102 protein-coding genes, 1 tRNA gene and 1 pseudogene (1 of these 104 running past the window's edge) are annotated in these 111839 nt (G+C 73.6%); 43 read left to right on the plus strand and 61 right to left on the minus strand.

What is annotated here, in order from left to right; all coding sequences use genetic code 11:
- Positions 1 to 31, plus strand: a tRNA-Leu gene (locus ACZ7JA_RS26635); it begins 57 nt to the left of the window's first position.
- Between the two features lie 58 nt (positions 32 to 89).
- Here ACZ7JA_RS26635 and ACZ7JA_RS26640 read toward each other — a convergent pair.
- Genes ACZ7JA_RS26640 through ACZ7JA_RS26650 form a run of 3 tightly spaced genes read right to left on the minus strand, consistent with a single transcriptional unit; the run spans position 90 to position 2862 of the window.
- Positions 90 to 1220, minus strand: a complete 1131-nt coding sequence (locus ACZ7JA_RS26640) for a CapA family protein (RefSeq protein ID WP_351671161.1) — start codon at positions 1218 to 1220, stop codon at positions 90 to 92.
- Positions 1221 to 1229: 9 nt separating this feature from the next.
- Positions 1230 to 2534 (minus strand): phosphoribosyltransferase family protein, encoded by a 1305-nt coding sequence (locus tag ACZ7JA_RS26645; protein ID WP_351671158.1) that lies wholly within the window; start codon positions 2532 to 2534, stop codon positions 1230 to 1232.
- A 16-nt stretch (positions 2535 to 2550) separates the two neighbouring features.
- Positions 2551 to 2862, minus strand: coding sequence for a dsRBD fold-containing protein (locus ACZ7JA_RS26650; RefSeq protein ID WP_351671155.1), 312 nt, complete (start codon positions 2860 to 2862; stop codon positions 2551 to 2553).
- A 133-nt stretch (positions 2863 to 2995) separates the two neighbouring features.
- On the opposite strand from ACZ7JA_RS26650, the gene ACZ7JA_RS26655 reads away from it, so the two are divergent.
- On the plus strand, positions 2996 to 3370 hold the full coding sequence (locus tag ACZ7JA_RS26655) for a YchJ family protein (protein WP_351671152.1): 375 nt from the start codon (positions 2996 to 2998) through the stop codon (positions 3368 to 3370).
- Positions 3371 to 3410: 40 nt separating this feature from the next.
- On the opposite strand, the gene ACZ7JA_RS26660 is transcribed toward ACZ7JA_RS26655, so the two are convergent.
- A complete protein-coding gene (locus ACZ7JA_RS26660) occupies positions 3411 to 4112 on the minus strand; it encodes a FadR/GntR family transcriptional regulator (protein ID WP_351671149.1) in 702 nt (233 codons plus the stop codon).
- A 140-nt stretch (positions 4113 to 4252) separates the two neighbouring features.
- Here ACZ7JA_RS26660 and ACZ7JA_RS26665 point away from each other — a divergent pair, with 140 nt between their 5' ends.
- Together ACZ7JA_RS26665 and ACZ7JA_RS26670 are read left to right on the plus strand one after the other, a co-directional pair.
- Positions 4253 to 4771: a gluconokinase gene (locus tag ACZ7JA_RS26665; RefSeq protein WP_351671146.1), complete on the plus strand. Its 519-nt coding sequence runs from the start codon at positions 4253 to 4255 to the stop codon at positions 4769 to 4771.
- Positions 4772 to 4810: 39 nt separating this feature from the next.
- A complete protein-coding gene (locus tag ACZ7JA_RS26670; protein ID WP_351671144.1) occupies positions 4811 to 6208 on the plus strand; it encodes a GntP family permease in 1398 nt (465 codons plus the stop codon).
- A gap of 87 nt (positions 6209 to 6295) precedes the next feature.
- Here ACZ7JA_RS26670 and ACZ7JA_RS26675 read toward each other — a convergent pair whose 3' ends face one another.
- The 3 genes from ACZ7JA_RS26675 to ACZ7JA_RS26685 are packed head-to-tail and all read right to left on the minus strand — an operon-like array spanning position 6296 to position 8728.
- The gene (locus tag ACZ7JA_RS26675) at positions 6296 to 6922 is read right to left on the minus strand and encodes a cytochrome b/b6 domain-containing protein (RefSeq protein ID WP_351671142.1); all 627 of its coding nucleotides are present in this window, start codon (positions 6920 to 6922) and stop codon (positions 6296 to 6298) included.
- Positions 6906 to 7640, minus strand: coding sequence for a molybdopterin-dependent oxidoreductase (locus ACZ7JA_RS26680; protein WP_450743682.1), 735 nt, complete (start codon positions 7638 to 7640; stop codon positions 6906 to 6908). The genes ACZ7JA_RS26675 and ACZ7JA_RS26680 overlap by 17 nt, the downstream gene beginning before the upstream one ends.
- Before the next feature lie 53 nt (positions 7641 to 7693).
- Positions 7694 to 8728, minus strand: coding sequence for a hypothetical protein (locus ACZ7JA_RS26685; protein ID WP_470810780.1), 1035 nt, complete (start codon positions 8726 to 8728; stop codon positions 7694 to 7696).
- A gap of 245 nt (positions 8729 to 8973) precedes the next feature.
- Between ACZ7JA_RS26685 and ACZ7JA_RS26690 the strand changes: the two genes are divergently transcribed.
- The 4 genes from ACZ7JA_RS26690 to ACZ7JA_RS26705 are packed head-to-tail and all read left to right on the plus strand — an operon-like array spanning position 8974 to position 11157.
- Positions 8974 to 9885, plus strand: a complete 912-nt coding sequence (locus ACZ7JA_RS26690; protein ID WP_389448711.1) for a DMT family transporter — start codon at positions 8974 to 8976, stop codon at positions 9883 to 9885.
- 31 nt (positions 9886 to 9916) lie between these two features.
- Entirely contained in the window at positions 9917 to 10432 is a 516-nt protein-coding gene (locus tag ACZ7JA_RS26695; RefSeq protein WP_351671136.1) for an NUDIX hydrolase, read from the plus strand.
- Positions 10433 to 10453: 21 nt separating this feature from the next.
- Complete coding sequence (locus ACZ7JA_RS26700) at positions 10454 to 10846, plus strand: YidH family protein (RefSeq protein ID WP_351671134.1); 393 nt, start codon at positions 10454 to 10456, stop codon at positions 10844 to 10846.
- Positions 10834 to 11157, plus strand: coding sequence for a DUF202 domain-containing protein (locus ACZ7JA_RS26705; RefSeq protein WP_351671132.1), 324 nt, complete (start codon positions 10834 to 10836; stop codon positions 11155 to 11157). Before ACZ7JA_RS26700 ends, ACZ7JA_RS26705 begins: the two co-directional genes overlap by 13 nt.
- A gap of 329 nt (positions 11158 to 11486) precedes the next feature.
- On the opposite strand, the gene ACZ7JA_RS26710 is transcribed toward ACZ7JA_RS26705, so the two are convergent.
- Positions 11487 to 12434, minus strand: a complete 948-nt coding sequence (locus ACZ7JA_RS26710) for an NADP-dependent oxidoreductase (protein ID WP_470810782.1) — start codon at positions 12432 to 12434, stop codon at positions 11487 to 11489.
- A 254-nt stretch (positions 12435 to 12688) separates the two neighbouring features.
- On the opposite strand from ACZ7JA_RS26710, the gene ACZ7JA_RS26715 reads away from it, so the two are divergent.
- Together ACZ7JA_RS26715 and ACZ7JA_RS26720 are read left to right on the plus strand one after the other, a co-directional pair.
- Positions 12689 to 13711 carry a phosphotransferase family protein gene (locus tag ACZ7JA_RS26715; protein WP_389304650.1) on the plus strand — a complete coding sequence of 341 codons (1023 nt, stop codon included), beginning with the start codon at positions 12689 to 12691 and terminating at the stop codon, positions 13709 to 13711.
- A 6-nt stretch (positions 13712 to 13717) separates the two neighbouring features.
- Positions 13718 to 14932 carry an acyl-CoA dehydrogenase family protein gene (locus ACZ7JA_RS26720; protein ID WP_351671126.1) on the plus strand — a complete coding sequence of 405 codons (1215 nt, stop codon included), beginning with the start codon at positions 13718 to 13720 and terminating at the stop codon, positions 14930 to 14932.
- 82 nt (positions 14933 to 15014) lie between these two features.
- Here ACZ7JA_RS26720 and ACZ7JA_RS26725 read toward each other — a convergent pair whose 3' ends face one another.
- Genes ACZ7JA_RS26725 through ACZ7JA_RS26735 form a run of 3 tightly spaced genes read right to left on the minus strand, consistent with a single transcriptional unit; the run spans position 15015 to position 18081 of the window.
- Positions 15015 to 15608, minus strand: a complete 594-nt coding sequence (locus ACZ7JA_RS26725) for a TetR/AcrR family transcriptional regulator (RefSeq protein WP_199209961.1) — start codon at positions 15606 to 15608, stop codon at positions 15015 to 15017.
- Between the two features lie 23 nt (positions 15609 to 15631).
- The gene (locus tag ACZ7JA_RS26730) at positions 15632 to 17311 is read right to left on the minus strand and encodes a class I adenylate-forming enzyme family protein (RefSeq protein ID WP_351671124.1); all 1680 of its coding nucleotides are present in this window, start codon (positions 17309 to 17311) and stop codon (positions 15632 to 15634) included.
- Positions 17308 to 18081 (minus strand): SDR family oxidoreductase, encoded by a 774-nt coding sequence (locus tag ACZ7JA_RS26735; RefSeq protein ID WP_470810785.1) that lies wholly within the window; start codon positions 18079 to 18081, stop codon positions 17308 to 17310. The genes ACZ7JA_RS26730 and ACZ7JA_RS26735 overlap by 4 nt, the downstream gene beginning before the upstream one ends.
- A 192-nt stretch (positions 18082 to 18273) precedes the next feature.
- Between ACZ7JA_RS26735 and ACZ7JA_RS26740 the strand changes: the two genes are divergently transcribed.
- Together ACZ7JA_RS26740 and ACZ7JA_RS26745 are read left to right on the plus strand one after the other, a co-directional pair.
- Positions 18274 to 19548, plus strand: coding sequence for an exo-beta-N-acetylmuramidase NamZ family protein (locus tag ACZ7JA_RS26740; protein WP_470810787.1), 1275 nt, complete (start codon positions 18274 to 18276; stop codon positions 19546 to 19548).
- Positions 19549 to 19629: 81 nt separating this feature from the next.
- Complete coding sequence (locus ACZ7JA_RS26745) at positions 19630 to 20925, plus strand: serine-threonine protein kinase (RefSeq protein WP_470810789.1); 1296 nt, start codon at positions 19630 to 19632, stop codon at positions 20923 to 20925.
- Between the two features lie 50 nt (positions 20926 to 20975).
- Here the strand turns inward: ACZ7JA_RS26745 and ACZ7JA_RS26750 are convergent, their stop codons facing one another.
- Positions 20976 to 23765 (minus strand): penicillin acylase family protein, encoded by a 2790-nt coding sequence (locus tag ACZ7JA_RS26750; protein WP_470810791.1) that lies wholly within the window; start codon positions 23763 to 23765, stop codon positions 20976 to 20978.
- A gap of 255 nt (positions 23766 to 24020) precedes the next feature.
- On the opposite strand from ACZ7JA_RS26750, the gene ACZ7JA_RS26755 reads away from it, so the two are divergent.
- Together ACZ7JA_RS26755 and ACZ7JA_RS26760 are read left to right on the plus strand one after the other, a co-directional pair.
- Positions 24021 to 24623, plus strand: a complete 603-nt coding sequence (locus tag ACZ7JA_RS26755; RefSeq protein ID WP_351671114.1) for a hypothetical protein — start codon at positions 24021 to 24023, stop codon at positions 24621 to 24623.
- A gap of 113 nt (positions 24624 to 24736) precedes the next feature.
- The gene (locus ACZ7JA_RS26760; RefSeq protein ID WP_470810794.1) at positions 24737 to 25465 is read left to right on the plus strand and encodes a 3-keto-5-aminohexanoate cleavage protein; all 729 of its coding nucleotides are present in this window, start codon (positions 24737 to 24739) and stop codon (positions 25463 to 25465) included.
- 53 nt (positions 25466 to 25518) lie between these two features.
- Here ACZ7JA_RS26760 and soxR read toward each other — a convergent pair whose 3' ends face one another.
- Positions 25519 to 25977, minus strand: a complete 459-nt coding sequence (gene soxR / locus ACZ7JA_RS26765) for a redox-sensitive transcriptional activator SoxR (protein WP_351671110.1) — start codon at positions 25975 to 25977, stop codon at positions 25519 to 25521.
- A gap of 104 nt (positions 25978 to 26081) precedes the next feature.
- Here soxR and ACZ7JA_RS26770 point away from each other — a divergent pair, with 104 nt between their 5' ends.
- Positions 26082 to 26543, plus strand: coding sequence for a MaoC family dehydratase (locus ACZ7JA_RS26770; protein ID WP_351671108.1), 462 nt, complete (start codon positions 26082 to 26084; stop codon positions 26541 to 26543).
- A 24-nt stretch (positions 26544 to 26567) separates the two neighbouring features.
- Here the strand turns inward: ACZ7JA_RS26770 and ACZ7JA_RS26775 are convergent, their stop codons facing one another.
- The 3 genes from ACZ7JA_RS26775 to ACZ7JA_RS26785 form a co-directional block, all read right to left on the minus strand.
- Positions 26568 to 27212, minus strand: coding sequence for a TetR/AcrR family transcriptional regulator (locus tag ACZ7JA_RS26775; protein ID WP_351671106.1), 645 nt, complete (start codon positions 27210 to 27212; stop codon positions 26568 to 26570).
- A gap of 122 nt (positions 27213 to 27334) precedes the next feature.
- Entirely contained in the window at positions 27335 to 27622 is a 288-nt protein-coding gene (locus ACZ7JA_RS26780) for a YiaA/YiaB family inner membrane protein (protein ID WP_351671104.1), read from the minus strand.
- Positions 27623 to 27706: 84 nt separating this feature from the next.
- Positions 27707 to 28858, minus strand: coding sequence for an acyl-CoA dehydrogenase family protein (locus ACZ7JA_RS26785; RefSeq protein WP_389304815.1), 1152 nt, complete (start codon positions 28856 to 28858; stop codon positions 27707 to 27709).
- Between the two features lie 91 nt (positions 28859 to 28949).
- On the opposite strand from ACZ7JA_RS26785, the gene ACZ7JA_RS26790 reads away from it, so the two are divergent.
- From ACZ7JA_RS26790 to ACZ7JA_RS26800, 3 genes are all read left to right on the plus strand, one after another.
- Complete coding sequence (locus ACZ7JA_RS26790; protein ID WP_389304637.1) at positions 28950 to 29591, plus strand: TetR/AcrR family transcriptional regulator; 642 nt, start codon at positions 28950 to 28952, stop codon at positions 29589 to 29591.
- A 54-nt stretch (positions 29592 to 29645) separates the two neighbouring features.
- Positions 29646 to 30356 (plus strand): ArsR/SmtB family transcription factor, encoded by a 711-nt coding sequence (locus ACZ7JA_RS26795; protein ID WP_403683210.1) that lies wholly within the window; start codon positions 29646 to 29648, stop codon positions 30354 to 30356.
- A 158-nt stretch (positions 30357 to 30514) separates the two neighbouring features.
- Positions 30515 to 31450, plus strand: a complete 936-nt coding sequence (locus ACZ7JA_RS26800; protein WP_351671098.1) for a DMT family transporter — start codon at positions 30515 to 30517, stop codon at positions 31448 to 31450.
- 129 nt (positions 31451 to 31579) lie between these two features.
- Here ACZ7JA_RS26800 and ACZ7JA_RS26805 read toward each other — a convergent pair whose 3' ends face one another.
- From ACZ7JA_RS26805 to ACZ7JA_RS26845, 9 genes and pseudogenes are all read right to left on the minus strand, one after another.
- Positions 31580 to 32662, minus strand: a complete 1083-nt coding sequence (locus ACZ7JA_RS26805) for a Zn-dependent alcohol dehydrogenase (protein WP_470810798.1) — start codon at positions 32660 to 32662, stop codon at positions 31580 to 31582.
- A 14-nt stretch (positions 32663 to 32676) separates the two neighbouring features.
- Positions 32677 to 34065 (minus strand): aldehyde dehydrogenase family protein, encoded by a 1389-nt coding sequence (locus ACZ7JA_RS26810; RefSeq protein ID WP_351671094.1) that lies wholly within the window; start codon positions 34063 to 34065, stop codon positions 32677 to 32679.
- A 137-nt stretch (positions 34066 to 34202) separates the two neighbouring features.
- Positions 34203 to 35543, minus strand: a complete 1341-nt coding sequence (locus ACZ7JA_RS26815) for an ABC transporter ATP-binding protein (protein ID WP_389448600.1) — start codon at positions 35541 to 35543, stop codon at positions 34203 to 34205.
- Positions 35544 to 35826: 283 nt separating this feature from the next.
- Positions 35827 to 36489, minus strand: a complete 663-nt coding sequence (locus tag ACZ7JA_RS26820) for a class F sortase (RefSeq protein WP_351671090.1) — start codon at positions 36487 to 36489, stop codon at positions 35827 to 35829.
- Positions 36476 to 37195 (minus strand): hypothetical protein, encoded by a 720-nt coding sequence (locus ACZ7JA_RS26825; RefSeq protein ID WP_351671088.1) that lies wholly within the window; start codon positions 37193 to 37195, stop codon positions 36476 to 36478. The genes ACZ7JA_RS26820 and ACZ7JA_RS26825 overlap by 14 nt, the downstream gene beginning before the upstream one ends.
- A gap of 99 nt (positions 37196 to 37294) precedes the next feature.
- Positions 37295 to 38586 (minus strand): annotated as a pseudogene (locus tag ACZ7JA_RS26830) (MFS transporter).
- A 68-nt stretch (positions 38587 to 38654) separates the two neighbouring features.
- The gene (locus tag ACZ7JA_RS26835) at positions 38655 to 40049 is read right to left on the minus strand and encodes a CitMHS family transporter (protein ID WP_470810801.1); all 1395 of its coding nucleotides are present in this window, start codon (positions 40047 to 40049) and stop codon (positions 38655 to 38657) included.
- Between the two features lie 133 nt (positions 40050 to 40182).
- Entirely contained in the window at positions 40183 to 42435 is a 2253-nt protein-coding gene (locus ACZ7JA_RS26840; RefSeq protein ID WP_470810803.1) for a molybdopterin oxidoreductase family protein, read from the minus strand.
- Between the two features lie 139 nt (positions 42436 to 42574).
- Complete coding sequence (locus tag ACZ7JA_RS26845) at positions 42575 to 43192, minus strand: TetR/AcrR family transcriptional regulator (RefSeq protein ID WP_351671080.1); 618 nt, start codon at positions 43190 to 43192, stop codon at positions 42575 to 42577.
- A 359-nt stretch (positions 43193 to 43551) separates the two neighbouring features.
- Between ACZ7JA_RS26845 and hmgA the strand changes: the two genes are divergently transcribed.
- From hmgA to ACZ7JA_RS26860, 3 genes are read left to right on the plus strand one after another with little or no spacing between them, the layout of a single operon-like run.
- A complete protein-coding gene (gene hmgA / locus ACZ7JA_RS26850; RefSeq protein ID WP_351671078.1) occupies positions 43552 to 44901 on the plus strand; it encodes a homogentisate 1,2-dioxygenase in 1350 nt (449 codons plus the stop codon).
- 45 nt (positions 44902 to 44946) lie between these two features.
- A complete protein-coding gene (locus ACZ7JA_RS26855) occupies positions 44947 to 45696 on the plus strand; it encodes a GntR family transcriptional regulator (protein ID WP_351671076.1) in 750 nt (249 codons plus the stop codon).
- 26 nt (positions 45697 to 45722) lie between these two features.
- Positions 45723 to 46874 carry a type ISP restriction/modification enzyme gene (locus ACZ7JA_RS26860; protein WP_470810806.1) on the plus strand — a complete coding sequence of 384 codons (1152 nt, stop codon included), beginning with the start codon at positions 45723 to 45725 and terminating at the stop codon, positions 46872 to 46874.
- Here ACZ7JA_RS26860 and ACZ7JA_RS26865 read toward each other — a convergent pair.
- On the minus strand, positions 46871 to 47203 hold the full coding sequence (locus ACZ7JA_RS26865; protein WP_470810808.1) for a hypothetical protein: 333 nt from the start codon (positions 47201 to 47203) through the stop codon (positions 46871 to 46873). The two genes, ACZ7JA_RS26860 and ACZ7JA_RS26865, sit on opposite strands and share 4 nt — an antisense overlap.
- A 68-nt stretch (positions 47204 to 47271) precedes the next feature.
- Between ACZ7JA_RS26865 and ACZ7JA_RS26870 the strand changes: the two genes are divergently transcribed.
- Complete coding sequence (locus ACZ7JA_RS26870) at positions 47272 to 48468, plus strand: CaiB/BaiF CoA transferase family protein (protein WP_351671072.1); 1197 nt, start codon at positions 47272 to 47274, stop codon at positions 48466 to 48468.
- Between the two features lie 94 nt (positions 48469 to 48562).
- On the opposite strand, the gene ACZ7JA_RS26875 is transcribed toward ACZ7JA_RS26870, so the two are convergent.
- The 3 genes from ACZ7JA_RS26875 to ACZ7JA_RS26885 all read right to left on the minus strand — a co-directional run bounded on the left by ACZ7JA_RS26875 (position 48563) and on the right by ACZ7JA_RS26885 (position 50310).
- Positions 48563 to 48832 carry a hypothetical protein gene (locus ACZ7JA_RS26875; protein ID WP_351671069.1) on the minus strand — a complete coding sequence of 90 codons (270 nt, stop codon included), beginning with the start codon at positions 48830 to 48832 and terminating at the stop codon, positions 48563 to 48565.
- 126 nt (positions 48833 to 48958) lie between these two features.
- Positions 48959 to 49771, minus strand: coding sequence for an anti-sigma factor (locus tag ACZ7JA_RS26880; protein WP_470810811.1), 813 nt, complete (start codon positions 49769 to 49771; stop codon positions 48959 to 48961).
- Positions 49768 to 50310, minus strand: coding sequence for a sigma-70 family RNA polymerase sigma factor (locus ACZ7JA_RS26885; protein ID WP_351671063.1), 543 nt, complete (start codon positions 50308 to 50310; stop codon positions 49768 to 49770). The genes ACZ7JA_RS26880 and ACZ7JA_RS26885 overlap by 4 nt, the downstream gene beginning before the upstream one ends.
- Before the next feature lie 215 nt (positions 50311 to 50525).
- On the opposite strand from ACZ7JA_RS26885, the gene ACZ7JA_RS26890 reads away from it, so the two are divergent.
- The 4 genes from ACZ7JA_RS26890 (at position 50526) to ACZ7JA_RS26905 (ending at position 56958) form a co-directional block, all read left to right on the plus strand.
- The gene (locus ACZ7JA_RS26890) at positions 50526 to 52067 is read left to right on the plus strand and encodes a DUF4331 domain-containing protein (RefSeq protein WP_470810814.1); all 1542 of its coding nucleotides are present in this window, start codon (positions 50526 to 50528) and stop codon (positions 52065 to 52067) included.
- Between the two features lie 95 nt (positions 52068 to 52162).
- A complete protein-coding gene (locus ACZ7JA_RS26895; protein ID WP_470810816.1) occupies positions 52163 to 53671 on the plus strand; it encodes a tetratricopeptide repeat protein in 1509 nt (502 codons plus the stop codon).
- Positions 53668 to 55299, plus strand: a complete 1632-nt coding sequence (locus ACZ7JA_RS26900; protein ID WP_470810818.1) for a nickel transporter — start codon at positions 53668 to 53670, stop codon at positions 55297 to 55299. Before ACZ7JA_RS26895 ends, ACZ7JA_RS26900 begins: the two co-directional genes overlap by 4 nt.
- A gap of 45 nt (positions 55300 to 55344) precedes the next feature.
- Positions 55345 to 56958: a protein kinase domain-containing protein gene (locus ACZ7JA_RS26905; protein WP_470810820.1), complete on the plus strand. Its 1614-nt coding sequence runs from the start codon at positions 55345 to 55347 to the stop codon at positions 56956 to 56958.
- Between the two features lie 60 nt (positions 56959 to 57018).
- Here the strand turns inward: ACZ7JA_RS26905 and ACZ7JA_RS26910 are convergent, their stop codons facing one another.
- Positions 57019 to 57825, minus strand: coding sequence for an SGNH/GDSL hydrolase family protein (locus ACZ7JA_RS26910; protein ID WP_351671049.1), 807 nt, complete (start codon positions 57823 to 57825; stop codon positions 57019 to 57021).
- Between the two features lie 261 nt (positions 57826 to 58086).
- On the opposite strand from ACZ7JA_RS26910, the gene ACZ7JA_RS26915 reads away from it, so the two are divergent.
- Together ACZ7JA_RS26915 and ACZ7JA_RS26920 are read left to right on the plus strand one after the other, a co-directional pair.
- Positions 58087 to 59181: a DUF5925 domain-containing protein gene (locus ACZ7JA_RS26915; RefSeq protein ID WP_450743705.1), complete on the plus strand. Its 1095-nt coding sequence runs from the start codon at positions 58087 to 58089 to the stop codon at positions 59179 to 59181.
- A 55-nt stretch (positions 59182 to 59236) separates the two neighbouring features.
- Positions 59237 to 60007, plus strand: coding sequence for a DUF72 domain-containing protein (locus ACZ7JA_RS26920; RefSeq protein WP_351671045.1), 771 nt, complete (start codon positions 59237 to 59239; stop codon positions 60005 to 60007).
- Positions 60008 to 60071: 64 nt separating this feature from the next.
- Here ACZ7JA_RS26920 and ACZ7JA_RS26925 read toward each other — a convergent pair whose 3' ends face one another.
- The gene (locus ACZ7JA_RS26925; RefSeq protein ID WP_351671042.1) at positions 60072 to 60443 is read right to left on the minus strand and encodes a GntR family transcriptional regulator; all 372 of its coding nucleotides are present in this window, start codon (positions 60441 to 60443) and stop codon (positions 60072 to 60074) included.
- A gap of 71 nt (positions 60444 to 60514) precedes the next feature.
- Between ACZ7JA_RS26925 and ACZ7JA_RS26930 the strand changes: the two genes are divergently transcribed.
- Together ACZ7JA_RS26930 and ACZ7JA_RS26935 are read left to right on the plus strand one after the other, a co-directional pair.
- Positions 60515 to 61444: a GNAT family N-acetyltransferase gene (locus ACZ7JA_RS26930; RefSeq protein WP_470810823.1), complete on the plus strand. Its 930-nt coding sequence runs from the start codon at positions 60515 to 60517 to the stop codon at positions 61442 to 61444.
- The gene (locus ACZ7JA_RS26935) at positions 61425 to 61925 is read left to right on the plus strand and encodes a ribonuclease FAU-1 family protein (RefSeq protein ID WP_470810825.1); all 501 of its coding nucleotides are present in this window, start codon (positions 61425 to 61427) and stop codon (positions 61923 to 61925) included. Before ACZ7JA_RS26930 ends, ACZ7JA_RS26935 begins: the two co-directional genes overlap by 20 nt.
- Positions 61926 to 61954: 29 nt before the next feature.
- Here ACZ7JA_RS26935 and ACZ7JA_RS26940 read toward each other — a convergent pair whose 3' ends face one another.
- A complete protein-coding gene (locus ACZ7JA_RS26940) occupies positions 61955 to 62575 on the minus strand; it encodes a class I SAM-dependent methyltransferase (RefSeq protein ID WP_351671034.1) in 621 nt (206 codons plus the stop codon).
- A gap of 113 nt (positions 62576 to 62688) precedes the next feature.
- Here ACZ7JA_RS26940 and ACZ7JA_RS26945 point away from each other — a divergent pair, with 113 nt between their 5' ends.
- On the plus strand, positions 62689 to 62823 hold the full coding sequence (locus tag ACZ7JA_RS26945) for a hypothetical protein (protein ID WP_351671032.1): 135 nt from the start codon (positions 62689 to 62691) through the stop codon (positions 62821 to 62823).
- 37 nt (positions 62824 to 62860) lie between these two features.
- Here ACZ7JA_RS26945 and proP read toward each other — a convergent pair whose 3' ends face one another.
- On the minus strand, positions 62861 to 64354 hold the full coding sequence (proP, locus tag ACZ7JA_RS26950; protein ID WP_351671029.1) for a glycine betaine/L-proline transporter ProP: 1494 nt from the start codon (positions 64352 to 64354) through the stop codon (positions 62861 to 62863).
- A gap of 265 nt (positions 64355 to 64619) precedes the next feature.
- Between proP and ACZ7JA_RS26955 the strand changes: the two genes are divergently transcribed.
- Complete coding sequence (locus ACZ7JA_RS26955; RefSeq protein ID WP_470810828.1) at positions 64620 to 65609, plus strand: lytic polysaccharide monooxygenase auxiliary activity family 9 protein; 990 nt, start codon at positions 64620 to 64622, stop codon at positions 65607 to 65609.
- Between the two features lie 59 nt (positions 65610 to 65668).
- On the opposite strand, the gene ACZ7JA_RS26960 is transcribed toward ACZ7JA_RS26955, so the two are convergent.
- Positions 65669 to 66529, minus strand: a complete 861-nt coding sequence (locus ACZ7JA_RS26960; protein WP_389304607.1) for a lipase family alpha/beta hydrolase — start codon at positions 66527 to 66529, stop codon at positions 65669 to 65671.
- Positions 66530 to 66703: 174 nt separating this feature from the next.
- The gene (locus ACZ7JA_RS26965; protein WP_470810834.1) at positions 66704 to 67150 is read right to left on the minus strand and encodes a MarR family winged helix-turn-helix transcriptional regulator; all 447 of its coding nucleotides are present in this window, start codon (positions 67148 to 67150) and stop codon (positions 66704 to 66706) included.
- An 84-nt stretch (positions 67151 to 67234) separates the two neighbouring features.
- Between ACZ7JA_RS26965 and ACZ7JA_RS26970 the strand changes: the two genes are divergently transcribed.
- The gene (locus ACZ7JA_RS26970; RefSeq protein ID WP_351671174.1) at positions 67235 to 67609 is read left to right on the plus strand and encodes a cupin domain-containing protein; all 375 of its coding nucleotides are present in this window, start codon (positions 67235 to 67237) and stop codon (positions 67607 to 67609) included.
- A gap of 17 nt (positions 67610 to 67626) precedes the next feature.
- Here the strand turns inward: ACZ7JA_RS26970 and ACZ7JA_RS26975 are convergent, their stop codons facing one another.
- From ACZ7JA_RS26975 to ACZ7JA_RS26995, 5 genes are all read right to left on the minus strand, one after another.
- Positions 67627 to 68601 (minus strand): DNA polymerase Y family protein, encoded by a 975-nt coding sequence (locus tag ACZ7JA_RS26975; RefSeq protein WP_351671019.1) that lies wholly within the window; start codon positions 68599 to 68601, stop codon positions 67627 to 67629.
- Positions 68598 to 72098, minus strand: a complete 3501-nt coding sequence (locus tag ACZ7JA_RS26980; protein WP_470810837.1) for a DNA polymerase III subunit alpha — start codon at positions 72096 to 72098, stop codon at positions 68598 to 68600. Before ACZ7JA_RS26980 ends, ACZ7JA_RS26975 begins: the two co-directional genes overlap by 4 nt.
- Before the next feature lie 217 nt (positions 72099 to 72315).
- Entirely contained in the window at positions 72316 to 73398 is a 1083-nt protein-coding gene (locus ACZ7JA_RS26985) for a S1 family peptidase (protein WP_389304603.1), read from the minus strand.
- Positions 73399 to 73791: 393 nt separating this feature from the next.
- Entirely contained in the window at positions 73792 to 74694 is a 903-nt protein-coding gene (locus tag ACZ7JA_RS26990) for a S1 family peptidase (RefSeq protein WP_351671013.1), read from the minus strand.
- A gap of 443 nt (positions 74695 to 75137) precedes the next feature.
- Positions 75138 to 76301: a DUF5685 family protein gene (locus ACZ7JA_RS26995; RefSeq protein ID WP_470810840.1), complete on the minus strand. Its 1164-nt coding sequence runs from the start codon at positions 76299 to 76301 to the stop codon at positions 75138 to 75140.
- 311 nt (positions 76302 to 76612) lie between these two features.
- Between ACZ7JA_RS26995 and ACZ7JA_RS27000 the strand changes: the two genes are divergently transcribed.
- Complete coding sequence (locus ACZ7JA_RS27000) at positions 76613 to 77050, plus strand: cell division protein SepF (protein ID WP_351671008.1); 438 nt, start codon at positions 76613 to 76615, stop codon at positions 77048 to 77050.
- A 37-nt stretch (positions 77051 to 77087) separates the two neighbouring features.
- On the opposite strand, the gene ACZ7JA_RS27005 is transcribed toward ACZ7JA_RS27000, so the two are convergent.
- Together ACZ7JA_RS27005 and ACZ7JA_RS27010 are read right to left on the minus strand one after the other, a co-directional pair.
- Positions 77088 to 78278, minus strand: a complete 1191-nt coding sequence (locus ACZ7JA_RS27005; protein WP_351671005.1) for an acyl-CoA dehydrogenase family protein — start codon at positions 78276 to 78278, stop codon at positions 77088 to 77090.
- A 102-nt stretch (positions 78279 to 78380) separates the two neighbouring features.
- The gene (locus ACZ7JA_RS27010) at positions 78381 to 80009 is read right to left on the minus strand and encodes an MFS transporter (RefSeq protein WP_470810843.1); all 1629 of its coding nucleotides are present in this window, start codon (positions 80007 to 80009) and stop codon (positions 78381 to 78383) included.
- A gap of 258 nt (positions 80010 to 80267) precedes the next feature.
- Here ACZ7JA_RS27010 and ACZ7JA_RS27015 point away from each other — a divergent pair, with 258 nt between their 5' ends.
- Both ACZ7JA_RS27015 and ACZ7JA_RS27020 read left to right on the plus strand, forming a co-directional pair.
- Positions 80268 to 81584, plus strand: a complete 1317-nt coding sequence (locus ACZ7JA_RS27015; RefSeq protein ID WP_470810845.1) for a hypothetical protein — start codon at positions 80268 to 80270, stop codon at positions 81582 to 81584.
- Between the two features lie 236 nt (positions 81585 to 81820).
- Positions 81821 to 82843: a phosphatase PAP2 family protein gene (locus tag ACZ7JA_RS27020; protein WP_351670996.1), complete on the plus strand. Its 1023-nt coding sequence runs from the start codon at positions 81821 to 81823 to the stop codon at positions 82841 to 82843.
- A gap of 106 nt (positions 82844 to 82949) precedes the next feature.
- On the opposite strand, the gene ACZ7JA_RS27025 is transcribed toward ACZ7JA_RS27020, so the two are convergent.
- From ACZ7JA_RS27025 to ACZ7JA_RS27035, 3 genes are all read right to left on the minus strand, one after another.
- Positions 82950 to 83165: an I78 family peptidase inhibitor gene (locus ACZ7JA_RS27025; RefSeq protein WP_351672776.1), complete on the minus strand. Its 216-nt coding sequence runs from the start codon at positions 83163 to 83165 to the stop codon at positions 82950 to 82952.
- A gap of 297 nt (positions 83166 to 83462) precedes the next feature.
- Positions 83463 to 84464 (minus strand): helix-turn-helix transcriptional regulator, encoded by a 1002-nt coding sequence (locus ACZ7JA_RS27030; RefSeq protein ID WP_470810848.1) that lies wholly within the window; start codon positions 84462 to 84464, stop codon positions 83463 to 83465.
- A 73-nt stretch (positions 84465 to 84537) separates the two neighbouring features.
- Positions 84538 to 85188, minus strand: coding sequence for a LysM peptidoglycan-binding domain-containing protein (locus tag ACZ7JA_RS27035; protein ID WP_470810850.1), 651 nt, complete (start codon positions 85186 to 85188; stop codon positions 84538 to 84540).
- 537 nt (positions 85189 to 85725) lie between these two features.
- Here ACZ7JA_RS27035 and ACZ7JA_RS27040 point away from each other — a divergent pair.
- Both ACZ7JA_RS27040 and ACZ7JA_RS27045 read left to right on the plus strand, forming a co-directional pair.
- Complete coding sequence (locus ACZ7JA_RS27040) at positions 85726 to 86511, plus strand: hypothetical protein (RefSeq protein ID WP_351672782.1); 786 nt, start codon at positions 85726 to 85728, stop codon at positions 86509 to 86511.
- A gap of 80 nt (positions 86512 to 86591) precedes the next feature.
- A complete protein-coding gene (locus tag ACZ7JA_RS27045) occupies positions 86592 to 86981 on the plus strand; it encodes a hypothetical protein (RefSeq protein ID WP_351672784.1) in 390 nt (129 codons plus the stop codon).
- Positions 86982 to 87047: 66 nt separating this feature from the next.
- Here the strand turns inward: ACZ7JA_RS27045 and der are convergent, their stop codons facing one another.
- The 5 genes from der to aroH form a co-directional block, all read right to left on the minus strand.
- Positions 87048 to 88526, minus strand: coding sequence for a ribosome biogenesis GTPase Der (der, locus tag ACZ7JA_RS27050; protein WP_351672786.1), 1479 nt, complete (start codon positions 88524 to 88526; stop codon positions 87048 to 87050).
- 76 nt (positions 88527 to 88602) lie between these two features.
- On the minus strand, positions 88603 to 89190 hold the full coding sequence (locus ACZ7JA_RS27055) for a lysophospholipid acyltransferase family protein (protein ID WP_470810890.1): 588 nt from the start codon (positions 89188 to 89190) through the stop codon (positions 88603 to 88605).
- A gap of 53 nt (positions 89191 to 89243) precedes the next feature.
- Positions 89244 to 89936, minus strand: coding sequence for a (d)CMP kinase (gene cmk / locus ACZ7JA_RS27060; RefSeq protein ID WP_351672788.1), 693 nt, complete (start codon positions 89934 to 89936; stop codon positions 89244 to 89246).
- A gap of 107 nt (positions 89937 to 90043) precedes the next feature.
- The gene (locus ACZ7JA_RS27065) at positions 90044 to 91129 is read right to left on the minus strand and encodes a prephenate dehydrogenase (protein WP_470810854.1); all 1086 of its coding nucleotides are present in this window, start codon (positions 91127 to 91129) and stop codon (positions 90044 to 90046) included.
- Complete coding sequence (aroH, locus tag ACZ7JA_RS27070) at positions 91126 to 91488, minus strand: chorismate mutase (protein ID WP_351672792.1); 363 nt, start codon at positions 91486 to 91488, stop codon at positions 91126 to 91128. Before aroH ends, ACZ7JA_RS27065 begins: the two co-directional genes overlap by 4 nt.
- A gap of 231 nt (positions 91489 to 91719) precedes the next feature.
- Between aroH and ACZ7JA_RS27075 the strand changes: the two genes are divergently transcribed.
- Both ACZ7JA_RS27075 and ACZ7JA_RS27080 read left to right on the plus strand, forming a co-directional pair.
- On the plus strand, positions 91720 to 92118 hold the full coding sequence (locus ACZ7JA_RS27075; RefSeq protein ID WP_351672794.1) for a Rieske (2Fe-2S) protein: 399 nt from the start codon (positions 91720 to 91722) through the stop codon (positions 92116 to 92118).
- A 21-nt stretch (positions 92119 to 92139) separates the two neighbouring features.
- Positions 92140 to 92853, plus strand: coding sequence for a nucleotidyltransferase domain-containing protein (locus tag ACZ7JA_RS27080; RefSeq protein ID WP_351672795.1), 714 nt, complete (start codon positions 92140 to 92142; stop codon positions 92851 to 92853).
- Here ACZ7JA_RS27080 and ACZ7JA_RS27085 read toward each other — a convergent pair.
- From ACZ7JA_RS27085 to ACZ7JA_RS27135, 11 genes are all read right to left on the minus strand, one after another.
- Positions 92850 to 93872, minus strand: a complete 1023-nt coding sequence (locus tag ACZ7JA_RS27085; RefSeq protein WP_470810857.1) for an ADP-ribosylglycohydrolase family protein — start codon at positions 93870 to 93872, stop codon at positions 92850 to 92852. The genes ACZ7JA_RS27080 and ACZ7JA_RS27085 overlap by 4 nt on opposite strands.
- Positions 93869 to 94597, minus strand: a complete 729-nt coding sequence (locus ACZ7JA_RS27090; protein ID WP_470810860.1) for an NUDIX hydrolase — start codon at positions 94595 to 94597, stop codon at positions 93869 to 93871. The genes ACZ7JA_RS27085 and ACZ7JA_RS27090 overlap by 4 nt, the downstream gene beginning before the upstream one ends.
- 55 nt (positions 94598 to 94652) lie before the next feature.
- On the minus strand, positions 94653 to 95717 hold the full coding sequence (locus ACZ7JA_RS27095; protein WP_351672801.1) for a pseudouridine synthase: 1065 nt from the start codon (positions 95715 to 95717) through the stop codon (positions 94653 to 94655).
- A 13-nt stretch (positions 95718 to 95730) separates the two neighbouring features.
- Positions 95731 to 96330 carry an SMC-Scp complex subunit ScpB gene (gene scpB, locus ACZ7JA_RS27100; RefSeq protein WP_351672844.1) on the minus strand — a complete coding sequence of 200 codons (600 nt, stop codon included), beginning with the start codon at positions 96328 to 96330 and terminating at the stop codon, positions 95731 to 95733.
- A 107-nt stretch (positions 96331 to 96437) separates the two neighbouring features.
- Positions 96438 to 97457, minus strand: coding sequence for a segregation and condensation protein A (locus ACZ7JA_RS27105; protein WP_470810863.1), 1020 nt, complete (start codon positions 97455 to 97457; stop codon positions 96438 to 96440).
- 809 nt (positions 97458 to 98266) lie between these two features.
- Entirely contained in the window at positions 98267 to 98821 is a 555-nt protein-coding gene (locus ACZ7JA_RS27110) for a hypothetical protein (RefSeq protein WP_389304585.1), read from the minus strand.
- The gene (locus ACZ7JA_RS27115) at positions 98806 to 99942 is read right to left on the minus strand and encodes a ParA family protein (RefSeq protein ID WP_351672807.1); all 1137 of its coding nucleotides are present in this window, start codon (positions 99940 to 99942) and stop codon (positions 98806 to 98808) included. Before ACZ7JA_RS27115 ends, ACZ7JA_RS27110 begins: the two co-directional genes overlap by 16 nt.
- A 414-nt stretch (positions 99943 to 100356) precedes the next feature.
- Positions 100357 to 101481 (minus strand): alanine dehydrogenase, encoded by a 1125-nt coding sequence (gene ald, locus ACZ7JA_RS27120; protein ID WP_351672809.1) that lies wholly within the window; start codon positions 101479 to 101481, stop codon positions 100357 to 100359.
- Positions 101482 to 101619: 138 nt separating this feature from the next.
- On the minus strand, positions 101620 to 103686 hold the full coding sequence (locus ACZ7JA_RS27125; RefSeq protein WP_470810866.1) for a tetratricopeptide repeat protein: 2067 nt from the start codon (positions 103684 to 103686) through the stop codon (positions 101620 to 101622).
- A 249-nt stretch (positions 103687 to 103935) separates the two neighbouring features.
- On the minus strand, positions 103936 to 104562 hold the full coding sequence (locus ACZ7JA_RS27130) for an NUDIX domain-containing protein (RefSeq protein ID WP_389304581.1): 627 nt from the start codon (positions 104560 to 104562) through the stop codon (positions 103936 to 103938).
- 83 nt (positions 104563 to 104645) lie between these two features.
- Positions 104646 to 106295 (minus strand): CTP synthase, encoded by a 1650-nt coding sequence (locus ACZ7JA_RS27135; RefSeq protein ID WP_351672815.1) that lies wholly within the window; start codon positions 106293 to 106295, stop codon positions 104646 to 104648.
- 552 nt (positions 106296 to 106847) lie between these two features.
- Between ACZ7JA_RS27135 and ACZ7JA_RS27140 the strand changes: the two genes are divergently transcribed.
- The 3 genes from ACZ7JA_RS27140 to ACZ7JA_RS27150 all read left to right on the plus strand — a co-directional run bounded on the left by ACZ7JA_RS27140 (position 106848) and on the right by ACZ7JA_RS27150 (position 111802).
- Positions 106848 to 108650, plus strand: a complete 1803-nt coding sequence (locus ACZ7JA_RS27140) for a glycoside hydrolase family 15 protein (protein ID WP_401136057.1) — start codon at positions 106848 to 106850, stop codon at positions 108648 to 108650.
- A 70-nt stretch (positions 108651 to 108720) separates the two neighbouring features.
- A complete protein-coding gene (locus tag ACZ7JA_RS27145) occupies positions 108721 to 110103 on the plus strand; it encodes an FAD-binding oxidoreductase (RefSeq protein ID WP_470810869.1) in 1383 nt (460 codons plus the stop codon).
- 49 nt (positions 110104 to 110152) lie between these two features.
- A complete protein-coding gene (locus tag ACZ7JA_RS27150) occupies positions 110153 to 111802 on the plus strand; it encodes a PucR family transcriptional regulator (protein ID WP_351672819.1) in 1650 nt (549 codons plus the stop codon).
- Positions 111803 to 111839 lie beyond the last annotated feature (37 nt).

Consider the following 111839-nt stretch of genomic DNA (forward strand, 5'->3'; position numbering starts at 1 on the left):
CGTGGGGGTTCAAGTCCCCCCTCGGACACCAGTGAGGCCCTCGCTCCGCGGGGGCCTTTCGCATGCCCTGGAAGCGGCCCGGCTGCTCGTCAGCGGGGCGCGGTGGCGTGCAGGGGCCGTGCGGTGAGGGTGCCGTCGTCCCGCTGCTCGACGCGGGTGCCGAGGTCGCGGCCGCACCGGTCGAGCACGGTGCGCAGCCAGGCGGTGTCCTCGGCGGAGGCGTGTTCCAGGCGCATCCGGCGGGCCCGCAGGGGCACCATGCGCAGGCGGGTCAGCCGGCCGGTGCCCTCCTCGACGGTCACCAGGTACAGCAGGCGCAGGTCGTCCCGGTAGCGCTCGTAGCCGCTGATGCCCTCGTAGTCGTCGACGAGGTCGCCGCAGCCGTACAGGACGAGCCGGCCCCGGTACACCTCGGGTACCCGCGGGTGGTGGGACGAGTGGCCGTGGACGACGTCCACTCCGGCGTCGACCAGGTCATGGGCGAAGCGGATCTCGCCGCGGGGGATCCCGTATCCCCAGTTGGGGCCCCAGTGGATCGAGGCGACGACGAGGTCGCCGGGCCGCCGGAGCCGGCCCAGGCAGTCGGCGAAGGCGGCCGCGCCGGCCGGGGTCGGTGCCGGGATCAGCGCCACTCCGGGGCCGTCCGCGGTGGCGGCCCAGCCGTGCGGGATACCGCTGGAGGGCATCCCGAAGGAGAAGACGAGGACGCGTCCGCCCGACCTCAGGGGCACGGCGGCGGGCCGCCAGGCCGCGACCGCGTCGAGGCCCGCTCCGGCCGTGCGCAGGCCGGCCCCGGCCAGGCTGTCGAGGGTCTCCGCCAGACCGGGGGGCCCGAAGTCGAGCACGTGGTTGTTGGCCAGGGCGCAGACGTCGGGGCGGGCCGCGGCGAGGCAGGACAGGTTGGCGGGGTTCATCCGGTAGTGGACGGCCTTGCCGGGCGCGAAGTCGCCGTCCTGGGTGACGGCGGTCTCCAGGTTGATCACGCGTACGTCGGGCGCGGCCCGGTCCAGGCAGGGCAGTGCCTCGCCCCACGGCCAGGCCGGGGCCACCGGGCGGGGTATCGGGCCGTTCGCGGCCTCGGCGAGGGCGACGTAGTCCCGGGCGTCGCGGACGTAGTCCTCCCGCAGGGCGGGGTCGCCGGGGTGCGGAAGGATCTGGTCGACGCCCCGGCCGAGCATGACGTCACCGGCGAGGAAGAGGGTGACGGCGCCCTCGCGCATGGCCCGGGCCTACACGTGGGCCGGGGCCATGTGGTCGGTGAACCAGTCGCGGGCCAGTTCGGTCACCCGCTCCAGCGTGCCGGGCTCCTCGAAGAGGTGGGTGGCGCCGGGCACCACCTCGAGCCGGCTCTCGCAGCGCATCGCGGCCCGCGCCTCCCGGTTGAGTTCGAGCACCTGCCGGTCGGCGCCGCCCACGATGAGCAGGGTGGGCGCGCTCACCTCGGGCAGCCGGGGGCCGGCGAGGTCGGGGCGGCCGCCGCGGGAGACGACGGCGGCGGGGCGCGTGGCCGGTTCGGCGGCGGCCCACAGGGCGGCGGCCGCGCCGGTGCTGGCGCCGAAGTAGCCCACCGCGAGCCCTTCGGCGTCGGGTTCCTCGCGCAGCCACCGGGTGACGTCGCGGAGCCGGCCGGCCAGCAGCGCGATGTCGAAGACGTTGGTCCGGTCGCGCTCCTCGTCCTCGGTGAGGAGGTCGAAGAGGAGGGTGCCGAGTCCGGCCTCGTTCAGTCCGCCGGCGACGAACCGGTTGCGGGGGCTGTGCCGGCCGCTGCCGCTGCCGTGGGCGAAGGCGACCACTCCGGTCGCGCCCGCGGGCAGGGTGAGCCGGCCGCGCAGCCGGACGGCTCCGGCGGCGATCTCCGCCTCCCGGTCCTCGGGGCCGGTGCCGGCGAAGCGTTCGTGGCGGTGGGCCGTCTGCCGCAGCCAGGCGGTGACCTCGTCGTCGGCGACCTGGGTGAAGTCGCCGTAGAACTGGCCGATCGCGTAGAAGTCGGCCGGGGTGGCCAGGCAGACCAGGTCGTCGGCCTCCCCGGTGAGCCGGTGCGGGAAGTCCCAGGGTGCGACGGGGACCGCGAGCACGATCCGGGCGGCGCCCCGGGCCCGGGCGATCCGGCAGGCGACGCGCGCGGTGGAGCCGGTGGCCACGCCGTCGTCGACGATGACGGCGGTCCGCCCGGCGACGCCGGCCGGCCGGCGGTCGCCGCGGTAGCGGGCGGCGCGCTGGGCCAGGACGGCGCGCTCGTGCGCCTCGACCCGGTCCAGCTCGGCCGCGGACACCCCGCTGCCGCGCAGCACCTGCTGGTTGATGACGCGGACGCCGTCCTCGCCGATGGCGCCCATGCCCAGCTCGGGCTGGCTGGGGACGCCCAGCTTGCGGACCAGGCAGACGTCCAGCGGGGCGTCGAGGGCCTCGGCGACCTGCGCGCCGACGGGGACGCCGCCCCGGGGCAGGCCGAGCACCACGACGTCCTGGCCCCTCAGGTACTCGAGGCGCGCGCCGAGGCGCCGTCCCGCCTCGATCCGGTCGGTGAAGAGCACGGTGGGCCCCCTCACTTCATTCCCGGGACAGCCAGAGCGGCGCGGGGGCCTCCCGGTCGTTCGCGCCCATGTCCTTCATGTCGCCCGCGGCCGCGCGCAGCAGCACCCGGCCCATGGCGATCAGCGCGCGTCCGGCGGCGAGTTCGTCGCCGATGTCGGGCACCGCCGTGTCGTAGGGGTTGCGGCGGGCCTCGGCGTGGCTCTCCAGGACGTTGTCTCCGGTGTCCAGGACGATCCGGGCGGTGGTGTCCGGGTCGTGTTCGGACAGGTAGAGGTTCAGCCGCCATTCCTTGACGGACGGAGGACGGCTGCTCAGGGGTCGAGTCATGGTCCGTCTCTCCTCACTGCGCTGCGAGGCCGACGGGGCGCGCCGGCGCGCGTCACCCCTTCCACTGTGCACCGGACGGGCGGGTGCCGCACCGGCGGCGGAGCGGGGCGGCGGCCCGGGCAGAATGAGGTGCATGACCTCGCGCGCCTGCCCCTGCGGGCTCCCTCTGTCCTACGACGCCTGCTGCGGCCGTTTCCACTCCGGGCCGGCCACCGCGCCGACCGCCGAGGCGCTGATGCGGTCGCGGTACAGCGCGTTCGTCCGGGGGGACGCGGCCTACCTGCTGCGGACCTGGCATCCGCGGACCCGGCCCGAGCGGCTGGAGCTGGATCCGCGGATGAGGTGGACGGGCCTGGAGATCCTGGAGACCGGGGAGGGTTCGGCGTTCCACCGCGCGGGGACGGTGACCTTCCGCGCCTCCTACCGGGGCGGTTCGCTGCACGAGCGGAGCCGGTTCGAGCGGGTGGACGGGGCGTGGGTGTACGTCGACGGGGACTTCCTCGACTGACCCCGGCCGGTGCGGGCGGTCCGGGCGCGTGCCGGGGGCGTCAGGGCGCGAGGATGTCCAGTTCCTGGAGGGCGCCCTCGGTGATCTCCCGGGTGAGCCGTTCGGCGCGGGCGCGGTCGCCTTCGCGGACCGCCTCGGCGACCTGGACGTGCAGGGTGACGGCCGCCGGGTCGGGGTCCTCGAACATCACCTCGTGATGGGTGCGCCCGGCCAGCACCTCGGCGACGACGTCGCCGAGGCGGGCGAACATCTCGTTGCCGGAGGCGGTGAGGATGACCCGGTGGAAGGCGATGTCGTGGACCAGGTAGTCCTGGAGCCGGTGTCCGCGCGAGTTGGCCACCATCCCGAGGGCGCACTCGGTGAGTTCGGCGCACTGCTCGGGTGTGGCGTGGCCGGCGGCGAGGCCGGCGGCCACCGGTTCGACGGCGGAGCGGAGCACGGTCAGTGAGCGCAGCTGGTGCGGGCGGTCGGCGCCCGCCAGACGCCACCGGATGACCTGCGGGTCGTAGACGTTCCACTCGCACTTGGGGCGGACGGTGACGCCGACCCGGCGGCGGGACTCGACCAGGTGCATGGATTCCAGCACGCGGACGGCCTCGCGCATCACGGAGCGTGAGACCTCGAAGTGCTGTGCCAGCTCGTCGGTGCGCAGCACGCTGCCCGGCGGATACTCACCCGCGGTGATCGCGGGACCGAGGGTGTCCAGTACGCGGCCGTGCAGCCCTCGGCCCGGTGTGCTCATGGACTCAGCGTACGGCCTGGATCACGGAGACAAAAAGTCAGACTTATACGTCACACACTCTTGAATTCGTCGTACCTAATGGGTTTCAGTGTGGCGACGCCGAAGTGGCGTCGGATGTCGAGGAAGACAGCGAGGCAGTCATGCGCACCCCCCAGGTCGTCGTCGTGATGGGCGTCGCCGGGACGGGCAAGACCACGATCGGTCCGTTGCTCGCCGCCCGGCTGGGTGTCCCCTACGCCGAGGGCGACGACTTCCACCCGCGGGCCAACATCGAGAAGATGACGGCCGGCGTTCCGCTCGAGGATGCCGACCGGTGGCCGTGGCTGGAGGCCATCGGGCACTGGGCGCACGGGCGGGCCGGACTCGGCGGTGTGGTCAGCAGCTCGGCCCTGAAGCGGTCGTACCGCGACCGGCTCAGGTCCGTCGCTCCGGGAGTGGTGTTCCTCCACCTCACGGGCGACCGCGAGCTGATCGAGGACCGGATGTCGCACCGGCAGGGTCACTTCATGCCGACGGCGCTGCTGGACTCCCAGTTCGCCACGCTGCAGCCGCTCGAGCCGGACGAGGCCGGAGCGGCCGTGGACGTCGGCGGCAGCCCCGAGGAGATCACCGCACGCGCCGTGCGGGCCCTCGACGCGCTTTCCGAGACCTCCGAGTAACACCTCACCCCCGTCCCCCGTACCTGCAAGGGAACCCCCGTGACCAGACTCAGCGTCGAGATGCTGGCAGCGGACGCACCTCCGCCGATCACCTCCGCCGGCCATGCCCAGCTCGGCATCGCCGTCCTGGTGGGCATCGCCGTCATCGTGCTGCTCATCACCAAGTTCAAGCTCCATGCCTTCCTGTCGCTGACCATCGGGTCACTGGTGCTCGGCGCGGTCGCCGGCGCCCCGCTGGACAAGGCCATCGTCAGTTTCACCACCGGGCTCGGCAGCACCGTGGCCGGCGTGGGCGTCCTGATCGCGCTCGGGGCGATCCTGGGCAAGCTCCTCGCCGACTCCGGCGGCGCCGACCAGCTCGTCGACACGATCCTCGCCAAGGCGGGCGGCCGGTCGATGCCGTGGGCGATGGTGCTGATCGCGTCCGTGATCGGTCTGCCGCTGTTCTTCGAGGTCGGCATCGTCCTGCTGATCCCCGTCGTGCTGATGGTCGCCAAGCGCGGCAACTACTCCCTCATGCGCATCGGCATCCCGGCGCTCGCCGGTCTGTCCGTGATGCACGGCCTGATCCCGCCGCACCCCGGCCCGCTCGTCGCGATCGACGCGGTCAAGGCCAACCTGGGCGTCACGCTGGCGCTCGGCATCCTGGTCGCCATCCCCACGGTGATCATCGCCGGTCCGGTCTTCTCGCGGTTCGCCGCCCGCTGGGTGGACGTCCCCGCTCCCGAGCGGATGATCCCGCAGCGCCCGTCCGAGGAGCTGGAGCGCCGTCCGGGCTTCGGCCCGACGCTGGCCACCGTGCTGCTCCCCGTGGTGCTGATGCTGGCCAAGGCGCTGGTGGACATCGTGGTGGACGACACCGCGAACATGACGCAGCGCGTCTTCGACGTCGTCGGCTCCCCGCTGATCGCGCTGCTCGCCGCCGTCATCGTCGGCTTCTTCACGCTGGGCCGGCCCGCCGGGTTCAGCAAGGGCCGGCTGCAGCAGACGGTGGAGAAGGGCCTGATGCCGATCGCCGGCATCCTGCTGATCGTGGGCGCGGGCGGCGGCTTCAAGCAGACGCTGATCGACTGCGGGGTGGGCCAGATGATCCTGGACATCTCCAAGGACTGGTCGATCCCGGCGCTGCTGCTGGCCTGGCTGATCGCGGTCGCGATCCGGCTGGCCACCGGCTCGGCGACGGTGGCGACGGTCTCGGCGGCCGGTCTGGTCGCGCCCCTCGCAGCCGACATGTCGACCACCCACGCCGCTCTGCTGGTCCTCGCCATCGGCGCCGGCTCGCTCTTCTTCAGCCATGTCAACGACGCCGGTTTCTGGCTGGTGAAGGAGTACTTCGGGCTGAGCGTCGGCCAGACGGTGAAGACCTGGTCGGTGATGGAGACGATCATCTCGGTGGTCGCGGGCGGGCTGGTCCTGCTGCTGTCACTCGTCATATAGACGCGCGGCGACCGAAGGCGCCCCGCGCGGGCGCCGAGAACGCCGCTCACCCCCTCCCCGTGCGCCGAGGAGGGGGTGAGTCGTGTCTCAGGGGCGCCACAGCGGGTGTTCCCGCTCGGCCCAGCGCCTGCTCACCGTGCCGGTCCGCAGCCCGCGCCGCGCCTCCGGATCGCCGAGCGCCATGCCGATGTGCCCGGCCAGCACCACGCCGATCGTCAGGGCGAGCCAGTCGTGCACGAATGTCGCCGAGGTCCGCCAGACCAGCGGGGTGAAGTGGGTGAACCACATCATCAGGCCGGTGCCGAGCATGACCAGCGTGGCCCCGGCGATCCAGGCCGCGTAGACCTTCTGGCCGGCGTTGAACTTGCCCGCCGGCCGGGAGGAGCGGCGCTTGTCCCGGCTCAGCGCGGCCCACAGCCAGACGCGGTCGTGCGGGCCGAAGCGGTTGAGGAAGCGCAGGTCGGCGCGGAACGCGCGGGAGGCGAGGCCCAGCAGCACGGGGACGGGCAGGGCGAGCCCGGCGCACTCGTGGATCCGGACGACCAGTTCGCGGCGGCCGACGAGCACGGCGAGCTGCGGGATGTAGAGGCAGGCCGCGGTGAGCACGCACACGCCCATCAGCGCGGCGGTGCCGCGGTGCACCCAGCGCTGGGCCGGGCCGAAGCGGCGGACGCGGGAGTCCGGCGGCGCGGGGGTGTCAGCTCGTAGGCTCATCGGTCCGTCCGTTCGACCGGCCGACCCAGGCGTCGACGTCGTAGCCGAGCCGCTCCCAGTAACCGGGCTGGACGCGGTCGGTCACGGTGATGCCGGAGAGCCACTTCGCGGACTTGTAGAAGTACATGGGCGCGACGTAGAGGCGGACGGGGCCGCCGTGGTCGTGGCCGATGTCCTTGTCCTGCATGCGCAGCGCGACCAGGACGTCCCGGCGGCGGGCCTGCTCCAGGGTGAGGCTCTCGGCGTAGGTGCCGTCGAAGCAGGTGAAACGGACCGCCCGGCCGGCGGCCCGGACTCCGGCCGCGTCCAGCAGCCGGGAGAGGGGGACGCCTTCGAAGGGGGTGCCCGGGACCCGCCAGCCGGTGACGCACTGGACGTCCCTGACCAGCCGGGTCTGCGGCAGCGCACGCAGGTCGGCGAGGGTGTAGGCGCGCGGGTGGTCGACCAGGCCGTCGACGGTGAGCCGGTAGTCGGCGGGGCTCTTGTGCGGGACGGACGCGGCCACCGAGTAGTAGCGGAAGCCGCCGCCGTTGGGCAGCAGGCCGGTCAGGCCGGTCGGGTCGTTGCCGGAGAGGCCGCCGAGGACGCCCTCCAGGCCGCGCTGCACCACCGGTGCGGTGGCGACGCCCAGCGCTCCGAGCGCGAGGGTGCCGAGGAAGACGCGGCGGCCGACGGGCCGGCCCTGGGCGCCGGGGTCCTCGGGCTGTTCGGGGTTCACGTGTTCATTCGAGCACCTGCGGCCGGGGCGGGGCCAGCCCGTGCGGGCCCCGGTCAGAGTTCCGTAATGACTTCCCGTCCCTGTGCGGGAGCGCTCCCGCCGCGCGGGCGCGGGTCCCCGCCCAGCACGCGGGCGCGGGCCGCGCGGAAGGCCGGCCCCGGCTCGCGGTGCAGGTACGACCAGGGGACGGCGGTGGCGTGCCGGCCGATGCGGCGGAACAGGGCCGCCGCCTCGGCCGGGCGGCCGGCGCAGGACATCGCGAAGGCCAGGTGGTTGAGGTCGGTGTGGCGGCGGGGGTGCTCGTCGTGCTCCCACTCCAGCCACCACTCGAAGGCCGCCCGCAGCACACCGCGGGCCCGGGGGCCCGACCAGTGCCCGCTGCCGGACGGGTCGGCGGGGGCCAGGCCGGTGGCGGCCAGGACGCGGTAGCGCTCGGCGTACGCCACGACCGGGAGGACGGCCAGCGGGGAGTCGGCGGGAGCCTCGGCGGCGGCCCGCTCGGCGAGGTCGTACACCTCGTGGGACTCGGCCCGGCCGCCCTGGGGCCGCTCGGCGAGCCGGGCGACCAGCAGATGGTGGGCGTGGTGGTGTTCGGGGTGGCGTTCGCGCAGTTCGGCGAAGGCGCGCAGCAGTTCGCGCTCGGGGCCGAGGACGCGCGCGAGCTGGACCAGGCCGAGCCAGGGCGTGGGGTCGGCGGGGGCCAGGGCGGCGGCGGCGCGGCAGGCGGCGCGGGCCCGGTCGGGGCTCTCCTTGCCGCGTAAGGACCGCCGGACCAGCGCCAGGGCGTACAGGGCGGCGGCGTCGGGCGAGTCCGGCTCGGCGAGCAGCCAGTCCTGGGCCCAGGCGGCGGCGTACGGCGCGCCGGCGAGCACGGTGAGGCGATGGCCGCGGCGGTCCCAGTCGTCGCCGGTGCGCAGCAGCAGGGCGCGGGTCGCCTGCCGCCGGCCCTGGGCCAGCGCGGCGCGGGCGGCGAGGAGTCCGGCGTCGTCCAGGGCCTCGTCGAAGAGGCCCTGGTCCTCCGGGGCGGTGTCGCCCGGCTGGTCCGGGTGGGCACGGCGGGCGCCGAGCAGGGACGGGGTTGGGGGCACCGCGGGACTTCCTGTTTCTCGGGCTGCCATCGACCGATCACGCACAGCAAACCCTCAGCCTTGGTTTGCGTCAAGCGGAACCGGAGTGTTGCCCTCTTCAACCAGCTTGTGACGGTGGGCACTTGAGGCACGGACCCGCTGGTCGCCGCCGGATCCGGGGGACGTGCGGACGGGACGGTGTGGCGTACGCCATGGCACGGCGTCGAGGGGACGCTACAGTCGGCCACCAGGGCCTGTCCGGCCGGATGATCGAGGTACGCAGCGTGTCCGTTCTGGTTCTCCTGCTCGCCGTGAGCGCCGCCGCCTGTGTGGGCTTCGGTTTCGTCCTCCAGCAGAGCGTCGCGCAGCAGGCACCGCTCAGCGACTTCCTGTCGTTCCGGCTGCTGCTGGACCTGATGCGGGTGCGGCGCTGGCTGGGCGGCATCGCCCTGATGGTGGCCGGCATGGTGCTCGGCGCCGTCGCCCTCGGCAAGGGCGAGATCTCGCTGGTCGAACCGCTGCTCGCGACGAACCTCCTGTTCGCGCTCGCCCTGTCGCGGCTGCGGACCGGCAGGTCGCTCGGCCGTCAGGGCTGGGCCGGGCTCGGGCTGCTCGCGGGCGGCGTGAGCGCGTTCATCGTGGCGGGCGAGCCGCGCGCCGGCAGCGCCGTCACCGACCCGGTGCGGCACTGGCTGATCATCGGCACGATGCTCGGCGCGGCCCTGCTGCTCACCACCTGCGCCAAGCGGTCCCGGCTGGACGGCGGCCCGGTGCTGCTGGCCACCGCCGCCGGGCTGCTCTACGGCGTGCAGGACGCGCTGACCCGGATCTGCGGCACCCGCTTCGCGGCCGGCGGCTTCCCGGAGCTGCTCACCGGCTGGCAGCCGTACGGGGTGCTGGCGCTGGGCGTCACCGGGCTGGTGCTGGTGCAGAGCGCGTTCGAGACGGCCGAGCTGCGGATGTCCCTGCCGGCGCTCACCGCGGCCCAGCCGCTGGCGGGGATCCTGTGCGGGGTGGGCTTCCTCGGCGACCGGCTGCGCACCGACACCGGCGCGCTGGCCTGGGAGGCGGCGGGGCTCGCGGCGATCGTCGCGGGCATCGTGCTGCTCGGGCTGCACCCGGCGATGCCGTCCGGCACCGCGGCGTCCGAGCGGGCCCGGGACCTCCAGGCGCGCTGAGCCCGCGTGCCGGGCCTGCTTGGATACGGGCATGAATCCTGCTGACGAGATCCTCGACATCGTCGACGAGAACGACCAGGTGGTCGCGCGGGTCCCGCGCGGCGAGGCGTACGCCAGGGGCCTGCGCCACCGGTGCGTCTTCGTCCAGGCCCGGGACGCGGCCGGGCGCCTGTTCGTGCACCGCCGTACCCCCACCAAGCTGGTCTTCCCCTCCCTGTACGACATGTTCGTCGGCGGTGTGGTGGGCGCGGGCGAGTCCTACGACGCGGCGGCGCTGCGCGAGGCCGAGGAGGAACTGGGTGTGTCGGGGCTGCCCCGGCCGGAGTTCCTCTTCAGGTTCCTCTACGACGACGGGGCCGGGAAGAGCTGGTGGTCGGCGGTGTACGAGGTGCAGTGCGAGCTTCCGGTGCGGCCCCAGGCCGAGGAGGTGCAGTGGCACGACTTCCTGTCCGAGGAGGAGGTGCAGCGGCGGCTCGGCGAGTGGGAGTGGGTGCCGGACGGCTTGGCGGCCTACGAGCGGCTGCGGGCGTTCCGGTCGGCCGGGTGACGCGCCGGTAGGGTCCTTGGCGTGAGTGAGTTCGTACGCAACGTCCGGCTCTGGTTCGCCCCGGAGCGGGTGCGCGAAGAGGGCGGCACGCCCGACTACCGGTTCTCGCTGGCCAACGAGCGCACGTTCCTGGCCTGGCTGCGGACCGCGCTCGCGCTGATCGGCGGCGGATTCGCGGTGGACCAGTTCCTGCCGGACCTGCGCTGGGCGTGGCGGGTGGGCCTCGCGCTCGCGCTGCTCGGCGCGGGGGTGCTGTGCTCGCTGCGCGCGGTGAACCACTTCGTGCGCTGCGAACGGGCGATGCGGCGGGGCGAGGACCTGCCGGCCTCCCGGTTCCCGGCGGTGCTGAGCCTGGTCGTGGCAGTGGTGGCGGTCGCGATGGTCGTGGTGGTGCTGGCCGGGTGGGCGGGGTGAGCGCGGCCGGCCGGGATCCGGGACTCCAGCCGGAGCGGACCCGGCTGGCCTGGCGGCGTACGACGCTGTCGGCCGCCGTGGCCGCCGTGCTCGCGGTGCGGGCCGCGCTGCACGGCGGGGCGTCGGCCGCCGCGGTCGTCGGATGCGCGCTGTGCTGCGTGCTCTGGCTGGGCTTCCTGTGGGTGGCCCACCACCGCATCCGCGCCCTGGCGGCCGGGGCCCGGCCGCCCGCGCTCGCGCCGCGGCACGCGACGGCGGCCGCGCTGTGCGCGGTGGCGATGGCCGTGTGCGCGGTCGCGCTGCTGGTCTGAGCGGGCGGCCCCGGCTCGCCCGGGGAACGCCGCTGCGGGGGCCAGGAGGCGCCCTCGGTGTCCCGGCTGGGGGCTAGGAGGCGCCCTGGGCGTCCCGGCCTGGGTCCAGACGGCGCCCTCGGTGTCCCGGCCTGGGGCTAGGAGGCGCCCTCGGTGTCCCGGCCCGGGTCCAGACAGCGCCCTCGGTGTCCCGGCCTGGGACTAGGAGGCGCCCTCGGTGTCCCGGCCCGGGTCCAGACAGCGCCCTCGGTGTCCCGGCCTGAGTCCAGGACACGCCCGCGGCGCCCCGGCCCGGGTCCAGGACACGCCCGCGGCGCCCCGGCCGGGGGCTAGGAGGCGCTCTCGGTGTCCTGGCCGACCGTCACCACGATCTTGCCGCGAGTGCGTCCCTCCTGGTTCAGCCGGTGGGCGTCGGCCGCCCGCTCCAGCGGGAAGGTTTCCTGGACGTGTACGGACAGCACCCCCTGCTCGGCCAGTTCGGACAGCTTGCGCAGGTCCTCGGCGTCGGGCCGGACGAAGTAGTAGCGGCCGCCGAAGCCGGCCACCTCCGGGTCGGCGATCGACACCAGCCGGCCCTCCGGGGCGAGCAGGTTGGCCGAGACCTTCAGGGTGTCGCCGCCGATGGTGTCGAAGACGGCGTCCACGCCGTCGGGGGCGAGTCCGCGTACCCGCTCCGCCAGCCCCTCGCCGTAGGTCACCGGCTCGCCGCCGAGCTCGCGGACGTAGTCGTGGTTGCGCTCGCCGGCCGTGCCGATCACCCGGGCGCCGAGGTGGGCGGCGACCTGGACGGCCAGGGAGCCGACCCCTCCGGCCGCCGCGTGCACCAGCACGGTCTCGCCGCGCTTGACCTCCAGCGCCTTGACCAGGACCTGGTAGGCCGTCAGCCCGGCCAGCGGCAGTCCGGCCGCCTCCTCGAAGGAGAGGTTGCGCGGCTTGCGGGCCAGGGTGCGCACGGGCGCGGCGACGTACTCGGCGAAGGTGCCCCGGGACAGGAAGTCCTCGCGGACGTAGCCGATGACCTCGTCGCCGACGGAGAACTCCGGCGCCGAGGCGCCGGGCCGCACCACCACTCCGCTGACGTCCCAGCCCGGGATCACCGGGAAGACGGCGTCCAGGATCTGGTCCAGGTAGCCCTCGCGGCACTTCCAGTCGACCGGGTTGACGGCGGCCGCGCGGACCTTGACCAGCACCGAGTCGGGGCCGACCTTGGGGTCGTCCGCCTCGCCGTACTCCAGCACCTCGGGCCCGCCGTAGCGGCTGTAACTGATGGCCTTCATGCCCACGACCCTCCGGGGTCCTCGTGCGCCACACGACCGTCGTGCCGGATGCGCACCGTTCGCGTGACTGCGTCTGCGTCGCTCCCACCGGTACCCCGAAGGCGGCCGTCATGACCAGCCGCCGCGCGCGCGGCACGCCGATTATGGTGGCTCCGGTCACGTTCGGGGCCCGGTTCGGCACGCACACTGGACGGCATACCGACCGGTCGGCATCATGAGACGCGTTGCTGTTCGCCCGTTCGTAGGAGTGATGTATGAGCGCCGACCACCCGCCCGGACTCGATCTCGACCGGCTGCGCGCGCTGCTCGACCGTGAGCGGCCCGGCCTGGTGACCGGGCCGCTCACGGGCCGGCTGATCGAGGGCGGACGGTCGAACCTCACCTACGCGCTCTCGGACGGCGCCTCGCGCTGGGTCGTCCGGCGGCCGCCGCTCGGGCACGTGCTGGCCACGGCGCACGACATGAAGCGCGAGCACCGGGTGATCAGCGCCCTGCACCCGACGGACGTGCCGGTCCCCCGGCCCGTGCTGCTGTGCGAGGACGACGAGGTGCTCGGGGCGCCGTTCTACGTCATGGAGTTCGTCGAGGGGACGCCCTACCGCACGGCCCAGCAGCTCGCCCCGCTGGGCGAGGCGCGCACCCGGGACGCCGTGCTCTCGCTCGTCGACACGCTGGTCGGGCTGCACGCCGTGGACCCGGCGGCCGTCGGCCTCGAGGACTTCGGACGCCCGGAGGGCTTTCTGGACCGCCAGCTCCGCCGCTGGGGCAAGCAGCTCGACGCCTCCCGCAACCGTGAGCTGGCCGGCGTCGACGAGCTGCACGCCGCCCTCGGCCGCGCGCTGCCCGCCTCGCCCGCCCCGGCCGTCGTCCACGGCGACTACCGGCTGGACAACGTGCTGATCGGCTCCGACGACACCATCCGGGCGATCCTCGACTGGGAGATGTCGACCCTCGGCGACCCGCTCACCGACCTCGGACTGCTGGTGATGTACAGCACGCCGCTGGGCCTGCCGAAGTCGCCGGTGTCCACGACCGCCGAGGCGCCCGGGCACCCCTCGCCCGCCGAGCTGATCGAGCGGTACGCGGCGCGTTCGGGGCGCGACGTCTCCGCCGTCTCCTGGTACACGGCGTTCGCCTGGTTCAAGCTCGCCGTGATCTTGGAGGGCATCCACTACCGGTACACGCTCGGCCAGACGGTGGGCGGCGGCTTCGACCGGATCGGCGAGCTGGTGCCCGTCTTCATCGACCACGGACTGACCACTCTGCAGGAAGGCTGACCGGACATGGACTTCGCGTTCGACGCGCGCACCGAGGAGCTGCGCGCCAGGCTCCTCGCCTTCATGGACGAGTACGTGTACCCGGCCGAGCCGGTCGCCGAGGAGCAGCGGGCCGCGCTGGCCTCGCCGTGGGACACCCCGGCCGTGGTGGAGGAGCTGAAGGCCGAGGCGCGCAGGCAGGGCCTGTGGAACCTCTTCCTGCCCGACGCCGAACACGGCGCCGGCCTGACCAACCTGCAGTACGCGCCGCTCGCCGAGATCACCGGCCGCTCCCCGCACCTGGCGCCGACCGCGACGAACTGCGCCGCGCCCGACACCGGCAACATGGAGGTGCTGGCGCAGTTCGGCGACGAGCGGCAGAAGAAGCAGTGGCTGGAGCCGCTGCTGGCGGGCGAGATCCGCTCGGCGTTCGCGATGACCGAGCCGGAGGTGGCCTCCTCCGACGCCACCAACATCACCACGCACATCGAGCGCGACGGCGACGAGTACGTCGTCACGGGCCGCAAGTGGTACATCTCCGGGGCGATGAACCCGGACTGCAAGATCTTCATCGTCATGGGCAAGACCGACCCGGACGGCGCCGACATCCGCCGGCAGCAGTCCATGGTGCTGGTCCCGCGCGACACCCCCGGGGTGACCGTCAGGCGCGCGATGCAGGTCTTCGGCTACGAGGACCACTCGCACGGCGGCCACGCCGAGGTGGTCTTCGACCACGCGCGCGTGCCGGTCACCAGCCTGATCGGCGAGGAGGGCGGCGGCTTCGCCATCGCCCAGGCCCGGCTCGGCCCCGGCCGGATCCATCACTGCATGCGGCTGATCGGCATGGCCGAGCGGGCGATCGAGCTGATGTGCCGGCGTGCGGTGTCGCGGACCGCCTTCGGCAAGGCGCTGGCCCAGCAGGGCGTGGTGCAGAACTGGATCGCGGACGCGCGGGTCACCGTCGAGCAGCTGCGGCTGCTGGTGCTGAAGACGGCCTGGCTGATGGACACGGTAGGCAACCGGGGCGCGCACACGGAGATCCAGGCCATCAAGATCGCGACCCCGCGCGCGGTGGTCGGCATCCTGGACCGCGCGATCCAGCTCCACGGCGCCGGCGGCGTGAGCCAGGACTTCCCGCTGGCCGAGCTGTACGCGAGCGCCCGCACGCTGATGCTCGCCGACGGTCCGGACGAGGTGCACCAGCGGTCGCTGGCCCGGCGCGAGCTGAAGAAGTACCTGTAGCGGAGAGCGGACGAGGGGCGGCCGCCCGGGCGGCCGCCCCTCGTCAGCGCCCGGTCACGGGCGCACGCGTCTTCGCCGCCGGTTACGGGCGCAGCGCCCGCAGCAGCAGGTCGGCGAGGTGGTCGGCGACCTGCTGCGGGGTGAGCGGGCCGTCGGGGCGGTACCAGGTCGACAGGTGGTGGACCGAGCCGAAGTGGTAGTCCACGACCAGGTCGGCCGGGGTCGCGGTGGAGAAGACGCCCTCGCGCTGGCCCTCCTCGATGAGCGCGCGGAAGCCCTCGTGGTAGCGCCGGCGCTCGGCGCGCACCTGCTTGTTCTTCTCCGGGCTCAGGTGGTGCATGGAGCGGAAGAAGATCATCGCGTCGTCGAGGTTCTCGATCGTCGTGACGACCACGTCGGCCGCCGCGCCCCTGAGCCGCTTCTCGACCGGCTCGTCCGCGTTCGCGAAGGTGTCGAGGCGCTCCTGCTGGATGCGCAGCACGCGCGCGTACACCTCGTGCAGGAGGTCGTCCTTGGAGCCGAAGTAGTGGTACAGCGCTCCCTTGGTGACGCCGGCCGCCTCCACGATCTCCTGCACCGAGGTGCGGTCGTAACCCTGCTCGGCGAAGAGGCGGGTGGCGGCGTCCAGCAGCCGCTGCGGGACGGGCGTCCCGTCTCCGTCCGTCGTCCTGGGCACTGCCGCCACCCGCCTTCCCGTCGTCACCGACTGTCGTTCCCGCTGCCCTGCGCCCGGGTGCGCAGTTCCCGCCGGAGGATCTTCCCACTCGCCGTCTTGGGCAGGTCGGGCAGGATCTCCACCTGGCGCGGGTATTTGTAGGCGGCCAGTCTCTCCTTGCAGTACACCGCGAGTTCATCCGGGTCCGGGTCGGCGCCCGGGCGCAGGCTGATGTACGCCTTGACGGTCTCGCCGCGGTAGCCGTCCGGGACGCCGACGACGGCCGCCTCCCGCACCGCCGGATGGGTGTACAGGACGTCCTCGACCTCGCGCGGCCAGACCTTGAAGCCGGACGCGTTGATCATGTCCTTCTTGCGGTCGACGACGTAGAGCCAGCCCTGCTCGTCCATGAACCCGATGTCGCCGGTGCGCAGTTCGCCGCCGGGGAAGGTCTCGGCGGTGGCGTCGGGGCGCCGCCAGTAGCCGGGGACGACCTGCGGGCCGCGTACGACGATCTCGCCCTGCTCGCCGAAGGGCAGCTCCTCGCCCAGGTCGTCCACGATCCGTACGACCGTGTCGGGGCCGGGCACGCCCACCGAGAGCGTCCCGGAGACCGGGTCCACGGGCGACTCCAGGCCGGGCGGCACGGAGGCGCAGGGCGCGGTGCACTCGGTGAGGCCGTACCCGGTGCGGATGTACGGCCCGAAGCGCTCGCGGAACCGCTCGACCAGGGCGGGCGGCACGGGGGCGCCGCCGGAGGAGATGTTCGCGAAGGACGAGAAGTGCTCCGGGGTGACGTCCGGGTGCGCGGCGAGGGCCATGAAGGCGGTGGACGGGCCCACCGTGTAGTGCGGGCGGTGCTCGGCGAAGGCCGCCAGCACCACACCGGGCTCGAAGCGGTAGGTGAGCACCAGCGTGCCGGTGCTGTTCAGGCAGGCGCCGAGCTGGCAGACCATGCCGGTGATGTGGAACAGGGGCGCGAGCGCGTAGTACACGGGCGCCTCGGGCAGGGCCAGGCCGGTCCGCTGGCGCTCGGCGTTGTACATGATGTTGCCGTGCGTGTTGGTGGCGCCCTTGGGGGTGCCGCTGGTGCCCGAGGTGTAGCTGATCAGGGCGATGTCGCCGGGGCGCGGGTCGCGGCCCGCCGGGGCCCGGCCGCCCCGGCGGGCGACGGCCACGAGGTCCTCGGCGTCGGGGGCCTGGGGCAGCCGCTCGAAGGTGAGCACGCGCGCGTCGTCGCGGGTCTGGAAGTCGAGTTCGCAGCCGGTGAGCACGATCCGCACCGGCGAGTCGGCGGCCGTGTCCCGCAGGTACGACTCCCAGGCCCGGTCGGAGCAGATCAGCGCGGCGACCTCGCCGTCCCGCAGCACATGGGCCACCTCGGCCGACTTGTACATCGGGTTGACGGGCACGACGGTGGCGCCCGCCTTCCAGGCGCCGAGGACCGCGAGCACGAAGTGCGGGGAGTTCTGCAGCAGTACGGCCACCCGGTCGCCGCGCTCCAGGCCGCGCTCCGCGAGGTGGGCTGCGACCGAGTCGGTCAGGTCGTCGACCTCACGGTAGCCGAGGGAGGCGTCGAAGTAGGCGAGGAAGGTGCGGTCGGGGGCCTCGGCGGCGGCCCGGCGCAGGGCGTGCACCAGGGAGTCGGCGGGGTCGACCGGGCCGCGCTGGGCCTCGTCGAGCAGGGCCAGCCAGGGGCGGGCCGCGTAGCGGGACTCGGTCACCGGGCCTCCTCCCACTTGCGCTGGATGTGGTTCATGCCGGCCAGCCAGCGGTCGGGGCTGGCGGCCCGCGCCTGGTAGTACTCGGCGACCTCGGGGTGCGGCAGGATCAGGAAGCGGTCCTCCTCGATGCCCCGGAACAGGGCGTCCGCGACGTCCTCGGGCTCGATCGCGGTGGGCTGCAGCACCAGGTCGCCAGCGCTGCCGGTGGCCGCCAGCATGTCGGTGCGCACGCCCTGCGGGCAGATGGCGTGCACCTTGACGCCCCGGTGGCGGTAGGTGAGCGAGAGCCACTCGGCGAAGGCCAGCGCGCCGTGCTTGGTGACCGCGTAGGAGGGGGCGCCGATCATGGTGAGCAGCCCGGCGGCCGAGACGGTGGAGACGAACCGGCCGGCGCCGCGCTCCAGCCAGCCGGGCAGCAGCGCCTGGGCCGCGCGGACGTGCGCCATCACGTTGACGTCCCAGGACAGCGCCCAGGCCCGCTCGTCGAGCGGCGCGCCGGCCTCGCCGTCCTCGAAGGCGACGCCGGCGTTGGCGCAGTAGACGTCCACGGTGCCGCCGAGGGCGTCCCGGGCCTCGTCGACGACGGCGGAGGCGTCGCCGGGCACGGCGATCCCGCCGATCTCCGCTGCCACGGACTTGGCCTTGTCGGCGTCCAGGTCGTTGACGACCACGCGGGCGCCCTCGGTGGCGAACCGCCGGGCCAGCGCGGCCCCGATCCCCCCGCCCGCTCCGGTGACGACCACTCCCGCATCCTGCACGGCTTCCACCATCGGTCTCCTTCGACGCGACGCGACTCGGCTCAGCGACGGCCAGACTAACCGGTCGGTATGTGTGAGGGAAGGGCCGCCGGAGCAAACCTAGGCAGGCCCCGGGGGCGCGGGGCCGTATCGATGTGCGGTTCCGCGGCGCGGGCGCGACCCGTCACGCACGGCCCGCACCTCCCCACCCACGGAGGTCTCCTCGTGCACCTGTCCAGACGGAGCGTACTGGCGGCGGCCACGGCCGGCGCGGCCCTCCCGGCGGCGCCGGCCCTGCTGGCGGCGTCCAAGACCACCGCTTCCCTCCCGGCGGCGTCCACGGCCGCCGCCGGGCATCCGCGCACGGGTTTCGAGCGGCTCGCGGCCGACGGATACCGCCTTCTCGACGGCCGGCGCGTCGGCGTCGTCACCAACCCCACCGGCATCACCCGGGACGCCCGGCACATCGTCGACGTGATGCACGCGGACCCCCGGGTGCGGCTGACCGCCGTCTTCGGCCCGGAGCACGGCTTCCGGGGCACCGCCCAGGCCGGCGGCTCCGAGGGCCGCTACGACGACCCGGCGACCGGGCTGCCGGTGTACGACACGTACCTGAAGAGCGGCCGGCCGCTGGCCGACGTGTTCACCGCCTCCGGCGTGGACACGGTGGTCTTCGACATCCAGGACGTCGGCGCCCGGTTCTACACGTACATCTGGACCCTCTACGACTGCATGGAGGCGGCCGCGCTGGCGGGCAAGCGGTTCGTCGTGCTCGACCGGCCCAACCCGGTGACCGGCCGCTCGGCCCAGGGGCCGGTGCTGCACCGGGAGTTCGCCACGTTCGTCGGCCGGCAGCCGATCGCGCAGGCGCACGGGATGACGGTGGCCGAGCTGGCCCGGCTGTTCAACGGGGAGTTCCTGGACGAGCCCGTCCCGCTGGAGACGGTCCTGATGACGGGCTGGGGACGCGACCGGTTCTACGACGCCGCGGGGCTGCCCTGGGTGCCGCCCAGCCCGAACATGCCCACCCCGGACACCGCGCTGGTGTACTCCGGGACCTGCCTGTTCGAGGGCACCAACCTCTCCGAGGGGCGCGGTACGACCCGGCCGTTCGAGCTGCTCGGGGCGGAGGGCGTCGACGGGCGGTGGGCCGCCGAGGCCAACGGGACGGGACTGCCGGGGGTGCGGTTCCGGGAGGCGTACTTCGCGCCCACGTTCTCCAAGTTCCAGGGGAAGACGGTCGGGGGCGTGCAGATCCACGTGCACGACCGGGCCGCCTTCGACCCGGTGCGCACCGGCGTCGCGCTGCTGGTGACCGCCCGGAAGGTATGGGACGGCTTCGCCTGGCGCCCGGACAACTGGATCGACAAGCTCACCGGCTCCACCCGGGTGCGGACGATGATCGACGCGGGCGCGGGCACCGACGAGGTCGTCGGCGCCTGGCAGGACGAGCTGGCGGCGTTCCGGAAGGTCCGTGCGGGATATCTCCTGTACAAGTGAGCCGCCCGCTCTGGCCAACTCCCCCGGGCAGCGGGACGATGCGCCCAGATCGCACCGTTTCGGGGCACGAGGGAGCCTGTCATGGCGGATCCTGGGATGAGCGTGACTCCCTACTGGGAGCTGACCTTCGACGCGGACGGCGACGTGGACGGCGCCGAACGGGACCGGCTGCGGGCGGGGCTCGGGGACGACGGCGTCCGTGACCTGATCGTCTTCGCGCACGGCTGGAACAACGACCGTTCGGGCGCCACGGCGCTGTACCGCGCGTTCTTCGCCCCGTTCCCGGGCCTCGCCCCGAGGGCCCGGATCGGGTACGTCGGCGTCGTCTGGCCGTCGATGCGGTTCAGCGACGAGCCGATCCCGGACCTGCCCCGGTCGGTCGCCGCCGTCGAGGCGCAGGCGGCGCCGGGCCCGGCGCTGGACAAGGACACCCGGCGCGCCCTGCTGGGCGCCTTCCCGGACCGGGCCACCGTGCTCGACCGGCTGGCCCGGCTGCTGGACGAGCGGCCGGTCGGGGACGAGGGGCTCGCGGAGTTCGGGCGGCTGGTGCGGCTGCTCGTCGAGCCGGGACCCGGCGGGCACTCGGCGGCGGACGTCCCGGAGGAGGACGATCCGGCCCTGTTCCGCTGCGATCCGGTGGCCGCCTGCGCGGAACTGGCCGACGCGTCGGCGGGGCTCGGCGCGCCGGAGGGGTTCACGCTGCCGAACCCCTGGGACGGCGCCAAGGAACTCCTGCGCCAGGCCGCGTACTACACCATGAAGCGGCGGGCCGGGACGGTCGGCGAGCACGGGCTGGGTCCGGTCGTCGGGCGGCTGGCGGCCGCGGCGCCGGGCGTGCGGGTGCATCTGGTCGGGCACAGCTTCGGCGGGCGGCTGGTGTCGTTCGCGCTGCGCGGACTGCCCGCCGGGGTGCGCGCGGTGAAGTCCGTGACCCTGCTCCAGGGCGCCTTCTCGCACTACGCGTTCGCCGCCCGGCTGCCACACGACCCGGGCCGCGCGGGGGCGCTCGAGGGCCGGCAGAAGCGGATCGACGGCCCGCTGGTGTGCTGCTACTCGCGCTTCGACTCGGCGCTCGCCACGTTCTACCCGCTGGCGTCGCGCTGCGCGGACGACGACCGCTCGGTCGGCGGCCTCGCGCTCGGCCGGATGCTGGGCGACCGGTGGGGAGCCATGGGCCACGACGGGGTGCAGGGGGTGCCGGGGACCGGCGCCCTGGACCTCGCCGCCGCCCTGCGCGGACCGCTGCCCGGGGCGGGCTGCGTGAACGTCGACGCGGCGGCGGTGGTGCGGCGCGGGGGCGCGCCGAGCGGGGCGCACAGCGACATCCTGCACCCGGAGCTGGCGCGGGTGGTGCTGGCGGCGGGCCGTATCGCCTGACCCGCCGCCAGTCGCCGGGACGTCACCGCGGTGAGGTCACCGCCGGGGCGTCACCGGTGCGAGGTGTACTCCACGACCTGCTGGAAGGTCGGCCGGTTCTGCCAGCTGATCCTCCCGTGCTTGACGCCGCCCAGGGGCCGCTGCGCGATGGAGTCGGCGCACCACTGGTCGCCCGCCGAGCACTGGTCGTCGCCGGGGTAGACCTGGGCGGCGGTCTTTCCGGCGGCCTCCTTCAGGGTGCCGATCAGGACGTCCCGGCAGGCGCCCAGGGCGCCGCCGCCGCAGTACTTCTGCGCCAGGCCGTCCCGCACGGGCTCACCGAGCACCGCCCGGATGTCCTTGTCGACATAGCTCCACCAGCCGTACTGGAAGGAGCTGCCGGCGTGGGATCCGGTCGGACCGTGGCCGGCCGACGGGGCCTCGTCCACGGGCAGGTTGCCGGTGAACGCGGTGTACAGGTCGCTGCCCAGGCCAGGTTCGAACTCGGCCTTCACCAGCAGCGGCCACCAGGCGTCCAGGATCCGGATGGCGTCCGCGTCGGCGTACTTCTTGGAACCGGCCGAGGTCTCGGTGCGCTTCGCGCCCGCGGTCACCCACGCCTGGAGCCTGCTCACCCCCGCGGCGGCCGTGGGGTCGGTCACCGGCGACGATCCGATCACCTTCAGCAGCCTGGGCAGCACGTCCTCGGCGCGCAGGTCGGCGAGGGCCGCGTCCGCCATGGCCTGCACGAGCGCGGTACGGGTCACCCCGCCGGCCGCGACGAGTTTCGCCACCCGGTCGTCGAGCAGGTCGCCGCGGTGCACGGAGCCGTCGCCCCAGGACGCGGTCGTGTAGTCGGCGGCCTGCTTGTTGTTCCAGGAGATGTAGTAGTCCTGGTCGACCGAGTTCGGGTGGGCGGAGGCCGGGGTGTAGTCGGCCGTGTTGGTGGCCGGGTCCCAGTTCCGCCACTCGTAGGCCGGTTCGGCCAGCACCGGGAACTCCGCGTCGACGCCGCTCGCCCGGACCGGGTTGTCGCCGCTGTTGTAGTACGCGGTGTGCTGCGAGTCGGCGTAGAACCAGTTGAAGGTGTAGTTGATGTGCTGGGCCGCGCTCTGGAAGTCCTTCGGGCCCTTGACGTAGCCGGGGTCGTTGAGCATCTGGAAGCCGATGATGGAGTCGGCCTCGTGCAGGTAGGAGGAGCGCAGGGTGGTGTAGGCGACCTTCTTGCCCCCGACGGTCGCGCGGTACTGCACCGGTCCGTACTTCGTGCGCCACACCCGCATCGTGTACGAGCCCGCGGCGGTGCCGTCGGCCACGGTGGGCTTCCAGGCGTTCTTCCGCTCGACCTGCTCCATGGCCGTGCAGGTGCCGCGGTAGAGGTAGTGGTGGTCGTCCTGGCACAGCTCGACGGCGTAGGTGTCGATGATGTCCTGGCCGGAGGTGGTCGCGCTCCAGGAGTAGTCCTGGCCGCGGCCGAGTTCGACGTACATGCTCAGGCCCGCGAAGGAGGCGCCGCGGGCGCTGATGCCGGGCCCCTGGATCTCCTGCAGCAGGAGCAGCTGGGGTGCGAAGTAGCCGGTCTGCGGCCCGAAGACGGCGATGGGACGGCCGCCGGCGGTGTACTTGCCGCTGACCACGAGGGCGTTGGACATGCCGCGGCGGGCGGAGCTCAGGGAGGCCTTCGCCGCCGCGCCGGAGACGCTCTTCGCGCTCGCAGTGGCCGCGCTGCCGGTGCGGTCGTAGACGAGGGGCTCCGCGGTCACCGAGCCGGCGTCGGGCAGCGCCGTGCCCTTGGGGTCGGCGGGCCGGCCCGCGTACGGGAAGCTCGTGCCGTCGTGGACGGTGAGGGCCGCCTCGGCGTCGTTGCGCATCCGGAACGACTCCCAGACCCTGGTGCCTTCGGCCACGCCGTACTTGGACTGGGCGGCGATCAGGGAGAGGGCGTTGTTCACCTCGCCGCCCCCGCCCGAGCCGAACAGCGAGCCGACGACGGAGGCCAGCGCCACCAGGTCGGTGATCTTGAAGTGGTCTATGGTGCCGGCGTTGGTGATGGAGTCCTTGTGGCCGGTCAGGACGTACTCGCCGGGGAAGTAACGGCCGCTGTCCGAGGCGTCGATGTAGGAGTTGATGCCGGCGAGGTAGGCGCTCGCGTCGGCGAGGGCCTGCTGGCCGCGGGCGCCGTTGTGCGCGACGGCGTTGTCGATCTGCGCCTGCAGATCGGCCTCGGTGTACGGCGCGTCGCGGTAGAACTGCTGCTCCAGGCCCTGGTTGGCGGCCGCGCCGCCCGCGAATCCGGTGAGCTGCCCGCGGCCCACGTGCCGGAAGACGTCCATCAGCCACAGCCGGTCCTCGGCGGCCGCGTAGCCCGCGCCGAACTCGGTGCCGTAGCGGGTGGTGCCTGTGATGTGCGGCACACCGGTCTTCTTGTCGCGGACGATGGTCACGTCGCCGCGGCCGGCCGGTTTCTCGGTGGAGGCGACCTGGTCGGAAGGGACGCCGAAGGACGCGTCGTTGAAGAAGGTGTTGATCTTCGCGTCGGTGAGTCCCCGGTATCCGGTCGCGAGGCCGGCGTAGGGGCCGAGCTGGTCCTCGGCGTGTGCGGGCTGGGTGCCGAAGGCCTGGTTGAGCAGGATCTGGGCGAGGGTGGCGTTGCCGTTCTCGCCGGGCGGCAGGATGTCCGAGCACTGGCCGCCGCAGTAGTCGTCCGAGGTCACGGCGGCTTGGGCGGCGGTGGCGTGGGTGAGCGGGGAGAGAAGTCCGGCGACGAGAACGCATATCGACGCCGTCTTCAGGAACCCGGTGAGCCTGCGGGGAGTTCTCAGTTTGTCGAGCAGCACGTTGCGTGGGGCGCGCCATGGCATGGCAGCTCCTCCCGACGGGGGTGGGCCGGACGTTACCGCCGGTATCCCCGAGATTGAAGATGAACATGCGTCAACTTTCGGGGTCACCGGAAGGGCGCCCGGCGGTCAACCCGGGGCGCCTTATGGGAGGGCATCGGAAAACGGATGGAGCCGGATCGCGTGTCGACACGTCTATTCGGCGAGGTCGCGAGGAACCCGTACGACGACGGAGAAGTGACGCAAGAGCGGACGCAGGTGTGACGGAGGTGCATGGCGATGGCCGGATTCCGAAGTCTGGCGAGACAGGTACGAGATCCGCGGTGTGATCTGGCGCTGCGGCGTTACTCGCTGCGCAAGTGCCTGGAGCGGTTCGCCCCTTATGGGCACCGGGCGACCTGGGACCATCTGTGCTCCCGGGCCGGTTTCGGTCCGGAGGACCGGTCCCCCGACCCGGTGCGGCTCGTGGCCGCGCTGGAGGAGCTGGAGGAGGCGCGGGCGGTCTGGCTGGGCTACGAGGCCGAGTTCGCCGAGCGCCGCAAGAAGGAGAAGCACGACGGGCTGCGCCGGCCGGGGACGGTGGACGACTGGCACCGGCTGACCTGGGGCGGGTTCGGCGTCGCCTGGTGCGACGACCCCCGGGTCCATCCCGACGAGCCGCTGGCGGAGGTGCTGCGCCGGCTCATCACCGCGCTGAACCGCGAACCGGGCGCGTGCTGCCCGGTGTGCGACGGGGAGCGGCTGGTGTGGAGGTACGGCCTCGACCACGAGCCGTCGTCCGGACCGGTCTGCGCGGACTGCGGCATCCTGGTGCCCCGGCCCGTGCTCACCCCGCAGGCGCTGGCGTACTCCAGAAGCGAACGCCTGCTGATGTCGGCCTGATCCGCGGGCCGGCCCGGCCGAGGGGGAACGCACCGGGGGTGTGCCGGGGGATGCCGCACCCCCGATGTACCCGGCCGCGGCCGCCTGTCAGTGGCCCCTGGCACCATCGGGGCATGGTGCAGGTATGTCTCAACGGACGCCGGTCGGCCGCCGACGGCGCCTGGGTGCCGTCGTCCCCCGAGGAGTTGGCGCGGTCCGCCGCCGAGGCCGTCGCGGCCGGCGCCACGGAGGTCCACGTCCACCCGAGGACGCCGTGCGGGCACGACAGTCTGTCCGCCCGGGTGCTCGCGCCGGTGCTCGAGGCGATACGGGCGCGGGTGCCGGTGCCGGTCGGGGTGACCACCGGAGCGTGGGCCGAGCCCGACCCGGCCGCGCGGCTCGACCGTGTGCGGGCCTGGTCGGTGCTGCCCGACTTCGCCTCGGTCAACTGGCACGAGCCGGGCGCCGAGGACGTCGCCGCGCGGTTGCTCGCCATGGGCGTCGGCGTCGAGGCGGGCATCTGGTCCGGCACGGACGCCGCCGCCCGGTTCGCGGACTCGCCGCTCGGCCCGAGGGTGCTGCGGGTGCTCGCGGAGGTGACGGACCCCTGCCCGGCGACCGCGGAGGCGACCGCGCGCGCCCTGCTCGCGCGCCTGGGCGCCGCGCGCGGCCGCCCGGTGCTGCTGCACGGCGAGGAGGGCGGGGCCTGGCCGGTGCTGCGGCTGGCCGGGCGGCTGGGCCTCGCCACCCGGATCGGCCTGGAGGACACGCTGTTCCTGCCGGACGGGCAACGCGCGACCTCCAACGCCCAGTTGGTGGCGGAGGGACTGGTCCAGCACGAGTCGCCCCCGCGCTCGCCCTGACGCCGGGCGGCGGTTCGCGGCGGACGCGCGGCCGTGTCGCCCCCGGCCGGCCGCTACGGCCGTTCCGGCAGCAGGCGGGAGCCCGTCAGACGGCTGCCGGAGATGTCGTCCGGGTTGGACAGGACGCAGTTCTCCAACGACAGGCAGCCGCAGCCGATGCAGTCGGTGAGGTGGTCCCTGAGCCGGTTCAACTGGCGGATGCGCTCGTCGAGTTCGGACCGCCACGCCTGCGAGAGGCGGGCCCAGTCCTCACGGGTCGGGGTCCGCTCCTCGGGGAGCCGGGCCAGGGCCTCGCGGATCGTGGCCAGCGGGATGCCGACCCGCTGGGCCGCGCGGACGAAGGCGACCCGGCGCAGGGTGTCGCGGGTGTAGCGGCGCTGGTTGCCGGCGGTGCGGCGACTGGCGATCAGACCCTTGGACTCGTAGAAGTGCAGGGCGGAGACGGCGGCGCCGCTGCGCGCGGCCAACTGGCCGACGGTCAGCTCGTGGACCTTCTCGGGGATCTGGGGCACTCCGCAAACCCTACCGACCCGGCCGGCCCCGCATCCGTTGACATCGCCCCCGCACCCGACCATGCTAAGCAGTTGCTTAGGAATACGAGTGAGAGGCCGGGAACATGGCAGAACCGAGGACCTTCACCTCCCCCGACGAACTGAAGGCCGCCGTGGGCGAGCAGCTCGGCCACACGGACTGGCTGGAGGTCGACCAGAAGCGGATCGACCTGTTCGCGGAGGCGACCGGGGACCACCAGTGGATCCACGTGGACCCGGAGAAGGCCGCCGCTGGGCCGTTCGGGACGACCATCGCGCACGGCTACCTCACCCTCTCCCTGCTGCCGCTCTTCGGCCCGCAGCTGCTCCGGGTCGAGGGCGTGCGGATGGGCGTCAACTACGGGACGAACAAGGTCCGCTTCCCCTCCCCCGTCCCGGTCGGCTCCCGGCTGCGCGCCACCGCGGTCATCACCGGCGTCGAGGACGTCAAGGACGGCATCCAGGTGACCCTCGCCTTCACCGTGGAGCGCGAGGGCGGGCAGAAGCCCGTGTGCGTCGCGGAGTCGGTGTCCCGGTACTACCTCTGAGCCGGGGCGTCCGGTTCGGAGGTACTACCTCTGAGCCGGCGCGTCCGGTTCGGCGCCCACCATGCGCAGCACGAGGTCGGCGTAGAGCGCGCCGACCTCCTCGGGCGTGCGGGGCCCGTCCACGTTGAACCAGCGGGCCACGTCGATGCACAGCGACAGCACCGCGAGCGTGGTGCCCTGCACGTCCGGCACCCGGAACTCGCCCGCGGCGATCCCGTCGTCGATGATGCCGCGCACCTCGGCGTCGACCTGGCGGCGCAGCGCGACGATCTCGGCGCGGGCCGCGGGGCCGAGCGCGTCGAGTTCGTACTGCACGACCCGCGCGGTGGTCCGCCGACCGGCGTGCCAGCGGACGAAGGAGCTGACCGCGTCGGCGAGCCGCTCGGTGGCGGTGCCCTCGCGGCCGGCCGCCGTGCGCAGGATGTCCAGGGCCTTGTCGTGGCCGATCCTGCTGATGCGGTGGAGCAGCTCTTCCTTGGTCTTGTAGTGGATGTAGAGCGCGGCCGGGCTCATACCGGCGCGGCCCGCGATGTCGCGGGTCGTCGTCGCGTGGTAGCCGCGCTCGGCGAAGGCCTCCACGGCGGCGACCAGCAGCCGCCGCGCCGCGTCAGGGGTGACCTGTTCCCACGGCTCGACCTCGCCGCCGGCCGTCTCCTCCGCCGTACTCATCGCTCGTTCGCCCCTCTCGGTGACAGGAGCACCACCATACCGCCGAAGGTGAGCGCTCGCTTAGAGCGGCCGCTCAGCGAGGTGGCGGACACCCGGGACCGCTCGGGGCCGCCCGGGACCGCTCAGAGCTTCTCGAAGGGGTCGTGCTCGGCGAGCAGCTTCTCCAGCCGGGCCTGGTCGACGCGGCTGACGATCTGCCCGGCCTCCTGCCGGTCCCGGATCACCTTGGCGAGGGTGAAGGCCGAGGTGACCAGGTAGAGGACGGCGATGGCCAGGAAGGAACGCACCCAGGCGTCGGCGTCCAGCCGGAGGATGCCGATGGCGGTGGCCGCCATGGCGACCGCGAAGGAGGCGACGGCCTGACCGTAGAAGGCGGCCGTGTTCTGCTGCTTGACCGGTGTTTCGCTCATGGACACGAGCATCGGCGGAGGCGGCTCCCGCCACATCCGCCGGAATACTCAGAACGGCTACTCAGGCCGGCCGGGGCGAACGGCTCAGAAGGCGGAGACCCCGGTGAGCTCCCGCCCGATGAGCAGCTTCTGGATCTGGCTGGTGCCCTCGTAGAGGGTCATCACGCGGGCGTCGCGCAACAGTTTGCCGGCCGGGTACTCGTCGATGTAGCCGTAGCCGCCGAAGACCTGCAGGGCGTTGTTGGCGGCGCGGACGGCCGCCTCGGACGCGAACAGCTTGGCCTTGGAGGACTCGACGGCGAACGGCCGGCCGCGGTCGATCAGGTCGGCGACCCGCCAGGTGAGCAGCCGGGCGGCGTCCACGTCCACGGCGATGTCGCTGATCAGCTCCTGCACGAGCTGGTGCCGGGCGATGGGCTTGCCGAACTGCTCGCGCTCACCGGCGTAGCGCACGGCCGCGTCCAGCGCGGCCTGGGCTATGCCGACGCATCCGGCGGCGACCGACATCCGCCCCTTGGCCAGCGCGGACATGGCGACGGAGAAGCCCTTGCCCTCCTCGCCGACCAGCGCCGAGGCCGGCACCCGCACGTCGTCCAGGACCAGCTCGGCGGTGGCCTGGCCGCGCAGGCCGAGCTTGCCGTGGATGGTGCGGCGGGTCAGGCCGGGGGTGTCCGTCGGCACCAGGAAGGCGGAGACGCCCTTGTGCCCCGGGGCGTCGGTGGACCGGGCGAACAGGAGCACGACGTCGGCCCAGGTGCCGTTGGTGATGAACATCTTGGTGCCGCTCAGGACGAAGTCGTCGCCGTCGCGCACCGCCCGGGTGGAGAGGCTGCCCGCGTCGGAGCCGGTGCCGGGCTCGGTGAGGCCGAAGCAGCCGACGTACTCGCCGGCGGTCAGCCCCGGCAGCCAGCGCCGCTTCTGCTCCTCGCTCCCCCAGGCGGCGATCGACTTGGCCACCAGCCCGAGGGACACCGACACGATCCCGCGCACCGAGGAGTCGCCGCGCCCCAGCTCCTCCGTGACCAGGCAGTACGCGAGGTGGTCGCCACCGGAGCCGCCGTACTCCTCGTCGACGGTGAGCCCCAAAAAGCCGACCTCGCCGAGCTTCTTCACGATGGCCCGGTCGACCTCCTCGGCCCGGTCCCAGGCGACCACATGCGGGGCGATCTCGCGCTCCACGAAGTCCCGGGCGAGCTGCCGTACGGCGGCCTGCTCCTCGCTCAGCTCCAGGTTCACCACGCGATCACCCCACACGGATACGGATCTTGAAAGACGTACATTTAAATTAGCACTGCTAGTTTCCACTCGCAGCCCTACTATGTGCGCCATGGCCCGACCGCGCAAGCCCCTCCTCAGCACCGACCGGATCGTCGAGACGGCCCGGGAACTCGTGGACGCGGAGGGCCTGGCGGCCGTCTCCACCCGGCGGCTCGCCGCCGAACTGGGCGTGAGCGGGCCCTCGCTCTACAACCACTTCCGCACCAAGGACGAGATCCTGGAGGCGGTCGCGGACTCGGTGAGCGGGCAGGTCGACCTGTCGATGTTCGAGGACGGCCGGGACTGGCGGACCGCGCTGCACGACTGGGCCGTCTCCTACCGGACGGCGCTGCGCGACCACCCCAACATCGTCCCGGTGCTCGCCCGCGGGCCCGGCCGCCGCCCCGCCGCGCTCCGGCTGGCCGACGCCGTGTACGGCGCGATGGTCGACGCGGGCTGGCCGCCGGCCCAGGCCACCTCGATCGGCGCGCTGATGCGGTACTTCATCATGGGCTCCGCGCTCGGCTCCTTCGCGGGCGGCTTCGTGGACGACGCGAGCGCCTACGACCCGTCCGACTACCCGCACCTCGGGCAGGCCCACCTGCTCGCCGAGCAGCAGGAGAAGATCGACGAGCGGGCCTTCGAGACCGGGCTGACCGCGCTGCTGGACGGGCTGGCGCAACAGTACGAGGCGGCCCGGCAGAGCGTGTGAGGGCACCCGGACACTTCGGTCCGCGCCGAAGCGTCGGTGCCGCATGCTGGGTGCATGACCGCCAAGGACGTCCGGGCCGCCGGACTCGCCGCGCTCGCCTCGCTCGTCGCCGACGAGACGCGGGCCGCCTGTCTGCTGGCGCTGCTGGACGGACGCGCCTGGACCGCCGGGGAACTGGCCCGGCACGCCGGGGTGGCCCCGTCCACGCTCAGCGAGCACCTGGGCAAGCTGGTCGCCGGCGGGTTGCTGGCCGAGGAGCGGCAGGGCCGGCACCGGTACGTGCGGCTGGCCGACGCGCGGGTGGCCCAGCTCCTGGAGGACCTGACCGTCCAGGTGGCGCCCGACGACGCCGCACGCCCGCGCACCCTGCGGGCGTCGAGCGCGGGCTCGGCGATGGCCCGGGGCCGCACCTGCTACGACCACCTCGCCGGACGGCTGGGCATCGCGGTCACGGACGCGCTCACCGAGCGGGGGCTGCTGCGCCAGGACACCGGGTTCGCGCTGACGGACGCGGGACTGCGGTGGTACGGCACGGCGGGCATCGCCCTCGACCGGTCGGCCCGGCGCCCGCTGGCCCGGGCGTGCCTGGACTGGACCGAGCGGCGGCCCCATCTCGCGGGCACGGCGGGCGCCGCGCTGTGCCGCCACGCGCTGGAGGCGGGCTGGTGCGAGCGGATCGGGTCCGAGCGGGCGGTGCGGGTGACTCCGTCGGGGGCGCGGGCGCTGTACGAACTGCTGGGCATCGAGCGGGAGGCGCTGTGCTGAGAACGGGGGTGCGGGGCGTGCCGGTGGCCCGGTGCGGGTCCGCTCCGGCCGGCAGCGCCGTTCCACGCAACCCTCGGATCCTCCCCGGCGCCCCCGCCGCAGGGCGCCGTCGCTTTTCCGCCAGCCGGCCTCACACCGTCCCGCCTAGCCTCAGGAGCATGATGAGCAACGCCCCGCGTCACCCCCTGCTGCCCGCCGCGGCCGCCGTGTTCACCGTCGTGCTCTGGGCCTCCGCCTTCGTGGCGATCCGCAGTGCCGGCGACGCCTACTCGCCGGGTGCGCTGGCGCTCGGGCGGCTGCTGGCCGGAGCGCTCACGCTGGGCGTCCTGTGCGTCGTACGACGGGAGGGGCTGCCACCGAGAGCGGCCTGGCGCGGCATAGCCCTCTCCGGGGTGCTCTGGTTCGGGTTCTACATGGTCGCCCTCAACTGGGGCGAGCAGCGGGTGGACGCCGGCACCGCCGCCCTCGTCGTGAACGTCGGCCCGCTGCTGATCGCCCTGCTCGGGTCCCGGCTGCTGGGCGACCCCATGCCGCCGAGGCTGCTGGCGGGGATGGCGGTGTCCTTCGCCGGCGCCGTGACCGTGGGCCTTTCGATGTCGTCCGGGGGCGGCGGGGCCTCGCTGCTCGGGGTGGTGGCGTGTCTGCTGGCGGCGATGGCGTACGCCGCCGGGGTCGTGTCGCAGAAGCCCGCCCTCGGGCAGGCGAGCGCCCTGCAGGTGACGACGTTCGGATGTCTCGTCGGCGCGGTGGTGTGCCTGCCGTTCGCCGGACAGCTCGTGAGCGAGGCGGCCCACGCGCCCGTGTCGGCGACCCTGGACATGGTCTACCTGGGCGTCTTCCCGACCGCGCTGGCCTTCACGACCTGGGCCTACGCCCTCGCCCGCACCACCGCCAGCCGGATGGGCGCGACCACGTACGCCGTGCCGGCGCTGGTCGTGCTGATGTCGTGGCTGGTGCTCGGCGAGGTGCCGGGGGCGCTGACCCTGGTGGGCGGGGTGCTGTGCCTGGCAGGTGTCGCGGTGTCGCGGTCCAGGTCGGCCGGACGCTCGCGCCGGGTCGCGGCCGGGGAGCCGCGACCCGAGAAGGTGCGCTGAACCGGGCGGGCGCCGGCCGCCGGGTCGTGTCCGCGACGTCGCGTCGTTCGCCCATAGGGCGGGCGTCGCGGCGTCCGGTGCGTGCTCTGGCACTCCCCCGGCCGAAGGACGGGGGAGTGCCAGCCTGGCCTAGAACACCACCAGCGCGCGGCCGCCCTTGCCCGCGAGCATGTTCTCGAACGCCGCCGGGATGCCCTCCAGGGCGATCCGCTCGGTGACCAGCACCGAGAGGTCGAGCCGGCCCTCCCGTACGTGCTCGGCGAGGACGGGCACGTCGCGGGCCGGGTCGGTGTTGCCGTAGACGCAGCCGGACAGGGTGCGGCCCCAGTGGAAGATCTCCAGGGCGTTGAAGGTGACCTCCTGGTCCTTGCCGCCGATACCGACGACGGTCGTCCGGCCGCCGCGGCGGGTGGAGTCCCAGGCGGCGCGGATGCTGACCGCGCGGCCCACGCACTCCACGGCGACGTCGACGCCCTGCTTGCCGGTGAGGGCGCGGATCTCGCGCGCGGTGGCGTCGGAGGCGAGGACGTAGTCGGTGGCGCCGGCCGCGCGGGCCAGTTCCTCCTTCTCCGGCGAGACGTCCACGGCGATGATCCGGGAGGCGCCCGCGATACGGGCCGCCTGGAGCGTGGCGAGACCGACGCCGCCGGCGCCGAACACCGCCACCGTCTCGCCGTCGCGGACCCGTGCCGAGTGGTGGACGGCGCCGTAGCCGGTGAGGACGGCGCAGCCCAGCAGGGCGGCGTCGGTGAGCGGGACGCCGTCGGGCAGCGGCAGCACGCAGGACGCGGCGACCACCGTCTCCTCGGCGAACGCGGCGACGTTCAGGCCGGGGTGGAGTTCGGTGCCGTCGCTCGTGCGGGCGTGCACGCCCGCCGCGCCGGACAGGGCGTTGGCGCACAGCCAGACCTCGCCGAGCGCGCAGGCGTGACAGGCGCCGCAGGCCGGCGCCCAGTTGAGGACGACGAGGTCGCCCGGTGCGACATGGGTGACGCCCTCCCCCACGGACACCACGGTGCCGGCGCCCTCGTGGCCGAGGACCGCCGGGACCGGCACCCGCATGGTCCCGTTGGACAGGGACAGGTCGGAGTGGCAGACGCCCGCGGCGGCGAGGCGGACGCGGACCTGCCCGGGGCCCGGGTCGGGCAGTTCGATGCCGGTGATCTCCAGGGGTGCGCCGATGGCGGGCAGGACGGCGGCTCGTACGGCCATGGCTCGCTGGCTCCTCAGAACTGCAGGGACTTGGTCTGGAGGTACTCGGCCAGTCCGTGGCTGCCGAGTTCCCGGCCCACCCCGGACTGCTTGTAGCCGCCGAACGGGGCGAGCGGGTTGAACCGGCCGCCGTTGATGTCGACCTGGCCGGTGTCCATGCGGCGGGCGAAGGCCACCGCCTCGGACTCCTCCCCGGCCCAGACGGCGCCCGCGAGCCCGTACACGGTGCCGTTGGCGATGCGCAGGGCGTCCTCCTCGTCCTCGTAGCGCAGGACGGACAGCACCGGGCCGAAGATCTCCTCCTGGGCGACGGTCATCTCCGGGGTGACGTCGGCGAGGACCGTCGGGCTGACGAAGTAGCCCCGCTCGCGCGGTGCTTCGGGGCCGCCCGCGACCAGGCGGGCGCCCTCGGCGACGCCCTTCTCGATGTAACCGAGCACGCGGGCCTGCTGCTTGGCGTTGACGACCGGGCCGATGCGGTCGCCGTACTTGGCGGCGGCGGCCGCGGCCAGCTCGACGGCCTCGTCGTAACGGTCGCGGTGGACCAGCATCCGGGTCCAGGCGCTGCACGTCTGGCCGGAGTTGGACATCACGTTGGCGACGCCCACGCCCACCGCCCGGGCGAGGTCGGCGCTCGGCAGGATGACGTTGGCTGACTTGCCGCCCAGCTCCAGCGCCACCCGCTTCACGGCGGCGCCGGCCACCGCGCCGATCCGCCGGCCGACCGCCGTGGAGCCGGTGAAGGAGACCAGGTCGACGTCCGGGTGCTCGGCGAGGGCCTGCCCGGCGACCGGGCCGAGGCCGGTGACGAGGTTGAACACCCCGGCCGGGACGCCGGCCTCGTGGACGGCCTCGGCGAAGAGCTGGGCGGTGAGCGGGGTGTCCTCGGCGGGCTTGAGGACGACCGTGCAGCCGGCGGCCAGCGCGGGGGCGACCTTGGCGACGATCTGGTGCAGCGGGTAGTTCCAGGGGGTGATCGCGCCGACCACGCCGACCGGCTCGTGCAGCACGGTGGAGTTGCCGACCTTCTCCTCGAAGGAGTGGGTCGCGGCCAGCTCGGCGTAGGAGCCCGCGACCGCGATCGGCACGCTCGCGTGCACGGCCTGCGAGAACTGCAGGGGCGAGCCCAGCTCGGCGGTGACCGTCTCGGCGATCTCGTCCTTGCGGGCGACCAGGACGTCGCGCAGGGCGGTCAGGCGCGCGGCGCGCTCGGCGGGGGGCGTGGCCGCCCAGGCCGGGAAGGCCGCGCGGGCGGCGCGTACGGCGGTGTCGACGTCCTGCGCGTCACCGGCCGGGACCCGGCCGACGACCTGCTCGTCGGCCGGGTTCACGACCTCGATCACGTCCCGGCCGGCGGCGGGGCGCCAGGCGCCGTCGATGTACAGGCCGTCATGTGCCTTCATGCTGGTTCCTCCCGGCGGGTCTCCGTCGTCCGTCACACAAACTAGCGGCGATAGTTTTCGTGCGCCAGACTCGCCCGGGCGCCGGCGGTCCCCGGTACCCGGACGTACCGGGACATCATCGCCGGATCGGCGGCGGCTCACTCCTCCAGGTCGGGCAGCCTGGCCGGCGCCGGGCAGATGCGGTCGCCGTGCTGGTCGAAGACGAAGAGGTGGGCGAGGTCGACGAGCAGGGGCACCTGCATGCCGTGGCGCAGCCGGATGTCGGGGGTGGTGCGGACCACCAGGTCGCCGGGGAGCCGGCCCTCCGGCGGCGCGGGCTCGGGCACGGTCTCCCGGGGCTGCTCCAGCACCACCACGGGGCCGGCCCGCAGCGACCCGGCCCGCTCCCGCAGCCGGTCCAGCACGCCCGCCCCGTCCCGGCGGCGCCTGCGGGCGGCCCGGGCGGCCGGGCGCGGGGCCTCCAGCTCGGGCACCAGGGCGGGGCGCGAACCGGTGTTGAAGTGCACGAGGGTCTCGTGCCCCTGGAACTCCATGTGCTCCACCAGCCCGGTCAGCGGCACCTCGCCGGGCCGGGCGGCGCTGTGCTTGGCGATGCGCACCGCCTCCGAGCGCAGCCCGACGATGATCTCGCGGCCCTGCTGGACGCGGAGCAACTGGTGGTCGAGGGAGAGGGGTTCGGGCAGGCGCAGGTACTGCTTGCCGAGGCTGATGGTCATGGCGCCGTCGAGCGGGGCGCGGACCAGGCCGCGCAGCAGGTTGATGCGCGGGGTGCCGATGAAGGCGGCGACGAAGACGTTGCGGGGCAGCGCGTAGACCTCGCGCGGGGTGCCGACCTGCTGGAGCACGCCGCCGCGCAGCACGGCGACCCGGTCGCCGAGGGACATGGCCTCGGACTGGTCGTGCGTGACGTACACCGTGGTGACGCCCAGCTCGCGGGTGAGCTGGGATATCTCGGCCCGCAGGTGGTTGCGGAGCTTGGCGTCGAGGTTGGACAGCGGCTCGTCCATCAGGAACGCTGAGGGGTGGCGGGCGATGGCCCGGCCCATGGCGACGCGCTGGCGTTCGCCGCCGGAGAGCTGGCCGGGGAACCGGTCGAGCAGGTCCTCGATGCCGAGCATGCGGGCGGTCGCGTCCACGCGCGGGGCCGGGTCGGCGGCGGGGGCCTCGATGCGCAGCGGGAAGCCGATGTTGTCGCGGCTGGTCATGCTCGGGTAGAGGGCGAAGTTCTGGAAGACCATGGCGATGTCCCGCTCGGCGGGCAGCCAGTCGTTGGCGTGCTCGCCGTCGAGGAACAGCGCGCCGTCGTCGATCTCCTCGAGGCCGGCGATCATGCGCAGCACGGTGGACTTGCCGCAGCCGGAGGGGCCGAGCAGGACCAGGAACTCGCCGGGCGCGATGTCCAGCGAGACCCGGTCGACCACCCGGGGGCCCCGGGCGTACGACTTGCTCACGTCGTGCAGAGAGATGGCGCGTGTCATGGGTGCTGCCCCCGGGGGCTGTGCGGAGCGCCGCTGCTCCTTGGGTCCGGGGTCCCGTGCGGACGTACGGGACCCAGGGGCATGCCGTCGCGTTCCCGCCGCGCGGCCGGCGGGAAGGGGACGACAGGCCCCACGAGTCACGGAAGTTAACGGAATGTGCCCGGTCGCGGAAGAGTGGTGACGATGTCCGGGAACACGCCCCAGGCGGGGGCGGGAAACGGAGGGGCGGGTTCGGGCTCCGGACCGCCCGGTACGGGGCGCGGGAGGCGGCGCCCGGGGCGGGTCAGCCGGTCGCGGTGAGGTGGGCGAAGACCACCACGTTGCTCGTGTAGCCGGTGCGCCGGCTGTACAGGCCGCCGCAGGTGAGCACGCGCAACTCCGGGCGCTTGGCGGGGCCGTAGACCTCCTCGTCGGGGAAGCCGGCCTTGTCGTACACCTTCACCCGGTCCACGCTGTAGACGGCGGTACGGCCGTCCGCGCGCCTGACCTCGATCGGCTTGCCGGGCTCGACCTGGGCGAGGGCCGCGAAGACGGCGGCGCCGGTCAGGGTGTCGCGGTGGCCGACGGCGACGGCGGTGCCGGTCTGTCCCGGCGTGGGGCCGCCCTGGTACCAGCCGACCTCCTTCGGGCGGTCCAGCGGAGGTGTCGACAACTGATGGTCGCGGTCCAGTCGCAGACCCATGACCGGGGCGTCGATGCCGAGGGACGGGATGCGGAAGTCCGTCGGCCGGGACCGGGTGGCCAGGGGGCGGGGCGGGGGCGCCTGGTCACCGGACTCCCCCTGCCGTCCGTCGCCGCCGGACCGGCCGCCCGCCTGGGCCGGTCCGTCCGGTCCGCCGCACCTGACCCCCACCGTCACCAGGACGGCCGCGAGCAGGGCCGTCCTGACGAGGCGGTAGGCGCGGGTCCTGTACCACGGCCTGGGTCGGCGCCTACGCGGCGCCATGGGGCCGCCGGCGGATCAGCCGGATGTACACGGCGCCGCTGACCGCGACCAGTCCGACGGCCGCGGCGGCCGCGACCGGCGAGAACGCGCCCGTGGTGTCGACGAGGCCGCCGCCGCCCGCGTGCACACCGCCCTTGGGGCCGCCGTCGTTGTGGTCGCCGCCGCCCGAGCCCCAGGCCGAGTCGCCCTGCTGGTCGTGGTTCTGCTGGTCGTGGTTCTGCTGGTGGTCCTCGATCTGGCCACCGGGACCCTGCTGCCCCTCCACCCTGCCGTCACGGCAGTTGACGCGGAAGACCTTCTCCTTCAGGGCCGTGGGCGTCCCGACGGTCCAGCTGATCTTGTACTGCCCGTCCGCGAGGCCCAGCGGGTCGGTGTGGCCGGCGCCGCCGGCGAGCTGGATGGTGCCCGTCACCATGGCGGCCGTGGGCAGCGGGGGCTGGGGCGTGATGGTGTACGTGATGACGGGCAGCGAGTCGAAGTTGACGGCCTCGAGGAAGAACTTGCAGACCACCGGGTCGTCCTTCGCCGAGCCGATGAACGACGGCGGATTGGTGGAACGCGCGTTGTGGATCCTGATGTCGCCGTTCTCCCCCTGGGCCACCGCGCCCGGGGCCGCCACCCACGACGCGCCCGCCGCGGCGAGCGTGGTCAGGAGGACGGTGGCACCCGCGCGGGAGAAGGTCCGTGGAAGTGTCAGGGTGGGCATGCAAGCTCCTCCGAGTTAGACGATTTTCATACAAATCGCTCTTCTCTGGACTCTCACGCATGCGCTCCACGGCCCGCGGCACCAACGCCGGACGCGCCGTCAGATATCGCTCGTGCGGCGCAACGCCGGGCCCGCACGGCCCTTCTCCGCCGCCGGATCGGCCTCCGTACCGGCCGCGGGATCGGCTTTCCGATCGGGCACCGAACCGGCCTCCGGCGACCGTTCTCCGCTCTCCGGCGAGCGCACCGCCACGGCCGAGGACAGCACAGCAACGCGCCCAGCATCACGAACGGCGCGGCCACTCCGGCCACTCCCGCGACCAGGCCCGCGGCGGCCGGGGCGGCGACCTGGCCGAGCCGGTTGCCGGTCAGGCGCAGGGCGAGCGCGGTGGAGCGGGCGCAGGCCGGGGCGGCCTGCACGACCGTCGTCATGGACAGCGGCTGTCCGACGCCCAGGCAGAAACCGAGGACGGTCAGCATCACGCCGAGCGCCCACACCGGCGCCGGCACGGCCACGCCCGCGCACAGCACGGCCGCCAGGAAGCAGGTCACGGTGAGCAGCGCGGGACGGCCCAGCAGCCGCAGCAGCGGGGTGAGGACGAGCCGGCAGGCGATGGTGGCCCCGGCGCGCAGACCGAGCAGGACGCCGACCACGGCGGGGGCGATGCCCCGGTGCTCGCCGACCACCGGGAGATAGGCGGTGAGGATGTCGGTGGCGGAGAGCACGGAGAGGCTGATGAGCATCCCCGCGGGCACGCCCCGGGCGCGCAGGATCCCGCCGACCGGCACCCTGCCGCCCTTCGGCGGGGCGGAGTTGACGGCCGTGCGGTCCTCGACGCGCCACAGCGAGGTGAGCGCGAGCGCCCCGCCCGCGCCCGCCACGACGAGGGCGAGCCCGCTGCTGCCGGCCATGTCGGGGCCGCCGATGAGGGCGCCCGCGGCGATCGGCCCGACGAGCTGGCCGAGGGAGGCGCCGATGGTGAAGTGCCCGAAGTTGCGGTCCTGTTCGTGCGGTGCGGACTGCCGGGCCACCAGCGACTGGGCGCCGATCACGAAGCTGAGGTGCCCGAGCCCCATCACCCCGCTCCACACGGCCGTCGTCCACAGGGAGCCGGCCAGCCCGCTGAGTACGCAGCCGGCGGAGACGAGGACGACGCCCACCGGGAGCAGCGGAGCGCAGCGGCCGTGGTCGGTGCGGCGGCCGAGCGGTACCGCCGCGAACAGCGGGAGCAGGGCGTACACCCCGGCGATGACGCCGACCGCCCGCTCGTCGGCGCCCAGCGCGAGCGCCCGGTAGGAGACGGCGGGCCGGGCCATCGACACCGCCCCCTGCGCGAGACCGAAGGCGACGACGAGGCGGAGCAGCCAGCCGCGGTTCCCACCGGGCGCCATGGGACCTTCTCCTTCCGGGAGGCTTTCGGGGTGCTTCCTCAGGTGAACGCTCCTGGGCGTCCGGCGGGTCAGAGGATGCCGAAGACGACGCCCGCGCCGAGCACCACCAGCGAGGTGAGGACGGCCCACTTCACGACGAACCGGGTGTGGTCGCCGAACTCGACCTTGGCCATGCCGACGAGGACGTACACGGCCGGGACGAGCGGGCTGGACATGTGCAGCGGCTGGCCGACGATCGAGGCGCGGGCGATCTCCACGGTGGACACGCCGTGGGCCTGGCCCGCCTCCGCGAGCACCGGCAGGATGCCGAAGTAGAAGCCGTCGTTGGACATGAAGTACGTGAGCGGGATGCTCAGCACGCCGGTGACGAGGGCCATGTGCGGGCCCATGCCGTCGGGGACGTTGCGCACCAGCCACTCGGCCATGTGGTCCACCATGCCGGTGCCCTGCAGCACTCCGGTGAAGACGGCGGCGGCGAAGACCATGCCGGAGACGTTGAGGACGTTCTCGGCGTGCGCGGCGATCCGGGCCTTCTGGTCCGGCATGTGCGGGAAGTTGACGGTCAGCGCGAGGGCGGCGCCGAGCAGGAACAGCACCGGGATCGGCAGCCACTCCATGATCATGGCGGTGAGCAGGGCGACCGTGAGCAGCGCGTTGAACCAGTACAGCTTCGGCCGCAGGGTCGCGCGGCCGGGGTCGAGGCCCTGGAAGCCCTCGTCCTCGGGCGCCTCGGGCAGGCCCCCGCCGGAGCCGGCGTCCCCGGTGCGCTTCGCGGTGCCGCTGGAACCGGCGCCGACCAGCACGGTCTGCGTCTCGGGCGCCTCCACCAGCGCCTCGTCCAGGGTGAGGACGCCGAGCCGCTTGCGCTCGCGCCGGCCGAGGACGTAGGCGAGGACGAGGACGAACAGCAGGCCCGTGGCCAGGGCCGGGATCATCGGGACGAAGATGTCGCTCGCGTCCAGCTTCAGCGCGGTCGCGGCGCGCGCGGTCGGGCCGCCCCAGGGGAGGGTGTTCATCACGCCGTTGGCCATGGCCGCGACGCCGGTCATCACGACCAGGCTCATCTTCAGCCGCTTGTACAGCGGGTACATCGCCGAGACGGTGATCATGAAGGTGGTGGAGCCGTCGCCGTCGAGGGAGACGATCGCGGCGAGGACGGCCGTGCCGACGACGATCCGCAGCGGATCGGCCCTGCAGAACCGCAGGATGCCGCGGACGATCGGGTCGAAGAGGCCGACGTCGATCATCACACCGAAGTAGACGATCGCGAACATGAGCATCGCCGCTGTGGGGGCGAGGCCGGTGACGCCGTCGATGACGTAGTCGCCGAGGTGGGCGCCCTTGCCCACGAAGACACAGAAGAGTGCCGGTATGAGCACGAGCGCCGCGATCGGCGACATCTTCTTCAGCATGATCAGGACCAGGAAGGTCGCGATCATGGCGAAGCCGAGAATGGTCAGCATGAAATGGATACCTAACGTTCGCCCTTGAACATCCCGCCTGGGGCCGGCGGTGTGACGTTAGGTCCCGTCAAACGGCGTTAACAAGTGGTTGACACGCGAGCAATAAGCGCGAAAGTCCAGGTCACAGCTTTACTCAGGTCAGCGCGCCCAGCTTCGCCGACACGGCCGCCACCTCGACCGGCACCCCGTTGAGGACCGCGTTGCCGGACAGCGGGTCGAGCAGGCTGCCGTCGAGGAGCTGGTTGACGTTGACGCCGGGGTCGGCGACGGCGTGGCTCAGCCGGACGCCGGGGCGGTCGTGGCCCCAGCCGTGCGGCAGGCTCACCACGCCCGGCCGGACCGCGTCGGTGACCTCGGCGGGCGCGGTCACCTCTCCCCCGGCGCCCTTGACCCGCACCTGTTCCCCGTCCGCTATGCCGAGGCGTGCGGCGTCGCGCGGGTTGAGCTGCAGGGTGCAGCGGTTGCTGCCGCCGGTGAGGGCGGGCACGTTGTGCATCCAGCTGTTGTTGGAGCGCAGGTGACGGCGTCCGACGAGGACCAGTGCGGCGGGGCGCTCGCGCAGGGCGGCGCGCAGCCGGGGCAGGTCGCCGGCGATCGGCCCGGGCAGCAGCTCGATCCTGCCGCTCACGGTCTTCAGGGGCTGCGGCAGGCGCGGGCGCAGCGGGCCCAGGTCGATGCCGTGCGGGTGGTCGAGCAGCCTGCGCAGCGTCAGTCCGTCGGGCCGGGCGCCGAAGCCGTCGCCGTAGGGGCCGAGGCGCAGCATCAGGTCGAGCCGCCGCTCGGGGCCGCTCTCCCCGGTGAGCTGCGCGGCGAGCTCCTCCGGATCGCGCCCGTGCACCGGGGAGTGGGGTTCCTGGACGGCCTTGCCGAGGGTCTGCCCGACGACCATCGCGTCCACGGCGGCCGGGTCGGCGCCGTGCCGGCCCGTCGCGGCCAGGACCAGCCGGGCGAGGATCTCCGTCTCCGCCATGCGGCCGGGTTCGAGGGGGACGGCGGGGCGGCTGTAGCGGACCTGGTTGCGGACCGCGAGGGTGTTGAAGGCGAAGTCGTGGTGGGGGCTCTGCGAGGGCGGCGGCGGGGGCAGTACGACGTCCGCGTGGCGGGAGGTCTCGTTGAGGTACGGATCGACGCTGACCATGAAGTCCAGTGAGTCCAGGGCCTTGTCGAGGCGGTCGCCGTCGGGCGCGGACAGTACCGGGTTGGCCGCGACGACGACGAGCGCGCGGACCGGTTCACCCGCGTCCGTCGCGGTGTCGATCTCCTCGGCGAGCGCGGAGAGCGGCAACTCGCCCTTGGCCTCCGGCAGCTGCCGTACGCGCGAGTGCCAGCGGCCGAGCGCGAAGCCGTGGCCGGGGCCGGCCGGGCGCGGGGTCCGGTCGGTGGCGGCCTGCGGGAACAGGGCGCCGCCCGGCCGGTCCAGGTTGCCGGTGAGGACGTTGAGGACGTCGACCAGCCAGCTCGCGAGGGTGCCGTGCGGGACGGTGCAGCTCCCGATGCGGGCGTAGACGGCGGCGGTGGGGGCGGCGGCGAGTTCGCGGGCGAGGGTGCGGATGAGGTCCGCGTCGAGGTCGCAGGCGGGGGCCACCGCCTCGGGGGTGAAGTCGGCGAGGGCCGCCCGGAGTTCGTCGACGTCCTTGACGTGCGGGGCGAGCGCGCCGAGGTCGGTCAGCTCCTCCTCGAACAGCACGGTGGCCAGCGCGGCGAGCAGCAGGGCGTCGGTGCCGGGGCGGATCGCCAGGTGCCGGTCGGCGAGTTTGGCGGTGCGGGTGCGGCGGGGGTCCACCACGGTGAGCCGGCCGCCGCGGGCCCTGAGGGCCTTGAGCCTGCCGGGGAAGTCCGGGGCGGTGCACAGACTTCCGTTGGACTCCAGGGGGTTGGCGCCGATCAGCAGCAGGTGGTCGGTGCGGTCGAGGTCCGGGACCGGGATGGCGTTGGCGTCGCCGAAGAGCAGACCGCTGGAGACGTGCTTGGGCATCTGGTCGACCGTGGAGGCGGTGAACAGGCTGCGGGTGCGCAGGGCGGCCAGCAGGACCGGCGGGTAGAGGGCGCCGGCCATGGTGTGCACGTTGGGGTTGCCGAGGACCACGCCGAGGGCGTGCGGCCCGTACCGCTCGACGACCGGGCGCAGACCCGCCGCGACCCTGTCGAAGGCCTCCTCCCAGGTGGCCTCGCGCAGCGCGCCGTCCTCGCGGACCAGCGGCCCGCGCAGCCGGTCGGGGTCGCCGTCGACGGCCCCGAAGGAGGCGCCCTTGGGGCAGATGAAGCCCTTGCTGAAGACGTCCTCGCGGTCGCCGCGGGCGCCGGTGACCCGGCTGCCCTCGACGGTGAGGGTCAGCCCGCAGGTGGCCTCGCACAGGGGGCAGATTCGCAGGGCGGTGCGGGGCACGGGTCCTCCCGGAGGATCGGCGGCGGTGCCGGGCCCGCCCCGGTGGGCCCGGGTGGGCTCCGGCGGGCTCGGGGGGTGAGCATACCGACCGGTAGGCATGGAGGGGAGCCCCCGCGTCGGCCGCGTCCGCGGGCCAAGTTCAGTCGAGGACGCGCCCCAGGTACGCCCGCAGCAGCTCGCGGGTCTCGTGGATGATCGCCTCGTCCCCCTCGGGATCGACCCGGAAGGCGAGCTGCACGAGGGTGTCGGCGCTCTCCACGGCGACCAGGAAGACACGGCGCAGATCCTCGCCGGGTGTGCGGCCGAGGTAGCCGGAGAGCAGGTCGGTGAGCCGGCCGGCGACCCGGGTGTTGGGCTCCGCCTGCCGGGCGCCGACCGGGATCTGGTTGCCGAAGTCCACGAGGGAGAAGCCGGGCGCGGTGCGCTTCATGGCGAGGTACTCGTCCAGTACGGCGTCCACGGCGGCCCGCCAGTCCCCGCGCCGTTCGCCCTTCAGCCGCTCCGAGACGCGTTCGGAGTACCGCTCCAGGTTGCGCTGCGCGAGGGCGTCGGCCATCTGCCGCTTGTTGCCGAAGAACCGGTAGACCGAACCGATGGGCACCTCGGCGCGCGCCGCCACCGCGCGGGTGCTCAGGGCCTCGTAGCCGGCCTCGTCGAGGAGGTCGGCGCAGGCGTCGAGGATCCTGGTCAGCCGTTCGGCGCTGCGCCGCTGGACCGGGGCGCGGCGAAGCGATGTCGCGTGGGGCACGGACTTCATGATGCCTCTCCGCCGGGGTCGGGTGAACCTCGCCCCCCAGTACGGAGAAGAGTGGCCGATGCACTCATCGGCGGTGCCGGGGGCGTCCCGCTCATGGGCGGACCGGGGCCGTCGCACCGGCCCGGACAGCGGCAGCAGGACCGAGACCGCGGGCGCGGCGAGGGTCCTGCCCGTCCATGGCCTCCACGACATGCCCGGGAGGTCGGAACAACGTCCCGGCATCCCGAATCCCCCTGAAGTCCGGTTCCCGGCCCATCCCTTCGGGTGGACCCGGCGCGAGAACCCGGGACCCCCTTGCGCCCGGACCCCCACCATTCCTACGGTGATGCATAGGAATCAGGAGCGCAAGGGAGCGATCAATGAGCGATGGGGGTACCTCCCGCGCGAGCGGGTTCGAGCGTGGGGGAGCGCGGAAGACCGCCGAGGGACTGTCGTACCTGACCGGGTTCGGCAACGAGCACGCCTCGGAGGCGGTGCCGGGCGCCCTGCCGGAGGGCCGCAACTCGCCGCAGCGCGCGCCGCTCGGCCTGTACGCCGAGCAGCTCAGCGGCACGGCGTTCACCGAACCGCGGGCGCACAACCGGCGCTCCTGGCTGTACCGCGTCCGGCCGTCGGCCGCGCACCCCGCGTTCACCCGCACCGGCAACGGCGCGATCCGCACGGCGCCCTTCACCGAGACCGTGCCCGACCCCAACCGGCTGCGCTGGAACCCGCTGCCCGAGCCGCCGGCCGGCACCGACTTCCTGGCGGGGCTGTGGACGCTGGGCGGCAACGGCGACGCCACCCAGCGGACCGGCATGGCCGTGCACCTGTACCACGCCAACGCCTCGATGGAGCGGGTGTTCTCCGACGCCGACGGGGAGCTCCTCATCGTGCCGGAGCGCGGCGGCCTGCTGCTGCACACCGAGTTCGGCCGGCTCCATGTGGAGCCCGCACATGTGGCACTGATTCCGCGCGGGGTGCGCTTCCGTGTGGAGCTGCTCGACGAGTCGGCCCGCGGCTATGTGTGCGAGAACTACGGGGCGCCGTTCCAGCTCCCCGATCTCGGTCCCATCGGCGCCAACGGGCTCGCGAACGCCCGGGACTTCCGGGCGCCGGTCGCCGCGTACGAGGAGGTGGAGGGGCCGGTGGAGGTGGTCAACAAGTTCTGCGGCAACCTCTGGACCGCCACGTACGACCACTCCCCGCTCGACGTGGTCGCCTGGCACGGCAACCATGTGCCGTACGTCTATGACCTGCGCCGTTTCAATGTGATCGGCACCATCTCCTACGACCACCCCGACCCGTCCATCTTCACGGTGCTGACGTCCCCGTCGGACACCCCGGGCCTGGCCGGCGTCGACTTCGTGGTGTTCGCCCCGCGCTGGCTGGTGGGCGAGGACACCTTCCGGCCGCCGTACTTCCACCGGAACGTGATGAGCGAGTACATGGGCCTCGTCGAGGGCGCCTACGACGCCAAGGCGGAGGGGTTCGTGCCCGGCGGCGGCTCGCTGCACAACATGATGTCGGCGCACGGCCCGGACCGGGAGACCTTCGACCGGGCGAGCGCGGCCGAGCTGAAGCCGCAGCGGGTCGACGACGGACTGGCGTTCATGTTCGAGACCCGCTGGCCGCTGACGCTCGCCCCGCAGGCGGCCGGGGCCGGCCACCTCCAGCAGCGGTACGACGACGTCTGGCAGGGCCTCGAGCGCCACTTCCGGGCGCTGTGACGGCTCCGTTGCACCGAACGATCCCGAACAGGTACGGATAGCCCCGTGACCTCCTTCGCCCCGGATTCGATCGTCCTGAACCGCAAGCTGCCGCTGTGGTACCAGGTGTCGCAGTCGCTGCGCGCCTCGATACTCGGCCGCTCACCGCGGGACCCGCTGCGCCTGCCCACTGAGGAGCGGCTCGCGGAGCACTACGGGGTGAGCGTGCTCACCATGCGGCAGGCGCTGAAGGAGCTGGAGGACGAGGGGCTGATCAGCCGGCACCGGCGGCGCGGCACGTTCATCGAGCCCGACGCGCGGCGCGGCGCCCCGGTGCGGCTGCTGGGTTCGGTGGACGCGATCGTCGCCCAGCAGTCCGGCATGACGACCGAACTGCTGGAGCAGGGCAGCACGCCGGTGACCGGCGAACTCGCCGAGCACTTCCCGGACCTGGCGGAGGTGGCGACGTACCACCGGCTGCGCAGCGACGAGAAGACCGGCGAGCCGACCAACCACGCCCGCAACCACGTCCGCCCCGAACTCGCGGCGCGCATCGACGTGCGGGACCTGGTCCGCTGGCCGATGACGAAGGTGCTGCGGGACGTCGCGGGTGCGGACATCAGCCGCATCACGGACACCGTGGAGGCCCGGCTCGCCGACCCGGAGACCGCGCGGCTGCTCCAGGTGCCGCTGCTCAGCCCGATCCTGCACTACACGGGCGTGACCTACGACGCCGCCGGACGGGCACTCGACGTGGTGGTGATCCACTACCGGGGCGACCGCTTCTCGTTCACGGTGACCCTGGACGCCACCTGACCCGGCCGTCACCGGCAGGCTCTACGATGCCCAGCGTGACGCACGACGACGCTCCGCCGCTGGCGGACCTCATGCCGTGGTCCGTCGCACCGCTGCGGCCGGGCCGCGCCTGGCCGACGGCGCCCGACCCCGGCTCCCTGCGGGCCCGCTGGGACGCGCTGCTCAAGGCCGGCGGCCCGGACCGGGAGGCCCTGTTCGAGCCGACCCGCTCGCGCACCGCGCACTCCGCGGTGGGCCAGCTCCCCGGCCAGTCCTCCGGCACCGAGCGGCTGGCGCGCGCCGAGGGCCCCTGCGCCGAGCCGGTGCGGGTGCTGGCGGCCCCCTTCGACGAGCAGTGGCTGATCCCGGACCACCGGCTGCTCGACGTGGCCCGGCCGGAGCTGTGGCGGGTGGCGGGCGAGCGGCAGGTGTTCCTGGTGGAGACGGGCGACGACGGCCCGCTGCTCGCGACCTCGCTGCTGCCGCTGATGCGCCCCGGCCGTGTCCGGCCGCTGTACCGCCGCCCGGACGGCACGGAGCCGAACCTGGCGCCCGGCCTGCTGGACCACCTGGGCGCCCTGCTCGGGGAACGCCCCGCCGCCGCGGACGTGCTGGCCTGGATCCTGGCGGCGGTCCGGCCCGGCCGCACCGTCCCGCTCACCCGGGACGCCGGGGTCTGGGCCGCCGGCGTGGAACTGGGCCGCCGCATGCTGTGGCTGATGCGCCGCGACGGCGAACGCCCCAGACTGCCCGGCGGCCGCCGCCCCTACGTCCGCGCTCCCCTGCCCGTGCGCCCCCTCACCCTGCGCTACGACCGGGAGGAGGAGACGCTGCACCTCGACGAGGGCCGGATCTCCCCGGTGCCGCCGGAGGCCTGGGACCACGAGGTGGCCGGGGTCCGGACCCTGGAGGCATGGTTCGCGGCCCGCACCGCTGCGGCGGAGCCGGGCACCCTGGCCGCGATCCGCCCCGCCGCCTGGCCGCAGGCCTGGACGTCGGAGCTGCTGGAGCTGGTCACGGTGCTGGCCCTGCTGGCGGAACTGCGCCCGCGGCGGGCCGCGCTGGAGGTCACCTCACCGGTCACCGCGGCCGAGCTGCGCGACGCGGGCGTCCTCCCGGTCCCGGCCTCCGCCCGCCGCCCCGCCTCGGTCCTGGACCACCAGGAGGAGGGCCCGGACGGCCAGTTCGCCCTGCTCTAGCGGTGGCAGCGAGGCCTCCGGCCGGGTGGCGCCGGCGGCGTCCTCGGCTTGTCCAGCAGGGCGAAGCCGCTGTCCAGGCCGTTCCGGGTGAAGTCGAACCGGGGGCCGGGGACCGGCCGGCGCCTGAGCCGGGTCAGGGTGCCGGTGAGGACCCCCGTGTCCCGCGCCCAGGTGCGTGAGTCGCCGTGTCCGAGGTCCCGGAGGGCCTCGCGGGGAAGGAAGTCCAGCGGCCGGCCGCCACGCAGCCACAGGGCGGGCCCGGGACCGCGGACGGCCGCCGGCAGCCCGGCGGTCGGGGCGAGTCGAGGCCCCGCACGGTCCCGGTCCATGCGGTCAGGGGACGGGTCCGGCGGCGGGGTGCTGACAGAACCGCCGGTCAGAGGAGATCATCCGGCTCATGGATCGTCTGCCGCTGCCCCTGGAGGGCATCACCGTCGTCGCCGTCGAACAGGCCGTCTCCGCGCCCTTCGCCACCCGGCAGCTCGCCGACCTGGGCGCCCGGGTCGTGAAGGTCGAGCGGGTCGACGGCGGCGACTTCGCACGGGGTTACGACACCGCCGCCGCGGGTCTCGCCTCGCACTTCGTGTGGTGCAACCGCGGCAAGGAGTCCATCGCCCTGGACCTGAAGGACCCGCGCGGCCTGGCCGTCGTACGGCGGCTGATCGCGGACGCCGACGTGTTCGTGCAGAACCTCGCGCACGGGGCCGCCGCCCGGCTGGGGCTGGACGCGGCGACGCTGTGCGCGGCGCACCCGCGGCTGATCGCCGTGGACATCTCCGGCTACGGCGACTCGGGCCCGTACGCGGACAAGCGGGCTTACGACATGCTCGTGCAGTGCGAGGCCGGGCTCGTGTCGGTGACCGGGACGCCCGGGCAGCCGGTCAAGGCGGGCATCCCGGCGGCGGACATCGCGGCGGCCATGTACGCCTTCTCCGGGGTGCTGGCCGCGCTGGTCCGGCGGGGCGCCACCGGCCGGGGCGGACCGGTGGAGGTGTCGATGCTGGAGGCGCTCGCGGAGTGGATGGGGCATCCGCTGCACCACGCGATGCACGGGGGCGAGCCACCGGCCCGCACCGGCCTCGCGCACGCCGTGATCGCGCCCTACGACGCCTATCCGACGGCGGACGGCGGCCGGGTGCTGCTGTCGGTGCAGAACGACCGGGAGTGGCGCCGGCTGGCCGAACAGGTGATAGGCAGACCGGAGTTGGGCACGGACCCGGACTTCGCGACGAACGCGGCCCGGGTGGCGAACCGGGAGCGGACCGACGAGCTGGTGGCGGACGCGCTGGTCCTGCTCGGCGCCGACGAGGCGCTGGCCCGGCTGGAGAAGGCGCACATCGCCTGCGCGCGGCTGCGTGACCTGCACGAGCTGGCGGAGCATCCGCAGCTCGCGGCCCGGGAGCGGTGGCGTCGGGTGGGTACGCCGGTCGGGCCGCTGAAGGCGCTGCTGCCTCCCATCACGCTGCCGGGCGGGGACGAGGCGCGGATGGGCGACGTGCCCGCGCTCGGACAGCACACCGGTGCCCTGCTGCGCGCCGTGGGGATGACGGACGACGAGATCGCAGCGTTGCGCCGGGACGGTGTGGCGGCCTGAGCGCGGGCCCCGGACGGGCTCCGGGACCGCCGGCCTGCTTCAGGGACCCCGCGGGGCCTCGCGGGGTTCGTTCGGTACTCGGCCGGGCGCCGGCTCAGTGCCCGCCGAACAGCGAGCGGCGCAGCCGGCGCAGGGGCGCGAACAGGGAGACCCGGCTGACCCGCCGGCCCCGGTCGCTGCGCTGGTGCGCGGTGTCACGTGCCGTCAGCTCGAGCATCAGCGAGGTGGCCTCGGCCGTCTCGACCTGCGGTATGGCGGGACCCGCCAGCACCGACAGATGGCGGTCGAGGCGCGAACTGGTCGCGCTGCTCCCGCAGGTGATCGCAGGGACCCTGGCCCTGCTGCGCACTGTTATCTGCTCCATGTCACTCCCCACCCGTACGAGTCCACCCGGCCCGGGCAGGGTAACCCTATCGCCCCGGTGGAGCACCCGTGTATCTCGCCCACAGGATTCACCTTCCCCATAAGGAGGTTGACCATGCGTCGCCGACTACTCTCCGAATCCGACCGCTTTCAGGGTGAGTTGAGCAACGGGCTGACCAGTGGGCTGTGCCGATCCACCGCCGGGCTCGACGGTCACGGCGAGTGACGTCGAGGTCGGCCCGAGTCCCTTGGCCACCAAGGGCGTGTCGCCCGCGAGGAGGCCCAGGGAGCGCGGCAGCGCATGGGGGCGCATGACCCAGAGCTGGTGCACTCGGCCACCGGAAGGGGCGCCGTATCCGCTGAGGGTGACGACCACCCTCCCCTCCGAGGCGGAAGCGATCACTCCGATACCGCGGCCCCGGGCGTCCGAGCTCGCGGTGGCGCGGGCGTCGGGAGCGGCGAGAACGTGGGCGATCTCACGTGCCCGGGCCTGCTCGGCGTCGAGCCGGTCCTGCGTGCGGTTCGCCTGGACGGCGAAGAGGGAGGCGACGACGAGGGCCGCGGCGGCGGTCGCCGTGGCGAACGGGACGAAGAGCGGGCGCGTCCGGGGCGTACGGGCGCGCGCGGGCGGCGGCTGTCCGCCCCAGACGTGCGGGGGCAGTTGGGGCGCGCGCTCCCGGGCGGGCGGCTGCTCCTGGGGGGTGGCGCGGACGGCGGCCAGCACCCGGTCGCGCAGGGCGGCCGGTGCGGGGGCGGCCGTGGAGAGGGCGAGGCGCACCGCGTCCTCGGACAGCGCGCGCGTCTCCGCGGCGCAGCGGTCGCACTTCGCCAAGTGCTTGTCGAAGCGGCGCCGTTCGCCGGGTTCGAGGGCGTCGAGCGCGTAGGGGGCGGCGAGCGAGTGCAGGTCACCGCGGCCCAGCAGGCGGCCGAGAACGCTCACGCGGCACCTCCCAGGCAGTCGCGCAGCCGGGTGAGCCCGTCGCGCATCCGGGTCTTGACGGTGCCGAGCGGCAGCGAGAGCCGCTCGGCCACCTCACGGTAGGTGTAGCCGTCGTAGTAGGCGAGGGTGACGGACTGGCGCTGCAGCGCCGTGAGCCGGTTCAGGCAGCGGCGCACCCACTCGCGCTCCAGACCGGCCTCCACCTCCTCCGCGACGTGGTCGAAGGCCGGTTCCCCGGAGCGCAAAGCCTCCCGCTGCTCGCGTTCGCCGGCCGCGCGCACGCTGCGCACCCGGTCGACGGCGCGGCGGTGGGCGAGGGTGAGGATCCAGGAGAGGGCGCTGCCCCGCCGGGGGTCGAACCGGCCCGCGGAGCGCCACAGTTCGAGCAGCACCTCCTGGGACACCTCCTCGGACTGCGAGGGGTCGCGCACCACCCGGCGCACGAGTCCGAACACCGGTCCGGACACCAGTGCGTACAGCTCCTCGAACGCCCTCTGGTCACCGCCCGCCACGAGAACCAGCAGTTCGTCCGCCTCCACTCCGGTTCTACCTCCGTGGCCGCAGCCGGCCCGTCCCCCGCCTCTTGCTCCACGCATCCGCACGAGCGCACACCTCCGGCGGTTGATACGCATCAGCGGGCCGAAAACGCGGGTCCGGGACGGTCCGAAAGAAATTCCCCGGCCGACCAATCCGATCGGCGAACCCGCTCCGTATACCCGTCCGTCAAAGCAAGTCGGTACTGAGGACGGACGGCATGACACCTCTCTTCTCCAGGAGCGGCACCGGTCGCAAGGGCCTGGTCACGCTCATCTGCGGTGCGCTGGCCGCCGGGGGGCTAGCAGCCGCCGGCGTCGCCACGCTGGAACCCGGGGCGGCCTCCGCCTCCTCGCACCGCGAGGCCCCGCTGATCTCGGGGACCCCGCAGTACGACAACACGGACCTGTACGCGTTCGTCAGCCCGGACAAGCCCGACACCACGACGATCGTGGCCGACTGGATCCCGTTCGAGGAGCCGGCCGGCGGCCCGAACTTCTACACGTTCGCGGACGACGCGCAGTACGACATCCACGTCGACAGCAACGGTGACGCGCAGGACGATCTGCTGTTCCGCTACACCTTCAGGACGCACACGAGGAACGGGGACACGTTCCTGTACAACACCGGGCCCGTCACCAGCCTGGACGACCCGGACCTCAACATCACGCAGACGTACGACATCGAGCTGATCCGGACGAAGAACCAGCACGTGGTGTCGCGGACGAAGCTCGCGGACGACGTGCCGGTGGCGCCCTCGAACGTGGGCAAGGCGTCCATGCCTGACTACGGCAAGCTGCGCTCGCAGGCCGTGTACAAGGCGGCGGGCGGCGCCGCGACCTTCGCGGGCCAGGCCGACGACCCGTTCTTCCTGGACCTGCGGGTGTTCGACCTGCTGTACGGCGGCAACCTGACCGAGGTCGGCCGGGACACGCTCAAGGGCTACAACGTCAACACGATCGCCCTCCAGGTGCCGAACGACCTGATACGGGAGTCCGGCGAGCAGCCGGTCGTCGGCATCTGGTCGACCACCCAGCGCCGCAACGCGCAGGGCTACTACGCGCAGGTGTCGCGCCTGGGCAACCCGCTGGTGAACGAGGTCGTCAACCCGCAGAAGGACAAGGACCGGTTCAACGCGTCGCAGCCCTCGTACGACGCCCAGTTCCTGAAGAACGTGACCAATCCCGAGCTGCCGAAGCTCATCGAGGGCATCTACAAGATCAAGGCGCCCGCCGAGCCGCGCAACGACCTGGTCGACGTCTTCCTGAAGGGCGTCAAGGGCCTCAACCAGCCGCCGAACGTGAAGCCTTCGGAGCAGCTGCGGCTCAACACGTCGATCAAGCCGGCCATGCATCCCAAGCGGCTGGGCGTGCTGGACGGTGACAACGCGGGCTTCCCGAACGGCCGGCGGCTTACCGACGACGTCATCGACGAGGCGCTGCAGGTCATGGAGGGCGAACTGGTCGGCGCCAAGAACGACCTCGGCGACGCGGTGGACAAGAACGACAAGAAGTTCGAGAAGTACTTCCCGTATGTCGCCGAGCCGACCGCCGGTTCGCGCGGCGCGCTCGCCAAGGGCACGACCAAGGGCGCGGACGTGCGCAGCCAGCTCGGCGACGCGCTGCGGCCGGCCGGGGCGGACACCGCCGGCTCCGGGAACACCGTGCTGATCGCCGCCTCGGCGGCCTCGGGCGCGGCCGGCATCCTGCTGGTCGGCACCGCCCTCACCTGGTGGCGCCGCCGGATGCGCCGCCCGTACTGACCCACCCCCGAACCGGCGCGGCCCGTTTCCCCTTCCCCCACGGCGGGCCGCGCCCCTCTCGCTTCCGAACGGCACCAGGCGATCCAGGAGACGGCATGGCCCCGCGCACCAACGACGAGGAGACCGGCGGGCGTACGGCCCGCACGGCCGGGTCCGGCACCCCGCCGGCCGGCGCCGGACCGGCACCGCGGCCCGACGCCGGCACGGCGCCGGACGAGCCGCGCGGCGCGGCCGGGGCCGAGGAGCGGGTGGCCGCCGTGCGGCGGGCCGGGGCCGCGGGACGGCGTTGGCGGGCCGTGCGGCTCGCGGGGCCGGCGGCGCTGCTGGCGGTCGCCCTGACCGGCGGGGCGATCGCCGTCGGGGCCGCGCGGGACGGCCGGACGGTACCGGCGGCGGCCTCCGGCGCGGTCGATCCCGGAGTGCTGGGCGGCGGGAACCTGGACGCGGCCGTCACCGCCCTCCAGGCCCATCTGCGGTCGCAGCCCCGGGACCACGGCGGCTGGGCCACGCTCGGTCTGGCCTATGTCGAGCAGGCACGGACCAAGGGCGACCCGGCCCGGTATCCGCAGGCCCAGAAGGCACTCGAGCGGTCCCTGGAGCTGGCCCCCGGCAACGACCAGGCGCTGGCCGGCCGGGCCGCGCTGGCCGCCGCCCGGCACGACTTCACGGGCGCACTCGGCTACGCGGACCGGGCGCTGCGGCGGAACCCGTACGGGGAGCGCGCCCTGTGCTCCCGGATCGACGCCCTGGTGGAGCTCGGCCGGTACGCGGAGGCGTCCCGGGCCGCCGACACCGCCGACGAACGCAGGCCCGGCGTACCGGTGTTCACCCGGTACGCCTATGTGCGCGAGCTGCGCGGCGACGTCCCGGCGGCCCGGCGGGTCCTCCGGCAGGCACTCGACGCGTCCGCCTCGCCCGGCGACGTCGCCTACGTGGCGGCGCAGCTCGGCCAGCTCGCCTGGAACCAGGGCCGGTACGCGTCGGCGCTCGATTATTACTCCCGGGCGCTGGCCGCCGACGACACCTATCTGCCGGCGCTGGAGGGCCGGGCCAGGGCCCAGGCGGCGAGCGGGCACCGGGACGAGGCGATCCGGGGACTGCGGTCCGTGGTCGCGCGCTATCCGCTGCCCGGACCGCTGGTCGCGCTCGGCGAGCTGTACGAGGCCCGTGGCGCGGCCGGCGACAGGGCGCGGGCGCGCGAGCAGTACGCGCTCGTGGACGCCTGGACGGCGCTGGCCCGGGCCAACGGCGTCGACGCCGACCTGGACACCGCGCTGGCGGCCGCCGACCACGGCGACAAGGCGGCCGCGCTGCGCGCGGCCCGCGCCGAGTGGGCTCGCCGGCACACCGTGCACACCGCGGACGCCCTCGCCTGGGCGCTGCACGTCAACGGCCGTGACGAGCAGGCCCTTCCGCTGGCCCGCCGGGCCACGGCCACCGGCTACCGCAACGCCGCGTTCCTCCACCACCGCGGCATGATCGAGCTGGCCGCGGGCCGTACCGCGGACGGGCGTGCCTCGCTGCGGGCGGCGCTGCGGCTGAACCCCGGCTTCTCGCCGCTGGGCGCGGCCGAGGCCCGCAAGGCGCTGGAGGCCGCGAAGTGACGCTCCGCCGCCCGGCCGCCCTGGCCGCGGCCGTCCTGACCGCCGCCTGCGGCCTCGCGCTGCTCCCCGCCGCCGCGGCGAGCGCGCACCCCCTCGGCAACTTCACGGTGAACCGGTACGACGGGCTCGTCGCCGCACCGGGGCAGCTCCGGGTGGACCACGTGGAGGACCTCGCGGAGATCCCGGCGACCCAGGCCGGGCCCGACGTCCGGCGGCTGGGTCTGAGCGCGTGGGCCGAGCGGCGGTGCGCCGGGGCCGCCGGGGACAGCGCCCTGACCGTCGCGGGCCGCGCCACCACGCTGACCCCCGTGAGCGCCCGGGCCCGGCTGCGGCCCGGCCAGGCGGGACTGCACACACTGCGGCTGGAGTGCCGGTTCACCGCGCCGCTGCCGGAGGGCGAGCCGGTCGCCCTCGGCTTCCACGGCGCCGCGAACGGCGGCGGGCCCGGCTGGCGGGAGATCACCGCGCGCGGCGACCGAATGACGCTCACCGCGACGGACGTGCCCGAGCGGTCCGTCTCGCACGAACTGACCACCTATCCCAAGGATCTGCTGTCGTCGCCGGCCGACACCGCCGAAGCCTCCCTGAGGGTGCGCCCCGGCGGTCCGGCCCTCGCCGAGGAGCGGCAGGACGCGCCCGGCGCCGCCGTGCTGCCCCGGGGCGCAGACCGCTGGACCAGGGCCCTGGACGATCTGGTGGCCCGGCACGACCTCACCCTCGGCTTCGCCGTGCTGGCGCTGATCGTCGCGCTCGGACTCGGCGCCCTGCACGCCCTCGCCCCGGGGCACGGCAAGACCCTGATGGCGGCGACGGCGGCCGCGCGCGGGGGCCGGTCCCGGCTGCGGGACGTGCTGCCCCTGGCCGCGTCGGTGACGGTGACGCACACCCTCGGCGTGGTCGCCCTGGGTCTGCTCGTCACCGCCGGATCGGCGGCCACGCCCTCGGTGATCGCCTGGCTGGGCATGGCCGGCGGCGCCCTGGTGCTCACGGCGGGCGCCGGCCTGGTCCGCCGGGCCTGGCGCGACCGGGCGCGCACACGTCCGCATCCGCGGGCTCAACAGGGTGCGCAGGAGCGCCCGTTGGTGCTGGTGGGCGCGGGCGAGGAAGCCGCCGGCGCGGGCCGCCCGCACCAGGAGCACCACCACGAGGGACACCACGACCACGGACACCACCACCACGACGGACACCACCGTCACCACCCCCACGAGGAGGAGCACCACCACTCCCCCCACGACGGCGTGGTGCACACCCACGGCGGCCACACCCACAGCCACCCCACCGCCCCCACCCTGCGCGGCACGATCCTGCTCGGGTTCGCCGGCGGTCTGGTGCCCAGCCCCTCCGCCGTGGTCGTCCTGGTGGGCGCGGCGGCGCTCGGCAAGGCGTGGTTCGGGCTGCTGCTGGTCGTGGCGTACGGCGCCGGTCTGGCGCTGACGCTGACGGCGGCCGGGTTCGCGGTGGTCCGGCTGGGCGCGGGCGTCGCCGGGATGCTGGACCGGCGCCCGCGCTGGGCGGCCCACCCGGTGGCCGGACTGGTCCGCCGCACCCTGCCGCTCGCGTCCGCGCTGGTCGTCGTGGCCCTGGGGGCCGGATTGCTGCTCAAGGGGGCGGCAACCGCCGTCGGCTGAGCTACTTTTGTGGAGAAATCACGTCAGATGCCGTGGGGGGCGCCCGTGTCCGTAGAGCCGGGCCGCGAACGCGTGATCGCCGGCCGTTACCGTCTGCTGTCCCCGCTCGGCGAGGGCGGCATGGGCACCGTGTGGCGTGCCCGTGACGAGGTGCTGCACCGCGAGGTGGCCGTCAAGGAGGTGCGCGCCCCGGCGGGGCTGCCCGCCTCCGACGTCGAGCGGATGTACGCGCGCCTGGAGCGGGAGGCGTGGGCGGCGGCCCGGGTCGCCGACCGCAACGTGGTCACGGTGTACGACGTGGCGCTGGAGGGCGGACGCCCCTGGATCGTGATGGAGCTGGTCCGCGGACCGTCGCTGGCCGACCGGCTGGAGCGCGAGGGCCCGTTGCCGCCCGCGCGGGCCGCGCACGTCGGCGCCGAGGTGCTGGCCGCGCTGCGCGCCGCGCACGCGGCGGGGGTGCTGCACCGGGACGTGAAGCCGGCCAACGTGCTGCTGGCCGGGGACGGCCGGGTGGTGCTGACCGACTTCGGCATCGCCACCGTCGAGGGGACTTCCGCGCTGACGATGACCGGAGAGGTGATCGGCTCGCCCGAGTTCCTCGCGCCGGAGCGGGCGCTGGGGCGCACGCCGGGCCCGGAGTCGGACCTGTGGTCGCTGGGCGTGCTGCTGTACGCCGCCGTCGAGGGCAGCTCGCCGTTCCGGCAGGACACCCCGCTGAGCACCCTGCGGGCCGTCGTGGACGAGGAGTTGCCACCGCCGCGCCGGGCCGGGCCGCTGACCCCGGTCATCGAGGGGCTGCTGCGCAAGGACCCCGCCCAGCGGCTGCCCGCCGACCGGGCCGAGCGGGACCTGCGGGCCGTCGCGGCGGGCGGTACGGCTGCGGCCGGGGCGGCGGCGTCGCCGTACGCCACGACGCTCGCGGCCCGGCCGCACCGGCCCTCTCCCACCCCGCCGATGCCGCTGCCGGAGGGGCGTCCGGACCCGGGGACCACGACCGCCGGACCGGAGCGCGGCCGGCGTGCCGGGCCGCTGCTCGTCGCCGGTCTGCTCGCGCTCCTGCTGGCGGTCGGAGGGCTGACGTACGCCCTCCTCGACCACGGCAGCGGCGGCGGCCGCGCGGACGACGGCACGCCCACCGGCAGGACGGCCGGCACGCAGTCCGGCGCCTCCGGCACCGCCACGGAGACGGGCACGGGCACGGGCACGGGGACCGGGGGGTCGCCGTCCGCGCCGGGCGGCGGTGCGGCGGGCAGCCGGCCCGCGACCGCCCAGTCGGTGCACGTCACGCTGGCCGGCACGCACACGGAGTACGCCGGGAGCTGCCCGCCGCCGGACGCGGGGGCGCCCGCGTTCACGGCGACGTTCACCGTCGGGCGGCTGCCGGCGCGGGTGGAGTACCGGTGGGTCCTCGCGCACGGGTCCGTCTCCGACCCGGGGTGGCGGACGCTGGACTTCCCCGCGGACGGCGGGAGGAGCGGGCGGGTGCGGGTGACCGTCACCGCGTACGCCGACGGCGGGACGGTGGAGAACGAGATCAGCGTGCAGGTGCGCGCTCCGGTGCGGACCACGTCGAACGCGGTGCCGTTCTCGGTGACCTGCACGACTGAGACGGAGACCCCGTCGGACGGGGCCTCCGCCTCACCTTCGGGCTCGCCCTGAGAGTTCACTCCCACGGGTCGGCCCCGGCTGGGCCGCGGTTGACGGCCTCACCCGCCCGGCTCAGGCCGCGTTGGTGAGCACCGGCAGATAGCCGCCGGACTGGCCGGTCGCGGTCGGGTGGTACGACTCGCCGATGTCGAGCCAGTTGACGCTGTGCAGCCAGGAGCTGCTGGAGCAGATCTCGTGACCGGTGAACGTGGTGCGTACGTCGCCGAAGACGAAGTTGTGGTCGAGGGCGCGCTTCTGGACGGCGTTGTCGAGGTAGTCGGCCGCGTCGTTGATCGCGGACCGCTTGGTCTCGGAGAGGCCCAGGCAGGTCTGCCCGAGCTTGTAGAAGCGGGGGTAGCCGATGACGACGACCCGCGCGGACGGGGCTTTGGCGCTGATCGCGTCGTACACGGTGTCGAGCTTGCCGGGGAGCGTGGAGTCGACGTACGCCTTGGCGGTGTTGATCTTGGCCAGGCAGGTGCTGTCGGACGAGGTGACACAGGTCGTCATGACGTCGGCGAAACCGGCGTCGTTGCCGCCGATGGTGATGGAGACCAGGCCGGTCGAGGAGTTGAGCGAGCCGAGCTGGTTGGCCAGCACGTCGCCGGTCTTGGCGCCCGAGCAGGCGTTGAAGGCGAAGGAGGAAGGGCTGTGGGCGGCGTTCCACAGGTACGGGTACGCCTTGGTGCTGCGGTCGCAACTGCCGCTGGAGCTGATGTAACTGCCCGATCCGACCCCCGAGGAGTAGGAGTCGCCGAGCGCCACGTAGCCGCCGGTCACGGCCGTCGAGGAGGCCTGCGCCGTGGCGGCCCCGGTGAGGGAGAGGCCGGTGGCGAGGAGGAGCGAGGTCACGAATCCGGTAAGTCGGGAACGTCTCATGGAACCTCCCTTTAGCAGGATCTCTGCCTCAACTGTCGTAGCAACTACGCGTGTTGACTGGAAGTGTCCATGCCAAAAACTTTTCGGCGCTCAACGACTTCTCACGACATCTCGACGCAATCGCCCCGAGACGTTCACCGCACGGCGTCTTGCGCGCCGCGCCGCCCCTGCGCCCGACGGGGCGTCAGGCAGCGGTGGGAACACCCGGACAAGGGGTGGAAATGCCGTGCGCAGCGGGCATCGGTGCCGGATCATGGCGGCATGTCTGCGAACCCACACGACGCTCTGCCGATCCGGCTCCACGTCGACGACTCCGACTCGCCGTCCGACGTCGTCGACGCGCTGTTCCTCGGCCGCTTCGCGACGGGCGAGCAGCCTTACTCGCACGCGGTGAACATCGACCGCGTGCGCTCCGGCGCGACCTTGCTGCCGGACGGCGCCCGGGTGCTGCGGGCCGCCCGCGACGACGACCGCAGCGCCACCCTCGCCGAGGGCGACGGCTGGACCCTGCTGGTGTCCCGCTGGAACCGGGGCGCGGACATCACGGTGACCGCGACCAGCGCCGAACTGGCGAAGACGGTCCTGGACCGGGCGACGGACGGCGCGGCCGACGAGCCGGAGCCCCAGCCGGAGAACGTGACCATGGGCTTCTGGTACGTCTCCCCGCGCCGCGGCCCGCACCGCACCACCCGGCAGATCTCGGCGGGCACCTGGGACGAGATCCGGCCCAACTACACCGCGCCCGTCGCGGACGCGATGGACCGCCTGATGAAGACGACCCCGGAGGACATCGCCGGCCGTCTGCTCCTGTTGCACGGGCCGCCCGGCACCGGCAAGACCTCCGCGCTGCGCACGCTCGCCCGTTCCTGGCGCGACTGGTGCCAGGTGGACTGCGTGCTCGACCCGGAGCGCCTCTTCTCCGACGTCGGCTACCTGATGGACATCGCGATCGGCGAGGAGGACGCGGCGGGCAAGGGCCGCTGGCGGCTGCTCCTGCTCGAGGACTGCGACGAGCTGATCCGGGGCGAGGCCCGGCACACCGCGGGGCAGGCCCTGTCCCGGCTGCTCAACCTCACCGACGGCCTGCTCGGCCAGGGCCGCAACGTCCTGGTCGGCGTCACCACCAACGAGGACCTGGAGCGGCTGCATCCGGCCGTCGTGCGGCCCGGCCGCTGTCTGGCCCGGATCGAGGTGGGCCCGCTGACCCGCGCCGAGGCGGTCGGCTGGCTCGGCGCCGAGGAGGGCGTCGGCCGGGAGGGCGCGACCCTGGCCGAGCTGTACGCGCTGCGCCGGGGCACGGCGCCGACGTCGGTGCCGGGGGCGCGGGAGGGGGCGGACGCCGGGCTGTACCTGTGACCGGCGGCCCCTGCGCGGACCTGAGGGCGGCGGCTCCGGATGCTTTCATGGCCGTATGACCGTGTTCGTCGGCACCTCGGGATGGCAGTACAAGGACTGGCGGGACGTCGTCTACCCGGCGGGGGTCCCGACCCGGCTGTGGCTGGAGGAGTACACGCGCCGGTTCCGGACCGTGGAGATCAACAACGCCTTCTACCGGCTGCCCTCCTACGACAACTTCGCCGCCTGGCGGGTGCGGGTGCCGCCGGACTTCGTGGTCGCGGTCAAGGCCAGCCGCTATCTGACCCACATCAAGCGCCTGCGGGAGCCCGAGGAGCCGGTGCACCGGCTGATGACCCACGCGGCGGGCCTGGGCGACCGGCTGGGCCCGGTCCTCCTCCAGCTACCGCCGACCCTGCGCGCGGACCCCGCCCTGCTGGACGCTTGCCTGGCCTGCTTCCCGCCGGGCACCCGGGTCGCCGTCGAGCCTCGGCACGACTCCTGGTGGACGGCCGAGGTGCGCGAGGTGCTGTCGTCCCGGGGCGCCGCCCTGTGCTGGGCGGACGTGCTGGCCCGCCCGGTCACCCCGCTGTGGCGCACCGCCGGCTGGGGCTACGTCCGCTTCCACCAGGGGCGCGCCCAGCCGTGGCCGCGCTACGGCAGGCGGTCCCTGGAGACCTGGGTGGACCGGATCGCGACGACCTGGCCCGAGGGCGAGGACGTGTTCGCCTACTTCAACAACGACCCCGGGGGCGCGGCGGTCAGGGACGCGGTGACGTTCGCGGGGGCGGCGCGCCGGGCGGGCCTCGCCGTGACCCGGACACCGGAACCGGCCCGGGCGCGCTGACGGCGGCCGTCGAGGGCCCGGCGGGCACGCCCGCCGACGCGGACGCGGTCTGCGAGTGGTCAGGTCACCGGTCCTCGTAGGCCGCCCGCAGGGCGTCCCGTACGGCGGCCAGGGCGTCCTCCTCCCCCAGGCCGAGCCGGTGCGCCCGCTCCGCGTAGGCCTGGGCGGCCGACGCGGCCTCGCGCACGGCGGCCGGGCCGGCGGCCGCGACGACCGTGCCGTTGCGGCCCCGCGTCTCGATCACCCCGTCGCTCTCCAGCGCCCGGTACGCCTTGGCCACCGTGTTCACCGCGAGTCCGAGCGACTCGGCCAGCCCCCGCACGGTCGGCAGCCGGTAGCCCACCGGCAGGGCCCCGGACCGTGCCTGCTCGGAGATCTGCGCCCGTACCTGCTCGTACGGCGGCGCGCTGTCGTCGATGTGGATCTTCAGGCTCACAGGCCGATTGTCCCGCACCCGGCGGAAAATGGGAGGCACCCCCGGCGCCCCGGCCCGTACGGTGCCTCCCCATGACAGTGATCGTGCGCGATCTGCGCCTCGACGTCCCGGACGAGACGGCGGAATACGCCCGGGTCCGCCAACTCACGCTGCCCTACATGCTGTTCACCCCGGAGTCGGTCCGCCACCTCATCACGAACAGCCATCCCGACGCCCACTTCCGCTCGCTGGTCGCCGTCGAGGACGGCGAGGTCATCGGCGTGGCCGGGGTGTCCCTGGCGCACGAGAGCCCGGAGCCGGGCCAGGGCTTCCTCAACGTCTACGTCCGGCCCGACCGGACCGGCCGGGGAGCCGGCCGGCTGCTCGTCCGCGCGGCCGAGGAGCACCTGGACGCCGTCGGGGCGACCAAGCTGTACACCTGGGTCCTCGACGAGCCCGCCAACCGCGCCTTCGCCGAGCGGCACGGCTTCACCTCCGGACGCCCGGCCCACTTCCTCCGCCTCGACCTGGCGAACGGCGCCCTGCCGCCGCTCCTGGAGACCCCGCCGGGCGTCGAGCTGCGCTCGGCCGCGGACTTCGCAGACGACCCGCGCCCGCTGTTCGAGCTGGACGCGGCGACGGTGACCGACGAACCGGGCATGGTGCCCGTCGAGTTGACGGACTACGACGCCTGGCTCGAGCAGAACTGGCGGCACCCGCTGCTGGACCGCGAGCTGACCACCGCCGCGGTCGTCGACGGCCGGCCGGTCGCCTTCACCGCGGCCTACACCGACGGCGCCGGCCGCTACACCACCTCGATGACCGGCACCCTGCGCAGCCACCGCGGCCGCGGCCTGGCCAAGCTCGCCAAGATCCACTCTCTGCACCGGGCCCGGGCCGCCGGCGTCACCGAGGCCTTCACGGGCTACGACGCCGGGAACGACCCGATGATCGCGATCAACAGGTGGCTCGGGTACGAGATCTGCGCGACGGAGGTGCGCTATGTCCGCACCGCCGGCTGAGCCGGCCGGCCGGGTGGAGGTCGTCCTGGTCAAGGGCGGCCGTACGAAGATCCGCTACCCGGCGGAGCTGCTGCACGAGGACGGCGCCCGCGTCTCGGTGCGGGCGGCGTGGGCGGGCGACGGCGTGCGCGACTTCGGGTTCGTGCGCTTCGAACCGGGCGACGTCTTCACCGAGCACTACTGGCTGGACCGGTGGTACTCGGTGAAGGAGGTCCAGGCCGCGGACGGCACCCTGAAGGGCTGGTACTGCGACATCACCCGGCCGGCCACCCGGTCCGGCGCCGAACTCGTCGTCGAGGACCTGGACCTGGACCTGTGGCGCTCGGCCGACGGCCGGGACGTACGGCGGCTGGACGAGGACGAGTTCGCCGAGAGCGGGCTGGCGGAGCGGGACCCGGCGGCGGCGGCCGCCGCCGCGGCCGCGCTGGACGAGCTGGAGGCGCTGGCCCGCGAGGGCGGCTTCGACGGCCTGCTGCCCTGAGCCCGCAGGCCCCGCGGGCCCGCCCGCCGCTACACGGTCGCCAGCACCGCGTACCGCTCGTCGTCCACGGCCCCGCCCCACAGCGCCGGGTCGCCGGACAGCCGCTCCACCCGGGCGTCGAGGGTGACCGGCTCCAGCAGGGACACCAGCCGGGCGGCGGGTATGCCCACCGGGCTCAGGGTCCCCCAGACGCCCTCGACCAGCACGAACCGGCCCCCGGGCCGCAGCAGGGCGCGCCAGTGGCGCAGGACGCGCGCGGGGTCGGGCAGGGACCACAGCACGTGCCGGACCAGGACCACGTCGTACCGCTCCTCGCCCACCGGCGGTGACGTCGCGTCCCCGAGGAGGACCGCCGCGTCGCGCCCGGCGAGCTTGGCGCGTGCCAGTGCGACCATGGCCGGGGAGCCGTCCACCCCGGTCACGCGGTGTCCCTGCTCGGCGGCGAGGAGCGACAGGCTGCCGGTGCCGCAGCCGAGGTCGAGGACGTCGGCGGGCCGTGCGGGCAGCCAGTCGCGCAGCCGGGCCGCCCAGGCGGCCCGGACCTCCGGGGCGCGCAGGCCGTGGTCCGGCTCGTCGTCGAAGGACGCGGCCTGCGCGTCCCAGTCCACCTCGGCGTCGGCCGCGGCCCGCTGTCCGCTCTCGTTCGTCATGGCCCGTAGCGTGACATCCGCCACTGACAATCCGGCATCGATGAGCAATTCTCCCCAAAAGCGCCTATCTCCGTGGCAACACGGAACTCGGTGGGCCCTGTGAGGAGGCAGCCATGCGCCGTGTGACCGTGCAGAAGCCGCTGAAGAGGACGGACAGCCGCCGGCTCCGTGAAGAGGCGGAAGAGCGCCCGGCGGGGCGTCCCGAGGTGCGCAAGGACGTCGCACGCACCTGGTGGCCCGACGGGTAGACGGCCCGCCTCCGCCGGTGAGCGGGCCGCCGGGGTCTCAGAACCTGGGGTCGGCGAACTGGACCTGGACGAGCTCGGCGGCCTCCTCCTCGGTCTCGACGGAGGGCGGAGAGCCGGCGAGCGGTTCGTTGGCCGTCTCCTTCATGCACAGGACGGCGACGACGCCCACGACGGCGGCCGCCGTGGCGTAGTAGGCCGGCATGAGGTTGGTGCCGAAGGCGCCGATCAGCGCGGTGATCACCAGCGGGGTCGTGCCGCCGAACAGCGACGTCGACAGGTTGTAGGCGACCGCGAGGGAGCCGTAGCGGACGTGGGTGGGGAAGATCGCCGGGAGCGCCGCCGACATCGTGCCGAGCATCGCCACCAGGGAGAGGCCCATCAGAACCAGGCCCAGGGCGATGAGGACGACGCTGCCCTGCCGGATGAGCAGGAAGGACGGCACGGACAGGAAGAGGAACCCGAGCATGCCCGTCATCAGCAGCGGCTTGCGTCCGAAGCGGTCCGAGAGCCGTCCGACCTGGTTGATGACGCACATCTGCAGCACCATGACCACCAGCAGGATCAGCAGCCCGTGGTTGGTCCCGTAGCCGAGTTCGTCGGACAGGTACGTCGGCATGTACGACAGCAGCATGTAGTCGGTGATGTTGTACGCCGCGACGAGCGCGAGGCACAGCAGCAGCGGCCGCCAGTGGCGGGTGAAGATCCTGCCGAGGTCTCCGGCGGCGGAGGTCTCCACCGCGTCCGCGGCCTCGGTCGCCTTGACCTGGCCGCCCTCCAGTTTCTGGAACGCCGGCGTCTCGTCCAGCTTGAGCCGCAGGTACAGGCCGATGAGGCCGAGCGGGGCCGCGACCAGGAAGGGGACGCGCCAGCCCCAGTGCAGCATCTGGTCGTCGCTGAGGAAGCTGCTGAGGACGACGACGAGGCCGGAGGCCCCGACGTACCCGGCGAGCGTGCCGAACTCCAGGAAGCTGCCGAAGTAGCCGCGCCGCTTGTCGGGCGCGTACTCGGCGATGAAGGTCGACGCGCCCCCGTACTCGCCGCCGGTCGAGAACCCCTGCACCAGCCGGAACAGGATCAGCAGGGCCGGGGCCCACAGGCCGATGGCGTCGTGCGAGGGGATGAGGCCGATGGCGAACGTCCCCACCGCCATCATGATCATGGTCGCGGCGAGGATGCGCTTGCGGCCGAGCTTGTCGCCGAGCGGCCCGAAGACCATGCCGCCGATCGGACGCACGAGGAAGGCGACCGCGAAGGTGGCGAACGTGCTGAGCAGCTGGGCGGTGCCGCTGGCGGAGGGGAAGAAGACCTGGCCGATGGTGGAGGCGAGGTAGCTGTAGATGCCGAAGTCGTACCACTCCATCGCGTTGCCGAGCGCGGCCGCCTTGGTGGCGCGCTTGACCGCCGCCTCGTCGGTCACGGTGATGTCGCTGCGGCGCAGCTTCGGGTGGCGTCGTCGCTCGATCGCGCGGAACAGGGTCCGGTGACGCCTGACCGCTGCGTGGTCCACGGGCTCGTCGTCGGTCGCCGCCATGAACACGTTCCTTTCGCCGTCGTACCCCCTGCGCCTGCACCGATCTCCCGCGCTCAAACGGGCCGCTTCGCCGCGCATCCGTCCGGTCGCCCCGCGTCACCTGCCCGTACGGCTGCCTGAGCCCAGGCTCAGCGCTCCCTTAACGCCGCCATAAGGATCTCCCGGAAGCGCTCCCGGCGGCTGATCGAAGGGCTTCCCGGGGCTAGCTTCAAGACTCCCCACGGGATCCGACCCGCCCCAGAGGACCGTTCCGAGGAGTTCCCCCATGCCCGCACGCCGCAAGGCCGTCGCCGTCACCGTCGCCGCTCTCGGCATGACCGCGCTCGCCGCGGTGCCCGCGTCCGCGCACGGCTCGATGGGCGGCCCGGTCAGCCGGGTCGCCCAGTGCTACGCCGAGGGCCCGGAGAGCCCGCGGTCGGCGGCGTGCGGGGCGGCCGTGGCGGCGGGCGGCACCCAGGCGCTGTACGACTGGAACGGCGTCCGGATCGGCGACGCCGCCGGGCGCCACCGGGAGCTGATCGCCGACGGCGAGCTGTGCAGCGCCGGGAACGAGGAGTTCAAGGGACTGGACCTGGCCCGCTCCGACTGGCCGGCGACGAGCGTGCACAGCGGGGCGTACACCTTCAGGTACCGGGTGACCGCCCCGCACAAGGGCACCTTCACGGTGTACGCGACCAGGCCGGGCTACGACCCGTCCAAGCCGCTCGCCTGGTCGGAGCTGGACCTGGGGCACCCGGTCGCGACGGCCACCGACCCGGTCGCCTCGGGCGGTTTCTACACCTTCACCGGCGCCCTTCCCGAGCGCACCGGCAGACAGCTCCTGTACGCGGTCTGGCAGCGCTCGGACAGTCCGGAGGCCTTCTACTCCTGCTCCGACGTGGACTTCGGCGGCGGCGCCGGTACCACCGCCGGCGGCGATGCCGCCGGGGACAGCGCCGCCGGCGGCGGCTCCACCCCGGCGCCGAGCGCCTCCGCGCCCTCCGACGAGCAGATCGAGGCGGGTTCCGGCAGGTCGACGGTCGAGCACCGCGGGCACGGGGACGACGAGGCGGGCACGTCCGCGCGGCCGGTCGCGGCGGCGGCCGGGGCGGGCCGGCCGGAGGCCGCCGACGGGGCGCGGAACCTGGCGGAGACGGGCGCCTCCACCGGCACCTCGTACGCCGCGATCGGCGGGGTGGCGGCGCTGGCGCTGGGTTCGGCGGCGCTGTTCCTCTCGGTGCGGCGGCGCGCGGCGGGCGGCCGGCCGGGCCGCTGAGCCGTGCGGGACTCCGGGGCCCGTCCGGCGGCTCAGGCCGGACGGGCCCCGGCGGTGCGTCAGTCGAAGACCGACGCGCAGGTGGTGGCGGTGGCGTGGGCCGGGTCGAGGGCGTTGGCCACCTCGTGGAAGGCGATCCGGTCGAACAGGGCGATCGCCACGTGCTCGGAGAGGTCGAGCGGGCACAGGTCCTGGAGCAGGACGTTGCGGACGTCCGGGCCGCTCAGGTACTGGTTGCGCCAGGGGGTCGCCACCTCGTCGTACTTGGTGGCGATGACGGTGTACCGCACTCCGGGGACGGTGTCGCCGCCCGCGTTGAGCTTGGTGAGGAAGGCGGAGCCGGCGATCTGGTCGGCGAGGCCGGGAGTGTTGGACTTGATCAGGTCCGCGGCGCCCGGGAAGTAGGGCAGCAGGTTGGTCAGTCCGCTCAGGTCGGTGCCGTGGTTGTCGGGGGCGAGGCCGACGAGGGCGTTCACCTTGGCGGCGCCGCCGAGGAACTTGAGGTAGTAGCGGGGCATCATGCCGCCCTGGGAGTGGCCGACGAGGTCGGCCTTGGCGGCACCGGTGGCGCCGAGCACCTCGTCGACGTAGGCGGCGAGCTGCTCGGCCGACTCGTCGATGGGGCCGAGGCCGTGGAAGAGGGGGACGCCGGGCAGCCGGCCGTAGTCGAGGGAGAAGACGCAGTACCCGCGGTGCTTCAGGTACGGGGCGAGGGAGAGCCAGTTGTCGACGGAGTTGCCGAGGGTGCCGTGGACCAGGACGACCGGGCGGGGATGGGCGGCGGAGGGCTTGCAGGAGTAGTCGTTCCAGCCCGAGCTGGGGGCGGTGGCGGCGTGCGCGGTGGCGGCGGGGACGATGGCGACGGCGGCGGTGAGGAGCAGCGCGGCGAGGGGTCTGAGCACTCGCTTCCAGGGCAGCATCGTGTGATCTCCTTGCGGCTCAAGGGAGGTGCGGCGGACGACCTGTCCCTGTGATCCGGATCACGAGGATGCTGTTCACTCGTCAAGTTACGGGCGAGTAGTGGACGTGTGAAGTTACGCGTCAGTAAAAACTTCCAGTGATAACCGCGCGCTCGCCGGGGTGTTGACGGACCGTCACCAGGCGGGCCGTACGGGGCCGTGGGGCGCGATCCGCAGCAGGCGCTCACGCAGCGCGGCGGCCTCGCCCTCGCCCAGCAGCTCCGCCCACGCCCCCACCACCTCGGCGGCCGCCGCCTCCGCGGCCCGCGTGCACTCCCGGCCGCGCCCGGTGAGCACGACGAGCCGGGCCCGCGCGTCCGCGGGATGCGGGCGCCGCTCGGCGTACCCCTTGCGCACGATCTCCTCCACGAGCTGGCTCGCGGCCTGCTTGGTCACCCCGAGGTGCGCGGCGAGTTCGGTGACGGTGGCGCCGTTCGGCGCGAGCCGCGCGAAGGCGAAGCCGTGGGCGGGCCGGACGTCCGTGAAGCCGCGGGCCCCGACCCCGTCGTGGATGCGCTGGACGAGGTCGCCCGCGGCGGCGAGCAGGGCTGCGGACAGGGCCATGGCTTCGGAGTTCTGCACGCAGGCATTGAAACACCCTTGACGAAAAGGTCAAGCAGCTTGACCATATAGTCAAGCCACTTGACCACTTGGACGGAGACCACCATGCCCGTAGTCCGCGCGGCCGAGGCCGTGACCCATGAGATCCACGGCGCCCGCTTCGTCTCGTACGCCACCCCGCTCACCGGGAGCAGGGAGCTGTGCGCGTGGCGGGGCGAGATCCCCGCCGGGACCAGGGCGCCGGCCCACACCGTCGACCGGGAGGAGATCTTCCACCTGCTCGTCGGCGAACTGCTGATCACCCTCGACGGCGACACCGAGCGCGTCCGCGCCGGCGACACGGTGATCGTCGGCGCCGGTGCGACCCTGGCCGTGGAGAACCCCACCGACCACACCGCGCTCTCGTGGGTCACCACCTCGGTGGGCCTCACGGCCCGGCTGGCCGACGGCACGGTCATCACTCCGCCGTGGGCCAACTGAGCCTCCGCGCCGGGGAGTCAGGCGGCCAGCGTCCCCGGCATCACCGCCCGAGGGCCGAACTTCGCCCGGGCGCGGTCCGCGACCTCCTCGATGCGGCGGACCTTCTCGTCCACCGGGTCGAAGGTGAGCTGGTGGGCGGCCTGGTCGGCGGGGGTCAGACCCTCGGCGCGCAGGACGAGAGCCCGGACCCGGGCGCGCTGCAGGCCGAGCGCCTCGTACATGCCGTAGGCCGCCCTCGTCAGGGCCGCCGAGTGCGCGGTCGGTTCCGCCAGGGTGCGGCTGCGGGTGGTCGAGGTGCGGTCGGCGTAGCGCACGGTGAGGGTCAGGGTGCGGCAGACCTTCTCCACCGCGCGCAGCCGGGCCCCGATCTCCTCGGCGGCCGACAGCAGCGCCCCGCGGTGCCGGCCGGGGTCCAGCTCGTCGAGGTCGAAGGGGCGTTCGGCGGCGAGGGAGCGGGAGACAGCGTTCGGCACGACCCGGCCGCGGTCGACGCCGTTCGCCCGCTCGCGCAGCTCGCGGCCCGCCTTCGCGCCGATCAGCCGCTGGAGCGTGGACAGGGGCGCGCCGGCCACCCGGCCGAGCGTGTCCAGGCCGTACTCGCACAGGGTGCGGGCGGTCGCCGGGCCCACGCCGGGCAGCGCGGCCACGGGCCGGCCGGCGAGGAACTCCGCGATGGCGTCCGGCTCGTCGGGGACGGCGCGGGTCACCCCGGGGCGGGCGTCGCGCAGCGCCATACGGGCCAGCATCGGGCCCGGTCCGGCGCCGATCACGCAGTCGACGCCGTGCAGCGCGAGGGCGCGGACCCGGATCACCGAGGCCAGTTCCACCGCGCCGCGCCCGAAGTACCTTTCGGCGCCCCGGAGATCGGCCAGCGCCCCGTCCGGCGGCAGCGCCTCCACGACCGGGGTGAACTCCTCCAGCAGCCCGATCAGGCCGGGCAGGGCCGCCTCGTGCATCGGCGGCAGATGGAAACGTACGCAGAGGATGGTCATCCCGCACTCCCCGGACTCTGGTGCCACAACTTCCTTCCCACCGCGGGCCCTTCGCCCGCGGGGCGCAGATCGGCCCAGGGGTGCATCTCGTACCCCGTGGGCATGCGGATCGTCCGGCCCTCCATCGGGTCGCGGGCCGCCGAACCGGCCGGCCGGGGCAGCCCGTCCGAACCGGCGACGCGGGCCCGGGACGGACCGTCGCCGTCCCGCGGCGCGGGGCCGTCCGGCGCGGGGCCGGGCGGACCGGCGAGCCGGGCCGCGACCCCGTCGAGGCCCTCCGCGCGGCGCACCTCCAGCAGTTCGGCGAGGTTCCAGGCGGCCGAGCCCACCACGCTGAGGCTGCGCGGGCCGCGCCGCTGCACCACACCGCGCACCAGCAGCAGCCAGGAGTGGAAGACGGTGTGCGCGCAGGCGTCGTGGGAGTCGTCGAAGAAGGCGAGGTCGACCAGGCCCGTGCCGTCGTCCAGCGTGGAGAAGATGACCCGCTTGCCGGACCGGATGGGCGGCGTCTGGGTGGCCGCCTTGGCGCCCGCGACCAGCACCGTCTCCCCGTGCCTCGCATCGCGCAGCCGGCGCGCGGACACCACGCCCAGCTCCTCGAGGAACTCCCGGTGGTCGTCCATCAGATTGCGCGAGGCGTCCATGGACAGCACGCCCAGCTCGGCGCTGAGCCGCTCCTCCGGGGTCAGGTCGGGCAGGCCGGCCGAGGCGGTCTTGCGGCCCCCGGCGAGGGGGAGCTGTCCCCCGCCGCCGCCCCGGGCGCCCCGGTGCAGCTCGGTCAGGTGAAGTTGCAGGTCACGGCGGTTGGCGCCGAACGCGTCCAGCGCGCCCACCTGGGCCAGCCGCTGGGCGAGCGGGCGGCTCGGGCGAGCCCGCTCCCAGAAGTCCAGCAGGGAGGCGTACGGCTGCCCGGCCGCGATCCGCTCCGCCTCGGCCTCGCTGATGCCGTGCACGTCGCTGAGCGCGAGCCGCAGTCCCCACACCCCTGATTCAGACACCAGTTCGATCCTGTGTGCGACCCCGGACACGTTCACGTCCAGCGGCAGGACCGGCACCCCGCGCCGCCGGGCGTCCGCCAGCAGCAGCCGCTTGGGGTACATCCCGGGGTCGTGCGTGAGCAGCCCGGCGTAGAAGGCGGCCGGGTGGTGCGCCTTCAGCCACGCCGACTGGTAGGTCGGCACGGCGAAGGCGACGGCGTGGGCCTTGCAGAAGCCGTAGGAGCCGAAGGCCTCGACGATCTCCCAGGTCCGCCGGATCGTCTCCGCGTCGTATCCGTTCGCCGCCGCGGCCTGCGCGAACCACACCTTGATCCGCCCCTGCGACTCCGGGTCGGACAGCCCGCGCCGCACCCGGTCCGCCTCGCCGCGCCCGCAGCCGGTCAGGACGGAGACGATGTCGATGACCTGCTCGTGGAAGACGACGACCCCGTACGTGTCCTTCAGCGCCGCCTCCAGGTCCGGGTGCGGGTAGCGCACGGGCGCCCGCCCGTGCCGCGCCTCGATGAACGGCCGCACCATGTCGGCGGCGACCGGCCCCGGCCGGAAGAGGGAGATGTCGACCACCAGGTCGTGGAAGGTGCTCGGCTGCAGGCGGCCCACCAGGTCCCGCTGGCCCGGCGACTCGATCTGGAAGCAGCCCAGCGTCTCGGTTGACCGGATGAGCCCGTACGTCGCCGGGTCGCCCGGCGCCACCGCGTCCAGGTCGATCCGCTCCCCCGCGGCCCGCTCCACCTCCGCGACCGCGTGCGCCATCGCCGACTGCATCCGCACGCCCAGCACGTCCAGCTTGAGCAGCCCGAGGTCCTCCACGTCCTCCTTGTCGAACTGCGACATCGGCAGCCCCTCGCCGCTGGTCGGCACCACCGGCGTACGGGCGAGCAGGGAGGCGTCGGACAGGAGCACCCCGCACGGGTGCATGGCGACCCCGCGCGGCAGCGCGTCGAGGCCCTCGACCAGCTCCCAGAGCCTGCCGTACTTCTCCTTCTCCCCCGCCAGCTCCTTCAGCTCGGGCAGTTCCTCCAGTGCCGCGCGGGCGTCCCGGGCCCGGATGTGCGGGAAGGACTTGGCCACCCGGTCGATCTCGGCCGGGTCCATGGACAGCGCGGCGCCCACGTCCCGGATGGCGTGCCGCACCCGGTAGGTCTCGGGCATGGAGACGGTCGCGACCCGCTCGGTGCCGAACCGGCCGATGATCGCCCGGTAGACCTCCAGCCGGCGCGCGGACTCCACGTCGATGTCGATGTCCGGCAGGACCACCCGTTCCTTGGACAGGAAGCGCTCCATCAGCAGCCCGTGCTCGACCGGGTCGGCGTGCGCGATGCCGATGAGGTGGTTGACGAGGGAGCCGGCGCCGGAACCCCGGGCGGCCACCCGGATCCCCATCTCCCTTACGTCGTCGACCACTTGGGCGACGGTGAGGAAGTAGGAGGCGAATCCGTGGTGGGCGATGATGTCCAGCTCGCGGTGCATCCGCTCCCAGTACTCGCGCCGGCCGCCGTGACCGAGCCGCACCATCCCGGCCGCCGCCCGCGAGGCGAGCGCCCGCTGGGCGGTGCGGCGGCCCGCGCCCACGAGGTGCGCCTCGGGGAAGTGGACGGTGCCGATGCCGAGGTCGTCCTCGGGGTCGACCAGGCACTCGGCGGCCGTGGCCCCGGTCTGCTCCAGCAGCCGGCGGGCGGTGTCGCGCCGGTAGCCGGCCGCCTCCACCACCCGCTCGGCGACCGCCAGCATGGCCTGCGCGTCCTTCAGCCAGGCCTCGCCCGAGTCCAGCTCCTTGCGGGGGTCGATCGGCACCAGCCGGCGGGCGGCGTCCAGCACGTCGGCGACCGGCCCCTGGCCGGGGTCGGCGTAGCGGACGGCGTTGCTGAGTACCGGCCGGACCCGCTGCTCGGCGGCGAAGCCGACGGTACGGGCGGCCAGCCGCAGGGAGCCGGGGCCGGTGCCCGCGCGGCCGTGCCAGACGGCCTCCAGCCGCAGCGCGTCACCGTAGACCTCGCGCCAGGGGGCGAGCAGCCTCGCGGCCCGGTCGGGGCGCCCGGCGGCGAGCGCGCGGCCCACGTCCGACTCCGGCCCGAGCAGCACGGTCAGGCCGTCGCCGTGGTTGCCGGACCAGGGGAGCAGCGGCGTCCCCTCGCCCTCGTGCGCCGCCGTGACGATCCCGCACAGGTCGGCCCAGCCGCGGGCGCCGTCCCGGGCGAGGAAGGTCACCCGGGGGGTCGACTCGTCGATGAAGGCGCCGCCCCGCACCGGGGTGCGGCGCCTCTCGCGCCGGGCGCCCTCCGGTCCGGCCACCGCCAGGTTCACGCCGAACAGCGGGCGGACCCCCTCCCGGGCGCACGCCTTGGCGAAGCGGACCGTCCCGGCGAGGGTGTCGCGGTCGGTGAGGGCCAGGGCGTCCATGCCCCGCTCCCCGGCGCGCCCGGCCAGCCGCTCCGGGTGGGATGCGCCGTACCTCAGGGAGAACCCGGAGACGGTGCGCAGATGCGCGAAACCCGGCACACGCACCTCCCGCACTCGTGAGTCCCGAACGGCTCTCGAACATCAGTTCCCTACTCCGTCATCCACCATACCCTCATTCTCGAACAAGTGTGCGACATCGCGGGGACCCCCTCCCACCTGCGCAAACGCCGCTCCGGTCGAACATCCGGGCCCTGGCAGCACGAAGTCCCGCCCTCGCGCGCGGGGGCGGGACTTCGGCAGGCGGGCGTGGTGCGGGTCAGCCGATCTGCGAGCCCGTGGCGGACAGCGCCTCGGTGACCGGCTGGAAGAAGGTCTCCCCGCCGGAGGTGCAGTCGCCGCTGCCGCCGGAGGTCAGGCCGACGGCCTTGTCGCCGGAGAACAGCGAGCCGCCGCTGTCCCCGGGCTCGGCGCACACGTCGGTCTGGATCAGACCGCTGACCGTGCCCTCGGAGTAGTTGACGGTGGCGTTCAGACCGGTGACCGTGCCGTCGTGGACCTGGGTGGTCGAACCGCTGCGGGTGACCTTCATGCCGACGGTGGCCTCGGCCGCGCCGGTGATCGGCTGGGCGGAGCCGTTGTACAGGTCGACCTCGCTCGGGTGGTCGACCTGGGCCGTGTACTTGACCAGACCGAAGTCGTTGCCGGGAAAGCTGGACTGCTCGTTCTGGCCGATGACGCCGCCCGAGGAGTCGGACCAGCTCGAGATGGCCTCGGTGCAGTGGCCCGCGGTCAGGAAGTACGGCTGCCCGCCCTTGACCACGTTGAAGCCGAGCGAGCAGCGCCCGCCCGAGCCGCTGATCGCGTCGCCGCCGGCGACGAAGGGCTCGTACCGCCCCTTGGACCGCTTCAGCTCGGCCTTGCCGCCGAGCCCGTCGACGACCTTGCCCAGCCTGCTCCACTCGGCGCCGGAGACCGTCGCGTCGGCGGTGACGACGACCTTGTTGGTCACCGGGTCGGTCGCCCAGGAGGTGCCCGGGATGGTCGCGTCCCGCTTCAGCGTCGAACGCGCGCCGTCGAGTTCGGCGAGCGAGTTGGCGACGACTCTGGCCTTGGCGCCGGCCGCCTCGACGGTCCTGGCGGCCGCGGCGTCCAGCACGTTGACGACGAGGCTCTTGGCCCGGGCGTCGTAGTAGCTGCCGGCCGCGCCGGACCCGAGGTCCCGCACGAGCGCCGAAGAGAGCTTTCCGGCCGCCGGTGCGGACAGGGTCCGCGCCTGCGGGGCGGACTCGGCGGGCTCGCTGGCGTTCGCACTCTGGAAGGTGAACCCCGCTGCGACCAGTGCGGCGACTCCCGCGCCGGCCACGGCGATCCGCCGCCCGGGTATGCGTCGGTGCTTCAACTCACGTCCTCCTGTGGGGGATCGGCTCCGCGGGTTGTGGGGACCGCGCGGGCCGGAAGGCTGGTTGACGGGCGCCCACTCTTCCGAACCGCACAGGGAGCACACAAGGTCGACTTCAGGACGCGCGTGCGGAGGACGCGTACGCCCCCGTCCCGCCCGGGAGTTCACGGCCACCCCCGGGAATTCGCACTGCAAACACCCGGTGCGAGCAACGACTCTGCGGACAGTGACCGTCGCCGCTGGCCGGAATTCGATCCTCCGCATCGGGACCCGGAGGCGGGCGCACGAAAGCCCCCGCACGCGTGGAGCGTGCGGGGGCCCGGTGCCGTCACGTCGCCGTCACGGCCGCGTCCGGCCGCGGGGACACGGGAGGCGGTCCCGTCGGGATCCGTCCTAGTAGACGTGGACTCCATAGGCGCTCAGCGCCTCGGTGACCGGCTGGAAGAAGGTCGTGCCGCCGGAGGTGCAGTTGCCGCTGCCGCCCGAGGTCAGGCCGTACGCCGTGCTGCCGCCGTACAGCGGGCCGCCGGAGTCGCCGGGTTCGGCGCAGACGGTGGTCTGGATCAGGCCGTAGACGACGTCGCCGCCGCCGTAGTTGACCGTGGCGTTCAGCGCGGTGACCCGGCCGCTGTGGGTGCCGGTGGTGGATCCGCGGCGGTAGACGGTCGTGCCGACCGAGGGCGTCGCGGCGCTGGTGATGTCCTGGCTGCCCACGGCGCCGGACTTGGTCACCGAGCTGTTGGTGTAGCGCACGATGCCGTAGTCGTTGCCGGGGAAGCTGGAGCCGGCCGTGGTGCCGAGCGTCGTCGAGTGCGAGGAGTTCGACCACCAGGTGCCCGCGCCGTCGGTGCAGTGACCGGCGGTCAGGAAGTAGTAGTTCCCGCTGGAGTCCTGGACGTTGAAGCCCAGGGAGCAGCGCCAGCTGCTCGCGTAGATCGCGTCGCCGCCGGAGATCAGCTTGTTGAACTTGCCGGCCGTGTGCTTGACGACGAGCGCGCCCGCGTTGCCGCCGGCCTGCCGCTTGATCTTGGCGATCTCGGCCTGGGACACCGTGCTGTCGACGGTGACGACGACGCGGTTGGTCTTGGCGTCCACCGCCCAGGCCGTGCCGGGGACGTCGGCCTGGAGGACGGAGTCGCTCGCCCTGGTGAGCTGGTTGGCGCTGAACGTGTGGGCGTCGCTGGCGTTCGCGGTGGGGGCGGCGAACGCTGCCGCGGCCAGGAAGCCGGTCGCCACGGCGGTCAGCCGGGTCCGTCTTGCGGTGCCGCTGCGGGGAGTGGTGCGCTTGATCCTCACGTTGCATTCCCTCCCAGGGGAAGTCGAGGGCCCGCGTGGGGTCGGGGCCCGGTGAGGCGCAGTCGGGAACTCGTTCGGGGTACCGAACATCGCTCATGTTCCTGACAAGCGCTGAGGGGGAGTATTCGGCCGAACGGCCGGTCGGCACAAGGGTGCCTTTCGGCCGTCAAGCTTTGAACCACCTATGCGCGCCGCCCTCTTGACACCTGCTCAGGGCCGGGGTGGCCCGCGCACGCCGCGCAGGGACCGGCGGGCGGCTCCACCCGCCCGTTCCGGCCAGGGCGATGGCGGGTTCACCGGCGCGGACGGGGTCGCACGGGCGTGCGCCGGCGTCCTCTCGGCCACGACCGGGCCGCGGGCCCCGATGACGGCGGCGGCCCCGGTCCCGCCCTCGGCCGCCCTCGTCCCGGGCATGGCCGGAATTCACCCCTCCGGATGGTCCCCTAGCAGTCGCAGCAGGAACAGCACTCGCAGCATTCGCAGCACTGGCAGGCCTCGCAGCACGAGCAGTCGCAGTTTCCGCACCAGCCCTCGCGCTTCTTCCGGGACCAGGGGCCCTCGTACTCGTCGGCGCAGCACACCTTGCAGGTGCAGCACACCCCCAGGGCGGCCGCGCACCCGGCCCAGAAGCCCCGCTTGTCCGGGCGCGGCGGCTCGCCGCCGAAGGGGGCGCCGTACGGATTGCCCGGCGCCGGCGGCGCTTGGTGCCCCGGGGGCGGCCCGAAGGAGGCCTCGGGCGCGTGCCCGCACGCGTGGTCGCCGAACGCCCGGTCCACCGAGCGGCCCAGCTCGTGCGCGAGCAGCAGGTGGACCAGTTTGCCGTCGGTGAACTCCGCCTCGCGCAGCGCCAGCCGGATGCCGTGCAGGGCGTCGTCGGCGAGCCGGCGGGCCTCGGTGAGCGGGGTGCCGGTGGCGGTGAGCGGGTTCCAGGCGCCCGAGCGCGCGTCCGCCTCCTGATCCTCCACGGCGTCCAGCAGGTGCGCGAGCCGGCCGAAGAGGCGGCCGGCCTCGGCCAGCGGCTCTGCGTTGCCCGGCCGGCCGGCCAGCACGGCGGTGTGCGCGAAGGCGGCCGCGGTCGCCGTCTCGGTCGGCTCGGTGACGGTCAGCAGCGGTGTGCCGAGCCCCGCGAGGGTCTCGATGCCGGTCTGCCGGTCGACGGCGTCGACGAGGACGCCGGTGTCGAAGCCGACGGCGGCGCCGCTGTGCGCCCCGGCCCTGCCCCAGCCCGCCGCGACCCGGCGCGCCGCGAGGGCGACCGGCCTGCGGGCCAGCAGCCCGTCCCGGTCGGCGACGTGGTCGCGCACCTTGGCGGAGGCGAGGACCAGCGAGACGGCCGCGGCGAGCCGGGCGCCCTCGCCCTGGGCGACGGACGCCGTCCGCATGCCGCGCAGCGCGCACGGCCCGGCGGTGCGCCGGGACCCCTCGACCGGACCGGCCTGAGCCTCCGTCAGGACGGATATCAGCAGGCCGTCGTAGTTGGTCACGACGCGGGCGAACTGTCCGTGGTCACGGCGCAGGGCGAGACACAGTCCGCACAGGTGCGCCATCCACTGGGCCCTCAGGCCCTCCCCCAGCCGGTGACTGCACGGCCGTACGATTCCGAACACGCCGATCCCCCGTGATGTGCCGTGAACGCGAGCCGGGGCATCGTATCGGCCGACTGTCGGCTCGTATCAGGTATGCCGTTCACCCATACGCTCCGTGCATCACCCATACGCCAACGACAATCATATTTCACTCACAGTCAGCAGCCGTATGAGTCATGACCCTTGGGGTACACGGGCTCTCGACGTATCCGCTGTGCACCAGTACCGTCACAAACCCCCCGCGCGGCGTCTATCCACTTGGCGCACCGTCCGCATCATGGATGACCATAGGGATGCCGAAAGCAAGAAGACAGCTGTGAGAGGAGGCGTCCATGGGATCGGTACGCAAGGCGAGTGCGTGGCTCGGCCTCGTCGACGACAACGATGACGAGCGTTACTACGACGACGACTACTCCGAGGGCACCGAGTCCGCGGACGCCTGGGTCACGGACCCCCGGGTGAAGGTGGCCACGGACACGGCCGAGGAGAAGGGCCGCCGGATCGGCACGGTCACCCCGGACAGCTTCCGGGACGCCCGCGCCATCGGTGAACTGTTCCGGGACGGCGTCCCGGTCATCATGAACCTCACGGCGATGGAGCCCTCCGACGCCAAGCGCGTGGTCGACTTCGCGGCCGGGCTGACCTTCGGCCTGCGGGGCACGATCGAGCGGGTCGCGACCCGGGTGTTCCTGCTGACGCCGTCGAACACCGAGATCGTCAGCGGTGAGCCGGCGGCCCGCCGCGAGGACGGATTCTTCAACCAGAGCTGAGGCGGGGCCGCTCACCGGCCCCGCCCCCTCCGGGAGCTCACCGGAAGGCGTCGAGCCCGGTGAGCGCCTTGCCCAGCACGAGCTGGTGCATCTCGACGGTGCCCTCGTAGGTGAGCACCGACTCGAGGTTGGTCGCGTGCCGCATGACGGGGTATTCCAGGGAGATCCCGTTGGCGCCGAGGATCGTCCGCGCCGTACGGCAGATCTCGATGGCCTCGCGGACGTTGTTGAGCTTGCCGAAGCTGACCTGCTCGGGACGCAGGCGGCCGGCGTCCATCCGCCGCCCCAGATGGTGGGCGAGCAGGATCCCCTTGTGCAGTTCCACCGCCATGTCGGCGAGCTTGGCCTGGGTGAGCTGGAAGCCGCCGATGGGCCGCCCGAACTGCTCCCGGGTCTTCGCGTACTCCACGGCCGCCTCGAAACTGCTGCGCGCGGCGCCCATCGCGCCCCAGACGATGCCGTAGCGGGCGTGCGAGAGGCAGCCGAGCGGCCCGCGCAGGCCGGTGACCTCCGGCAGCACCGCGTCGGCGGGCAGCCGTACGTCGTCCAGGACGAGCTCACTGGTGACGGAGGCGCGCAGGGACCACTTGTGCTTGATCTCCGGCGCCGAGAAGCCCGGGCGGTCGGTCGGCACGACGAACCCGCGGATGCCGTCCTCGGTCTGCGCCCAGACGACGGCCACCCCGGCCACCGAGCCGTTGGTGATCCACATCTTGCGGCCGTTGAGCACCCAGTCGTCGCCGTCGCGCTTGGCGTGGGTGCGCATGGAGGCGGGGTCGGAGCCGTGGTCGGGCTCGGTGAGCCCGAAGCAGCCGATCACCTCGCCGGCGGCCATCCGCGGCAGCCACTCGCGCTTCTGCTCCTCGCTGCCGAACCGGTGGATCGCGTACATCGCAAGGGAGCCCTGCACGGAGACCAGGGAGCGGATGCCCGAGTCGGCCGCCTCCAGCTCCAGACAGGCGAGCCCGTACTGCACCGCCGTGGCGCCGGCGCACCCGTAACCGGTCAGGGACATGCCGAGCGCGCCGATGCCGCCCAGCTCCCGGGCGAGCTCCCGGATGCCGGGCAGCTCGCCCTTCTCGTACCAGTCGGCGACGTACGGCAGCACCCGGTCGGCCGCCCAGCCGCGGACGGTGTCCCGGATCGCCAGGTCCTCCGGGTCGAGCAGGTCGTCGATCCCGAGCGGGTCGGCGGCGTCGAACGGGGGCAGCTTCGCGGACGCGGACATGGGACACCCTCCGGAACACTGGAACTCACCAAAAACTAGCAGCGCTAGTTACGTCTCTCGGGCGACGTTACGGTGCAGTGTCCCGCACGTCCAGAGCGGGGGTCAGGCCGACACCTTCGGCTGCTGCGGCTCCCTCGGGGAGGGCACCGCGCCCACCGCGGGGGTCTCGTCCGCGCCCTGCTCACCGCACTGCATGATCCGCGGCAGCCGCAGCGCCATCATCGCGCCCAGCAGCAGCAGCCCGGCGCTGACCAGCAGGGTCACGTGCAGCCCGTGCACGAAGGAGTCCCGGGCGGCCCGGCGCAGGGCCTCGCCGGCCGGCCCGCCCAGACGCCCGGCGATCTCGTAGGCCTCGCCGAGCGAGTGGCCGGCCGCGCGTGAGGCGTCCGGGGGGACGCCCGGCACCGCGGCGAGGCCCGGCGCGTAGGCCTTGTTCATCACGCTGCCGAGCAGCGCGATCCCGATGCCGGCGCCGAGCTGGTACGAGGTCTCGCCGATCGCCGCAGCCCCGCCGGCCTGCTCGGCCGGGGCCTCGCTGAGCATCGACTCGTAGGCGCCGAAGAGGGTGGTCTCCAGGCCGAAGCCGAGCAGTACGAAGCCGCAGAGCAGCAGCCGCGCGTTGTCCTCGCCGCCCATCGCGGTCAGGGTCGCCACCGCGGCCGCGGTGAGGCAGAAGCCGGCGCCGACCATCCGCCGGGGTCCGAACCGGCGCAGCATCCGGGCGCCCGCGAGGCCCGCCGCCATCGCCGCGACCGTCAGGGGCAGCAGCCGCAGCCCCGTCCGCAGCGGCGACAGACCCAGCACGAGTTGCAGGTATTGCGCCGCGATCAGCTCCAGGCCGACCAGCGCGAGCATGGCGAGCACGATGCAGCCCACCGAGGTGCTGAAGGCCGGCCGCCGGAACATCCGCAGGTCGACCAGCGGGTGGGTCCGGCGCCCCTGGCGCCGGACGAAGAGGTACAGCAGCGCCGCGCCGAGCAGCAGCGGGGCCACGGTGAACGGGCTCGCGGCGGACTCGCCGCCGCCGAGCCGCTTCACGCCGAGGACGACGCCGAACAGCCCGGCCGCCGCCATCAGCGCGCCCGTGACGTCCCAGGGGCCTTCTCTCTCGCCCCGGGACTCGGGCAGCAGCATGCGCCCGATGGGCAGGCTGACCAGCATCAGCGGGATGTTGACCAGGAAGACCGAGCCCCACCAGAAGTGCTCCAGCAGGAAGCCGCCGAGCAGCGGGCCGACGGCGGCGCCGACGGCGGCGACCGCGCTCCAGACGCCGATGGCCAGCGCGCGTTCGCGCCGGTCGGGGAAGACCTGGCGGAGGATCGACAGGGTCGCGGGCATGATCATCGCGCCGCCGACACCGAGCAGCGCGCGGGCGAGGATCAGCGTCTCGGCGCTCGGCGCGAAGGCGGCCACCGCGGAGGCGACGCCGAACAGGGCGTAGCCGAGGAGCAGCACGCGTCTGCGTCCGATCCGGTCGCCGAGCGTGCCGAAGAGGATCAGCAGCGAGGCGCAGACCAGCGGGTAGACGTCGACGATCCAGAGCAGCTCCACGGCGCCCGGTCTGAGGTCCTCGGTGACGGCGGGGACCGCCACGTGCAGCACGGTCGCGTCGAGGGCGACGAGCAGCAGACTGAGACAGAGGACGACCAGGACGACCCAGCGGTTGGCACCGGCACCGGTCCCGGCCTCCCGACGGCGCGGCGGAGCGGCAGCCGTGGTCGTCCCGGACATGTACGTACCTCCCAGATGATCCCTCGCGTGCGGCGGATCGGCGGAGTGGGGACTCTCCGTCGTACGGCCGGAGAGGAGCGGGGTCTCCGGCCCGCGCAAACCCACGCGGGTGACTCGCCAGCGTACGCGAGTCCGTCGTGGGCACACGTGGCGGACCTCTCACACGCGGGACCGAACCCGTGTGGCGTACGCCACCTCGTACGACGTGGGAGCGCCCGGCGGGCGGACCGGTTCCGGACCCGGTCGATAATCGGGCCCGTGACCGACCTTGCGACGCGCGCGGCCCCGGCCCGCGGCACCCTCCCGCGCCGGGCGGCCCCGGCCCTCCTCGGGTACGCGGCCGTCCGTGTCCTCGGCCTGCTCGTGCTGGCCGCGTGGAGCGCCGCGCGCGGCAGCAGCGCGCTCACCCTGCTGGGGGCGCGCTGGGACTCCCTCTGGTACTCCCGGGTGGCCGGGCTGGGCTACGGCTACGAGGTGCGCCTGCCGAACGGCGACGTCCACTCGAACCTCGCCTTCTTCCCGCTGCTGCCCTGGCTGGAGCGGCTGCTGCACGGCGTCACGCCGCTGTCGTACGCGCACGCCGGCCTGGTGGTGTCGCTGCTCGCCTCGCTGGCCGCGGCCGGGGGGATCTTCGCGGTCGCGGAGTGGGTGTACGGGCCCCGGGCGGGGGTGTGCGCGGTGCTGCTGTGGGCGGTGCTGCCGGTGGGGATCGTGCAGTCGATGGCGTACAGCGAGTCGCTGTTCACGGCGCTGGCCGCCTGGTCGCTGTACGCCGTGCTGACCGGACGGTGGGTGACGGCGGGTGTGCTGGCGGCGCTGGCGGGGCTCACCCGGCCGGTCGGGCTGGCGGTCGTCGCGGCGGTGTGGGCGGCGGGCGTGCTCGCCTTCCTGCGCGAGCGGGGCGCGCGCGACGCACTGGCCGGCGGCCGTGCTCCTGAACCGGCGGCCGGGGTGCACGCCGGGCGCGTGGCGCACACCGGAGGCGCGGACGGGCCGGCGTGCGCGCACTCCACGCCGGAGAGCGCGCGGGATGCGACACGCGCCCCGTCCCGCACCCCTCGCGCTCCCCTCGCGCCCGCTTGGCGCCGCGTTCTCGGGCTGCTCGTCGCCCCGCTGGGCGCGGCCGGCTACGTGCTGTGGGTCGGCCACCGCACCGGCGGGGGGCCGCTCGGCTATCTGGACGTGCAGGCCGGCTGGCGCAACGGGTTCGACGGCGGCTACGCCTTCGCCCGCTTCGTCGCCGCCAAGTTCACGTCGTTCCCGGCGGCCCTCGCCGGCGCGGGCCTGATCGTCGGGGTGGCCCTGCTTGTCCTGCTCTACGTGACCGGCGTACGGCAGCGCCAGCCCCTCCCGCTGCTGGTGTACACGGGGGTCGTGCTCGCCCTCGCCCTGTGCGCGTCGAGCTACTTCGGGTCGAAGCCGCGGCTGCTGATGCCGGCCTTCCCGCTGCTCTTTCCGCTCGCCCGCGCCCTGGCCCGGTCCCGGACCTCACGATCGGCCCTGGTCACGGCGGGCCTGGCGGTGGCGGCGGCGGTGTACGGGGCGTTCTGGCTGAACGGCTCCGGTCCGCCGTGATCGGCTCCGGCGGCCGATGAGCGCACCCTGAATTCCACGCCATGATTCGGTGAACGAATTCATAAGGGCCATATAACCGCCGCCCGGAATGATCAAAGGAATTGCAGGAAGCAGGTTCACCGGATTGCGGAATCCTTGAAATTCGGCGGCTCCTGAGAGGTTTCCCACATCACATCGTCATCACAAAGCCGCTGTTTCGACCGGGAACAGAGCGCACTCACTGTAACGTCGATCGGGTGCGTACCGAACTAAACCTCACCCGGCGTCTGGACCGGGTGTTCGCCAGGCTGGACCGTGAGCCGGAACGGCCGGCCCACCTCGACGTGCCGCGGATGAGCCGGCACCGGGTCGTGCTGTTCACCGCGACCCTCGCCTTCTACCTGGCGATCGTCTGGGCCGTGGTGATCACCTCCTGGCTGGTCCGGCTCGACTGGCAGGTCATGTTCTTCCGGCCGTACCAGCAGTGGTCGGAGATCCACTGGTTCGTCGACTACTACGTGGTGCTCGGCCAGCGCGGCCCCACCGCCGTGATGGTCGCCGCCTGGCTGGGCTGGCGCTCCTGGCGGCAGCACACGCTCCGCCCGCTGCTGACCCTCGGCGCCTCGCTGCTGCTGCTCAACATCACGGTCGGCGCCGCCAAGTACGGCATGGGCCGGCTCGGCCCGCACTACGCCACCGTGATCGGCTCGAACGAGATGGGTCTCGGCGGCGATATATTTCCCAGCGGCCACACCGCGAACGCCGTGGTGACCTGGGGAATCCTCGCCTATCTGGCCTCCACCCCGACCGCGCGCCGCTGGCTGTCCGCGATCTCGGCCGTGACCTCGCTGGGCGTCGGGATGGCCACCGTCTACCTCGGTACGCACTGGCTGAGCGACGTGCTGCTGGGCTGGGCCGCCGGCCTGCTGATCCTGCTCGCGCTGCCGTGGTGCGAACCCGTGATCGCCCGCACCGAGACCGCGATCTTCGACCTGCGCGACCGCTGGCGCGCCCGCCGCGGCCGTACCGCTCCCGCGCCGGCCGTGCCGGTCCCGGTGGTGCTCAAGCCGCGCACCGCGCCCGCCGAGCAGCCCGCTCCGGCCCGTGAGCCGGTGGCGTCGGTGCGCGGGCCCCGGACGCCGGTCCATCTGGCCCCGGGCCCGCACACAGCGCGTTCCGAGCGCACTCCGGTCACCCCGGCGGGCAGCCGCAGGCCGCCGCACGCCGACCGGCTGCCGCGCGGCGCCTCCCAGCCGGCCCGTCCGGTCTCGGGCGGCTGACCCCGTCGAGGCGGCGGGACCCGGTACGCACGACCGACCCCCGCCGCCACGGCGAAGGCCCCGCTCCCGGTCCGGGAGCGGGGCCTTCGCCGTGGCGGCGGGGTGGTCAGCCCTTCCAGGCGCGGGCCACCCGGCCGTCCCGCACCTCGAAGTTCAGCCGGCCCACCCGGTACTCCATGGTGATGACCGTGCCCGGCGGCAGTGACCGTACCGTCGACCACCCGCGCCGGCGGGCGAGCCGCTCGGCGTTCGGGGCTTCGAGGCCGACGTACCCGTCGGGACTGTCCTGGGGCTCCGCTGGCGGAGTGGGAATGGGTGCCATGCGGCCACGCTAGGCCGCTTCGGGCGGCGACGGAAGCGCCGGGACGGCGAGCCTCGCGGCCCCCTCCTGTCACGCTTCTGTCACAGGTTCCCGGACCGGTTTTCTTCGAACTCCGTCACACGATCGGGGGTTTCCACGCCGTTCGCCGGGGTATTCGAACAGAATTCTCGCGCGCCGGAACACCCTCCCGAATTGTCCGGCACAAAGCTTCCCGGGGCATCGTCCGGAGCAGGTCCGCGGCGTGATTCCGCTCCGAATCCCGGGCGGCGCCGGGAGGGCTGACGCCGCATGGGAAATTCATGGATTCGCCGGGCCGCCCGCCCGCGGTCCCGTCGACCGGGCCAGGGCCCCGTCGAGCCGGTCGCGGATCCTCCTGATCGACTCGGTCAGCCCGGCGGGCTCCAGCACCTCGAACGGGAAGCCGGTCATCATGATGTGAATCACCATCACGTCCAGGCTCGGCGCGCCGCTGCGCAGGACGCAGGCGTCCGGGCCGTCGGCCTCCAGCGTCCCGGCGGACGGTGAGATCCGCTCGGCCGCCTCGTGCAGCGGCACCAGCAGCCGCACCGCGGACCGCTCGGCGTACGCGCGCGTGGAGACGCCCTTGGAGACATAGGCCGCGAGGTCCCCGGCGGGCGGCTCCCGCGGGGTGAAGCGGGGCCCGTGCGGCGGCCGGGGGGTGATGCGGTCGACCCGGAAGGTCCGCCAGTCCGCCCGGTCCACGTCCCAGGCGACCAGGTACCAGCGGCGCTCGGTGCAGACCAGCCGGTGCGGCTCCACGGTCCGGCGGCTCGCGGCGCCGTCGTGCGTGCGGTACTCGAAGCGCAGCCGCTCGGCGTCCCGGCACAGATGGGCGATCTCGGTGAGCAGCGCCGGGTCGACCGGGGAGGCCGGCGGGCCGCCCTGCAGCATCGGCACGGTGAAGACGTTGAGCGCGCCCACCCGGCGGCGCAGCCGGTTCGGCAGCACCTGTTCCAGCTTGGCCAGGGCGCGTACGGAGGTCTCGCCGATGCCCTCGATGCCCTGTCCCGCCGCGGTGCGCAACCCGACGGCCACGGCGACGGCCTCGTCGTCGTCCAGCAGCAGCGGGGGCAGCTCGGCGCCCGCGCCGAGCTGGTAGCCGCCTCCGGTGCCGGGGCTGGCGTTGACCGGGTAGCCCAGCTCGCGCAGCCGGTCCACGTCCCGGCGGACCGTGCGCGGGGTGACGCCGAGCCGGTCGGCGAGTTCCGCGCCGGACCACTCGCGGTGGGCCTGGAGCAGCGAGAGCAGACGCAGCAGTCGAGCCGAGGTCTCCAACATGGGGCCGAGTGTGCCAGCCGATGCGGACAGCCGCTGTCCTCGACGGGACAGCGGCTGCGGGGCCGCGGCTCGCTCAGAGCGCCAGGCGCCGGCCGGGCACGATCAGGTCCGGGTCGTCGCCGACGACGCCGCGGTTGGTGGCGTAGATCCGCTGCCAGGTGGTGCCGTGCCGGGCGGCGATGGTGCTCAGGGTGTCGCCCTCGCGGACGGTGTAGCCGCCGCGGGCCGCGCCGCGGCCGGTGTGGGCCGACGTGCGCTCGGGTTCCGCGGCCGGCGCCGGCTTCGTCGTCGCGCCGCTCTTGGCTTCCGCCCCCGAGGCGGCCGGGGCGTTCCCGGTGGCCCCGGCCCGGCCCGAGCAGACCGGCCAGGCACCCCAGCCCTGGGCCTGCTGGACCTTGGTGGCGACGGCGATCTGCGCGTCGCGTGAGGCCTGGTCGGCCGTGGGGGCGTAGGCGCTGCCGCCGTACGCGCGCCAGGTGCCGGCGGAGAACTGGAGGCCGCCGTAGTAGCCGTTGCCGGTGTTGATGTGCCAGTCGCCGCCGCTCTCGCACTGGGCGATACGGTCCCACACCCCGTTGTCGGCGGCGGTCGCGTCGCCGGTGGCGGTCAGCAGCCCCAGCGGGGCCAGCAGCGCGGCTCCGGCCAGGGCGGCCGCTGTCGTACGGCTCCTGCGGGCGCCGTCGGGGCGGGTGGTGCGGCGGGTGTTGTCGGCACAGTCGGACATGTGACTCCTTCTCCACGGACCCGGGCTCCCCCGGACGGAGCGCGCCTCGCCGCGCAGGACCACGGCTCATCGCGCCCGCCCCGTCCACCGCGGCCGGTGCGGCGATCCTGCTCTGCCTTGCCGGCCGGCGGACGTACCCGAGCGGTGCGTCTGCACACGGCGGAGGAATCTAGAGAGACCGGACGGCCCGTTTCAACCAAATCGCCTTCGTTCCAGGCCAGTTGGCGGTTACCTCAGGTACCGGCGATTTTCGGCCAGCCCTTTCGTACCTTGATTTCCTGATTTTTCGACCACAAGGACGACCGGCGCGTGACCCACTTCACTCATTCAAGTGCCCGACATTTACGCGGACTTGACGCTGAGTGCCCGGTTCCGCACCGGTGGTGACCCTGTGCGGTGGATGGTTCGATTCCGTTGCTCCGGGGGCGTGACCCCCACCACAGGACGCCCGTTGTCTTCTTCATGAGCCCGGAGCACCGGGGCTCAGCGGCCGGGAGCCACCCGGCCGACCCAGCACCGCATCCCGAGGGAGCCACCGTGCCGCGCATGCTCGACGTCAGTGACGCAGTACGCGCCGAGATCGGCGACGAAGAAGCCGACCGGCTGCTCGCCGGAGAGAACGCCCCGGGCAGTTACGACTGCACGTCCTGCCGCACTCCGGGCGACTCCGAGCAGGAGCGCACCAGCACCGTTCTGTTCGTCGGCGACGAGACCGCCGTCCTCGCCTTCGCCCACGCCGGCTGCCTGCCCTCGCAGGTCGTGCAGGTCACCGAGGAGCAGTTGCAGGGCGCCGTCCGGTCCATCGGCGGCCGCCCGACCGCGGACGGCGGCCCGCAGCGGTCCGTCCCCGAGCAGGCCGTGCTCGGCGTGACCAGCGGACTGGTCCTGATCGAGGGCGAGTTGCACCCCGCGCTCGTCGTCGAGCCGACGGCGCCCATCGTGCGCCCCGGCTCCTTCGGCGCCGGCGACGACTTCCTGCCGCTGCTCATCGAGCAGGGCTTCATGCCGGTGATGGAGCTGGCGTCGGTCCCGCCGGTGCTGCACGGCTGGTCGGTCCTGCTCGCGATGGGCCAGCTCCACGCGGTGCTCCAGCCCGGGATGGGCGGCGGCCAGCCGGTCGCCTGGTGGCAGGCGCACCAGCCGCTGCAGGTGACGGACAGCTGGCGGGCCGCCGCCAACAAGCACCAGCAGGTGCTGATGTTCGCGGCGCCGGTGGGGTCCATCGGACGGCAGCCCAGGGAGGACCTGCTGCGCGACTCCCTCGACCGGGCGGCGGCGAGCGGGAAGCTGGTGGCGGCGGCGCTGCCGCTCGCGGGCACCTGAGATCCGTCCGGCGGCGGGCCGGGAGCACGCCCCGACTCGTACGACCGCATCCCTTTCAGATTCCGGTCGTTTGGACATACGTGCACGCATACGACACCCCTCCTCCCCGCCGGTCCTCCTTCGCCTCCGTTCCGTCCGCCCGGGCGGGGGAGGGTTCGGTCGCGCCATCGGCCACGCCGATCTACGACTCGCTCTACGCGGAGTGGGTCAAGGCCTTCCGCACGCTGCCGGGCGACCGCAGTGGCGAGGAGGAGCTGGGGTTCTGCGCCTTCGGCCACACCCCGCACAGCACCGGCTCGTACCGCGTGACCTCCTACAGCGCCTACAGCGCGGGGGCGTACAGCGCCCGGCAGGGCGGCGGTCAGCAGCAGCCGCAGTGGCAGCGGGTCGGCACGCTGGGGCGGCAGCAGGACACCGGGATGCACCACGTCCCGGCGGGGCTGCCGCCCGCTCCCCGGCGCGGCGCCTGAGGCATGGCAAAGGGCGGCCCCCCGGTTCTCCGGGGCAGCCGCCCTTTCCCATGCCTCAGGGGCCGGTCACTTCTTCTTGCCGCGCTTCTCGCGCACCCGCACGGAGATGTGGAGGGGGGTGCCCTCGAAGCCGAACTCCTCGCGCAGACGGCGCTCGATGAAGCGCCGGTAGCCCGCCTCGATGAAGCCGGAGGCGAAGAGGACGAACCGCGGCGGCTTGGTGCCGGCCTGGGTGCCGAACAGGATGCGCGGCTGCTTGCCGCCCCGGACCGGGTGCGGGTGGGCCGACACCAGCTCGCCGAGGAAGGCGTTCAGCCGGCCGGTGGGCACCCGGGTCTCCCAGCCGTCGAGGGCGGCCTCGATCGCCGGGACCAGCTTCTCCATGTGCCGGCCGGTCCGGGCCGAGACGTTGACCCGGGGCGCCCAGGCGACCTGGCCCAGTTCGGTCTCGATCTCCCGCTCCAGGTAGTAGCGGCGCTCCTCGTCGAGGGTGTCCCACTTGTTGAAGGCGAGGACGACCGCGCGGCCCGCCTCCACCGCCATGGTGACGATGCGCTGGTCCTGGACCGAGATGTTCTCGGAGGCGTCGATGAGGATGACGGCCACCTCCGCCTTCTCGACGGCGGCCGCGGTGCGCAGCGAGGCGTAGTAGTCGGCGCCCTGCTGGAGGTGGACCCGCTTGCGGATGCCCGCGGTGTCGACGAACTTCCAGGTCACCCCGCCCAGCTCGATCAGCTCGTCGACCGGGTCGCGGGTGGTGCCGGCCAGCTCGTTGACGACGACGCGCTCCTCGCCCGCCACCTTGTTCAGCAGGGAGGACTTGCCGACGTTGGGGCGGCCGATGAGGGCGATGCGGCGCGGGCCGCCGACCGCGGCGCCGAAGGTCTGCTCGGGCGCCTCGGGCAGCGCCTCCAGGACGGCGTCCAGCATGTCGCCGGTGCCGCGTCCGTGCAGCGCGGAGACGGGGTGCGGCTCGCCGAGGCCAAGGGACCAGAGGTAGCTGGCGTCGGCCTCGCCGCTCGGCCCGTCGACCTTGTTCGCGGCCAGCACGACGGGCTTGCCCGCCTTGCGCAGCAGGCGCACGACCGCCTCGTCGGTGTCGGTGGCGCCGACCTTGGCGTCCACGACGAAGACGACCGCGTCGGCGGCCTCGATCGCGTACTCGGCCTGCGCGGCCACGGAGGCGTCGATGCCGAGGACGTCCTGCTCCCAGCCGCCGGTGTCGACCACCTTGAAGCGGCGGCCCGCCCACTCCGCCTCGTAGGTGACGCGGTCGCGGGTGACGCCGGGCTTGTCCTCGACCACGGCCTCGCGGCGGCCGATGATCCGGTTCACCAGGGTCGACTTGCCGACATTGGGACGGCCGACGACGGCGAGCACGGGCAGCGGGCCGTGGCCCGCCGCCTCGATGGCGCCCTCGACGTCCTCGATGTCGAAGCCCTCTTCCGCGGCGAGCTCCATGAACTCCGCGTACTCGGCGTCGCCGAGAGCCCCGTGGTCGTACTCGTGCTCAGCCGAGTCGCCGGGCTGGGTCTGGTCGTTCATGAAGTCCGTACCTCGTCGTTCATCGTGGTGATCGGTGGAGCGGCCCTGGTGGGCTGATCCACTACTCAAGTGTGGCTCAGCGCCCGGTGAGGCGCCTGGCGTTTTCCAGGTGGCCGGTGAGCTGCTTCTGGATGCGCTCGGTCGCCTCGTCCAGCGCCCTGCGCGTGCGCCGCCCCGACCCGTCGCCCGCGTCGAACGGGTCGCCGAAGACGACGTCGACGCGCGAGCGCAGCGGGGGCAGCGCCTTTATCAACCGGCCGGGCCGCTCGGTGCTTCCCAGTACGGCCACGGGCACGATCGGCGCCCCGCTGCGCACCGCGAAGTACGCGAGCCCGGCCCGCAGCGAGGCGAAGTCGCCCTCGCCCCGGGTGCCCTCCGGGAAGATGCCCAGCACTCCCCCGGCCTCCAGCACGCCGAGGGCCCGGGTGATGGCCGTGCGGTCGGCGGAGGCGCGGTCCACCTTGAGCTGGCCGATGCCGGTCAGGAAGGCGTTCAGCGGGCCGACGAACGCCTCCTTCTTGATCAGGAAGTGCGTCGGCCGGGGCGAGACGCCCATGACCATCGGGCCGTCGATGTTGTGCGAGTGGTTCACGGCGAGGATCGCCGGACCGCTCGCGGGCAGCTTCCAGGCGCCGAGCACGCGCGGCCGCCACAGCCCGTACATCAGGCCGACGCCGATGCGCCGCCCGGCCTCGGCGCCCCGCTCCGACGGAAGGCTCACTTCCCGGCTCGCTTCTCCTCGACCAGGGTGACGACGCACTCGATGACCTGGGCGAGGGTGAGCTCGGTGGTGTCCACCTCGACCGCGTCGCCGGCCTTGGCGAGCGGAGAGGTCTTGCGGCTGGAGTCGGCGGCGTCCCGCTTGATCAGGGCCTCGCGGGTGGCCTGCACGTCGGCGTCCTTCAGCTCGCCGCTGCGGCGGGCCGCACGGGCCTCCGGGGAGGCGGTGAGGAAGATCTTCAGGTCGGCGTCCGGCAGCACCGTCGTGCCGATGTCCCGGCCCTCGACCACGATGCCGCGCTCGGCGCCGACGGCAAGCGAGCGCTGCAGCTCGGTGATCCGGGTGCGCACCTCGGGCACCGCGCTGACCGCGCTGACCTTGGAGGTGACCTCCTGGGTGCGGATCGGGGCGGCCACGTCGACGCCGTCGACCGTGATGGTCGGGGCGGACGGGTCGGTGCCGGAGACGATCTCCGGCTTGCCCGCGACGGCGGCGATGGCGGTCGGGTCCTCCAGGTCGATGCCGTTGGTCACCATCCACCAGGTGATGGCGCGGTACTGGGCGCCGGTGTCGAGGTAGCTCAGGCCGAGCTGGGCGGCCACGGCCTTCGACGTGCTCGACTTGCCCGTGCCGGAGGGGCCGTCGATCGCGACGATCACGGGCTTGGCGGTCGGGGCGCCGTTTTCCACGGGGACACCTTCCTGGTGCGGTGCGGTGCGGGGGCAGGGGGCCGGAGCGCGAGAGCGCCCCGCACAAGGTTACTGGGTTCGGGTGACCCCGGCGGACGCCCGCCCGCCTACTGCCGCAGCGCCCAGCCCCGCTCGCGCAGCGCCGTCGTCAGCACGGGCGCCGCCTTGGGCTCGACCAGGAGCTGCATGAGACCGGCCTGCTGCCCCGTCGCGTGCTCGATCCGGACGTCCTCGATGTTGACCCCGGCCCGTCCGGCGTCCGCGAAGATGCGGGCGAGCTGGCCGGGCTGGTCGTCGATGAGGACGACGACGGTCTCGTACACGCGCGGCGCGCTGCCGTGCTTGCCGGGTACCCGCACCTGGCCCGCGTTGCCGCGGCGCAGCACGTCCTCGATGCCCGAGCCGCCCTCGCGGCGCTTGTCCTCGTCGGAGGACTGCAGGGCGCGCAGGGCCCGGACCGTCTCCTCCAGGTCGGCGGAGACCTCGGCGAGCAGGTCGGCGACCGGACCGGGGTTGGCGGAGAGGATGTCGATCCACATCCCGGGATCGGAGGCGGCGATCCGGGTCACGTCCCGGATGCCCTGCCCGCACAGCCGCACGGCCGCCTCCTCGGCGTGCTCCAGGCGGGCCGCGACCATGCTGGAGACCAGGTGGGGCATGTGGGAGACGAGGGCCACGGCCCGGTCGTGGGCGTCGGCGTCCATGACGACCGGCACGGCCCGGCAGTGCGAGACCAGTTCCAGGGCGAGGTTGAGGACCTCGGTGTCGGTGTCCCGGGTGGGGGTGAGCACCCAGGGGCGGCCCTCGAACAGGTCGCCGGTCGCGGCCAGCGGGCCGGACTTCTCCCGGCCGGACATGGGGTGGGTGCCGATGTAGGCGGACAGGTCGAGGCCGCGCGCCTCCAGTTCGCGGCGCGGGCCCCCCTTGACGCTGGCCACGTCGACGTAGCCGCGCGCGACGCCGCGGACCATGGCGTCCGCGAGGACGCCGGCCACGTGGGCGGGCGGGGCGGCGACGACGGCGAGGTCCACCGGGCCGTCGGGGGCCTCGTCGGTGCCGGCGCCCATCGCGGCCGCCGTACGGGCCTGCGCGGGGTCGTGGTCGGCGAGGTGGACGACGACGCCCCGCTGGGTCAGGGCGAGCGCGGCGGAGGTGCCGATGAGCCCGGTGCCGATGACGAGTGCGGTTCTCACTGGGCGATGTCCTTGCGCAGGGCGGCGGCGGCGCCGAGGTAGACGTGGGCGATCCGGGCGCGGGGCAGGTCCGACTCGATGTGCGCGAGCACCCGGACGACCCGGGGCATGGCGCCCTCGATGTCCAGTTCCTGGGCGCAGATCAGGGGGACGTCGACGATCCCGAGCTTGCGGGCGGCGGCGGCCGGGAAGTCGCTGTGCAGGTCGGGGGTGGCCGTGAACCAAATGCTGATCAGGTCCTCGGCGGTGAGCGCGTTCCGCTCCAGGATCGCGGTGAGCAGCGCTCCGACCTGCTCGTCCATGTGCCCGGCCTCGTCCCGCTCCAGCTGGACGGCCCCCCGGACCGCTCGTACCGCCACGGCGCTGCTCCTTGCTGACATGCGTTTCGTTCCTGGCCCGTCCAGCCTAGTCATGCCCCGAGCGGCCGGGCGCGCGGCGCCCGCCCGCTGAGACGCGGGGCCGACCCGGTGACGGCCGCGGCCCCCGTCCCGCGGCCTCCTTCGGCGGGGGCGCCTTTGGTGGCAAGATGTCACGGATCGCGGCTTTTCTTACTTTCGGTTTCCCCTACTCCCGATGTCCGGAGTGACGACATGACCTACAGCACGACGCGGCGCACGGTTCTCGCGACGGGTGCCGCGGCGCTCGCCACCGGCTGCGGGGGCGGCGGCGGGGGTTCGAAGAGCTCCTCCCCGTCGCCCGGCGGCCAGGAGCTGGCGAGCACGAGCGACATCCCGGAGGGCGGCGGCAGGATCTTCAAGGAGCGGAAGATCGTGGTCACCCAGCCGTCCAAGGGCGACTTCAAGGCCTTCTCGGCGATCTGCACGCACGAGGGCTGCACGGTGAGCAAGGTGGCGGACGGCACCATCGACTGCCCCTGCCACGGCAGCAGGTTCCACATCACCGACGGCTCGGTGGCACACGGCCCGGCGACCCGGCCGCTGCCCGCCGAGACGATCAAGGTGGAGGGAAATTCGATCCACCTGGCGTGAGCGCCCGCGTAGGCTCCGCGGATGCAGCCCGAGGACCTGGTACGCGACCACACGATCTACGCCTGCGTCATGGGTTCGCGGGCGTTCGGTCTGGCCACCGGGGCCAGCGACACCGACCGGCGGGGCGTCTTCCTCGCCCCCGCTCCCCTGTTCTGGCGGTTCGAGAAGCCGCCGGCCCATGTGGAGGGGCCGGGCGAGGAGCGCTTCTCCTGGGAGCTGGAGCGGTTCTGCGAGCTGGCGCTGCGCGGCAATCCGAACGCCCTGGAATGCCTGCACTCCCCGCTGGTGGAGCACGTCGACGACACCGGCCGCGAACTGCTGTCCCTGCGCGGCGCGTTCCTGTCCCGGCGGGTGCACGACACGTTCATCGGCTACGCCCTCGGCCAGCGCAGGAAGCTCGACGCCGACGTCCGCACCACGGGCGCCCCGCGCTGGAAGCACGCCATGCACCTGCTGCGCCTCCTGACGAGCGCCCGGGACCTGCTGCGCACCGGGGAGCTGCGGATCGATGTCGGCGACGAGCGGGAGCCGCTGCTGGCGGTCAAGCGGGGCGAAATCCCCTGGCCGGAGGTCGAGTCCCGCATGGCCCGGCTCGCGGCGCAGACCGAGGAGGCTCTGCGGCGCACCCCGCTGCCGCCCGAACCGGACCGCGCGCGCGTGGCCGGGTTCCTGTTCCGGGCGCGCCGGGACTCGGCCCGCCGGGCGGACGCGTACGAGGAGCCCGAGGGGGCCTAGGCGTCCCAGAGCGCTCCCAGTGCCAGCAGGTCGTCCCGGTACTCGATCCGCCCGGCCCAGTCGGCCGGCCAGGCGTCCGCGCCGAGCCAGGCGCCCGCGAAGGCCCCGGTGAGGCAGGCGATCGAGTCCGAGTCGCCGGAGGAGCAGGCGGCCCGGCGCAGGGCGGTGACAGGCTGGTCGGGGAAGAGCAGGAAGCACAGCAGCCCGGTGGCGAGGGCCTCCTCGGCGATCCAGCCCTCACCGGTGGCCAGGCACGGGTCGGTCTCCGGGGAGACCGTGCGCACGGCCTCCTGGAGGCGGCCGAGCACGTCCAGGCACTCGTCCCAGCCGCGCGCGATGAAGTGCTCGGGACTCGGGTCCTGGGAGCGGGTCCACAGGTCGCCGAGCCAGGTGTGGTCGTAGCGGGTGCGGTTGTCGTAGGCGTAGCTGCGGAGCCGCCCGACGAGTCCGGCCGGGTCGGCGCCGCCGGCGAGCAGGTGCACGGCATGGGCGGTCAGGTCGGAGGCGGCCAGGGCGGTGGGGTGTCCGTGGGTGAGCGCGGACTGCAACTGGGCCGCGCCGGACCGCTGTTCGCCGGTCAGGTCGGGGACGAGGCCGATGGGGGCGACGCGCATGTTGGCGCCGCAGCCCTTGGAGCCGACCCGGCTGGCGTCCTGCCAGGCGCGGCCCTCCTCCTTGAGCAGTTCGCACGCGGTCAGGCAGGTGTTGCCCGGGGCGCGGTCGTTGTCCGGCGACAGGTACCAGTCCACGAACTCCTCGCGCAGCGGCCGCTCCAGCCGGTTCGGGGCGAGGTCCCCGCGCTCCATGGCCGTGCGGAGCCCGCGGCCGACGGCGAGGGTCATCTGGGTGTCGTCGGAGACGCGGGCGCGCTGCGACAGCTCCATCTCCCGCCAGGGCCCGAACATCGAGAGGATGGGCGGCACGGCCTTGAACTCGGTCGGGAAGCCGAGGGCGTCCCCGAGGGCGAGGCCGAGGAGGGAGCCGGTGGCGGCGCGGACGCCGGGACGGGTGGTGGTCATGCGGGGTTTCCTTCCCGGGACGGTCGCAGCAGGGGCGGGTGCAGGGCGGTGGCCGGGCCCGCGCGGTAGAGGGCGGCCGGCTTGCCGCGGCCGCCGGTGAGCCGGGCGGCGCCGGGGACGGGTTCGACGAAACCGGGCGCGGCGAGCACCTTGCGGCGGAAGTTGGGCCGGTCGAGGGCGGTGCCCCACACCGTCTCGTAGACCTGCTGCAGCTCGCCGAGGGTGAACTCGGGCGGGCAGAAGGCGAGGGCCGCGCGGGTGTTCTCCAGCCGGTGGCCGACGCGTTCGTGGGCGTCGGCGAGGATGCGGTCGTGGTCGAAGGCGAGCGGCCCCGCCGAGCCGTACGGCAGCCAGCGGGCCTGGGCCGCGTCGCCACCGCCGCGGGGCTCGGGCGGGTCGGGCAGCAGCGCGGTGAACGCGACGGAGACGACCCGCATCCGGGGGTCGCGGCCCGGCTCGCTGTAGGTGCGCGACTGCTCCAGGTCCAGCCCGGAGACGTCGTCCAGGCCGGTCTCCTCGGCGAGTTCGCGCCGGGCGGCCGTCTCCGCGGACTCGTCGGGCAGCAGGAAGCCGCCGGGCAGCGCCCACCGGCCGGCGTACGGCTCCTGCCCGCGCTCGACGAGCAGCACGTGCAGCGCGCCCTCGCGGACGGTCAGGACGGCGAGGTCGACGGTGACGGCGAAAGGCTCGTAGGCGTGCTTGTCGTAGCCCTGCAGCACGGACACCCCCTTTAATAGTCACTCAGACTATAAAAGGGGGTGTCCCGGGAGCACAACCTCTTTAGAGGTCGACCTCCTGCATGAGCATCCCGACCTCGGTGTTGGACAGGCGGCGCAGCCAGCCCGACTTCTGGTCGCCCAGGGTGATCGGGCCGAAGGAGGTGCGCACCAGCTTCTCGACCGGGAAGCCGGCCTCGGCGAGCATGCGGCGCACGATGTGCTTGCGGCCCTCGTGCAGGGTCACCTCGACCAGGTAGTTCTTGCCGGTCTGCTCGACCACCCGGAAGTGGTCGGCGCGGGCGTAGCCGTCCTCGAGCTGGATGCCGTCCTTCAGGCGCTTGCCCAGGTCGCGCGGGATGGGGCCGACGATGGCCGCGAGGTACGTCTTCTTCACGCCGTACTTCGGGTGGGTCAGACGGTGCGCCAGCTCGCCGTGGTTGGTGAGCAGGATGACGCCCTCGGTCTCGGTGTCGAGCCGTCCGACGTGGAAGAGCCGGGTCTCGCGGTTGGTGACGTAGTCACCGAGGCACTGGCGGCCCTCCGGGTCCTCCATGGTGGAGACGACGCCGGCGGGCTTGTTGAGCGAGAAGAACTGGTACGACTGCGTGGCGACGGTCAGGCCGTCGACCTTGACCTCGTCCTTCTCCGGGTCCACCCGGCGGCCCTGCTCCAGCACGATCTCGCCGTTGATCTCGACCCGGGCCTGCTCGATCAGCTCCTCGCAGGCGCGGCGGGAGCCGTAGCCCGCGCGCGCGAGCACCTTCTGCAGCCGCTCGCCCTCCTGCTCGGCGCCGGGGAAGGTCTTGGGCAGCTTGACGTCCTTCTTGCCCGCGTACCGCTCCCGGTTGCGCTCCTCGACCCGCGTCTCGTACTCGCGCGAGCGCGCCGGGGCCGTACGGCCGCCGCGCTGCTGGGACTGCTTCGGGCCGCCCTTGGCGCCGCCGCGCGCGGAGCCGCCGCGCCCGGACTTGGGGCCGTCCTGGGTGGCCCCGGGGCCCACGTCGTAGCGGCGCTCCTCGGGGCGGGGCTTGCGGGGCCGGCCCTGCCCCTGCTTCTGGTCCCTGTCGTTGCCGGCACCGCGGTAGTTACCGCGCCCGCCGCTCTTGCCGCTGCCGCTGCTTCGCATCAAGGTTTCCGTCTTAGTCGTCTGCGTCCTGGCCGCCGGGCGCGTCGGGCGCGTCCGGGTCGAACGACGGGACTCCCTCCTGGGTCTCGGCCTCGATCGCCTCCGCCTCCGGGAGGAAGGGCGCGAGCTCCGGCAGTTCGTCCAGGCCGCGCAGGCCCATCCGCTCCAGGAAGTAGTTCGTCGTCCTGTACAGGATCGCACCTGTTTCGGGTTCCGTGCCCGCCTCCTCGACCAGACCGCGCTGCAGGAGGGTGCGCATGACGCCGTCGCAGTTCACTCCGCGCACGGCGGAGACGCGGCTGCGGCTGACCGGCTGGCGGTAGGCGACGACCGCGAGGGTCTCCAGCGCGGCCTGCGTGAGACGGGCCGTCTGGCCGTCCAGGACCAGCCGCTCCACGGCGGGCGCGTACTCGGCGCGGGTGTAGAAGCGCCAGCCGCCCGCGACGAACCGCAGCTCGAAGCCGCGGCCCTGCACGGTGTAGTCGTCGGCCAGCTCGCGCAGGGCGTCCGCGATCTGGCGCCTGGGCCGCTCGAGGATGCGGGCCAGGTGCTCCTCGGTGGCGGGCTCGTCCACGACCATGAGGACCGCTTCGAGGGCGGGCTTGAGTTCCAGCCCGGCGACGGCGCGCGGGTCCGCGGGGGCGTCGGCGGCCGCGGCGGTCGCCTGGACGCGGTTCGTGGGTGCCTCGGCGGGGTCCGTGGGTGCCTCGGTGGTCTCGCTCACGCCTTCTTCTCCTCCTTGGGCTCCTCGGGCGGCCGGTCGAACTCGTCGGTGACCATCGGCGCAGCGTCCGTGTCCCCGCCGGTCCAGCGCACCAGCAGCTCGCCGAGGGCGGCCTCCTGCTCCAGCGCCACGGCCTTCTCCCGGTACAGCTCCAGCAGCGCCAGGAAGCGGGCCACGACGGTGAGGGTGTCGTCGGTGTCCTCGACCAGCGTCCGGAAGCTGGTCTCGCCCAGTTCCCTGAGCCGCGCCACCACGATGCCCGCCTGCTCCTGCACGCTGACCAGCGGGGCGTGGATGTGGTCGACGTAGACCTGCGGCTTGACCTTCGGCTGCATCGCCTTGACGGCGAGCTGCGCGAACCCCTCGGGGCCGATGCTGATGACGACCTCGGGCAGCAGCTCGGCGTGCTGGGGTTCGAGGCCGACGGTACGGGGGTGGCGGCGGGCCTCCTCGTCCAGGCGCTCGTTGAAGATGTCGGCGATCCGCTTGTAGGCGCGGTACTGCAGCAGCCGCGCGAACAGCAGGTCCCGGGCCTCCAGCAGCGCGAGGTCGGCCTCGTCCTCGACCTGGGCGGCGGGCAGCAGCCGGGCGGCCTTGAGGTCGAGCAGCGTGGCGGCCACGACGAGGAACTCGGTCGTCTGGTCCAGGTCCCAGTCGGGGCCCATGGCCCGGATGTGGGCCATGAACTCGTCGGTGACCTTGGACAGCGCGACCTCGGTGACGTCCAGCTTGTGCTTGGAGATGAGCTGGAGCAGCAGATCGAACGGCCCCTCGAAGTTGGCCAGCCGAACCTTGAAGACACCGCCGTCGGCCGCCTCACCGGCTCCCGACGCCCCACCCCGCTCCGGCTCCCCGGCTCCGGACTCCATCCCCGCCGACGCCTCGCCCCCGGCCACCGGTTCCGGCTCGGCCGGCGCCTCGGCCCCGGATCCAGCCGCCGAAGCGAGCGCGCTCCATCGGGCCGGTCCGGGCGCGGGCTCGGATCCGGCGAGCGGCTGGGGCCCGCCCGAGGTCACCGTCCCGGCGCCGGGCCGCTCTTCCGCATGAACCGCGGACGGCTCGCTCCCGGCCAGCGGTGTCGACCCGGGCGGCGCGGCAAGCCCGCCCCGGGCAGCAGATCCGGACGCGCCGAGCCCCGGCCCGGCAAGCGATTCCGGCCGGGCGGCGCGTGACACCGCCGGCCCGCCTGCGGCCTCCGCCGCAGCGCCGGGCCGCACTTCCGCGCCGGTTACGGAGGACGGCTTCCCGCCGGCCACCGGTTGCGGCTCGGCCGCTGCCCCGGCTCCGGTTTTCGCCGGCGGAACGAGCCCGCTCCTGGCAGCCGGTCCGGGCGCGCCGGGCTCGGGCCCGGTAAGCGGCTCCGGTCGGGCATCCTCCGCCGTCGCCGGGCCGCCCCCGGACGCCGTCCCGGCACCGGGCCACACCTCGGCTGCGGCTGCCGACGACGGAGAGGGACCGCCCTGGGGTCCGGGCGCGGCGGGCTCAGGCCCGGTAAGCGGCTCCGGTCGGGCATCGCCCGGCACCGGCGGCTCGGTCGACGTCTCGGCTTCCGTTTTCGCCGGCGGGACGTCGGGGCTCTCGGCCGGGGGGTTCGGCGCGGACGCGCCGGATTCGGTCGCGCCCGGGGCCTGCGGCTCGGCCGGGTGGTGCTCGTCGGCGGCCGGCGGTTCCGGGGCGGGCTCAGGTGACGCCTTGTGCGGGGGCATGGGGGCTGTGCCCGGTCCGCGGCCCAGCGCACGTCTGCGGCCGGCACCGGGGCCGGAGGCGGGGGCGTCGTTCGGGGTCATGGCCGTCGCAGGCTATCGCCTGACGCCCGCCCGGCCGACTACCGACCCCGCAGCCGCCGCACCAGGATGCTCGCGTCCCCTCGGGACTCCAGGTCCGCCAGGACCACGGCGACCGCCTCGCGGACGATGCGGCCGCGGTCCACGGCGAGGCCGTGCTCGCCCCGCAGGACCAGTCGCGCGTGCTCGAGGTCCATCAGTTCCTCGGCGGAGACGTACACCGTGATCTTCTCGTCGTGCCGTTCGCGCCCGCTGGGCCGCCGGTTCGCCGCCCGCCCGCGCTTGCGCGGCTGCGCGGCCGCGGCGTCCGCGGCGCCCTCCGGTGGCGCCGGGCGCCGGGACGGCCGGGTGCGCGACTCGCCGGTCCCGGCCGGTTCCGCGTCCGCCGCGGCGTGCTCCGCGCCCTCTCCGTCACCGCCCTGGACGGGCACCGAGGCCGGCGCGTCCTCGGCGGCCGTGTCGTCGCTCTCCCCCGCGGGAGCCGGCACCCGGGCCTCGCCGTTGGCCCCGCGCCGGGGCGTGGACGGCTGGAGCGCCATCCCCCCCGTCGTACGGAACAGTTCGTCGGCCCCGGGCAGACTCACTCGGCGTGACACCGGGCGAGCACCTCCCTGGCGAGCTGGCGGTAGGCGGCGGCGCCGACGGAGTTGGAGGCGTACGTGGTGATCGGCTCACCGGCGACCGTGGTCTCCGGGAAGCGGACCGTGCGGCCGATGACCGTGTGGTAGACGTGGTCGTCGAACGCCTCGACCACGCGCGCGAGCACCTCACGGCTGTGCACCGTGCGCGAGTCGTACATCGTGGCGAGGATGCCGTCGAGCTCCAGGTCGGGGTTGAGCCGCTCCTGGACCTTCTCGATGGTCTCGGTCAGCAGGGCCACGCCGCGCAGCGCGAAGAACTCGCACTCCAGCGGAACGATCACCTTGTGGGCGGCCGTCAGCGCGTTGACCGTGAGCAGGCCGAGCGAGGGCTGGCAGTCGATCACGATGTAGTCGTAGTCGTCCATCAGCGGCTTGAGCGCCCGCTGCAGGGTCGACTCGCGCGCGACCTCGGAGACGAGCTGGACCTCCGCGGCCGACAGGTCGATGTTGGAGGGCAGCAGGTCCATGTTGGGGACCGCCGTCTTCAGCAGGACCTCGTCCGCCGACATGCCCCGCTCCATGAGCAGGTTGTAGACGGTGAGGTCGAGCTCCATGGGGTTGACGCCGAGACCCACCGACAGCGCGCCCTGCGGGTCGAAGTCCACGAGCAGCACGCGCCGGCCGTACTCCGCGAGCGCGGCACCCAGGTTGATGGTCGACGTGGTCTTGCCGACGCCGCCCTTCTGGTTGCACATCGCGATGATCTTCGCGGGGCCGTGGTCGGTCAGCGGGCCGGGGATCGGGAAGTACGGCAGCGGGCGTCCGGTCGGACCGATGCGCTCACGGCGCTGGCGGGCCGCGTCGGGCGCGAGCGTGGCGGCGTACTCGGGATCGGGCTCGTACTCGGCGTCGGGGTCGTAGAAGTGCCCCTCGGGCAGTTCGTCGTAGTCGGCGAGTTGGTTGTGGGGCGCGCCACTTCCGTCGCCGGCCATGGCGTTCACGTGATGGCCATCCATGCTGTGGTGTGCTGTCCGGACCGCCTGCGGACCCGGAGTCTGGTGGGCTGCGAAGGTGCGCACAGCGACGGAGCCGACAGCCTCGGATCCCGCGGAACCGGCCTGGCCCCGTACCGGCATTCCTGGTTGACCACCCCCGGGAGTAAATGTCGACTCATTCACAAGTCGTCTTACCTCCTTGGTGACCAGGAAACTTCTAGACAAGGTCAGCGTGGCACCATGCCGACGGTTGGCGACTCTATGGCGTGTCGGCGGTCCGCAGCAACACAATCCGCCGGACCCGGCAGGATGTGTCGGCAATGAAACATCCCTCTGTCAAGGGCGTACGGGCGTCGCACAGCAGGTTTCACCGGTGTGCGAATCGGTCGAAGGGTTACGTTCGAGGCGAGTTGACCGCAAGCGGCAAAGTGACCATACACACATCCGGCCGGACCTTGTCGGGCAAGGTCCGGCCGGGCGTTCGGTGTTGACGACGTGTGTTGACGAATCGCCTTTCACCGGTTGGCGACTTGGCGACACGCCAGGTCGCGAGGGTCAGCCGAGCAGGGACTCCAGCTCCACGTGCTCCAGGCCGAGGGCGTCCGCGACCTCCTTGTAGACGACCTTGCCGTCATGGGTGTTGAGGCCCTTGGCGAGCGCGGCGTCACGGCGCAGCGCCTCGACCCAGCCGTTGTTGGCGAGGGAGACGATGTACGGCAGCGTGGCGTTGGTGAGGGCGTTGGTGGAGGTGTTCGGCACCGCGCCCGGCATGTTGGCGACGCAGTAGAAGACCGAGTTGTGGACGCGGAAGGTCGGCTCGGCGTGCGTCGTGGGACGGGAGTCCTCGAAGCAGCCGCCCTGGTCGATCGCGATGTCGACAAGGACACTTCCGGGCTTCATGCGCGACACCAGCTCGTTGGTGACGAGCTTCGGGGCCTTGGCGCCCGGGATGAGCACCGCGCCGATGACGAGGTCGGCGTCGAGGACGGCCTTCTCCAGCTCGAAGGAGTTGGACATGATGGCCTTGACCTTGGTGCCGAAGACCTTGTCGGCCTCGCGCAGCTTGTTGATGTCGCGGTCGAGCAGGGTCACGTCGAAGCCCATGCCGACGGCGACCTGGGTGGCGTTCCAGCCGGAGACGCCACCGCCGATGACGACGGCCTTGGCCGGGGTCACGCCCGGCACGCCGCCCGGCAGCACGCCGCGGCCGCCGGCCGGGCGCATCAGGTGGTAGGCGCCGACCTGCGGGGCCAGCCGGCCCGCGACCTCGGACATCGGGGCGAGCAGGGGCAGCGCGCGGTTCGGCAGCTCGACGGTCTCGTAGGCGATGGCCGTGGTGCCGGACTCGAGGAGCGCGTCCGTGCACTCCTTGGAGGCGGCCAGGTGCAGGTAGGTGAAGAGGATCTGGTCCTTGCGGAGGCGGTGGTACTCCTCGGCGATCGGCTCCTTGACCTTCAGCAGCAGGTCGGCGGCGGCCCACACCTCGTCGGCGGTGGCGAGGATCCCGGCACCGGCGGCGACGTACTCCTCGTCCGTGATCGAGGAGCCGAGCCCGGCGCCCCGCTCGACGACGACCTGGTGGCCGTTGCGCACCAGCTCGTGCACACCGGCGGGGGTGATGGCCACCCGGAACTCGTTGTTCTTGACCTCGCGGGGGATGCCGACCTTCACGTCGATCACGGTCCTTGGCTCAGAGGGTATGGGGGTGCATTACAAGACGTACCCAGACATGCAGGGGCATACCGGGAGACACCGCAGGAGAACGAGCGGCAGAGCCAGTTTAATGAAGGCGTTCCGCCTGTCTAGCCTTTCATTGCATCAATCTTCGTGAGCGGCAGTACGGATTTCGCAGGCGTCATCGCCGTAACCCGGCAGGACGTCGTCCTCCTGCCCCTCGTTACCCAGCATGCGCTCGGCCGCGGCCCGGTGCAGTTGGGCGGCGGCGGGGTCGCCGAGCCGGTCCAGGGTGTCGGCCAGCCTGAGCTGCAGTGCGGCCTGCAGCCGGGCGTCCTGGGCGCGCCGTGCCCAGTCCACCGCCTCCCGGCAGGTGAGCAGCGACTCCTCGGGCCGCCCCGCGTACTCCTGCACCCGGGCCACCTCGCTCAACGCCCGTGCGTGGGCGGCCACATCGCCTTCTTTGCGGTACCCGGCGGCGGCCGCGCGCCAGTTCCTGAGCGCCTCGCCGTAGCGGCCCGCGTAGGTGTGCGCGGTGCCCGTGCGGCCGTAGAGCCGGGCGGCCTCCGCGCGCTCGCCGCGGGCCAGCCGCTCGGCCAGCGCCCGGCCGAACCAGTCCGCGGCCCGGTCGTAGTCCCCCAGCTCCTGGTGGGCGCCGCCTACGGATTCCATCGCGCGGCCGGTCGCGTACGGGTCGTTCGCCTCACGTCCGGCGTCCAGCGCGGCCCGGTAGCGCGCCAGGGCGTCCCGGGTGCGGCCGGTCTGCGCGTCCACGTCGCCGAGGTTCAGCAGGGCGGCGGCCCGCTCCCGGTGCAGTCCGCGCCGCTCGGCGACGTCGAGGACGAGGCCGTGGACCTCGTACAGGTCGGGTGCGGCGGCCTGCGCGCCGAAGTGCGCGGCCATGGCCCTGACCAGCTGGGACATCAGCCGGCGGGCGAGGGTGTCCAGCTCGCCGTCGGCGACGGCCACGCGGGTGGCGGCCAGCAGGGCCGGCCTGCGTACGCGCAGCCATTCGGCGGCGGCGCGGGGCGTGGGGAAGCGGAGCGCCGGGGGCAGGTCCCGCAGCTTCTCCCGGGCCTGCGGGCTGTCCGTCTCGGTGATCACCCGGCAGGACTGCAGCAGCCGGACGTTGCGCTCCAGCATCCGGGCCCGCGCGAGCTGGAGCTCTCCCGGGCGTTCCTGGCTCTCGGCGCGGGCGCGCAGCAGCGGGTGCAGACAGCCGGGGACGGCGTACTCGGGCAGCGGGGAGTCCACCGGGCGCAGCAGGCCGAGCGCGGCGAACTCCGCCAGCGCGGCGCCCGCGGTGTCCACCGAGCACCCGGCCAGCGCGGAGGCGGTGTGCGGGTCGACCAGGCCGGCCGGGGCCAGGCACAGCAGGCGCAGTATCCGGGCGGCCTGGCCGGGGAGCTGGTCGTGGACGAGCCGGAAGACGCGGGCCAGCGGCGTGCCCTCCGCGGCGTCGTCGGCGTCGGTGTGCAGCCGTTTGGCGAGGTCGGAGACGGCCGCCTGGGGCCGGGAGGCGAGCCAGCCGCCGGCGAGGGTCAGCGCGGCCGGCTGGCCCTGGCAGGCCTCGGCGAGGCTCTCGGCGGAGCGCGGGTCGACGGTGATGCGGACCGAGCCGGTCCAGCGGGTGAGGAGTTCCACCGCGGACTTGGTGTCGAGGCCGCCCAGGGTGCAGGGCCGGACGTCGGCGATGCCGGTGAGCGGGCCGCCCGCGACGGCGACGACCAGGCAGTCGGGGGCGTCCGGCAGCAGCGCGTCGACCTGCTCGGCGCCGGCCGCGTCGTCCAGCAGGAGCAGCGCCCGCTTGCCGGCGAGGGCGGTGCGCAGCGCCTCCGTCAGCTCGTCCTCGGCGGCCCCGGCGGGAGCCGGCACGTCGAGCGCGGCGAGCAGTTCACGGGCTGTGCGCGCGACCGGTACAGGAGCGCCGCCGGGCTCGCTGAGCCGGGCCCGCAGCACTCCGTCGGGGTAACGCTCGGCAACCTGCCGGGCGAGTTCCCCGGCCAGGGCGGTCCGGCCGGAGCCGGGGCGTCCGGCGATGAGGAGCACGCGCGCGCGAGGCGCCTTGCGGCCGGAGAGGGTGTCCAGGCCCGCCCGCTCGATGTCGGCGCGCAGTCCCTTCAACTCCCGCGTGCGGCCCAGGAAATGGTCCTCCGCGGGAGGATGCGCGGGCAGCCGCGCGCCGTCTGTGTCCACCGCCTGATCCGTCACGGGCCACACTCCCGTCCCACCGCACGCGCAAGCCCGCCGGGTCCTCCCGGAACAGGCATTTCCAGAGCCTAGTTCACGCTCTGCGACGTTCCGGTAGGAGCGCGGCGGGCACATCCCCCGATCGGATCAGGCGATCGTCACACCAATGCGCGGACGGGTGGGCGCGCGCTCCGGACGGCGGGTCCGGAGCGGCCCCGGCGGGGCCGCCGGGGCCCTTGCCGGGACTCGGGGCTCAGGACGACTCGGGGCTCAGGACGCGAAGGGACGCGCGGGCCAGGGCGCGTCGGCGGGGCGCAGGTCGTCCAGACCGTCCCCGCCGCGGGCGGCGACCAGCGAGAGGACGCCCACCACGAGGCAGTTGTTGTGCACGTCGCCGGCGAGCACCCGCCGCACCAGCTCGTCGACCGGCACGCGCGCGTACTCCATGTCGGTCTCCTCGTGCTCCGCCTCGAACCGCTCGCCCTCGGCCTCCGAGAGATCGCGCGCGAGGAAGATCCGCACCGCCTCGTCGCAGCCGCCGGGGGTCGTGTACACGTCGGTGAGCACCCGCCAGTCCTCGGCCTTGACATGCGCCTCCTCGTACAGCTCGCGCTGGGCGGCGTGCAGCGGGTTCTCGCCGGGCACGTCGAGCAGGCCGGCCGGGATCTCCCAGAGCTTGTGCCGCACCGGGTGCCGGTACTGGTTGATGAGCAGCACCCGGTCCTCCTCGTCCAGGGCGAGGACGGCGACCGAGCCGGGGTGCACCTGGTAGTCGCGGCGGACCACCGAGCCGTCGGGCATGACCACGTCGTCCGTGCGCACGGAGGTCTTGTTGCCCGTGAAGGGGGTCTCCGTGGCCCGGATCTCCCACTCCGCCGGGGTGTCCTTGATCGTCATGCCCTGTCCTTCCACACGTGCGCGAGCGGCCGGGGCGCGGTCCGTTTGAATGGACGCGCCCCGGCCACCGTACAACTGTCGTGTTACTTGGAGATCTTCCGCTCGACCGAGGCCTTCACCAGCCCGGCGAAGAGCGGGTGCGGACGGGTCGGGCGCGAGCGCAGCTCGGGGTGCGCCTGCGTGGCGACCAGGTAGGGGTGCACGTCGCGCGGGTACTCCACGTACTCCACGAGCTTGCCGTCCGGCGAGGTGCCCGAGAAGAGGATGCCGGCCTTCTTCTCCAGCTCCGCACGGTAGGCGTTGTTCACCTCGTAGCGGTGGCGGTGCCGCTCCTCGACGTACTCCTTGTCGTCGTACACCTCGCGGACGATCGAGCCCTCGGCCAGCTTCGCCGGGTACATGCCGAGCCGCATGGTGCCGCCCATGTCGCCCTCACCGGCGACGATGTCCATCTGCTCGGCCATCGTGGAGATGACCGGGTGCGCGGTGGCCGGGTCGAACTCGGTGGAGTTGGCGTCCGGGATGTCGGCGAGGCTGCGCGCGGCCTCGATCACGATGCACTGCAGGCCCAGGCAGAGGCCGAGCAGCGGGATCCGGTTCTCGCGGGCGTAGCGGATCGCGCCGACCTTGCCGAGCACACCGCGGTCGCCGAAGCCGCCCGGGATGCAGATGCCGTCGACGTCGCCGAGCTGCGCCTTGGCGCCGGCCGGGGTCTTGCAGTCGTCGGAGGTGACCCACTTGATCTTGACCCGGGCCTTGTTGGCGAACCCGCCGGCGCGCAGCGCCTCGGTGACCGACAGGTAGGCGTCGGGCAGGTCGATGTACTTGCCGACCAGGGCGAGGGTGATCTCGTGGTCGGGGTTGTGGACGCGGTCCAGCAGGTCGTCCCAGGTCGTCCAGTCGACGTCCCGGAAGGGCAGGTCGAGCTTGCGCACCACGTAGGCGTCCAGGCCCTCGGAGTGCACGACCTTCGGGATGTCGTAGATCGAGCGGGCGTCCGGGCAGGCCACGACGGCGGCCTCGTCGACGTCGCACATCAGCGAGATCTTGCGCTTGATGGCGGTCGGCACCTCGCGGTCGCAGCGCAGCACGATGGCGTCCGGCTGGATACCGATGTTGCGCAGGGCGGCCACGGAGTGCTGGGTCGGCTTGGTCTTCAGCTCGCCGGAGGGGCCGATGTACGGCAGCAGCGAGATGTGGACCACGAAGACGTTGTCCCGGCCGACCTCGTGGCGGACCTGGCGGACGGTCTCCAGGAACGGCAGCGACTCGATGTCGCCGACCGTGCCGCCGACCTCGGTGATCACCACGTCGACCTCGTCCGTCGCCATGCGGCGGATGCGGTGCTTGATCTCGTTGGTGATGTGCGGGATGACCTGCACGGTGTCGCCCAGGTACTCGCCGCGCCGCTCCTTGGCGATCACCGTCGAGTAGACCTGACCGGTGGTGACGTTCGCGGAGCCGTCCAGGTCGCGGTCGAGGAAGCGCTCGTAGTGGCCGATGTCCAGGTCGGTCTCGGCGCCGTCGTGGGTGACGAACACCTCACCGTGCTGGAAGGGGTTCATCGTGCCCGGGTCGACGTTGAGGTACGGGTCGAGCTTCTGCATCACGACGCGCAGGCCGCGGGCCTTGAGCAGCATGCCCAGGCTGGAGGCGGTGAGGCCCTTGCCGAGCGAGGAGGCGACACCCCCGGTGACGAAGATGTGCTTGGTCGTCGTGGATTTGGGCGTCATGGCCAAGAGGGGGCTCCCGTGGTCGCTGTCTGTCGTGCGGTACGGCCGCCGGTCCGGAGGTCTCCGGGGGTCGCCGTCGCTGCGGTTCGGGGGTTCGTCTCCCACCGGTCCACGGGCTACCAGCGTAACAGCGCCCGGACGAGATGGCTCCCGGCCACGCTCCGCGCCCGGGCCCGCACGCAGCGGTTCCGTCCGCGGGTGGCTTTCGGCACACCCGTTTACACGGGCGCTCGTTCGTCACATGCTCATCACCCGCTGCTCACTCGTTCGGCCCACACGGGTTGCCGGGAGCGGCACGCAGATCATCTGCGTGCGTCGTATCCTGCTCGGACACTCATCTGCCGGGCCCGTCCGGAACGACGGCACACCCCCGCCCACAGCACCCGGAACAACGAGAGCGCGGCAGTTCGTTGAGCAAAGACTGTCGTTTTGCCCCAGGGCTCGGCGGGCTGCTTTGCTTCACCGCTCAACGACGCACAACAACGACCCCTTGACCGCACTAGCGACAGCCCCCTGCGCGGGGGTGACGTGGCCGTTCGACTGGAGTTGCACGTGGCCGGGCGCATCGAAGACTACGCACTCATCGGAGACATGCAGACCGCTGCCCTGGTCTGCCGGGACGGCACAGTCGACTGGCTGTGCCTGCCCCGCTTCGACTCGCATGCCATCTTCGCCGGCCTGCTGGGCACCGAGGAGCACGGCTTCTGGCGGCTCGGCCCGGCGCACGCGGCCGACTCGCAGCCGCCCACGGCCGCCCGGCGCAGCTACCGGGGCGACTCGCTGATCCTGGAGTCCGAGTGGGACACCCCGCGCGGCACCGTGCGCGTGACCGATTTCATGCCCCCGCGTGACGGCGCCCCGCAGCTCATCCGGATCGTGGAGGGCGTCACCGGCCGGGTGCCGATGCGCTCGGCCCTGAGGATGCGGTTCTCCTACGGCCGGGTCGTGCCCTGGGTGCACAAGCACGAGGGCCGCACGGTGGCGGTCGCCGGACCCGACTCCGTGTGGTTCGACACGGAGGCCGAGACCTACGGCAAGGCGCTGACGACCTATGCCGACTTCACCGTGGCCCCGGGCGACCGGATCGCCTTCACCATCTCCTGGGAGCCCTCGCACAAGCAGCCGCCCGCGCTGCCGGAACCGGAGCAGTCGCTGGAGGCGACGGAGACCTTCTGGCGCGAGTGGGTCGAGCACTGTACGTACCACGGTCCGTACCGCGAGGCGGTGATCCGCTCGCTGATCACCCTGAAGGCTCTGACCTACGCCCCCACCGGCGGCATCGTCGCCGCCCCCACCACCTCCCTGCCCGAGGACATCGGCGGCGTCCGCAACTGGGACTACCGCTACACCTGGCTGCGGGACGCGGCGATCACCCTGTCCTCGCTGCTGCGCACCGGCTACCGCGAGGAGGCCCGCGCCTGGCGCGAGTGGCTGCTGCGCGCGGTCGCCGGCGACCCCGAGAACCTGCAGATCATGTACGGCATCGCGGGCGAGCGCGAGCTGGGCGAGGCCGAGCTGGACTGGCTGCCCGGCTACGAGCACTCCGCCCCGGTCCGGGTCGGCAACGGCGCCGCGCACCAGCTCCAGCTCGACGTGTACGGCGAGGTCACCGAGGCCCTGCACCTGGCCCACATGACCGGTCTGGCCCGCAACGACTACGCCTCCCTGCTCCAGCTCAAGCTGATCCGCTACCTGGAGGACCACTGGCAGGAGCCGGACGAGGGCATCTGGGAGGTGCGCGGCCCGCGCCGGCACTTCGTGCACTCCAAGGTGATGGCCTGGGTCGCGGTGGACCGCACGATCAAGCTGATCGAGTCCGGTGACGCGGACGGCCCGCTGGAGCGCTGGAAGGAACTGCGCGATGACATCCACCGGGACGTGTGCGAGAAGGGCTACGACAAGGAGCGCAACACCTTCACGCAGTCCTACGGCTCCCAGGAGCTGGACGCCTCGCTGCTGCTGATCCCGCAGATGGGCTTCCTGCCGCCGGACGACAAGCGGGTGATCGGCACCATCGAGGCGATCCAGCGCGAGCTGTCCACCTCGGACGGGTTCATCCTGCGCTACCCCACCGAGGGCAAGGACGAGGGCGTCGACGGCCTCCCCGGCGACGAGGGCGCCTTCCTCGCCTGCTCGTTCTGGATGGCGGACGACCTGGCGATGATCGGCCGGGTGGACGAGGCCCGGAAGCTGTTCGAGAGGCTGCTCGCGCTCCGCAACGACCTCGGGCTGCTCGCGGAGGAGTGGGACCCCCGGCTGCAGCGCCAGGTCGGCAACTTCCCGCAGGCGTTCAGCCATGTGCCGCTGATCGACACCGCACTGCGGCTCACGGCCTCGGGGGCGTACGGCGGCTGAGCGCGACCGGGCGAGCAAGCCCGCCTAGGCTGAGAAGCGGACCATTGCCCCCGAGCGGAAGGGGGCGGCCATGGCTTCCCCTTCGAAGGCCGGCGCGGCCCTCGCCGCGCTGCGCGAAGATCTGGCCGGCGACGTGTTCGCCCCCTCGGACCCCGGCTACGACGAGGCCCGCGCCGTCTTCAACGCGATGATCGACCGGCGGCCGGCCGTGATCGCGCAGTGCGCGGGCCCGGCCGACGTGGTCCGCACCGTACGGTTCGCCCGGGACCTGGACCTGCCGGTCGCGGTGCGCGGCGGCGGGCACAGCGTGTCCGGCACCGCGCTGGGCGACGGCGCCGTGGTGGTGGACCTGCGCCGGATGCACCGGGTGACCGTGGACCCGGCGGCGCAGGCGGTCCGGGTGGAGGGCGGCGCCACGATGAGCCATCTGGACCGGGCCACCCAGCCGCACGGCCTCGCCACCACCGGCGGCCGGGCCTCGACCACCGGCGTCGGCGGTTTCGTCCTGGGCGGCGGCACCGGCTGGCTGGACCGCACCTTCGGCTACGCCGCCGACAACCTGCTCGGCGTGGAACTGGTGACGGCGGACGCCGAGCGGGTGCACGCCGGCGCCGACGAGAACCCGGAGCTGTTCTGGGCCCTGCACGGCGGCGGCGGCAACTTCGGCGTCGCCACCGCGCTCACCCTGCGGCTGCACGAACTGCCCGAGTTCTCCATCGCGTTGCTGCTCTACCTGCCCCAACTGGGCCGGGACGTCGTCCGCATCTTCCGCGAGATCGTCACCACCGGTCCCGACGAGGTGAGCGGCGCCGTGCTCTATCTGACCGGCCCGCCCGAGGAGTTCGTACCCGAGGAGCTGGTGGGCAAGCTGGTGTGCGCCGCGCTGCTGACCTATGCCGGCGGCGAGGAGGACCTGCGCAAGCTGGCCGAGCCCCTGCTGGCGCTCCCCCACGAGGCGGAGATCGCCGGCGCGATGCCGTACGCCGACGTCCAGTGCATGCTAGACGACCCGCCCGGGCAGCGGAACTACTGGTCGGCGGAGTACGTGACCGGTATGCCGGACGAACTGGTGGACGTCTACTGCGCCCGCGCGGAGAGCATGCCGGTGCCGACCAGCACCCAGCACCTGCTGTTCCCGCAGGGCGGCGCGATCGCCGCCGGCCCGCACGAGTACCCGGTGCCCTACCGGGACGCGCCGTGGGCGGTGCACCCCTTCGCCATCTGGCAGGACCCGGCCGACGACGAGCGGGCGGTCGCCTGGGTGCGCGAGGTCCGGGCCGACGTCAGGCCGTGGAGCACCGGCGCCGTCTACCTGAACTTCATCGGGGACGAGGGCCGGGACCGGGTCAGGGCGGGACTGGGCGAGGGGAACCTGCTGCGGCTGGAGAAGGTGAAGCGGGCCTACGACCCCGACAACGTGTTCCGCTTCAACCACAACATCCGCCCGGTGTAGCGGGGACACGCGCTGTCGTCCGGGCGTTTGCGCAGGTAGCGTCCGCTGCATGGACAGCGGTACGGAGAGCAGACTCGCCACTCAGGGCGCCGGGATCACCGTTCAGCGGGCGCTGGAGTTGCCGGGGCTGCGCAGCGGGCTGCCGGAGATCCTGGCGGGCGGCGACCGGCTGGGGCGGACCGTGCGCTGGGTGCACGCGGGCGAGGTGCCGAACATCGCCTCGCTGCTCAAGGGCGGCGAGCTGCTGCTCACCACCGGCTACGGGCTGGGGACCCGGCCGGCCGAGCAGCGGGCTTTCGTGCGCACCCTCGCCGAGCGGGGGATCGCCGCGCTGGTGGTGGAGCTGGGGCCGCGGTTCACCCGGCTGCCCGCGGCGCTGGTAGACACCGCGCGCGCCGCCGGGCTGCCGCTGGTCCAGCTCCACCGCGAGGTGCCCTTCGTGGCGGTCACCGAGGAGATCCACACGGAGATCGTCAACGGGCACTACGCGCTGCTGCAGCGCGCCGAGGAGGTGCACCGGCGGTGCACGGAGGCCCTGCTCGGCGGTGGCGGGGTGCCTCAAGTGCTCGGCATCCTGGCCGACTTCTGCGCCAACCCGGTGTTCCTGGAGACCGCGGACGGCCGGCTGCTGTACGCCGCCGGGTCGGGGCCGGAGGGCGCCGACCCGCTGCAGGTGTGGGAGGGGCTGCGCGGCCCGCACAAGGACGCGCCGCCGCCCGCGGGTTCGGTGCTCGTGGACGTCCCCGGCGGAGGTCCCGGTGCGGGCGCGGGTGCGGTGCGGGCCCGGCTGGTGCTGCTGCCGGTCCGCTCGCCGCTGGCCCCGGTGCACCGGATGGCCGCGGAGCGGGCGGCGGGCATCCTGGCCGTGGTGCTGATGCAGGCCCGCCAGGAGGAGGAGCTGGCAGCGCGCGGCCGGGGCGACTTCCTCACCGACCTGGCGGAGGGCCGGATCACGGCGGAGGACGCCCCGGCGCAGGCCCGCGTCCTCGGGTTCAAGCCGGGCGGCAGCCCGCTGCTGCCGGTGGTGATGCGGGTCGGGGACTCCCTGTCCCCGTCCGGGGGCTGGGCGGTGCTGGCGCGCGCGGTCTCCGAGGAGCTGGCCTCGGTGGGGGTTCCGGTGCTGCTGGGCGTCCGGCCGGTCGAGGGGCGGGTGCTGGTGCTGCTCGGGCTGCGCGCGGAGTCGGAGCGGCCGGCGGTCGCGGACCGGGTCGCGGCGGCGCTGCGGGCGGGCGTGGAGCGGGCCGGGATGCGGCGGCCGGGCGCCGCCCCGCCGGTCGTGGTCGTCGGGGTGGCCGGCGGCTGGGCGGCCGCGTCCGCCGGGCTCCGGCACGCGGCGGAGACGGCGACGGCGGCGCAGGGTCTGACCGACCGGCCCTGGTACGACGCCCGCCGCCTCGACATCGACCTGCTGCTGTGGCGGCTGCGCGACCATCCGGACCTGGCGGCGTTCGTGGACCGCGCGATCGGTCCGCTGCGCGACCACGACCACCGCTCCAAGCCGCCGCTGCTGCCCACCCTGGAGACCTATCTCGCGCACGCGGGCCGCAAGGCGGAGACCGCCCGCGAACTGCACCTGAACCGGCAGACCCTCTACAACCGCCTCGCCCGCATCGGCGAGTTGCTGGGCACCGACCTCGACGACCCGCAGACGGTGCTGGCCCTGAGCCTGGCGCTGCGCGCCCGCCGGCACACGCCCTAGGAAGGGGTCGCGGAAGCCCCGTCGCGAGAGCCCTTTC

Source organism: Streptomyces sp. NPDC038135 (assembly GCF_055601245.1).

Bases quoted from the DNA above. Each gene is read 5' to 3' on its own strand.
- ACZ7JA_RS26640 (WP_351671161.1), bottom strand. From the start codon at position 1,220: ATGCGCGAGGGCGCCGTCACCCTCTTCCTCGCCGGTGACGTCATGCTC.
- ACZ7JA_RS26650 (WP_351671155.1), bottom strand. From the start codon at position 2,862: ATGACTCGACCCCTGAGCAGCCGTCCTCCGTCCGTCAAGGAATGGCGG.
- ACZ7JA_RS26655 (WP_351671152.1), top strand. From the start codon at position 2,996: ATGACCTCGCGCGCCTGCCCCTGCGGGCTCCCTCTGTCCTACGACGCC.
- ACZ7JA_RS26660 (WP_351671149.1), bottom strand. From the start codon at position 4,112: ATGAGCACACCGGGCCGAGGGCTGCACGGCCGCGTACTGGACACCCTC.
- ACZ7JA_RS26665 (WP_351671146.1), top strand. From the start codon at position 4,253: ATGCGCACCCCCCAGGTCGTCGTCGTGATGGGCGTCGCCGGGACGGGC.
- ACZ7JA_RS26675 (WP_351671142.1), bottom strand. From the start codon at position 6,922: ATGAGCCTACGAGCTGACACCCCCGCGCCGCCGGACTCCCGCGTCCGC.
- ACZ7JA_RS26690 (WP_389448711.1), top strand. From the start codon at position 8,974: ATGATCGAGGTACGCAGCGTGTCCGTTCTGGTTCTCCTGCTCGCCGTG.
- ACZ7JA_RS26695 (WP_351671136.1), top strand. From the start codon at position 9,917: ATGAATCCTGCTGACGAGATCCTCGACATCGTCGACGAGAACGACCAG.
- ACZ7JA_RS26710 (WP_470810782.1), bottom strand. From the start codon at position 12,434: ATGAAGGCCATCAGTTACAGCCGCTACGGCGGGCCCGAGGTGCTGGAG.
- ACZ7JA_RS26715 (WP_389304650.1), top strand. From the start codon at position 12,689: ATGAGCGCCGACCACCCGCCCGGACTCGATCTCGACCGGCTGCGCGCG.
- ACZ7JA_RS26720 (WP_351671126.1), top strand. From the start codon at position 13,718: ATGGACTTCGCGTTCGACGCGCGCACCGAGGAGCTGCGCGCCAGGCTC.
- ACZ7JA_RS26735 (WP_470810785.1), bottom strand. From the start codon at position 18,081: ATGGTGGAAGCCGTGCAGGATGCGGGAGTGGTCGTCACCGGAGCGGGC.
- ACZ7JA_RS26745 (WP_470810789.1), top strand. From the start codon at position 19,630: ATGGCGGATCCTGGGATGAGCGTGACTCCCTACTGGGAGCTGACCTTC.
- ACZ7JA_RS26750 (WP_470810791.1), bottom strand. From the start codon at position 23,765: ATGCCATGGCGCGCCCCACGCAACGTGCTGCTCGACAAACTGAGAACT.
- ACZ7JA_RS26755 (WP_351671114.1), top strand. From the start codon at position 24,021: ATGGCCGGATTCCGAAGTCTGGCGAGACAGGTACGAGATCCGCGGTGT.
- ACZ7JA_RS26760 (WP_470810794.1), top strand. From the start codon at position 24,737: ATGGTGCAGGTATGTCTCAACGGACGCCGGTCGGCCGCCGACGGCGCC.
- ACZ7JA_RS26770 (WP_351671108.1), top strand. From the start codon at position 26,082: ATGGCAGAACCGAGGACCTTCACCTCCCCCGACGAACTGAAGGCCGCC.
- ACZ7JA_RS26775 (WP_351671106.1), bottom strand. From the start codon at position 27,212: ATGAGTACGGCGGAGGAGACGGCCGGCGGCGAGGTCGAGCCGTGGGAA.
- ACZ7JA_RS26780 (WP_351671104.1), bottom strand. From the start codon at position 27,622: ATGAGCGAAACACCGGTCAAGCAGCAGAACACGGCCGCCTTCTACGGT.
- ACZ7JA_RS26790 (WP_389304637.1), top strand. From the start codon at position 28,950: ATGGCCCGACCGCGCAAGCCCCTCCTCAGCACCGACCGGATCGTCGAG.
- ACZ7JA_RS26795 (WP_403683210.1), top strand. From the start codon at position 29,646: ATGACCGCCAAGGACGTCCGGGCCGCCGGACTCGCCGCGCTCGCCTCG.
- ACZ7JA_RS26800 (WP_351671098.1), top strand. From the start codon at position 30,515: ATGATGAGCAACGCCCCGCGTCACCCCCTGCTGCCCGCCGCGGCCGCC.
- ACZ7JA_RS26805 (WP_470810798.1), bottom strand. From the start codon at position 32,662: ATGGCCGTACGAGCCGCCGTCCTGCCCGCCATCGGCGCACCCCTGGAG.
- ACZ7JA_RS26810 (WP_351671094.1), bottom strand. From the start codon at position 34,065: ATGAAGGCACATGACGGCCTGTACATCGACGGCGCCTGGCGCCCCGCC.
- ACZ7JA_RS26815 (WP_389448600.1), bottom strand. From the start codon at position 35,543: ATGACACGCGCCATCTCTCTGCACGACGTGAGCAAGTCGTACGCCCGG.
- ACZ7JA_RS26820 (WP_351671090.1), bottom strand. From the start codon at position 36,489: ATGGCGCCGCGTAGGCGCCGACCCAGGCCGTGGTACAGGACCCGCGCC.
- ACZ7JA_RS26825 (WP_351671088.1), bottom strand. From the start codon at position 37,195: ATGCCCACCCTGACACTTCCACGGACCTTCTCCCGCGCGGGTGCCACC.
- ACZ7JA_RS26835 (WP_470810801.1), bottom strand. From the start codon at position 40,049: ATGCTGACCATTCTCGGCTTCGCCATGATCGCGACCTTCCTGGTCCTG.
- ACZ7JA_RS26845 (WP_351671080.1), bottom strand. From the start codon at position 43,192: ATGAAGTCCGTGCCCCACGCGACATCGCTTCGCCGCGCCCCGGTCCAG.
- hmgA (WP_351671078.1), top strand. From the start codon at position 43,552: ATGAGCGATGGGGGTACCTCCCGCGCGAGCGGGTTCGAGCGTGGGGGA.
- ACZ7JA_RS26860 (WP_470810806.1), top strand. From the start codon at position 45,723: ATGCCCAGCGTGACGCACGACGACGCTCCGCCGCTGGCGGACCTCATG.
- ACZ7JA_RS26865 (WP_470810808.1), bottom strand. From the start codon at position 47,203: ATGGACCGGGACCGTGCGGGGCCTCGACTCGCCCCGACCGCCGGGCTG.
- ACZ7JA_RS26870 (WP_351671072.1), top strand. From the start codon at position 47,272: ATGGATCGTCTGCCGCTGCCCCTGGAGGGCATCACCGTCGTCGCCGTC.
- ACZ7JA_RS26875 (WP_351671069.1), bottom strand. From the start codon at position 48,832: ATGGAGCAGATAACAGTGCGCAGCAGGGCCAGGGTCCCTGCGATCACC.
- ACZ7JA_RS26890 (WP_470810814.1), top strand. From the start codon at position 50,526: ATGACACCTCTCTTCTCCAGGAGCGGCACCGGTCGCAAGGGCCTGGTC.
- ACZ7JA_RS26895 (WP_470810816.1), top strand. From the start codon at position 52,163: ATGGCCCCGCGCACCAACGACGAGGAGACCGGCGGGCGTACGGCCCGC.
- ACZ7JA_RS26910 (WP_351671049.1), bottom strand. From the start codon at position 57,825: ATGAGACGTTCCCGACTTACCGGATTCGTGACCTCGCTCCTCCTCGCC.
- ACZ7JA_RS26915 (WP_450743705.1), top strand. From the start codon at position 58,087: ATGTCTGCGAACCCACACGACGCTCTGCCGATCCGGCTCCACGTCGAC.
- ACZ7JA_RS26920 (WP_351671045.1), top strand. From the start codon at position 59,237: ATGACCGTGTTCGTCGGCACCTCGGGATGGCAGTACAAGGACTGGCGG.
- ACZ7JA_RS26930 (WP_470810823.1), top strand. From the start codon at position 60,515: ATGACAGTGATCGTGCGCGATCTGCGCCTCGACGTCCCGGACGAGACG.
- ACZ7JA_RS26935 (WP_470810825.1), top strand. From the start codon at position 61,425: ATGTCCGCACCGCCGGCTGAGCCGGCCGGCCGGGTGGAGGTCGTCCTG.
- ACZ7JA_RS26940 (WP_351671034.1), bottom strand. From the start codon at position 62,575: ATGACGAACGAGAGCGGACAGCGGGCCGCGGCCGACGCCGAGGTGGAC.
- ACZ7JA_RS26945 (WP_351671032.1), top strand. From the start codon at position 62,689: ATGCGCCGTGTGACCGTGCAGAAGCCGCTGAAGAGGACGGACAGCCGC.
- proP (WP_351671029.1), bottom strand. From the start codon at position 64,354: ATGGCGGCGACCGACGACGAGCCCGTGGACCACGCAGCGGTCAGGCGT.
- ACZ7JA_RS26955 (WP_470810828.1), top strand. From the start codon at position 64,620: ATGCCCGCACGCCGCAAGGCCGTCGCCGTCACCGTCGCCGCTCTCGGC.
- ACZ7JA_RS26960 (WP_389304607.1), bottom strand. From the start codon at position 66,529: ATGCTGCCCTGGAAGCGAGTGCTCAGACCCCTCGCCGCGCTGCTCCTC.
- ACZ7JA_RS26970 (WP_351671174.1), top strand. From the start codon at position 67,235: ATGCCCGTAGTCCGCGCGGCCGAGGCCGTGACCCATGAGATCCACGGC.
- ACZ7JA_RS26975 (WP_351671019.1), bottom strand. From the start codon at position 68,601: ATGACCATCCTCTGCGTACGTTTCCATCTGCCGCCGATGCACGAGGCG.
- ACZ7JA_RS27000 (WP_351671008.1), top strand. From the start codon at position 76,613: ATGGGATCGGTACGCAAGGCGAGTGCGTGGCTCGGCCTCGTCGACGAC.
- ACZ7JA_RS27005 (WP_351671005.1), bottom strand. From the start codon at position 78,278: ATGTCCGCGTCCGCGAAGCTGCCCCCGTTCGACGCCGCCGACCCGCTC.
- ACZ7JA_RS27010 (WP_470810843.1), bottom strand. From the start codon at position 80,009: ATGTCCGGGACGACCACGGCTGCCGCTCCGCCGCGCCGTCGGGAGGCC.
- ACZ7JA_RS27025 (WP_351672776.1), bottom strand. From the start codon at position 83,165: ATGGCACCCATTCCCACTCCGCCAGCGGAGCCCCAGGACAGTCCCGAC.
- ACZ7JA_RS27030 (WP_470810848.1), bottom strand. From the start codon at position 84,464: ATGTTGGAGACCTCGGCTCGACTGCTGCGTCTGCTCTCGCTGCTCCAG.
- ACZ7JA_RS27035 (WP_470810850.1), bottom strand. From the start codon at position 85,188: ATGTCCGACTGTGCCGACAACACCCGCCGCACCACCCGCCCCGACGGC.
- der (WP_351672786.1), bottom strand. From the start codon at position 88,526: ATGAACGACCAGACCCAGCCCGGCGACTCGGCTGAGCACGAGTACGAC.
- ACZ7JA_RS27055 (WP_470810890.1), bottom strand. From the start codon at position 89,190: ATGTACGGGCTGTGGCGGCCGCGCGTGCTCGGCGCCTGGAAGCTGCCC.
- ACZ7JA_RS27075 (WP_351672794.1), top strand. From the start codon at position 91,720: ATGACCTACAGCACGACGCGGCGCACGGTTCTCGCGACGGGTGCCGCG.
- ACZ7JA_RS27080 (WP_351672795.1), top strand. From the start codon at position 92,140: ATGCAGCCCGAGGACCTGGTACGCGACCACACGATCTACGCCTGCGTC.
- ACZ7JA_RS27085 (WP_470810857.1), bottom strand. From the start codon at position 93,872: ATGACCACCACCCGTCCCGGCGTCCGCGCCGCCACCGGCTCCCTCCTC.
- ACZ7JA_RS27095 (WP_351672801.1), bottom strand. From the start codon at position 95,717: ATGCGAAGCAGCGGCAGCGGCAAGAGCGGCGGGCGCGGTAACTACCGC.
- ACZ7JA_RS27115 (WP_351672807.1), bottom strand. From the start codon at position 99,942: ATGCCGGTACGGGGCCAGGCCGGTTCCGCGGGATCCGAGGCTGTCGGC.
- ACZ7JA_RS27130 (WP_389304581.1), bottom strand. From the start codon at position 104,562: ATGACGATCAAGGACACCCCGGCGGAGTGGGAGATCCGGGCCACGGAG.
- ACZ7JA_RS27135 (WP_351672815.1), bottom strand. From the start codon at position 106,295: ATGACGCCCAAATCCACGACGACCAAGCACATCTTCGTCACCGGGGGT.
- ACZ7JA_RS27145 (WP_470810869.1), top strand. From the start codon at position 108,721: ATGGCTTCCCCTTCGAAGGCCGGCGCGGCCCTCGCCGCGCTGCGCGAA.
- ACZ7JA_RS27150 (WP_351672819.1), top strand. From the start codon at position 110,153: ATGGACAGCGGTACGGAGAGCAGACTCGCCACTCAGGGCGCCGGGATC.